General features: G+C 42.4%; 69 protein-coding genes and 1 tRNA gene. 58 read left to right on the top strand and 12 right to left on the bottom strand.

The features are described from left to right. The coding region (locus AB5542_RS05740) for an ATP-binding domain-containing protein (protein WP_368243012.1) at nt 1–498 on the top strand (498 nt) is incomplete at its 5' end. Between the two features lie 187 nt (nt 499–685). On the opposite strand, the gene AB5542_RS05735 is transcribed toward AB5542_RS05740, so the two are convergent. The 8 genes from AB5542_RS05735 to AB5542_RS05700 form a co-directional block, all read right to left on the bottom strand. Then, on the bottom strand, nt 686–2,428 hold the full coding sequence (locus tag AB5542_RS05735; RefSeq protein WP_279040086.1) for a phospho-sugar mutase: 1,743 nt from the start codon (nt 2,426–2,428) through the stop codon (nt 686–688). A 164-nt stretch (nt 2,429–2,592) separates the two neighbouring features. Then, the gene (gene rplS / locus AB5542_RS05730) at nt 2,593–2,946 is read right to left on the bottom strand and encodes a 50S ribosomal protein L19 (RefSeq protein WP_027200792.1); all 354 of its coding nucleotides are present in this window, start codon (nt 2,944–2,946) and stop codon (nt 2,593–2,595) included. Between the two features lie 148 nt (nt 2,947–3,094). Then, nucleotides 3,095–4,792 carry a dipeptidase gene (locus AB5542_RS05725; RefSeq protein WP_087420791.1) on the bottom strand — a complete coding sequence of 566 codons (1,698 nt, stop codon included), beginning with the start codon at nt 4,790–4,792 and terminating at the stop codon, nt 3,095–3,097. A 32-nt stretch (nt 4,793–4,824) separates the two neighbouring features. Continuing rightward, nucleotides 4,825–5,286 (bottom strand): DUF4293 domain-containing protein, encoded by a 462-nt coding sequence (locus AB5542_RS05720; RefSeq protein ID WP_087420792.1) that lies wholly within the window; start codon nt 5,284–5,286, stop codon nt 4,825–4,827. Between the two features lie 13 nt (nt 5,287–5,299). Further along, nucleotides 5,300–6,178 (bottom strand): nucleoside phosphorylase, encoded by an 879-nt coding sequence (locus AB5542_RS05715; RefSeq protein WP_279040088.1) that lies wholly within the window; start codon nt 6,176–6,178, stop codon nt 5,300–5,302. Nucleotides 6,179–6,373: 195 nt separating this feature from the next. Beyond that, on the bottom strand, nt 6,374–7,909 hold the full coding sequence (gene rny, locus AB5542_RS05710; protein WP_087420794.1) for a ribonuclease Y: 1,536 nt from the start codon (nt 7,907–7,909) through the stop codon (nt 6,374–6,376). Between the two features lie 272 nt (nt 7,910–8,181). Continuing rightward, entirely contained in the window at nt 8,182–8,469 is a 288-nt protein-coding gene (locus AB5542_RS05705; RefSeq protein ID WP_027200797.1) for a cell division protein ZapA, read from the bottom strand. Between the two features lie 2 nt (nt 8,470–8,471). Continuing rightward, nucleotides 8,472–8,762, bottom strand: a complete 291-nt coding sequence (locus AB5542_RS05700; RefSeq protein WP_087420795.1) for a hypothetical protein — start codon at nt 8,760–8,762, stop codon at nt 8,472–8,474. An 88-nt stretch (nt 8,763–8,850) separates the two neighbouring features. Here AB5542_RS05700 and AB5542_RS05695 point away from each other — a divergent pair, with 88 nt between their 5' ends. Then, nucleotides 8,851–10,524 carry a M23 family metallopeptidase gene (locus AB5542_RS05695; RefSeq protein WP_279040090.1) on the top strand — a complete coding sequence of 558 codons (1,674 nt, stop codon included), beginning with the start codon at nt 8,851–8,853 and terminating at the stop codon, nt 10,522–10,524. A gap of 8 nt (nt 10,525–10,532) precedes the next feature. After that, the gene (locus AB5542_RS05690) at nt 10,533–10,808 is read left to right on the top strand and encodes a tetratricopeptide repeat protein (protein WP_270544410.1); all 276 of its coding nucleotides are present in this window, start codon (nt 10,533–10,535) and stop codon (nt 10,806–10,808) included. Nucleotides 10,809–11,248: 440 nt separating this feature from the next. On the opposite strand, the gene AB5542_RS05685 is transcribed toward AB5542_RS05690, so the two are convergent. Beyond that, nucleotides 11,249–11,575 (bottom strand): DNA-directed RNA polymerase subunit alpha C-terminal domain-containing protein, encoded by a 327-nt coding sequence (locus AB5542_RS05685; protein WP_270544409.1) that lies wholly within the window; start codon nt 11,573–11,575, stop codon nt 11,249–11,251. A gap of 941 nt (nt 11,576–12,516) precedes the next feature. Between AB5542_RS05685 and rpsU the strand changes: the two genes are divergently transcribed. The 14 genes from rpsU to AB5542_RS05615 all read left to right on the top strand — a co-directional run bounded on the left by rpsU (nt 12,517) and on the right by AB5542_RS05615 (nt 27,061). Continuing rightward, nucleotides 12,517–12,708: a 30S ribosomal protein S21 gene (gene rpsU / locus AB5542_RS05680; RefSeq protein WP_027200801.1), complete on the top strand. Its 192-nt coding sequence runs from the start codon at nt 12,517–12,519 to the stop codon at nt 12,706–12,708. A 66-nt stretch (nt 12,709–12,774) separates the two neighbouring features. Beyond that, nucleotides 12,775–13,686 (top strand): tyrosine-type recombinase/integrase, encoded by a 912-nt coding sequence (locus tag AB5542_RS05675; RefSeq protein ID WP_279040093.1) that lies wholly within the window; start codon nt 12,775–12,777, stop codon nt 13,684–13,686. Between the two features lie 18 nt (nt 13,687–13,704). Then, complete coding sequence (gene hpf, locus AB5542_RS05670) at nt 13,705–14,001, top strand: ribosome hibernation-promoting factor, HPF/YfiA family (RefSeq protein WP_027200803.1); 297 nt, start codon at nt 13,705–13,707, stop codon at nt 13,999–14,001. A 172-nt stretch (nt 14,002–14,173) separates the two neighbouring features. Continuing rightward, nucleotides 14,174–15,361, top strand: coding sequence for an elongation factor Tu (tuf, locus tag AB5542_RS05665; RefSeq protein ID WP_270544407.1), 1,188 nt, complete (start codon nt 14,174–14,176; stop codon nt 15,359–15,361). Between the two features lie 97 nt (nt 15,362–15,458). Beyond that, nucleotides 15,459–15,531, top strand: a tRNA-Trp gene (locus AB5542_RS05660). Nucleotides 15,532–15,550: 19 nt separating this feature from the next. After that, nucleotides 15,551–15,742 (top strand): preprotein translocase subunit SecE, encoded by a 192-nt coding sequence (secE, locus tag AB5542_RS05655; RefSeq protein WP_027200805.1) that lies wholly within the window; start codon nt 15,551–15,553, stop codon nt 15,740–15,742. An 18-nt stretch (nt 15,743–15,760) separates the two neighbouring features. Next, entirely contained in the window at nt 15,761–16,309 is a 549-nt protein-coding gene (gene nusG, locus AB5542_RS05650; RefSeq protein ID WP_087420801.1) for a transcription termination/antitermination protein NusG, read from the top strand. Nucleotides 16,310–16,332: 23 nt separating this feature from the next. Further along, nucleotides 16,333–16,770 (top strand): 50S ribosomal protein L11, encoded by a 438-nt coding sequence (gene rplK / locus AB5542_RS05645; protein ID WP_027200807.1) that lies wholly within the window; start codon nt 16,333–16,335, stop codon nt 16,768–16,770. A 24-nt stretch (nt 16,771–16,794) separates the two neighbouring features. Beyond that, on the top strand, nt 16,795–17,490 hold the full coding sequence (gene rplA / locus AB5542_RS05640) for a 50S ribosomal protein L1 (RefSeq protein ID WP_027200808.1): 696 nt from the start codon (nt 16,795–16,797) through the stop codon (nt 17,488–17,490). Nucleotides 17,491–17,519: 29 nt separating this feature from the next. Further along, nucleotides 17,520–18,038 (top strand): 50S ribosomal protein L10, encoded by a 519-nt coding sequence (rplJ, locus tag AB5542_RS05635; RefSeq protein ID WP_087420802.1) that lies wholly within the window; start codon nt 17,520–17,522, stop codon nt 18,036–18,038. A gap of 42 nt (nt 18,039–18,080) precedes the next feature. Beyond that, nucleotides 18,081–18,458, top strand: a complete 378-nt coding sequence (gene rplL, locus AB5542_RS05630; protein WP_018339636.1) for a 50S ribosomal protein L7/L12 — start codon at nt 18,081–18,083, stop codon at nt 18,456–18,458. Nucleotides 18,459–18,551: 93 nt separating this feature from the next. Continuing rightward, nucleotides 18,552–22,364: a DNA-directed RNA polymerase subunit beta gene (gene rpoB, locus AB5542_RS05625; RefSeq protein ID WP_118305291.1), complete on the top strand. Its 3,813-nt coding sequence runs from the start codon at nt 18,552–18,554 to the stop codon at nt 22,362–22,364. A 73-nt stretch (nt 22,365–22,437) separates the two neighbouring features. Beyond that, nucleotides 22,438–26,682, top strand: coding sequence for a DNA-directed RNA polymerase subunit beta' (gene rpoC, locus AB5542_RS05620; protein WP_087420805.1), 4,245 nt, complete (start codon nt 22,438–22,440; stop codon nt 26,680–26,682). Nucleotides 26,683–26,746: 64 nt separating this feature from the next. Further along, entirely contained in the window at nt 26,747–27,061 is a 315-nt protein-coding gene (locus AB5542_RS05615; RefSeq protein WP_087420806.1) for a DUF3467 domain-containing protein, read from the top strand. 55 nt (nt 27,062–27,116) lie between these two features. On the opposite strand, the gene corA is transcribed toward AB5542_RS05615, so the two are convergent. Then, on the bottom strand, nt 27,117–28,178 hold the full coding sequence (gene corA / locus AB5542_RS05610; protein ID WP_118305292.1) for a magnesium/cobalt transporter CorA: 1,062 nt from the start codon (nt 28,176–28,178) through the stop codon (nt 27,117–27,119). 39 nt (nt 28,179–28,217) lie between these two features. After that, nucleotides 28,218–29,756 carry a mechanosensitive ion channel family protein gene (locus AB5542_RS05605; protein ID WP_279040096.1) on the bottom strand — a complete coding sequence of 513 codons (1,539 nt, stop codon included), beginning with the start codon at nt 29,754–29,756 and terminating at the stop codon, nt 28,218–28,220. Between the two features lie 393 nt (nt 29,757–30,149). Between AB5542_RS05605 and AB5542_RS05600 the strand changes: the two genes are divergently transcribed. Next, nucleotides 30,150–31,994, top strand: a complete 1,845-nt coding sequence (locus AB5542_RS05600) for a 2-oxoacid:acceptor oxidoreductase subunit alpha (protein WP_087420808.1) — start codon at nt 30,150–30,152, stop codon at nt 31,992–31,994. Nucleotides 31,995–31,996: 2 nt separating this feature from the next. Continuing rightward, nucleotides 31,997–33,013 (top strand): 2-oxoacid:ferredoxin oxidoreductase subunit beta, encoded by a 1,017-nt coding sequence (locus AB5542_RS05595; RefSeq protein WP_118305293.1) that lies wholly within the window; start codon nt 31,997–31,999, stop codon nt 33,011–33,013. 55 nt (nt 33,014–33,068) lie between these two features. On the opposite strand, the gene AB5542_RS05590 is transcribed toward AB5542_RS05595, so the two are convergent. Next, on the bottom strand, nt 33,069–35,441 hold the full coding sequence (locus AB5542_RS05590) for a GH92 family glycosyl hydrolase (RefSeq protein WP_279040099.1): 2,373 nt from the start codon (nt 35,439–35,441) through the stop codon (nt 33,069–33,071). A 118-nt stretch (nt 35,442–35,559) separates the two neighbouring features. Between AB5542_RS05590 and AB5542_RS05585 the strand changes: the two genes are divergently transcribed. The 39 genes from AB5542_RS05585 to AB5542_RS05395 all read left to right on the top strand — a co-directional run. Then, a complete protein-coding gene (locus AB5542_RS05585) occupies nt 35,560–37,713 on the top strand; it encodes a cation:proton antiporter (protein WP_087420811.1) in 2,154 nt (717 codons plus the stop codon). Between the two features lie 17 nt (nt 37,714–37,730). Further along, entirely contained in the window at nt 37,731–40,340 is a 2,610-nt protein-coding gene (locus AB5542_RS05580; RefSeq protein WP_279040101.1) for a hypothetical protein, read from the top strand. Nucleotides 40,341–40,397: 57 nt separating this feature from the next. Next, nucleotides 40,398–40,994 (top strand): RNA polymerase sigma factor, encoded by a 597-nt coding sequence (locus AB5542_RS05575; protein ID WP_279040102.1) that lies wholly within the window; start codon nt 40,398–40,400, stop codon nt 40,992–40,994. A 58-nt stretch (nt 40,995–41,052) separates the two neighbouring features. After that, nucleotides 41,053–42,255 carry a FecR family protein gene (locus AB5542_RS05570; protein ID WP_279040103.1) on the top strand — a complete coding sequence of 401 codons (1,203 nt, stop codon included), beginning with the start codon at nt 41,053–41,055 and terminating at the stop codon, nt 42,253–42,255. Nucleotides 42,256–42,406: 151 nt separating this feature from the next. Then, nucleotides 42,407–45,772, top strand: coding sequence for a TonB-dependent receptor (locus tag AB5542_RS05565; protein WP_279040105.1), 3,366 nt, complete (start codon nt 42,407–42,409; stop codon nt 45,770–45,772). Between the two features lie 7 nt (nt 45,773–45,779). Beyond that, nucleotides 45,780–47,192 carry a RagB/SusD family nutrient uptake outer membrane protein gene (locus AB5542_RS05560; protein WP_279040107.1) on the top strand — a complete coding sequence of 471 codons (1,413 nt, stop codon included), beginning with the start codon at nt 45,780–45,782 and terminating at the stop codon, nt 47,190–47,192. 154 nt (nt 47,193–47,346) lie between these two features. Then, nucleotides 47,347–47,892 carry an RNA polymerase sigma-70 factor gene (locus AB5542_RS05555; RefSeq protein WP_087421288.1) on the top strand — a complete coding sequence of 182 codons (546 nt, stop codon included), beginning with the start codon at nt 47,347–47,349 and terminating at the stop codon, nt 47,890–47,892. A gap of 87 nt (nt 47,893–47,979) precedes the next feature. Continuing rightward, nucleotides 47,980–49,143, top strand: a complete 1,164-nt coding sequence (locus AB5542_RS05550; protein WP_087420817.1) for a FecR family protein — start codon at nt 47,980–47,982, stop codon at nt 49,141–49,143. Nucleotides 49,144–49,356: 213 nt separating this feature from the next. Continuing rightward, entirely contained in the window at nt 49,357–52,854 is a 3,498-nt protein-coding gene (locus AB5542_RS05545; protein ID WP_410518827.1) for a SusC/RagA family TonB-linked outer membrane protein, read from the top strand. Between the two features lie 11 nt (nt 52,855–52,865). After that, entirely contained in the window at nt 52,866–54,377 is a 1,512-nt protein-coding gene (locus AB5542_RS05540; protein ID WP_288215125.1) for a RagB/SusD family nutrient uptake outer membrane protein, read from the top strand. Nucleotides 54,378–54,398: 21 nt separating this feature from the next. Next, a complete protein-coding gene (locus AB5542_RS05535) occupies nt 54,399–55,379 on the top strand; it encodes a hypothetical protein (protein ID WP_279040576.1) in 981 nt (326 codons plus the stop codon). A 66-nt stretch (nt 55,380–55,445) separates the two neighbouring features. Beyond that, nucleotides 55,446–56,447, top strand: coding sequence for a TlpA family protein disulfide reductase (locus AB5542_RS05530; protein WP_279040574.1), 1,002 nt, complete (start codon nt 55,446–55,448; stop codon nt 56,445–56,447). 66 nt (nt 56,448–56,513) lie between these two features. Continuing rightward, the gene (locus tag AB5542_RS05525; RefSeq protein ID WP_279040573.1) at nt 56,514–58,217 is read left to right on the top strand and encodes a S8 family serine peptidase; all 1,704 of its coding nucleotides are present in this window, start codon (nt 56,514–56,516) and stop codon (nt 58,215–58,217) included. Between the two features lie 6 nt (nt 58,218–58,223). Further along, nucleotides 58,224–59,363: a hypothetical protein gene (locus AB5542_RS05520; protein WP_087420822.1), complete on the top strand. Its 1,140-nt coding sequence runs from the start codon at nt 58,224–58,226 to the stop codon at nt 59,361–59,363. Then, nucleotides 59,350–60,522: a hypothetical protein gene (locus AB5542_RS05515; protein ID WP_407712175.1), complete on the top strand. Its 1,173-nt coding sequence runs from the start codon at nt 59,350–59,352 to the stop codon at nt 60,520–60,522. Before AB5542_RS05520 ends, AB5542_RS05515 begins: the two co-directional genes overlap by 14 nt. Before the next feature lie 21 nt (nt 60,523–60,543). Beyond that, on the top strand, nt 60,544–61,809 hold the full coding sequence (locus tag AB5542_RS05510) for a thioredoxin family protein (protein WP_279040571.1): 1,266 nt from the start codon (nt 60,544–60,546) through the stop codon (nt 61,807–61,809). Nucleotides 61,810–62,252: 443 nt separating this feature from the next. Then, complete coding sequence (locus tag AB5542_RS05505) at nt 62,253–62,822, top strand: RNA polymerase sigma factor (RefSeq protein WP_087420824.1); 570 nt, start codon at nt 62,253–62,255, stop codon at nt 62,820–62,822. An 88-nt stretch (nt 62,823–62,910) separates the two neighbouring features. Then, nucleotides 62,911–64,065 (top strand): FecR domain-containing protein, encoded by a 1,155-nt coding sequence (locus AB5542_RS05500; protein ID WP_279040569.1) that lies wholly within the window; start codon nt 62,911–62,913, stop codon nt 64,063–64,065. A 149-nt stretch (nt 64,066–64,214) separates the two neighbouring features. Continuing rightward, nucleotides 64,215–67,718 carry a SusC/RagA family TonB-linked outer membrane protein gene (locus tag AB5542_RS05495; RefSeq protein WP_279040567.1) on the top strand — a complete coding sequence of 1,168 codons (3,504 nt, stop codon included), beginning with the start codon at nt 64,215–64,217 and terminating at the stop codon, nt 67,716–67,718. Between the two features lie 12 nt (nt 67,719–67,730). Further along, entirely contained in the window at nt 67,731–69,308 is a 1,578-nt protein-coding gene (locus tag AB5542_RS05490) for a RagB/SusD family nutrient uptake outer membrane protein (RefSeq protein ID WP_288215127.1), read from the top strand. Between the two features lie 15 nt (nt 69,309–69,323). Continuing rightward, nucleotides 69,324–70,274 (top strand): hypothetical protein, encoded by a 951-nt coding sequence (locus AB5542_RS05485; RefSeq protein WP_279040563.1) that lies wholly within the window; start codon nt 69,324–69,326, stop codon nt 70,272–70,274. Between the two features lie 11 nt (nt 70,275–70,285). Next, nucleotides 70,286–71,413 (top strand): TlpA family protein disulfide reductase, encoded by a 1,128-nt coding sequence (locus AB5542_RS05480; RefSeq protein ID WP_279040562.1) that lies wholly within the window; start codon nt 70,286–70,288, stop codon nt 71,411–71,413. A gap of 30 nt (nt 71,414–71,443) precedes the next feature. After that, nucleotides 71,444–72,577 carry a peroxiredoxin family protein gene (locus AB5542_RS05475; RefSeq protein WP_279040560.1) on the top strand — a complete coding sequence of 378 codons (1,134 nt, stop codon included), beginning with the start codon at nt 71,444–71,446 and terminating at the stop codon, nt 72,575–72,577. A gap of 140 nt (nt 72,578–72,717) precedes the next feature. Further along, a complete protein-coding gene (locus AB5542_RS05470; protein ID WP_279040559.1) occupies nt 72,718–73,845 on the top strand; it encodes an AAA family ATPase in 1,128 nt (375 codons plus the stop codon). 66 nt (nt 73,846–73,911) lie between these two features. After that, a complete protein-coding gene (locus tag AB5542_RS05465) occupies nt 73,912–74,463 on the top strand; it encodes a sigma-70 family RNA polymerase sigma factor (RefSeq protein ID WP_087420832.1) in 552 nt (183 codons plus the stop codon). A gap of 98 nt (nt 74,464–74,561) precedes the next feature. After that, complete coding sequence (locus tag AB5542_RS05460; RefSeq protein WP_279040558.1) at nt 74,562–75,743, top strand: FecR family protein; 1,182 nt, start codon at nt 74,562–74,564, stop codon at nt 75,741–75,743. Nucleotides 75,744–75,886: 143 nt separating this feature from the next. Continuing rightward, nucleotides 75,887–79,417: a SusC/RagA family TonB-linked outer membrane protein gene (locus tag AB5542_RS05455; RefSeq protein WP_279040557.1), complete on the top strand. Its 3,531-nt coding sequence runs from the start codon at nt 75,887–75,889 to the stop codon at nt 79,415–79,417. A gap of 12 nt (nt 79,418–79,429) precedes the next feature. Beyond that, nucleotides 79,430–80,494, top strand: a complete 1,065-nt coding sequence (locus AB5542_RS05450) for a TlpA disulfide reductase family protein (protein ID WP_279040556.1) — start codon at nt 79,430–79,432, stop codon at nt 80,492–80,494. A gap of 10 nt (nt 80,495–80,504) precedes the next feature. Beyond that, nucleotides 80,505–82,091, top strand: coding sequence for a RagB/SusD family nutrient uptake outer membrane protein (locus AB5542_RS05445; protein ID WP_279040554.1), 1,587 nt, complete (start codon nt 80,505–80,507; stop codon nt 82,089–82,091). A gap of 11 nt (nt 82,092–82,102) precedes the next feature. Continuing rightward, nucleotides 82,103–82,984: a hypothetical protein gene (locus AB5542_RS05440; protein ID WP_279040552.1), complete on the top strand. Its 882-nt coding sequence runs from the start codon at nt 82,103–82,105 to the stop codon at nt 82,982–82,984. 2 nt (nt 82,985–82,986) lie between these two features. Continuing rightward, complete coding sequence (locus AB5542_RS05435; RefSeq protein ID WP_279040551.1) at nt 82,987–84,060, top strand: TlpA disulfide reductase family protein; 1,074 nt, start codon at nt 82,987–82,989, stop codon at nt 84,058–84,060. Nucleotides 84,061–84,068: 8 nt separating this feature from the next. Continuing rightward, nucleotides 84,069–85,118: a thioredoxin family protein gene (locus AB5542_RS05430; RefSeq protein ID WP_279040549.1), complete on the top strand. Its 1,050-nt coding sequence runs from the start codon at nt 84,069–84,071 to the stop codon at nt 85,116–85,118. A gap of 415 nt (nt 85,119–85,533) precedes the next feature. After that, nucleotides 85,534–86,070, top strand: coding sequence for an RNA polymerase sigma factor (locus AB5542_RS05425; protein WP_209279493.1), 537 nt, complete (start codon nt 85,534–85,536; stop codon nt 86,068–86,070). 170 nt (nt 86,071–86,240) lie between these two features. Then, nucleotides 86,241–87,419 carry a FecR family protein gene (locus AB5542_RS05420; protein ID WP_279040548.1) on the top strand — a complete coding sequence of 393 codons (1,179 nt, stop codon included), beginning with the start codon at nt 86,241–86,243 and terminating at the stop codon, nt 87,417–87,419. 145 nt (nt 87,420–87,564) lie between these two features. Next, the gene (locus AB5542_RS05415; protein ID WP_279040546.1) at nt 87,565–91,074 is read left to right on the top strand and encodes a SusC/RagA family TonB-linked outer membrane protein; all 3,510 of its coding nucleotides are present in this window, start codon (nt 87,565–87,567) and stop codon (nt 91,072–91,074) included. Nucleotides 91,075–91,092: 18 nt separating this feature from the next. Continuing rightward, nucleotides 91,093–92,607: a RagB/SusD family nutrient uptake outer membrane protein gene (locus AB5542_RS05410; RefSeq protein WP_279040544.1), complete on the top strand. Its 1,515-nt coding sequence runs from the start codon at nt 91,093–91,095 to the stop codon at nt 92,605–92,607. A 24-nt stretch (nt 92,608–92,631) separates the two neighbouring features. Continuing rightward, nucleotides 92,632–93,537, top strand: coding sequence for a hypothetical protein (locus AB5542_RS05405; RefSeq protein WP_279040543.1), 906 nt, complete (start codon nt 92,632–92,634; stop codon nt 93,535–93,537). Nucleotides 93,538–93,546: 9 nt separating this feature from the next. Continuing rightward, on the top strand, nt 93,547–94,548 hold the full coding sequence (locus AB5542_RS05400; RefSeq protein WP_279040542.1) for a TlpA family protein disulfide reductase: 1,002 nt from the start codon (nt 93,547–93,549) through the stop codon (nt 94,546–94,548). Nucleotides 94,549–94,584: 36 nt separating this feature from the next. Next, a partial coding sequence (locus AB5542_RS05395) for a S8 family serine peptidase (protein WP_368243011.1) occupies nt 94,585–95,794 on the top strand: 1,210 nt, incomplete at its 3' end.

Genomic DNA, 95,794 nt, shown 5'->3' with positions numbered 1-95,794 from the left:
GCGGAGTACGATAAGGTGGATTTTATCGCGAACGGGGATATTGCCACTGTGGAGAAGGTCGGGAAATATAAGGATTTATACGGATTCCATTTTGTCAACACTCGTCTAAGTATTTACGGTTACGAGGAAGAGATCACGGCATGGGTCATGTTGGATACCTTGACCACGGAACAACCTGCATTGAGTTATGAAGATTATCGGCGGTTGTATATGGCCGTGGAAGAGGATTATACAGATATTGCTTCCAAGCAAAAACGGTTTAAGAAAATTCAAGAGAACGAATATTATAATGCCCTGCAAATTAAATTTGCCTATGCAGTCACGTGTCATAAAGCCCAAGGGGGACAATGGGATGCGGTATTTGTTGATCCGGGATGGCTGGGAGAGGATTCTTATGACGATGAGTATTGGCGTTGGCTATACACTGCATTTACCCGGGCCCGCAAAAAATTATACCTGATTAATTTCAAGGATGAGATGATCGAAATGGAGGGGTAAAAGAGAGGTGTCAAAAGTCATTTATTAAACTCCTCCGTCACTTCGTGCCACCTCCTCTATAAACAGAGGAGGAGCTGGTGACTCCTCCCGAAGACAGGGAGTATTTCAGCTCTCCCTCTGTTTATAGAGGGAGTACCCCGAAGGGGGGAGGAAGTTTGAAAAATGACTTTTGACACCTTTATGCTTTTTATTGAAGTTTCAAATCCTTGATAATAGCATCAATACGGGCGTTCGCATCCTGTTGCGCCCGTTCATAGTCATTTATATCTTTCATCTGGGCCCGACCTTCAAAGTAAAATTTAATCTTAGGTTCGGTACCGGAAGGACGAACGGAAATCTTACTACCATCGGCCAAGAAGAATTGCAAAACGTCACTTTTCGTCTCGAAATTGAGGTGCGTTTTTTCTCCGGTTTGTAAATTGGTCGCTTCCAAAGAGAGGTAGTCTTTTTTCAACACAACCGGACTATGATTGATCTCCTTCGGGGTGTTGTGGCGGAACTCTTCCATCATGGCTTTGATCTCTTGCGCCCCGCTTAAACCTTTGCGCACGATATAAATCATCCTCTCTTGTGAGAATCCGTATTTGGCGTAGATTTCCTTGAGGAAAGAGTACAGTGTTTTATTTTGCATCTTTACCCAAGCGGCGATTTCGGCCATTAATGACGTGGCAGAAACCCCGTCTTTGTCCCGGGTAAATGCTCCCGGCATGTAGCCAAAGGATTCTTCCCCGCCACCGATGAATTTCTCCCCGCCTTCTTTGCGGATCACGTCGGCAATCCATTTGAATCCAGTGTACACGTCATAACAGATGATGTGATTCTTTTCTGCAATATCTTTAATCAATTCGGTAGTGACGATGGTTTTTACCGTGTATTCACCACCTTTAAGTTGGTTCAGTTCTTTTTTTCTGCGGATGATGTATTCCGTGAAAATAATATTGGTCTGGTTTCCGTTCAATAGCGTCCATTCTCCCGCGTCATTTTTTACGGCGATACCAATACGGTCCCCATCCGGGTCACAAGCCATAGCCAAATCTGCATCAATTTTGCGAGCCAAGTCTAGAGCCATTTTGAAAGCTGCCGGTTCCTCCGGGTTTGCAGATGCCACGGTCGGGAAATCCCCGTCGGGAATACTTTGCTCCGGTACGGTATGAATGTTCGTGAATCCCCAGTTACGTAAAGAGGCAGGAACAAGTTCGTAGGTAGTTCCATGTAGTGGGGTAAAGACGATTTTTAAATCGTGTTCTTTTTGTATGGCTTCCGGTGAAAGACTTAACGTTTTCACTTTATCCAGGTATTTTTTGTCAAAATCTTTTCCTAAAATGGTGATCATTTCCGGTACTCCTTCGAATTTAATATCCGAGACTTGTACTTTTTTTACTTCATCGATCACGTTCTTATCATGCGGGGGAACGAGTTGCGATCCGTCATCCCAGTATGCTTTATAACCATTATATTCTTTCGGGTTGTGAGAGGCGGTAAGAATAACACCACCTTTGCAGCCTAAGTCCCGGATAGCAAATGACATTTCGGGCGTGGGGCGCAAATCTTCGAACAGGTAAACGTGTATTCCGTTGGCCGAGAAAATATTGGCGGCTGTTTCTGAAAAGAGCCGGGAGTTATGACGGCAGTCATGACCGATACATACGGCTTTTTTTTCATTCGGGAACATCTTGTTGATGTAGTTTGAAAAACCTTGTGTGGCAGCGCCTACCGTGTAAATGTTCATGCGGTTGGTTCCCACTCCCATGATTCCCCGTAAACCACCGGTTCCGAATTCCAGATCGTTGTAAAACGATTCAATCAATTCTGTCGTGTCCGTGTTTTCCAACATGCGTTTTACTTCTTCGCGTGTTTTTTCATCGTATGCCTTGTCCAACCATTTTTCGGCTTTGGCTCGGGCTATTTTTATGATGTCATTATTTTCCATAAGTACTCATTTTATTTACCTTCTTGCAAAGTTAGGATTTTCTTAAATGAATAGTATGGATTTTGGAATTAAATTGTTACGTTTCAACGAAGAAATTTTGAGAAAATGTTTAAATAAAAAAGCCTCGTTTCAAACGAGGCTTTTTTATATGGCTAAAGCTTAAATTAAAATTTCTTCTCTTTAATTTTTGCTTTCTTTCCGGTAAGCTCACGGAAGTAGAAAATTCTGGATCTACGAACAACACCTCTCTTGTTCACCTCGATTGCATGAATGTAAGGAGAATTGAAAGGAATGATACGTTCTACGCCCACGTTACCAGACATTTTTCTAACCGTAAAAGTCTTGGTAGTTCCTGTTCCCTTAATTTGGATAACAACACCTTTGAAAATCTGAATACGTTCTTTGTTTCCTTCTTTAATTTTGTAGTGTACGCTAATGGTATCACCCGTGTTGAATGAAGGAATTTCGATAGCGTTTTCTTGAGCAAAAGCCTGTTCCGCAATTTTAATTAAGTCCATTGTCTTTATTTTAAAAAGTTTATTTATCGAACGCAGTATTACGACTTTTGTCTTTTATGTAAGAGACTACGTACGTTTCAAAATCGAATGGCAAAGGTAGAAAAATAAATATTCCGATGCAAGCATCGGAATATTTATTTTGTAGTGTTTATTCTACCACCTCAAGTTTTTTACCCGTCTGTTCGATAATCATTCGGAGATACCATTCCGGTAAAGCGGGTTGCTCCACTTTCGGGTTTTTCTCTCCCGGGATTGCGGTTTTCACGTTACCATCCATGAATTTGCAGAACAGGTAACCGTAAAAATCTCTCCACGTGTCCACCAGCTGATTTCCCGTGCGACAGGAGAAGTCCGTGATAAATTTAATCGCTGATTCTTTGTCTTGAGCTAACATCTCTTTTGCTCCGGCATCGATCATTTGGACGAAATTCACGTATTGTTGTTCCAGCGCAACTTGTTTTGCACGAATTTCCGGGTGAATCAAGTTATAGCGTGTGTACGCGAAGTTCGTTACTTGGTTGAATACCCAGAAGGCTGCTTTATTGGTGAATTCCATCATGCTGCCGTTACCAACTGCGAAAGCAAAAGGTACTTCCGTGGCTGCTGAATACATCGGGAAATACACGGAACTGGCTGCATCATCAACACCAAACCAAAGGATTCCTCCGATTTCATCGGGTAACCAACTTCTACATTGTGCTACAAATGTGAATCCGGTTTGTTGGGTTGCTGTTGCTCTTTCGTGAACATATTCTTTCCCGTCTACTTTGAAACTCATCGGACGCCATCTGTACGGACATTCGTACGGGCCGGCTCCCATATCCTTGCTCATATCCAGTTCTGTTCCTTCCAGGTGATCGCGCATGAAATCCATCACTTGCATCACGTCTACTTTCTCGCTGGGTTTAATCCATAACGGCATACGGTTGGTTGCGTAACCTTTGCTATCCCGTTGAATGTTTCTTCCCGTGGCGTAATCCCAGTATTGAGCCATGTCCGGGTTCACGGCATTGAAGAATGCCCAGACACGGATTTCACAGGCACGAGCCCCGCTGAAGTCAACCGGAGCGTAAGTATCAGAGAAACTGAAATCTTTATTTTTCCCGTCTTGAGGATAGAATCCTTTTTCTTTCGCGAAAGAGATCACGTCCTTGGAATACACGGTGGTGATATTCGGATCGTAAATCTTGTTCATTTTGTCAGAAGAGATAGAAGTTTTACCTTCTAGCGGAAAAGTCGTGATACGAGCTTGGTTCGCGTGGGCGGAAACATACCCGTCCGGTACCATACGTGCTACCCAAACAGCTCCTTTTTCTCCTTCTCCCTTACCGATGATTTCGATAATCCATACTTCGTTCGGGTCAATGATAGAGATCGACTCTCCACTACTTGCCCAACCGTATTTTTCAATCAAGTCGGTCATTACCACAATGGCCTCACGGGCATTTTTCGCACGTTGTAACGTGATATATATGGCGCTACCATAATCTATAATAGCTCCCGTTTGGGATTCCAGTTCTTTACGTCCCCCGAAAGTGGTTTCGGAAATAGCGAGCTGATGCTCGTTCATGTTTCCTACCACGTTGTACGTGTGGGCTACTTGCGGGATTTTACCCATAAATTTACCGGTGTCCCACTCGTAGACATCGAGCATACTTCCGGCAGGCCAGTCTTGTGCGGGCCAGTGATACAATTCTCCGTATAAAACGTGGGAGTCGGCAGAATAAGTGACCATTGTCGACCCGTCTTTCGTTGCTCCTTTCGTGAATAAAAAGTTCGTGCAGGCCATCGTGTACGTGGTGCAGCAAACAAACGCTAGTGTAACCAGTAAATGTGCTTTTCTCATTTTTAGTTATTGGTTTATGATTATTTTGATAATTATCGAATTCTGTCAAAAGATTTGAGCAATTTGATGTCTTTAAGTATTCCCCTTATGGCCAGGTATGTGAAAATAATACAGATCACGGGCAATATAAGGCTGAATTTATAAAGAATCTCGGCGTTCATTTTGTCCGCGAATTGATTGATGTGATACCACATCAAGATAATGGCACCGATCAATAAGATGATTTCCACGATACATAAACGCAATTGGAGGAAACGTTTTTTAAACAAGAACACGTTCACTAAGGGAACTCCGATCGTGAAAATATTCATGATTAACAAGGCCCAGTAGTGGGCTTGTAGCACGCTGTTTTCTCCAATGAGAACCACGCCATAAGTAAAAAAGTTATAGCTCGCGTCATTCGGGATAAGCAATTGGGCGATCGGCACGTACAACGGAATCGTCATGATGATAGCTACCACGAGCAAGTAAATAGTTTGAATCCTTTGAATCATAATTAATAAGTGATTAACGTATGAGAGAATTTAATGTATATTCAATAAGTTTCTTCATGTGCGGTTTGTAATCGGCCGAGGCATCCCCGTTGGCCCGGTTGGCAATGATCAAGCAAATCGTGGTGGCCCGATGGCCCATAAGAGCGGCCAGCCCGGCAATGGCGGCACTTTCCATCTCGTAATTGACAATTTTGTAATTCCCGAATTCGAAACGGGCAATTTCATCATTCACTGTCGGCATCTCGATCGGTAAGCGAAGCACTCGTCCTTGTGGCCCGTAGAATCCGTTTGCCGTCAACGTGACGCCTTTCACGGTAACGCCTTCCGTGTGTAATTTGTCCACCAGTTCGTCAGATGCTTTTACCGCATACGGGCGGGCTGCTAAGGGTGTCCAGTGACATTCCTTGATAAAGGCCTCCTCGAAAGCGGCATCACATACCATTTCGTTATCCCGGTAGAAACGCAATACCCCGTCTATGCCGAGGCTCATTTCCGAGATCACGAATGAATGTACGGGTACATCTGCCTGCACGGAACCGGAAGTCCCGATTCGTACTATATTTAATGTTTTCTTTTCCGCATTTATTTCTTTGGTGTGCAAGTTGATATTGACCAAAGCATCCAGTTCATTCATCACAATGTCAATGTTATCCGCACCGATTCCGGTAGAGATAACTGACAGGCGGTGTCCCTTGTAATATCCGGTGATGGTACAGAACTCCCGGTCGCTTTTCCTGACTTCTATTTTCTCGAAATACGAGGCAATCATTTCTACTCGGGAAGGGTCACCCACGAGGATCACTTGTTCTGCCAGATCTTCGGGATGAAGGTGGAGGTGAAAGACACTCCCGTCATCGTTCGTGATTAATTCTGATGATTTTATTGGCTCCATATACTGTTTACTTTTTGAGCAACCAAATTTAGTAAAACAAATAATACCGGACAAATGTTTGGGGTTTTTTAATCCTGTCGCCCCGGCTGGATTAAAAAGTTACAGGTTACAAGTTAAGTCTTCGACTTTAAACCTGTAACCTGCTAACTTGTAACCTGTAACTTAAAAGTCCGGCTATCTCGGCCGGACTTTTAATTATTTTGCGTAGTTTATAGCGCGTGTTTCTCGAATCACCGTGACTTTCACCTGTCCGGGGTAGGTCATTTCATCCTGAATCTTTTTAGCGATCTCGTATGAAATTTTCTCTGCCTCCGTGTCAGATACCTTTTCACTACCAACGACTACCCGTAATTCGCGGCCTGCTTGGATGGCGTAGGTCTTGACCACTCCATTATAAGAAAGTGCAAGGTCTTCCATCTCTTTCAGGCGTTTGATGTATGACTCAACTACTTCCCGTCTTGCTCCCGGACGTGCGCCTGAGATGGCATCACAAGCCTGAACGATCGGGGCGATCATCGTTGTCATTTCAATTTCTTCGTGGTGAGCACCGATAGCGTTGCAAATATCCGGTTTCTCCTTGTATTTTTCTGCTAGGCGCATACCGAGGATTGCGTGCGGTAATTCCGGTTCGTCATCGGGCACTTTACCTATGTCATGCAATAATCCGGCACGTTTTGCTTTCTTCACGTTCAAGCCCAATTCCGCGGCCATGATGGCACAGAGGTTGGCTGTTTCGCGAGCGTGTTGTAACAAGTTCTGCCCGTAAGAAGAACGGTATTTCATTTTACCGACCAACCGGATCAATTCCGGGTGCAACCCGTGAATACCCAAGTCGATGGTGGTGCGTTTTCCAGTCTCGACGATCTCTTCCTCGATTTGTTTTTTCACCTTGTTTACGACTTCCTCAATCCGTGCCGGGTGAATACGTCCGTCGGTAACTAATTGGTGGAGTGAAAGGCGAGCGATTTCTCGTCTTACCGGGTCAAATCCGGAAAGTACAATTGCCTCCGGGGTGTCGTCCACGATGATTTCAACACCGGTGGCTGCTTCCAGCGCCCGGATGTTACGTCCTTCCCGTCCGATGATACGTCCTTTGATTTCATCCGAATCAATATGGAATATAGATACGGCGTTTTCAGTGGCAGTTTCCGTGGCCACCCGTTGGATGGTTTTTACCACGATCTTTTTCGCCTCCATGTTTGCCGTCATTTTTGCCTCTTCCATAATCTCGTTCACGTATGACATCGCTTCGGTTTCGGCCTCGTCTTTCAAAGAACTGATGAGTTTTTCCTTTGCCTGATCGGCAGACATCCCGGAAATGGCTTCCAGTTGCTCGATCTGTTGTTTTTTGAATTTATCCAGTTCGGCGTGTTTCTTTTCCAGTAATTCTTTTTGGGCCTCTAGCGTCTCCTGTTGTGTCTCCGCGTCTTTGATCTTGCGTTGACATTCTTCCATTTTACGAGCCAATTCGGCATCTTTTTGTTTTAGCTTATTTTCTGCGAGAAGGATTTTGCTATTGCGGGCATTCACTTGTTTTTCGTGTTCGGCCTTTATCTGCAGGAATTTCTCCTTTGCTTGCAAAATCTTGTCTTTTTTAATTACTTCCGCCTCTGCTTCCGCTTCCTTGATGATGTTTTTGCTCCTGTATTTCAAGGTCATGTTGATTAGCAGGTATCCTAGAACGAATCCCACTATCAGAGCAATAACACCGGTAATTATTATTGTTATCATATTCGTAACTTGAATTTATAGTTATATAATATATTTTGGTGTTTTTTGTTTATACAAAAAACCCGCATCATTTCTTCTTTAAAAAACCCCTGTTAGACACGGGTAGAGCTGCCGTCAGATTCAAACTTCCACCGTCCCGAAGGAACCCCGAAGGGTTGAGGCCTGTCTTTGGCTAACTAAGCTTCACTCTAATTGGTTAAGTGTTGAGTTTTCCAGTTAAATACGAAATAATGCGGGTATATCTATTTCCTTTTCAAAGAACTCTTTCTTTTTTACTCTTTCACAACTTCGTCGAGCCTGCTACTAATCTTCTTCACCTCGTCCAATACCGGCTCCACGTCGTTTCGCCTTTCAGCCTCCAGCATCTTTACCGTGAATTGTAACGCGGTAACAGCTAGAAAATCAACGGGATCAGCAGTTGCGTACTTTTCCCTATATTTTGCAATCTTACTATTAATCAGCTGTGCAGCTTTCCTGATCTCCTCTTCTTCCTCTCTCTCTATGGTCAGAACGCAGGGCCTACCGGCTATATTTAGCGTAATAGTAAGTTTATCATTCATATTTAATTATTCAAAAGAGCAATACATTTATCAATCTCCCGCACAAGTTGGCTTATTCTATTTTTGGCCTCGGAACTTCCTTCTCCGGTCGAGATAGCAGCAGCCACCTTCAATGTCTTGATTTCTTCATGTAATTTCATGTTCTCACTTTTCATCCGCTCGATTTGAATCCTGAGTTCTTTCATCTCTGAATCCATCTCTCTGTTTTTGTCCAGTGAGGATATATATAGTTTTATCAGTCGTTCAACTTTTGTGTTTAGCTCGTTAATAACGGCATCTTGTTTTGCTGTCATAACATAATCTTTACACCACAAAGATAGAATAATTTCTTTTAAATATCAATAGTGTTATTAATTTTGCAATGGATTTAATGGTTTTTTTATGACAAACAAAATAATGTGGAGAGGGATTGGAGCTTTGTTGTTGATGTTACTTCTTTTATCATCAAATGTTTGCGCGCAAACTGACACGTTGCTTTACCCGTTGAAAAATGTTCCGCTACTGAGTGGGAATTTCGGAGAATTGAGAGCGACGCACCTGCATACCGGGTTGGATTTTAAAACCGGAGGACGGGAAGGACTACCGGTGATTTGCGTGAAAGACGGTGTCGTGGCACGTGTAAAGGTTTCTGCCACGGGGTACGGGAATGCCCTGTATCTGGAACACGAGGGGGGGATAACCACGGTGTATGGTCATTTGAGCCGTTTTGTACCCCGAATTACGAAAGTCGTGAGAAATATACAATATAATAAGGAGTCATTCGAGGTGGACGAGAATATGTCGGGCTATGAACTCCGTTTTCGTGCGGGTGACACGATTGCTTATAGCGGGAATACCGGCTCTTCGGGTGGTCCTCATTTGCATTTCGAGGTGCGAGACACGAAAAGCGAGCGTGCTTTAAATCCTTTACGTTTTCTTTCGGTGAAGGATCAAACGGGACCGAGCGTGCGAGGGGTTTACGTGTATTCGATTTCAAACGAGGGGGTGCGGAATGCTGCACGTCGGGTGGAGGTGAAAAATACGGGTAACCGGGTATTCCGGGGAGGAAAGGTCGGGGTGCCTGCCGGAATGGTCGGGATTGGGATACAATCTGATGACTACATGAAAGATTCTTGGAATAAATTGGGCGTGTATGATTTGAGCGTGAGTACCAACGGACGGGAGGTCTTTAAAATGACCATGAACGAGCTTTCTTTTGACCAGACGTTTTTGGTTAACGAGTTGAAGGATTTTCATCATTACAGGGAAAACCGTTTGGTTTACTTGACTTTCGGGAACTATCAGGAGCAATTGTTGTCCGTTAGTAATCAGAACGGGGGATTTATCCCGGTTGAGAAAGATAGCGTGGTGGATGTTACGGTTGATTTATCGGATATTAATGGGAATCGTTCTAGGATTGTGTTCCAGTTATGGGGTAAATCTCCCTTGCGGGAATTGGTATTGGCAGATGGGGAAAAATTATTGACGAATCGCCAAAACGATAGCTTGAAAAAAGGAAAATATACCCTGTGGTTGGAGGCAGATGCTTTATCCTATCCGATCGTGTGCAAGCCGGAGGTGTCTTCCCGCTTGAGAGATAGTGTCGAGACGATCGAGGTGTTTTCTACCGGGAAACAAATATACCCGTTGATGAAAAATGCCCGGTTGGTGGTTGGCGGGAAGTTCCCGGAAAAGTCCGTGATCTGTTTGCTGGAGAAAAATAATCGTTTTTCTGCCTTGAAAACCCAATGGACGGAAGAGGGGCTTGAGGCATTCCCCCGGGTGTTGGGTGAATACACGGTTCGTCAGGACACGATTGCCCCGGTTATTTTTTACACGGGGAGGGCCGGGCAGAAAATCCGGTTCCGGATGGTTGACGACTTGTCGGGTATCTCTTCTTATCGGGTGGAGGTGAATGGAAAATGGTGTTTGTTCACATATGACGCGAAAAATCGCCTGTTGGAAGGTAACATAAATGAACCCGTTTTCGTGAAAGGAAAAAACAGGCTTGTCTTGAAGGTGGAGGATGCCGTGAAAAATATTGCTACCTTTGAGACGGATATTTATAAAAAGTAGAAATAACAATGAATATAGAAAACGCAAAACAACTGGCAAAACAAGGCAATCGGGAAGGAGCGATTACCATGCTCCGGCAAATGTTAGAACAGAATGAAGGAGAACGGGAACTTGTGCTGTTGGAACTGGGAGTGGTGTATAATACCATGGGGGAGACAACGCAAGCGATAAACCATCTGAATGAGGTGATACGTATAAATCCTGAAAATACAAAGGCGAAGGCCTATCTGGATATGATTAACGGGATTCTTGATTATTATTGTAAGGACTTGTTGAATCCCTGATGTACCCCCGTAATTCTCTTGAAATACCGAAGTAATAATCTCGCATGATTCTTTCATCCAACTCTTTGCTTCATTGCTCGCTTATTGGGAATGGGCTATGAAAGGACGATGGAAGGGAGCTAAAAGGGCGTGAGGAGATTATTACTTTGGTAAAAGTCTGGTATTACACTGTCTTTAAACAATGTCAATCTATGCTTCTCTTGGTTGTTTGCTGATAATTCATTTAGACCACGGAGCATTCATCCTGCATTCTTCTTGCATTCATCTTCGATAAAATTGATTTTTGAGACGATTGTATTTGTAATTTGAGTGTGTGGTGTAGTATATTAGCTATCTGGAAAAATAGACTTGTTGGGCAGGTAAGGAAAGCGAAGTCTATGAGAAGGGGGGGGCAGCGGCGAGCGAGTTCCCTCTCCCATCTTGTGATGGTATAGATTGGATTAATCCTCTTCTTCTTGTGCCAATTTTATTCCTACTGCGTTTAGCTTCGCTTCAATCTCGTTTGCTGATACACGCCCACAGGAGCGTAAGTTTTGTATTTCGTATTTGGTGTATTTTGTTATGTCTTTCACTGTTTTTATCTCTGCCATCAATAAAACACTCATAGCCCTTGTGCTAAATCCAAACTCCCGAATGTTTGTTGCCAGTATTTGTTCTATTGTTTTGGCTTGTTTCTCCTTTTTGGTTGCGTATCCTTCCAATTCTGCAATTATTTCTTTAGCCTCGTTTAGAATCTCGATAAGCCTGTTGATTTTATCCTTTTCCATGATGTTGTGTATTTATTGGATGCAAAGATAATTTATTTGTGGTGAAAATTATCCTTGATAGCTTTATTTTTGTCTTGTAATTTGAATTAGTGAAAGTTGAGAATAGAGATTATGGTTATATAATTGATCCAGCTTTCGCTGTTATTATAAAGTAGTAAACGAAGATAACGCTATTTTGCAGAAACTTGAAAAATAATTTAGTGCTTTTTTTGTTTATGAGATAATTATTTATCATCTTTGCGCTGACAGAACGCAACACGTTCGGTTTTTATTGATAGCGTGCAATTATGCACTGTGAACGGAAACTAGCAACTTCTATATGGGCCACGGTGATTGCAACGCCTTCGAACCTGATTACGTATAGTAATATATCATAGTCGGGTCGAGGCTTGATTTTCGTGTCCATTGGTTTGCTAGACCTCCGTTACGAAGAGCAGCCCGGTCCGATTTTTAAATCTTCCGGATTGCTAAAATATAGCGCCGGATTTTTTTAATTCCGGTGCTAACAAGAAAGCAGCCGGAAACGCACAGGGGAGCCACGTTCATCTTCTCACATTAGTAGTTTGAATCCCACCCGGCTGTTTCCTTTAAAAATAGAATTGATGGGTTGGATACTTAACGGCGAGAGAATCTGTTAACTCCTTCTCGTTTTAAGTCCATCCCTGAAACCGCCTCTTTTCCTTGAGGCGGTTTCATTTCTTCCCGCTTGTACTTCAGAACGCTAAAAACGAAATTTTATTTTTATATCTCGATTAATTGATTTATCTTTGCGCCCAGTTTTCGAATTGTTAAATATGAACTTCAATCCGCTTGAAAGGGGGTGGTCAATTATTTTTGAGATAGTAAAAAATATACATATATTTAATTAGTAAGCAGCACATTATGGTGTTGCCAGATTTTTTTGTTATAAAATAAGTATTCATTTTTTAAAATTATAAATCATGATAATTGTACCATTAAAAGAAGGCGAAAATATCGAGAGAGCACTGAAAAAATTCAAAAGAAAATTCGAAAAAACCGGCGTGATTAAAGAGCTGAGAGATCGTCAGGCCTTCACCAAGCCGTCTATTAGAAATAGAATGGCCCGGATGAAGGCTGCCTATCGTCAATCTTTGCAACAAGCGGAAGAATAAATCGATCACTTTCTTTGTTTTTCCAAACAAAAGACGTAACTTGCTTACGTTATTAAAATAGTAGAAATGATGCAGATAGAATTGTTCTTGAAGTATTTGAGTAGCGTGAAACGTTATTCGGAAAATACGATCATTGCGTATAAGGCGGATTTGTATCAGTTCTACGAATTTTGTGGATTGGAAGGGAATAATGAGGATTTTTCTCGAGTGACGACCAAGCTCGTTAGAGAATGGGTCGTGGCAGAGATGAGGGGAGACTTGAGGGTGAACGGTACCAGAGGGAAGTTAAGTGCTGCTTCCGGTAAGCGTAAGTTGAGCAGTATAAAGGCGTTTTTTCGTTTCCTTGTAAAAGAGAAAGTGATAGAGGTGAATCCCGCCGAGAATATCAGCGGGCCGAAATTGCCGAAGCGATTGCCGGTTTTCGTGAGGGAAGAGGAGATGGAATGTACGCTGGATGACGCGGAGAAAAAGAAAGGTTTTTCCGGATTAAGAGATTTCTTGATCTTGTTGATGGCTTATGATACGGGAATGAGGCGTTCTGAAATTGTTGGATTGAAGGTAGGGAATGTTGATCTTTTACGGCGTTGTATTCGTGTTTTCGGGAAAGGTGGAAAATGGCGAGAAATCCCGATCATGACCGAGTTGATACAGGACATTGAATGTTATTTGGATGCCCGGAGCCGCGTGGTGGAAGGGGAGCATGATCTGTTTTTCGTGACCGATAAGGGAAAGCCGCTTTACGCTAATTTCGTTTATCGTTTGGTGACGAAAGAACTGGAATCACATACTTCTTTAGCAAAACGCAGCCCGCACGTGTTGCGACATTCTTTTGCCACGCATCTGTTGGATAACGGTGCGCCGATTCAGGGAATTAAAGAATTGTTGGGACATTCCAGTCTGGCAGCAACCCAGGTGTACACTCACAACTCTGTGGAGAAGATGTTGAAGATTTTTAAACAAGCTCACCCGCGAGCATAAATTATAGGAGGAAACGATATGGACATTAGAATTAATCCTGTAGGTTTTTCAGTAAATCCAGTGCTGGAGGAGTTCATTAATAAGAAATTCTCGAAATTGGAGAAGTATCACGACGGAATTATGAGTATAGATGTTACGTTGAAATTGGAAAAAGACGATCATCTGGAAAATAAGTTGACCGAGGTGCATGTTGATGTCAAAGGGCAAGACGTGTTCGCTAAAAAGAACGCGAAAACTTTTGAAGAAACAGTGGACGAGTTGTACGATGTATTAAAGAGACAACTTGTTAAAGCGAAAGAAAAAAGAGAAAATTAAGAAAAATGATCTCATTTATTGTGAGATATGATTTTTAATTTGTACATTTGCAAGCCAAATTAAATGGGTTTTCTCGCACTTGTCTGGGTAATTTTCAGGTAAACAGCGAGTTACTTGTATGAAATTGAGTTATTGAGATAAATTGTTTAATAATAAAAATTGTTTTAGAGTTATGGCTAAAGAACATTTTGACAGGTCCAAACCACACGTAAATATTGGTACTATCGGTCACGTTGACCACGGTAAAACTACTTTGACGGCTGCTATCACTACGGTATTGGCAAAAAAAGGTCTTTCTGAATTACGTTCATTCGATTCTATCGATAACGCTCCGGAAGAAAAAGAGAGAGGTATCACCATTAACACTTCTCACGTTGAATACCAGACTGCAAATCGTCACTATGCACACGTTGACTGTCCGGGACACGCCGACTATGTAAAGAACATGGTAACTGGTGCTGCTCAGATGGACGGTGCTATCTTAGTTTGTGCCGCTACTGATGGTCCGATGCCTCAGACTCGTGAGCACATCCTTTTGGCTCGTCAGGTAAACGTTCCGAGAATCGTTGTGTTCTTGAACAAAGTGGATATGGTGGACGACCCGGAAATGTTGGAGTTGGTTGAGATGGAAGTTCGTGAGTTGTTGTCATTCTATCAATATGATGGAGATAATACTCCGGTTATTTTAGGTTCTGCTCTTGGTGCTTTGAACGGAGAGCCGAAATGGGAAGATAAAGTAATGGAATTGATGGATGCAGTTGATAACTGGATTGAGTTACCGACTCGTGCCGTTGATAAACCGTTCTTGATGCCTGTTGAGGACGTATTCTCTATCACTGGTCGTGGAACTGTTGCTACCGGTCGTATCGAAACTGGTATCGTTCACACGAGTGATGAGTTGGAAATTATCGGTTTGGGTGCTGATGGTAAGAAAACCGTATGTACCGGAGTTGAGATGTTCCGTAAGATTCTTGACGAAGGTCAGGCTGGTGATAACGTTGGTTTGTTACTTCGTGGTATCGACAAAGACGAGATCAAACGTGGTATGGTATTGGCAAAACCGGGTTCTGTTAAACCGCACGATAAATTCAAAGCTGAGGTTTATATCTTGAAGAAAGAAGAAGGTGGTCGTCACACTCCGTTCCACAACAGATACAGACCTCAATTCTATATCCGTACCTTGGATGTTACCGGTGAAATCACTCTTCCGGAAGGACGTGAGATGGTAATGCCTGGTGATAACTTGACAATCACTGTTGAGTTGATCACTCCGGTTGCTTGTAACGTAGGTTTGCGTTTCGCTATCCGTGAAGGTGGTAGAACCGTAGGTGCTGGTCAGATCACTGAGATCTTAGACTAATACAATTTTAGATTTAATGATTTTAGATTGTAGATTCGCAATTTAAAATTTAAAATTTAAAATTTAAAATAATGAGCCGGCTTCGGTCGGCTCACACACGGGAGTGGCTCAGTTGGTAGAGCATCGGTCTCCAAAACCGAGGGTCGGGAGTTCGAACCTCTCCTCCCGTGCAAATTAAATATAGAACAAATGAAGATTAAAAGTTATATATCAGATGTTTATAACGAGCTGGTGAATAAAGTAACTTGGCCCACGTGGTCTGAGCTCCAGAGTAGTGCAACAATTGTGATGATTGCTTCCGTTATCATAGCGTTGTGCATTTTTGCAATGGATTTTTCGTTCAGACATATCGTGACCGGTATATATAATTTGTTTTACTAAAAATCTTGGAGGTCTAACATGGCTGAAATGAAAAAAAGATGGTATGTACTTCGGACCATTGGAGGAAAAGAGAAGAAGGTAAAGGAGTACATCGAGAACGAAATCGCCAGTTTAGGGCTTCAGGATTACGTTTCACAGGTTTTAGTACCTGCAGAGAAGGTGTATCAGGTGCGTAACGGGAAAAAGTATAGCAGTGAGCGAAATCTTTATCCGGGTTACGTGTTGATCGAGGCCGCGCTCGTTGGAGAAATCCCTCACATACTTCGTGACATCACGAATGTGATCGGCTTCCTGGGGGAAACCAAAGGAGGAGACCCTGTACCGATGCGACAAGCAGAGGTAAACCGGATCTTGGGTACAGTAGATGAACTTGCGGAACAACCAGAAGAAATAAGTATCCCTTATTTCGTTGGCGAGTCAGTTAAAGTGACTGACGGACCGTTTAATGGTTTTACCGGTGTGATAGAGGAGGTGAATACGGACAAGAAACGCTTGAAAGTAATTGTCAAGATTTTCGGACGGAAAACACCACTCGAATTAAGTTTCATGCAGGTAGAAAAAGAATAACAATTATTTGATTAAAAACAATCATGGCAAAACAAGTTGAAGCTATTATCAAGCTGCAAATTAAAGCCGGAGCTGCTAATCCTTCGCCTCCAGTAGGACCGGCGTTAGGTTCTAAGGGAGTCAATATCATGGACTTCTGTAAGCAATTTAACGCTAGAACTCAAGAGCAGGCAGGAAAGATCATCCCGGTAATTATACAGGTGTATGGTGATAAATCGTTTGATTTTATTACAAAACAACCTCCTGTTGCTATTCAACTTTTGGAAGTTGCTAAAATCAAATCCGGTTCCGCAGAGCCCAATCGTAAGAAAGTGGCTTCTATCACTTGGGATCAAGTGAGAGCAATCGCTACGGACAAGATGAAAGATTTGAACGCTTTTGAAATCGAGAAAGCAATGAGTATGGTAGCTGGTACCGCCAGAAGTATGGGTATAACCGTAACCGGTGACAGACCTTTTTAATGAACTTGTAACACTTCAAACGTAATGAGTAAACTGACAAAAAATAAGAAGTTAGCTTTAGCGAAGATCGAAGGTGGAAAAGTATATTCTATCGACGAGGCCGCACAGCTTGTGAAGGAAATCACTTTCACGAAGTTTGATGCGTCAGTTGACATGGACGTTCGACTGGGTGTAGACCCGCGTAAAGCCAATCAAATGGTACGCGGTGTATGTACTTTACCTCATGGAACCGGTAAACAAGTACGAGTTTTGGTTTTGTGTACGCCTGACAAGGTGGAAGAAGCTAAGGCTGCCGGAGCCGATTACGTTGGATTGGATGAATATATCGAAAAATTGAAAGGCGGCTGGACCGACATCGATATTATCATCACGATGCCTTCTGTAATGGGTAAAGTAGGTGCTCTTGGTAGAATTTTGGGTCCTCGTGGATTGATGCCAAACCCGAAGAGTGGTACTGTAACCCCGGAAATCGGGAAAGCAGTAACCGAGGTGAAGGCTGGTAAGATCGACTTTAAAGTTGACAAATTCGGTATTATTCACGCTTCTATTGGTAAAGTTACATTCGAGCCGAACAAGATTATGGAGAACGCTAGAGAATTCTTGAACGTGATCAATAAATTGAAACCGGCTGCCGCTAAAGGTACTTATATCAAGAGCGTGTATCTGTCAAGTACGATGAGTCCCGGTATTCAAGTAGACCAAAAGACTTTACTTGATTAATGTAGTAATCTAAAAAGGACTTCAGTAGTATGAAAAAAGAAGATAAAAAAGTCGTAATAGAAACCTTGACGGAGCAAGTGAATTCTTACAAGCACTTGTATGTTAGTGACATCTCCGGTCTTGACGCGGTAGACACTCAGGCTTTGCGTCGGGCTTGCTTTGATGCTAACATCAAACTGGTGCAAGTGAAGAACACGTTGTTGAAAAAGGCTTTGGAAAACGCTACCAACAACTACGAGGAAATTTTTTCCGCGTTGAAAGGCGATAGCGCGATCATGTTGAGCGACACCGGAAACGGTCCTGCAAAACTGATTAAAGAGTTCCGTAAGACTAAAGACAAACCGGTATTCAAGGCCGCATTCGTAGAAGAATGTGCTTATGTTGGCGAGGATCAGCTTGAATCGTTGATCAGTATCAAGTCTAAGGAGGAGTTGATTGCAGACATTATCGCAATGTTGCAGGCACCGATGCAGAATGTTATTTCCGCATTGCAATCCGGACAAAATACCATCGCTGGTGTTGTTAAAACACTTTCTGAAAAAGAATAATTTTTATAGTTTAGTAAACAAACAATTTTAAATAGTATAGAAATGGCAGATTTGAAAAAACTTGCAGAAGAGCTAGTAAACCTTACCGTAAAAGATGTAAAAGAATTAGCTGACATTTTAAAAGAAGAGTACGGAATCGAACCTGCAGCTGCTGCTGTAGCTGTTGCTGCTCCTGCAGCTGGTGGTGCTGCTGCCGCTGAAGCAGAGCAAACTGAATTCGATGTAATTCTTAAATCAGCTGGTGCTGCTAAATTAGCTGTTGTTAAGTTAGTGAAAGAATTGACCGGTCTTGGATTGAAAGAGGCTAAAGAAGTAGTTGACAAGGCTCCGGCTCCATTGAAAGAAAAAGTTTCTAAAGAAGAGGCTAACTCGTTGAAGACTCAATTAGAAGAAGCAGGAGCTGAAGTTGAACTTAAATAAAATAAAACCGGTTGGTTTTTCCAGGTTTAGAGTCTCATGTGGACTCTAAACCATTTTGTTGTTATGATTGTTTAGGTTCAAAAAAAATAATAGATGTCTTCATATAATTCAAACAATAGAATAAGCTTTGCATCGATAAAGAATCAGTTGGAATACCCTGATTTTCTTGAAGTGCAATTAAAGTCTTTCAAGGACTTTTTTCAATTAGGTACCACGCCTGAGAACAGAAAGAATGAAGGCCTTTACACGGTTTTCAAGGAGAATTTTCCTATTACTGATACTCGGAACAACTTTGTTTTGGAATTTTTGGACTATTTTATAGATCCGCCTCGCTACACGATCGAGGAGTGTCTGGGTCAGGGATTGACTTATGGCGCACCCTTGAAGGCGAAACTGAAGTTGTACTGTACAGATCCGGAACATGAAGATTTTGATACCGTTATCGAGGATGTATATTTAGGAAATGTTCCTTACATGACCCCGAAAGGTACTTTCGTGATCAATGGAGCAGAGCGAGTGGTCGTTTCTCAGTTACACAGGTCTCCCGGTGTTTTCTTCGGGCAGAGTATTCATGCGAATGGTACGAAGCTTTATTCCGCTAGAATTATTCCGTTCAAGGGTTCCTGGATCGAGTTTGCCACGGACATCAATAACGTGATGTACGCGTATATCGACCGGAAGAAAAAATTACCGGTAACTACTCTTTTACGGGCTATCGGTTTTGAAACGGATAAGGATATTCTTGAAATATTCGGTCTGGCTGATGAAGTGAATGTTTCCCGTACGGGGTTGAAGAAAGTCGTTGGTAGACGGTTGGCTGCTCGTGTTTTGAAATCTTGGATTGAAGATTTCGTTGATGAAGATACCGGTGAAGTTGTTTCTATCGAGCGTAACGAGATTATCGTTGACCGTGAAACAGTACTGGAGCCTGAGCATATTGATGCGATTGTCGAGTCAGGTGCGAAGACGATCCTTCTTCACAAGGAGATGCAAAATCTGGCAGATTATGCCATTATATATAACACGTTACAAAAAGACCCCTGTAACTCGGAGAAAGAGGCTGTATTACATATTTACAGGCAATTGCGTAGTTCGGAGCCGCCTGACGAGGCTACTGCCCGCGATGTGATCGACAAGTTGTTCTTCTCTGATAAACGTTACGATTTGGGTGACGTGGGACGTTACAAGTTAAACAAAAAATTGGGACTTGCAACAGATCCGGATATCCGTGTCTTGACGAAAGAGGATATTATCGAGATCATCAAATATTTGATTCGCTTGTTGAACGCTAAGACTGACGTGGACGATATTGATCACTTGAGTAATCGTCGTGTACGTACTGTCGGTGAACAATTATATAATCAATTCGGAGTGGGATTGGCCCGTATGGCCCGTACGATTCGTGAAAGAATGAACGTGCGTGACAACGAGGTTTTCACCCCGGTTGATTTGATCAACTCGAAGATTTTGTCTTCCGTGATCAACTCGTTCTTCGGAACGAATGCGTTATCTCAGTTCATGGATCAGACGAATCCATTGGCCGAGATTACTCACAAGAGACGTATGTCAGCCTTGGGACCCGGTGGTCTTTCCAGAGATCGTGCCGGATTCGAGGTGCGTGACGTACACTATACTCACTATGGTCGTTTGTGTCCGATCGAGACGCCGGAGGGACCGAATATCGGTTTGATTTCTTCTCTCTGCGTGTACGCTAAGATCAACGATCTAGGATTTATCGAAACACCTTACCGTAAGGTGAATAATGGTATCGTGGACCTTTCCGAGGAAGGGGTACGCTACTATTCGGCAGAGGAAGAGGAGGAGTTGGTGATTGCCCAGGCAAGTTCTGCTATCGATGAAGATGGCAAGTTTACGAATAAATGGGTAAAAGCCAGAAAAGATGCGGACTTCCCGTTGGCAGCCGGAGAGGATGTCGATTTGATCGATGTTGCCCCGAATCAGATTGCATCTATCGCAGCGTCTTTGATCCCGTTCTTGGAGCATGATGATGCCAACCGTGCGTTGATGGGATCGAACATGATGCGTCAGGCAGTTCCGATTATTTCTCCGCAATCCCCGATCGTGGGAACCGGTTTGGAGGCCAATTTGATCAAGGATTCCAGAACACAGGTTGTTGCAGAGGGCCCGGGAGTGATCGCTTTTGTTGACGGACGCAAAATTGTTGTTAAATATGACCGTACGGAAGAAGAGGCTTTTGTAAGCTTTGAACCCGATACGAAAGAATATTACCTGCCGAAATACCAACGTACAAACCAGAGTACGACGATCACGTTGAAACCGATCGTGAGAAAAGGTCAACGTGTGGAAGAAGGGCAGATATTGACGGAAGGATACTCTTCAGAAAAGGGAGAATTGGCACTCGGACGGAACTTGAAAGTGGCATTCATGCCGTGGAAAGGATACAACTACGAGGATGCTATCGTGATCTCCGAGAATATCGTGCGGAATGATGTCTTTACATCTGTTCACGTGGACGAGTATTCTCTGGAAGTTCGTGAAACGAAACGTGGATTGGAAGAGTTGACGGCTGATATTCCAAACGTAAGTGAGGAGGCCACGAAGGATTTGGATGAAAACGGAATCATTCGCGTGGGGGCTCGTGTTCAACCGGGAGATATCCTGATTGGTAAGATTACCCCGAAAGGAGAGTCTGATCCTAGTCCGGAGGAAAAATTGCTGAGAGCAATCTTCGGTGATAAAGCCGGTGATGTGAAAGATGCTTCATTGAAAGCTTCTCCTTCATTGAAAGGTGTTATTATTGATAAGAAGTTGTTCCAGCGTACGGTAAGTGATCGGAAAACGAAAGCTGCCGGCAAGAACCTCTTGGCCGAACTGGATGAACAATTCCAACGTAAAGTCGGAGATTTGACTACTTTATTGATCGACAAATTATTCGAGTTGGTAAATGGTAAGACTTCGCAAGGCGTGAAGAATTACTTGAACGAGGATATTGTTCCGAAGGGAGTGAAGTTCTCTTACAAGATGTTGCAGAACATGGACTTCTTGCAAATCAACCCGAACAAGTGGACGACCGATAAGCAAAGAAATGATATGATCCGTGACTTGTTGCATAATTATATCATCAAGTACAAGGAGATCGAAGGACAAATTAAACGTAAGAAGTATAACGCTACCGTCGGTGACGAGCTTCCTTCCGGAATTATCAAGATGGCTAAGGTTTACGTGGCTAAGAAACGTAAATTGCAAATCGGTGATAAGATGGCAGGACGTCACGGTAACAAGGGTATTGTATCCCGCGTGGTAAGGGTAGAGGATATGCCGTTCTTGTCTGACGGAACTCCGGTTGATATTTGTTTGAATCCGCTGGGTGTGCCTTCCCGTATGAACTTGGGACAGGTATTCGAAACCGTGTTGGGTTGGGCCGGAAAGAATTTGGGATTGAAGTTTGCAACTCCTATTTTTGATGGTGCCTCTTTGGACGATATCAACAAATACACGGACGAGGCAGGTGTGCCTAGATTCGGAACCACCTATCTGTATGATGGAGGAACGGGAGAACGTTTCGACCAGCCGGCAACCGTGGGTGTGATCTACATGCTGAAACTGGGACACATGGTTGATGACAAGATGCATGCTCGTTCTATCGGACCCTACTCGTTGATCACGCAGCAACCTCTTGGAGGTAAAGCTCAGTTCGGAGGTCAGCGTTTCGGAGAGATGGAGGTTTGGGCTCTTGAGGCTTTCGGAGCATCACACATCTTGCAGGAAATCTTGACCGTGAAGTCTGACGACGTGATGGGTAGAACCAAAACTTACGAGCATATCGTGAAAGGTGAACCTCTTCCGACACCCGGAATTCCGGAATCATTCAACGTGTTGTTGCATGAACTTCGTGGGTTGGGATTGAGCGTTAATTTAATATAATTGTTGATTTATGATTTTAGATTTACGATCCATGTAATTGTAAATCTAAAATCTAAAATCTAAAATCTAGAATATGGCCTTCAGAAAAGACAATAAAGTAAAAAATTTTACTAAAATCGCTATTGGATTGGCTTCCCCGGAAGAAATTCTGGAACGGTCCAGTGGTGCTGTATTAAAACCGGAGACGATTAACTATCGTACTTACAAACCCGAACGCGACGGTTTGTTCTGCGAACGTATCTTCGGTCCGGTGAAGGATTATGAATGTCATTGCGGTAAATATAAACGTATTCGTTATAAGGGTATCGTTTGTGACCGTTGTGGTGTTGAGGTTACGGAGAAGAAGGTTAGACGTGAGCGTATGGGACATATCCAGTTGGTGGTTCCGGTGGCTCATATCTGGTATTTCAAGTCGTTACCAAATAAAATCGGTTACTTGTTAGGGTTACCTTCCAAGAAACTGGATACCGTTATTTACTACGAGAGATACGTGGTTGTAAACCCGGGTATCATGGGGGATTCCGGTATCAAAACGATGGATTTCCTGACGGAAGAAGAGTATTTGGATATTCTGGATAAGCTTCCGACGGATAATCAATATCTGGATGATGATGATCCAAACAAGTTTATTGCCAAGATGGGAGCGGAAGCTATTTCCATGTTGTTGGAACGTTTGAATTTGGATGATCTTTCATACGATTTAAGAAATAAAGCAAACACGGAGACTTCTCAACAGAGAAAGAACGAGGCGTTGAAACGTCTCCAAGTCGTAGAGGCTTTCCGTGAAAGTAAAGAAATTAATAAGCCGGAATGGATGATCGTGAAGGTGTTGTCTGTGATACCGCCTGAATTGCGTCCGTTGGTTCCGTTGGACGGAGGTCGTTTTGCTACTTCCGATTTGAACGATTTGTATAGACGGGTGATTATCCGTAATAATCGTTTGAAGAGATTGATCGAAATCAAGGCTCCGGATGTAATCTTGCGTAATGAAAAACGTATGTTACAGGAGGCCGTAGATTCATTATTCGATAATTCTCGTAAATCCAACGCGGTTAAGATTGAAAATAACAGACCGTTAAAGTCTCTTTCCGACAGTTTGAAAGGTAAACAAGGGCGTTTCCGTCAGAACTTGTTAGGTAAGCGTGTTGACTACTCTGCACGTTCGGTAATCGTTGTAGGTCCGGACTTGAAGATGCACGAGTGTGGTCTTCCGAAAGATATGGCGGCTGAATTGTATATGCCGTTTATTATCCGTAAGCTGATCGAGCGCGGTATCGTGAAGACGGTGAAGAGTGCCAAGAAGATCGTGGATCGTCGTGATCCGATCGTTTGGGATATTCTTGAAAACGTGTTGAAAGGTCACCCGGTATTGTTAAACCGTGCCCCGACCCTGCACCGTTTGGGTATTCAGGCATTCCAACCGAAATTGATCGAGGGTAAGGCAATCCGTTTGCACCCGTTGGCTTGTACCGGATTCAACGCCGACTTCGACGGTGACCAGATGGCCGTACACTTACCATTAGGTAATGAGGCCGTGCTGGAAGCTCAGATTTTAATGTTGTGTTCTCATAACATTTTGAACCCAGCTAACGGTGCGCCTATCACTGTGCCTTCTCAGGATATGGTACTCGGTTTGTACTATATCACGAAACCGAGAAAGGGCGTGAAGGGTGAAGGATTGAAGTTCTATTCTCCAGAGGAAGTGATTATCGCTTTCAACGAGAGAGCCGTAGACTTGCATGCTGAAATCGAGGTGAAGATTGATAACGTGGACAAGGACGGTCAACCGATCAGGCATATGATCAAAACAACGGTTGGTCGTGTGATTTTGAACCAGTTCACCCCGAAAAATTATCCTTACATCAATACGTTGATTACGAAAAAAGCGTTGCGTGACATTATCGGTGACGTGTTCAAACGTTGCGGTGTGGACGTGACGGCTAAATTCTTGGATGATATTAAGGATTTGGGTTATCGTAAGGCATTTGAGGGAGGTTTGTCTTTCAACTTGGGAGACGTTATCGTTCCGGAGAACAAACAAGATTTGTTACAAGAAGGATATGACCAAGTTGAAGAGGTAATGGCGAACTATAACATGGGATTCATTACCAATAATGAAAGATATAACCAGATTATTGATATTTGGACACACGTGAATGCGAACCTGACCGCCACGTTGATGAAACAATTGGCTGCGGACGACCAAGGATTCAATTCTATCTACATGATGTTGGATTCCGGAGCCCGTGGATCTCGTGAGCAGATTCGTCAGTTGGGAGGTATGCGTGGATTGATGGCAAAACCGCAGAAATCAGGTGCTACCGGGGGACAGATTATCGAGAACCCGATCTTGGCAAACTTTAAAGAGGGACTTTCGGTGTTGGAGTACTTTATTTCAACCCACGGAGCCCGTAAAGGTTTGGCCGATACCGCATTGAAGACTGCAGATGCCGGATATTTGACTCGTCGTTTGGTTGACGTGGCTAACGATATCACGATTACCGAGGAAGATTGCGGTACGTTGAGAGGTATTACCATTTCGGCTATCAAGAATAACGAGGAGATCGTATCTTCTTTATCAGAGAGAATTTTAGGACGTGTTTCCGTGCATGATATTTATCATCCGAATACGGGTGAATTGATCGTGGCTTCAGGAGATGAGATCACGGAGGTAGTTGCCGATATTATCGAGAACTCCCCGATCGAGCGTGTTGAAGTTCGTTCTGTATTGACTTGCGAGGCGAAGAAGGGCGTTTGTGCTAAATGTTACGGGCGTAACTTGGCTACCAGCCGCATGGTTGAGAAAGGTGAGGCTGTCGGGGTTATCGCTGCACAGTCTATCGGTGAGCCGGGTACTCAGTTGACATTGAGAACCTTCCACGTGGGAGGTACTGCGGGAAATATTTCCAGCGAAAACTCTTTGAAAGCGAAGTATGATGGTTATGTTGAGTATGAAGAATTACGTTCTGTTGAGTACACGCAAGATAACGGAACGACCTGTGACGTGGTTGTAGGACGTTTGACGGAGTTGCGTATATTGGATAAGAACACGAATATTATATTGATTTCTCATGCTATCCCTTACGGTGCTAAATTGTTCGTGAAGGATGGACAGGAGATCAGCAAGGGTGAATTGCTTTGCGAATGGGACCCGTTCAATGCTTTGATCATTACCGAATTCTCCGGTACGGTTGGGTTGGAAAACTTGATCGAGGGTGAAACCTATAAGGAAGAATCCGATGAAACCACCGGATTTAGGGAGATGATCATTATCGAGTTCCGTGACAAGATGAAAGCGCCTGCTTTGTGTATCAATGATGCGGAAGGAAACACGGTGAAGAGTTACAACTTACCGGTAGGCGCCCACATTGTCGTGAAGGAAGGAGCTGAGGTTGTTGCCGGTAGTACCATTGCCAAGATTCCGAGAGCTGTTGGTAAAGCAGGCGATATCACGGGAGGTCTTCCGCGTGTTACCGAGTTGTTCGAGGCTCGTAACCCGTCGAATCCGGCCGTTGTATCGGAAATTGACGGTGAGGTAACTTACGGTAAGATCAAACGCGGTAATCGTGAAATTATCGTGACATCAAAAGCCGGAGAGGTGAAGAAATATCTGGTTTCTTTATCAAAACAGATTTTGGTGCAGGAGAACGATTATGTACGTGCTGGAACCCCGCTATCTGACGGTGCAATTACCCCGACTGATATTTTGAATATCGAGGGACCGATTAAGGTTCAGGAGTATATCGTGAACGAGGTACAGGATGTATACCGGATGCAGGGTGTGAAGATCAACGATAAGCATTTCGAGATCATTGTACACCAGATGATGCGTAAGGTATTGATCCAAGATGCCGGAGATACGAGATTCTTAGAGAATCAAGTGGTGGACAAGAGTGAGTTCATGGAAGAAAACGATGCAATTTACGGTAAGAAGGTCGTACTGGAAGCCGGGGATTCGGATCGGGTGAAACCGGGACAGATTATCTCTGTACGTATGTTGAGAGATATTAACTCACAATTGAAACGTAGAGACTTGAAAGTGGTAGAGGCTAGAGATGCTGTACCCGCAACTTCAGCTCAGGTATTACAGGGTATTACCCGTGCTGCATTGCAGACGGCAAGCTTTATTTCTGCCGCATCATTCCAGGAAACCACGAAAGTATTGAATGAAGCTGCAATTTATGGTAAAGTCGATCCATTGGAAGGCTTGAAAGAAAACGTGATTTGCGGTCACTTGATACCGGTGGGAACAGGTATGAAAGAATTTAGAAGTCTGATTGTAGGTTCTAAGGCTGACCTCGAAAGGATGGAAAAATAAAGAATAGATAGAGGCGCCGCAAGGCGCCTTTATTGTTTGTATAAGCTATTAACCAAGGACTATTATGGAAGAGAAAAAACAACAATTTGATATTGAATTAAATCGAGATGTCGCACAAGGAACTTATTCGAATCTGTCAATTATTTCTCATTCTTCCTCCGAGTTTATTATTGACTTTATCCGTATTATGCCGGGGATGCCCAAGGCTGAAGTGAAAAGCCGTATTATTTTGACCCCGGAACACGCGAAACGTTTGTTACTGGCATTACAAGATAATGTTCGGAGATTCGAGATTGATTTCGGGAAAATCAATTTACCGGAAGGCGGCCCTATGGCTCCCATGTTCCCGGTGGATTTGGAACCGCAGGGACAAGCTTGATAATTTTAGATTTTAGATTGTGTGATAAAAATCTAAAATCTAAAATTTGAAATTATTAGAGCCATTTTTTTCTTTTGAAGTAGAGGAGCATGGTGATGGTGATGACCACCATGATGCCCCAGAGGATAAAATAGGCGTAGTGGTGTTTTAGTTCTGGGATATATTCGAAGTTCATTCCGTAGATACCGGCGATGAAAGTAAGTGGGATGAAAATGGTTGAAAAGATTGTCAACACTTTCATAACATCATTTTGTCGGTTTCCAATATTAGTTTGATAGAGATTTATTTGATCGGAGACCATGGAATAGTATATCTCGATGGCTTCTTGGGCTTGTACAACCAGATCGTCCAAATCATGTAAATAAGTGTACGTGTTTTGGTTTATCAAGGGTGAATCACAATTTATGAAACGAGTTGTGACTTCTTTGAACGGGCGTACATTTTTTCGGATGTATGAAAGTTCTGTTTTATAGTGGTAAAGGTCTTCTACGACTTTAACGTCCGCCTCTAAAATTGTTTTACCGCGTTCTTCTATGGCAGCTCCTAGTATTTCCAGGTTAATGATGTAGCTATCTACCAGCGTATCCAGTAGTGCATAACAGAGATAATCCGTTCCGAAAGAGCGTATGCGGGTTTTCCCGTCGTATAGGCGTTTTTTTACATCCTTGAAATAATTGGCATCTGTCTCCTGAATGGTGATCAGGTAATGGGAACCGACAATAAAAGAGAGTTGTTCCATGTGAACAATCCCGTCGTCTTTACCGAAATAGAAGGATTTGGCAATAATATATAAATGGTCGGATTCTTCACTGAACCGGGGGCGTTGATCCGTGTTTAGAATGTCTTCCAGAAACAAGGAAGATATATCGAAAGCCTTTCCCATGTCTGCAATTAGTTTCGTGTTTTGCAGACCGGAAATGTTGATCCAGGTCATGTGGTCGTTGGATACTACATTTACAATGTTTTCCATGGTTTCGGGAAAGAACTCTTTAATTCCTTCTGAAGTGTATTGAATAACCTGAATGGAGTTTTTCGTCATTTTTTGTTTGCCGATGAAGATCAGGGAGCCGGGTGCGGCTCCTTGTGATTTCGTGCGGTCTTTGAGAAAACGGGCCATGTGCGTGCGAATTAAAAGTTAATAACTAAAAGGTAAAAGTTATTTCGAGTCCGAGTCTGCCGGTTCTATTTTCAGTTTTATAGGGTTAGAACTGTCACCCCAGGTTAGTGTACGGTACGGGAAGGGGAATTCCACGTTTTTAGCGTCGAATACTTTTTTCAGACGACGGCGATATTCCCGGCCAACGGCCCATTGTTGCATGGGTTTTGTCTTGATAACAAGGCGAATGACCACGGCACTATCGGCAAAGTCGTTTACCCCGCTGATGGCCACGGGTTCGAGCATCATTTCTTTGTAAACAGGGTCATTGAACATTTCGTCTCCGACTTGTTGCATGAGCATGACGGCATTATCCGTGTCTTCCTTGTAACCGATCCCGATTTGCAGGACAATGGCAGACCATTCTTTGGTCATATTGGAGAGCGTGTCTATTTTCCCGTTTTGGAAAATGTGTACGGTGCCTGAACTATCTCGTAGAGTAACGGTTCTTAATTCTATTTTTTCAACCAATCCTTCCGTTCCGTTAATTACCGCCCAGTCTCCGGTGCGTAGCTGATCTTCCAGTAGAATAAAGAAACCGGATATGAAATCCCTGACTAATTCCTGGGCTCCGAAACCGACGGCTAACCCGACAATTCCGGCACTGGCCAGAATAGGGGCTATGTTGATATTGAATTTCCCGAGTAGGATTAGCAAAAAGATTACCCATAGGAAGATTCTTCCGATGCCATATATGATTCCTGTGAGTGTGTTAATTCGTTTTTCTGCCTCGTTGTTGTCAATATTTTCAGCTTTGTAGGCTTTGTTGATAGCGAGCTTTTTCATTTTTCGGGTTGTGAATCGTAAGGCTCGGAGTAATGAAACGAATAAAATAATAAGAATCACGATTGATGGAAGTTGAATAACACACCAAGTAATTAGTTTTGTCAGCATTTCATTCCAGAATGTTGCCGTGAAGACGGCTGGAATCTGCTGAGATTCTTTCGTGTTCCAAAATACGACAACCCCGTCGATCTTTGCACTGTCCGGGATGTTCTTTGCTATGATTTGGTTCGTGTTGTTGTCCCACCATGAATCATCCAAAGTTGCTTTGTTGATTAAGAAACTGGTGCTGACTTTCGGAACGGAAACAACAATCTCTCCCGAGGCAGGAAGATAGTCGATGTTGTGATAAGCATCCCGTATTTGTCCCAGGTTGGAGTTTAGGCCGATTCCTTCCGGTGTTTTGAATGACGTGTCCCGGATGATGATGCGATTAATGAATGAACTGGTATCTCCGGCAACTTCCGGAGTCGCCGTGAATAATAGTTTCCCGTTTGCATCATACACATTATAGTCATCAAATTCCTGATTGAAGAACCCACCTTTGTTTTTGGTGAGTTTGATTTGTTTCGCTGGGAATATAGAGTAGAGCTGATGGATGTTCGTACCTCTTGAAATTGTTCCTACATGGGTAGAACTGATGGTGTAAGGATTTCGTGAATCATCCGGATTATCAATGAAATCGGTGATAGATGATTTCTTTCCACAACTTATCAGTACAAGTAGCAGGCAGAGTAGAATCAAATGGTTTTTCATAGTAAGTGTATTTTAAATAACTTATAGCCGTGTAGGTGTTTACTTGATAAAATTATACAAAACTTATTATCTATACAATTTAAAGACTGATTTTGTTCCATATTGAAAGAGATTTTATCGCTGGAATTTTCAATCGTAACAAGAAAGTAACCGAAAAACGACGGAAAAAGATGTGTTGTTTAGAATTGTTTTATTTTATTTGTGTCGAAAAATATGTTTTTTGACATGCTCTGACTTGATTGTCAAGGCAATATCTGAAAAGAAAAAAATACTGATACAAACTTGTTTAGATATTTCTATTGGCTACCTTTACGCATGTTTTACAACATAAAATTTGCGTGATATTATAGAATATAATTTATAATTTAATATTTAAGAACAAGTAACTAAGTCATGAGTGAAAAGACAGAAGTTATCGACAAAAAAGACATTGTGATTCGTTTCTCGGGAGATTCGGGAGATGGAATGCAATTGACCGGCCAGCAATTCTCGGATGCTGCTGCTTTATTTGGAAACGGTGTATCAACGTTTCCGGATTATCCTGCTGAAATACGCGCCCCGCAAGGTACGGTTGGTGGTGTTTCCGGGTTCCAAGTACATATTGGGAATGATCCCATTAAAACTCCGGGTGATTTTGCAGACGTGCTCGTGGCGATGAATCCTGCCGCTTTAAAGGCTAACTTGCGTTGGGCAAAAAAAGGTGCGACGATTATCGTGAACTTGGATGCATTTACAGACAAGAACATTGAAAAGGCCGGGTATAAAGAAAACCCGCTGGAAGATGTAGTCTTGCAAGATTATAACGTGGTCCCCGTGAAGATCACGACTTTAACGGAAGAGGCTTTGAAAGACAGTGGTCTGGATCAGAAGTCTATCGTTAAATGTAAGAATATGTTCGCTCTTGGTATGATTTACTGGATGTTCGACCGTACGGTGGATCACACGAGAGATTTTATTAACCAGAAGTTTGCCAAGAAACCGGAGATTGCAAGTGCTAACGTGAAAGTGTTGGAAAGTGGTTTTAACTATGCTTCTAACGTTCATGCTTTGGCTGTACACTTCAACGTGGCTCCCGCTCAGATCGAGAAAGGACGTTACCGGACGATTACCGGTAATAAGGCTACGGCATGGGGATTCCTAGCTGCTGCTGAAAAAGCGAATTTACCTTTGTTCTGCGGTTCTTATCCTATCACTCCGGCAACTGATATTTTACAAGAGTTGGCGTTGAGACGTGATTTAGGCGTGAAGACCTATCAGGCAGAGGACGAGATTGCCGGAATTTGTACTTCTATCGGTGCAAGTTACGTGGGTAATCTGGCCATCACGACAACTTCAGGTCCCGGTTTGGCCTTGAAGAGCGAGGCTGCCGGTTTAGCCGTAATGGCGGAGTTACCATTGGTAATTGTTGACGTACAACGTGGTGGTCCTTCAACCGGTCTTCCCACGAAAACGGAACAATCCGACTTGTTGCAGGCTCTTTACGGACGTAATGGTGAAAGCCCTATGCCTGTTGTCGCTGCAAGTACCCCGGGTAACTGTTTCGACTATGCTTTCTGGGCTGCTAAAATAGCTGTAGAACACATGACTCCGGTTGTCCTGTTGACAGACGGGTTCTTGGGTAATGGCGCTCAACCGTGGAAGATTCCTTCATTGAAAGATTATCCTTCTATTACCCCGAGAGTAGCTAAAGAAGGTGATGATTATAAACCGTATGCACGTGATCCGGAGACTTTGGCCAGAATGTGGGCTTTACCGGGAACGAAAGGTTTGGAACACCGTATCGGTGGTTTGGAGAAGGTAAATGTAACGGGAGAGATTAGTTACGTGCCGGAAAACCATCAAATTATGACGGATTTACGTGATGCTAAGGTGGCTAAGATCGCTGACAGTATTCCTCAACAGGAGATTTTCGGAAATCAAGATGGTGGAGATGTTCTTGTTGTTGGGTGGGGTGGTACTTACGGTCACTTGTACTCGGTCGTTCGTGAATTGAGAGAAGAAGGTAAAGACGTGAGCTTGGCTCATTTCAACTTTATCAACCCGCTTCCGAAGAACACGGATGAGGTTCTTGGTAAATTCAAGAAGATTATCGTTTGCGAGTTGAACTTGGGACAGTTTGCACAGTATTTGAGAGCTAAATTCCCGCATTACACGTATTATCAATATAACAAAGTGGCCGGATTACCTTTCACGGTAGTTGAGCTGAAAGAAAAAATAACCGAATTATTAGGAAAATAATCATGGCAGAACAATATACACCGAAAGATTTTAAGAGCAACCAGGAGATTCGTTGGTGTCCGGGTTGCGGTGACCATGGTATCATTAACTCCGTACAGAAAGCCATGGCTGAATTGGGGTACCCGAAAGAATCGTGGGCAGTTATTTCCGGAATCGGATGTTCTTCCCGTTTCCCCTATTACATGAATACTTATGGTTTCCATACGATTCATGGACGGGCTGCTGCTATCGCATCCGGAGCTAAAAGTGCTAATCCGAAATTGAATATCCTTCAAGTTTCCGGTGACGGTGACGCTTTGGCTATTGGTGGTAACCACTTTATTCATGCTATTCGTCGTAATATCGATATTACCACTTTGGTGTTTAATAACGAGATTTACGGGCTAACGAAAGGACAATATTCTCCGACCACGAAGTTGGGTACGAAAACTAAAACTTCTCCTTACGGGACAATCGAAACTCCGTTTAACCCGGGAGAGTTGGTAATCGGTGCGCAAGGAAGATTCTTCGCTCGTACGTTGGATATGAATATCAACTTGAGTGCAGAAGTTATCGAGGCCGGTGTGCGTCATAAAGGTACTGCTGTCGTGGAAATTCTTCAGAACTGCGTGATCTTTGCTGACGGGGTTCACTCCGCTATCACGGATAAAGAGATGAAGGAAGAGCGTCAATTGATCTTGAGACATGGCGAACCGATGGTTTTCGGAAAGAACAAGGATAAAGGTATCATGTTTGATATGAAGGCCGGTAAGTTGAAAGTTGTTGAGATCGGTAAGGATGGTATCACGTTGGATGATATTATGGTACATGATGCTCACAGCGAAAATCCTTCTATGCATTGGATGCTGGTACACATGAAAGCTCCGGAATATCCCGTGGCTTTAGGTGTGATCCGTGACGTGGAAGGTACGACTTATAATGATGCATTGGATGCCCAGATTGAGAACGTGAAGGCAAAATCTTCTATCCATTGTGTTGAAGATTTATTGAACAGCGGAGACGTTTGGGAAGTAAAATAATGGTTTTTAATATGTAGAAAAGTCCGAGTTTAAAGCTCGGACTTTTTTGTTTTGTTTATTTGGAATGGGGCATGGATGCAATTCCCCAACGGGTATTGGGGGTAGAATCTATTTGTAGTTTCAAGTGTCCGCCGTTTATAATTTCCCGCCGATAGAACCAGCAATCTTCTAACGGTTGCCCGTTGAGTGTTGCGGACTGCACGTAATAATGATCGGGAGCATTGTTTTCTGTTTCAATCACGAGTGTTTTACCGGAATAGTACCGGGGATCGAGTTTGATCGTGATTTTGTGGAATTTAGGACTACCGATTTGGTAAGAAGGGGTGATGTTGGTTCCTCCCTGCACGTCGAATAAGCCCATGGCAGCCATGACATACCAGGCTCCTAATTGTCCTTGATCTTCGTCCTGTCCGTAGCCGTAACCGTGTTCCGGTGTGGTTCCGTAGAACTCATCACAGATTAACCGGGTGTATAGTTGTGTCAACCACGGTTTGCCGGAATAGTTGAATAGCCAAGCATCGTGTAGGCAGGGTTGATTTCCTTGATTGTATAATTTCTCGACACCGGAAAAACTATCAATCTCTTTTCCTCCACCAAACTGTGTTTTCCGGGATTCGATAAATGTTTTTTCCAGTCTTTCGTTGAAAAGATCGATTCCCATGAGGTTTATCAAACCTTGGATGTCATGGGGAACATACCAGGTGTATTGTGCGGCATTTCCTTCTTGGAATCCTTTCCAGCCTTTCAGAGGGTCGAAGTCTTTCATGAAACTGCCATCCATTTCACGGGGACGCATATATTTTGTTTCCGGGTCGAATAGATTTTTGTAGGCGTACGAGTACTGTATAAGGGTATTGTAGGCGGCTGTTTTCCCGAGAGCTTTGGCCATTTGTGCCGCCGCGTAACAACTGAAGGCGTATTCCAGCGTGTGGGATGCCCCGAAGTTGCAGACCCAGTTATTGGGATACAGGTAATCTTTCAAAGGAACAAAGCCTTGTTTGATAAAGTATTCATTGTCGTATTTTCCGTTCCCCATATCCCGTCCTTTGTATTCTAGTTCGTTTTTACAGATGGCACTCCAGGCTGTTTCTATGTTGAAATCACGAATTCCGGCTTGATAGGCAGCACATATGATTAATCCTTGGAAATTGGTTTGTACTCCGTTCGTGTATACTCCGGCAGCCTCCCCGTCGTGTAACCAACTGGAGTTTTTGAAAAAGTCCAGATTTGATTTTATGTAGCTGGAATATATTTCAGGATAGGCTAATGTCCATATTTGGGTGAGGTTCCAGAAACCGCCCCACATCCCGTCAGTATTGTGATGGGAATAGAGGGGAATTCCGTTTTTGTCCAGAGGGATCTGGCCGATCGTTTTATCATGTCGAATGTATTGTCCGTTTATGTCATTGGCAATTCCCCTGCCGAGTAGGGCATGGTAGAGCCCGGTATAAAATTTGGTTTTATCTTCCGGGGTTCCGCCTTCTACTTGGATGCGACCGAGCATTTCATTCCAAATTTGACGGGCGGCATTTTTCACGTCATTGAAACTTTTGTCGGCAACTTCTGTATCTCGGTTGTTACGTGCGTTTTCAATGCTGGTATAGGATAGACCGACTTGCATTTGTACCTGTTCATGCGCTTTTGTCGGGAAGGTGAGATATAGCCCGCATCCGGGACCTTTTACCGTGTTGGAGTTTTCTTGTACCTTCTCGTCAATAAATGTTCCTATTGTTTGCGGTTGCTTGTCCAGTTTGGCGGCAAAGTAGATTTTTATTTTCCCGTCCGGCTGGCAGAATGTGGCATAAATCGGGTAGTTTTCCACCCATCCGGTCACTTCGTTAGTTTCCGGATGATACGTGACTTCTGCATCCGTGATGGTGGCACTTTCTCCTTGTTTATGCCCGATGTCAAATAGTATTCTTGACGTGGCGGATTGGGGAAAGGTATAGCGGTGAAAACCCGTCCGGGTGGTTGCCGTGATTTCTGTTTTGATATTGTAATCCGTGAGAGTTACGGCGTAATAACCGGGAGAGGATATTTCTGTTGCCTTGTCGATGCGTGAACGATACCCGGAATCCGGATCTTCTAATGTGCCCGGTAAGGTTTTTAGTTCCCCGGTGGTGGGAATCGTTACAACGCCCCCGATTTGGAACTCGTGAAAATGGGCGAATCCTTCAATGGAAGAATGTCGATCATCATATCCGCAGGGTAACCAGCTACCATAGCTACCGTAGGCATTCGTGGTCGGGGCCAGTTTGGCCATTCCCATAGGGAGTGCGGCCGGGGTATAGAAAAACCAACGGCCATGTACCGAGCCGATTTGCGGATCTACCCAATCTACCGGTTGTTTCTTTCCCGGGGAAGATTGGCACGAGTAAAAAACTAGAATTAATAAACATAGGCTAAAGAGACGGGTTGTAGTTTGCATCTTATTTTTAGGTTAAGGTGATTTCGCTGACAAATTTATCTTTTTTTACTTCTTTATTCATTAAAAAAGAATAAATTTGTAATGTAAAGAGTAGAAACCCGGCTAAAATATTCCTTTTATGTTGAATCTGAATATACTAAGTGTTACATTACCATTAACGAATCCCGTGTTAATCTTTTCTGTAATCCTTTTTATTATTCTGTTTGCCCCACTTGTATTACATCGTTTTAAGATTCCGGATATTGTCGGTCTGATTATTGCCGGTGCTTTGATCGGGCCTTACGGCTTGCATATCATGGATCGGGATAGTAGTATCGTGTTGTTCGGGACAGTGGGTTTATTGTATATCATGTTCGTGGCAGGGCTGGAAATTGATATGGCGGATTTTAAAAAGAATAGTAAACGGAGTTTGATATTCGGTCTTTACACGTTCTTTATCCCGATGATTTTGGGAACATTTGCCGGGGTTTATTTATTGGATTTCTCTTATCCTACTTCCATTTTATTGGCGAGTATGTTTGCCTCTCACACGTTGGTGACTTATCCGATCGTGAGTAAATATGGAATCACAAAGAATCGGGCGGTCAACGTGACGATTGGCGGGACCGTGGTGACTTGTTTGCTGGCCTTGCTCGTGTTGGCGGTTATCGTGGGAATGTCCACGGGAGAGTTGACTCAAGGGTTCTGGATACGTTTGGGTGTATCAACGCTCGTGTTTGCTTTTATCGTGCTTTGGGGATTTCCTTTTGTCGGACGCTGGTATTTTAAACGATATGATGATCGCGTGGGGCAGTTTATATTTGTTCTGGGCCTTGTTTTCTTTGCCTCTTTCTTGGCAGAGGCGGCAGGATTGGAGGCTATTATCGGGGCATTCTTGGCGGGATTGGCATTAAATCGTTTGATTCCGAATACGTCGGCATTGATGAACCGGATTGAGTTCGTGGGGAATGCTTTGTTTATTCCGTTTTTCCTGATCGGGGTCGGAATGTTGGTGAATTTTCACGTGTTTTTGTATGATTTGACCACGATATGGGTGGCTGTTATCATGTGTGTGGTGGCAACCGTATCGAAGTTTATCCCGGCTTGGCTGGCACAAAAAAACTTCCGGTTTACGGCTTCTGAAAGGACATTGATTTTTGGATTGAGTAATGCTCAGGCGGCGGCTACTTTGGCGGCAGTTCTGGTGGGGTATAACGTTATTTTGGGGACAACTCCGGAAGGAGAACCGATTCGTTTACTGAATGAAAGCGTGTTGAATGGTACGATCGTGATGATTTTGGTGACCTGTATTATTGCCTCTTTTGCCACGCAGAAAGGAGCGCAGGAGGTGGCTTTGGCCGAGTTTGCAGAAGATGAGAGCGTGGATAGTGAAGAAGTAGAAGATCGCATTTTGATTCCATTGAGTAATATCGAGAATGTGGAGGAGTTGGTTAGTTTGGCTGTAACGATTAAATCTAAAAAGGCAAAAGCCGTGATGACAGCTTTGAACGTGATTCAAGCGGACGAGGGAGACAGTATGGCGGAGAAGAAAGCGAATCTGTTACTGGAAAAGGCAACGAAAGCTGCCGCGGCAACAGATAACGAGTTGGTGACCTCTTTGCGTTATGATGAGGATATTGTAAATGGTATCAAAAATGCCACGAAAGAGCATAAGATAACTGATATTGTACTGGGACTTCGCAAAGAAGGGGTCATTTCTGATACCTTTTTGGGGAACCTGACAGATCGGGTATTATCAAAATGTGCCACGACTACATTAGTTTACCGTCCGGCACAGCCTTTATCCACGATAAAACGTTACGTTGTGGTGGTACCGTTCCGGGCAGAGAGAGAAATCGGTTTCCCTTACTGGGTAATTCGAGTGTGGAATATGGCTAAGAATTCAAATAGTAAGATCGTGTTTTATGCCGATACTGCCGTGTTGAATGTGTTACAGGATATACATGCCAAGCATCATATCGAGGTTGAGTTTAATGAATTCAATAATTGGGATGATTTTCTGATCATATCCCGTGATATAAAAGAAAATGATGCTTTGATGATCGTGATGAGTAGAAGGAATTACCCCTCTTATTTGAGAAATATGACGATGATCCCGACTTATTTGAACAAGTATTTCTGTAAAAATAGTTGTATTTTGGTTTATCCGATGCAGATAGGTATTGGCGAACAGGAGTTAGGTGCGTTAAAGAGTATACCTCATGCAGATTCTCATGACAGCCTGGATGATCTGGCGGATGTCTTGAGAGGGTTGTTCAAGAGAAATAAATGATTTAATTCGTTTGTCCTATGAAAAAAGTGATCGTTCTTTTGGGTATTATTTTGTTGGGATATGCTTTTAACGAGTTTTCTCCTTTTGAAAAGAAGTTGATCACTAATTTTACGGCACAGATCCGGGAGTTGCAACAGGAAAAAGTGTACCTGCACACGGATAAAAGCGTGTACACGGTGGGAGATAAGTTGTGGTTTCGGGCTTACCAAGTACATGCGGCAGCGGTGTTTCCCATGGTTTATAGTCACTATATTTATGTCGATTTGATCGATCGACGGGATTCCGTGATTCAGCGGGTGAAAGTTGCTGAACGGGATTCTTGTTTTTTCGGGCAGATCGAAATCCCCAAGGATTTGCAGCAAGGGGACTATTCTTTGCGGGCTTTTACGTATTATATGCAGAATGGAGGGGGGGATTATTTTTTCAAAAAGAAGATCCGGGTGATTAACCCGAAAGATTCAAGGGTATGGACAGACGTGACATACACGAAGAACCGGGAGAATAATTACACGGCAACGATTCGTTTGTCAGACGGGCAGGGAGAACCATATAGCCGGACGTCGGTAACTTATATAGCCGGGGTGAAGAAGGATCAGTATTCGGTGAAACCGGCCCGGACGGATAAAGACGGGAAGTTTGAAGTGAGGATTGATACCACGATGAAAACAATCGAAGTGGAATTTCGGGATGGACAACCTTTCCCGTTTAAACGCTATATTTATATCCCCTCACAATTAAAGGATTTTGACGTGCAGTTTTTCCCGGAAGGAGGAAATTTGTTATCGGGGAATTTTCAGCAAGTGGCGTTTAAGGCTATCGGGGCTGACGGGAGAGCCGTGGAGGCCTCGGGAGATGTGTATCAAGATTCGATAGTGATTGCTACGGTTCATACTCAGCATGACGGAATGGGAAAATTCCGTTTGCCCGTGAATCCGGGAAAGAAGTTTTATGCCGTGATGAAGACGGAGGAAGGGGTAGAAAAACGATTTGATTTGCCCGAAGTTTCGGAGACAGGATGGGGACTTTCGGTTAGCCGGAAGGATTCAATTTTGAGTTATCGGGTGATCAAAGGAGAGAATGCTATATTGCCGGAGGAATTGTACACGGTAGTGCATTGTCGGGGTATCGTTGTCGGGATGAATCGGGTAAATGGTTTGCAAAGGGGAAGTGTGAATTTGAATATTTTGCCGGAAGGGATCTCGCATATTGTGTTACTTGACTCCGCGGGAAACGTGTATAGTCAACGATTATTCTTCGTGAAACGCAACCAGCGTCCAGAGTTGAAAATTACGACAGATAAGCCGACGTATATTGCCAGAGAATTAGTGGAAATGGAGATTGATTTTGAAGAGGCATATAAAGGCGTGTTAGATGGATCGTTTTCAATATCTGTGACAGATGATCAAAAAGTGGTGCAGGATTCTTTGGAGGACAATATTTTATCCAATTTATTGTTGACTTCGGATTTGAAGGGATACATTGATAACCCGGCTTATTATTTCAATGATACGACACCGGAGATTGCGGATAATTTGGATTTGGTGATGATGACACACGGGTGGACTCGTTTTGACGTATCCAAGTTGGCTAGGGGGGAGTTTGATGATTTGAAATACCCGTTGGAGATCGGGCAGGTGATTTCCGGGAGAGTGAATAATTTCTGGGGAAAGAAGTCGAAGGGAGCTAATATCGTATTGCTTTCCAATTATGGGTTATGTCGGATGGCGGAAACGGATGAGACCGGGAATTTTTTAATTGATGGCTTGGCTTTCCATGACAGTACTTCATTCTTGGTTCAGGCATTGAGTGCAAAAGGACGTCGGGGTGTAACCGTGAATATAGATCAGGATGAATTTTTACCTCCGCATTATAAGTTGCCTAACACGTTGGAAACGAAGAAAAAAGAGGATGATTTTTATAAGAAGTTTGGGCAGGATTATTATTACGAGAATGGGGAGAAGGTGTACGTGCTAGACGAAGTACTCGTGTCCCGTCGGAAACAGAAAAAGAGTTATTCTTTTTACGATAATATCGCTAATTATCAGTTGGATTCGGCCCGTATTGCTGAAAATTCAGCCTTGGATATAACTTGGATCGTGCAACAGCTGCCCGGTGTGACTTTTGAAAAAGATGATGATGGGGAAGATTGTTTCAAGCAATTCGGACGGAAATTGTATGTTTTGGTAAATGATTTTGAAGAAACGATGGATCAGATTCGTTTGATTCCGGTAGGTGCTTTGCGGAATATATCTTTGCTGGATCAGATGCAAGGTAAAATCTTTTTTGGCGATCGGGGTGCTAACGGAGTATTAATTATCTCTGCGGAACCGGGGTGGACACCGAAGGATTTTGGACGTCCCAATGTGTTACCTTTTAAAATTATGGGGTACCAGATTCCGGACGAATTCTACGTGCCTAAATACGAGATTGATTCCGTGCGTCGGGATAATCGTTATGACGAACGCTCGACAATTTACTGGCAACCGGTTGTCAAGATCAGTAAAGATGCCCCGGCTAAATTGTCTTTCTACACGGCAGATACGTACGGAAAATATTCTGTTATCGTGGAAGGAATAACTTCAAGAGGAGTGATTTGTCGGAAACGTGTTCCCTTGATATTGAAATAATTCAATTTTTATTCGCATATTTGTCATCGTGTATGGAAGTTGAATTATACGGTGCGAATGAATCTGAATGTACAAAATAAAAGATTTCGAGAGGAACCGGAGTATCTGGTAAAGAGATTGCGGGAGAGTGACGAAAATGCTTTTGCTTTTTTGTTGGATACTTATGGGAAATCACTTTATTTTTACTGTAATTCTATATTGAAGAACGACACATTTGCTGAAGATATAGTTCAAGAGAGTTTTGTTCGTTTGTGGGAACGACGTAAAAATTTTGTTCAATTACTTCCTATTCGAGTTTTCTTGTATCAAACGGCCCGAAATAAATGTTTGGATCTATTAAAGCATGAACAGGTGGTTCATAAGTATGAGGCCGATATTGTTCGGGAACTTAGTGAAGATTTTCTGGATGAAAAGATGATAGAAGAGGAGATGTTGGGACAACTTTATCGAGCCATTGAAGAACTACCAACAGAGTGCGCCCGTGTTTTTAAATTGGGGTTGGAAGGATTGAGTAATCAGGAAATTGCAGACACGTTATCTGTATCCATTCATACTGTTAAGACGCAAAAACAAAGAGCAATGTCCGTGTTGAAACGGCGTTTCGGGATAGGGACTATTTTAGTGATGTTCGGGATGACAGATTTTTTTATCTGATTTTTTCAAAAAAAACGTATTTCTTGTCATTCTTTTTGTCCGGCCAGTCGTTTCTTGTGTGAAAGAAATTGAATGTATGCTGGATGAAAAGAATATGAAAGTAGCCTCATGGATTGTGGCTCGTTTGCAGGGCGAGATTCGGCCGGAAGAAGAAAAAGCTTTGGAGGACTGGATCGCGGAAAGCGGGGCGCATCGGGAATTCTATGAACGGATGGTTGATCGGGAGTATGTCGTAAAACGTTTGGATGAATACAAGAATTATTCTCTGGATACGATACGGGAGCGGATGTTACCTTCTATTCGGAGAGAAGGAAAACGTACGCGTGTGATTCGTTGGTCGAGAAGAATTGCGGCTATTTTGATTCTCCCCTTGGTTATTGGTAGTGTGTTGTTGTTGAGAGAGCAAAGTGGTGTTGAATTTAAGAATCCTACTACGGCTGATATTTTGCCGGGGCAGGAATGTGCCATATTGGAAATGGCTGATGGACGAAGGGTTGATTTAAGTTCTGCCAGAGGAATTGAATCTTTACAGATTGAAGGTATAATGCTGAAGAATGATTCTAATGTACTTTCTTATGAGGGGGTGCAGGGGGCGATCTCGGATTCGTTGAAATTTAATACCATTATTATTCCCCGGGGCGGGGAATATCGTTTGACCTTGGCTGACGGGACCCGAGTGTGGTTGAATTCCCAGACCCGTTTACGTTACCCGATAACGTTTTCTGGGGATAAAAGGGAAGTGTATCTAGAGGGAGAGGCTTATTTTGAGGTGGCACGTACGGGAAAAATGTTTGAGGTACATTGTAAGGGAATGGACGTGCAGGTGTTAGGAACATCGTTCAATATAATGGCTTATCGAGATGAGCCAGCCATACAGACGACATTGGTGAACGGCCGGGTGCAGGTAAACTCAGAAAGAGAGACAGGTGGGGCGATCGTAATGGAGCCTGGGTATCAAGTGCAATTGGATACGTTGACAGGGAAGATGGAGATGTATGAGGTAAACGTGGCAAATTTTGTCGGTTGGAAGGAAAAACTTTTCGTGTTTGATGATGAAAATATGGAGACGATGATGCGTAAGCTGGCACGTTGGTATGATGTGGACATTGTTATCGAATCTCCGAAATTGAGAAAATCAGTGTTTTACGGGGTAATTCGTAAATATGAGAATATTTCGAAAATATTGGATATGCTGAAAAAAACTCAAAATATAGATTATGTCATTGAAAATAAGAGAATCGTGATAAAAGAAGCCCGATAAGTTTGTCGAGGACTTATCAGGCTGCTGTAATTTTTAAACTCGCCTCGGATTGGCGTTTGATGCGAGTATTAAATAATAACTAAACAAATATATGAAAAAAGATGAATTAATTTTCCATTTATGGCGATGGAGTAGAAAAAAAATGTTAGTGATGAAATTTGTGGTACTTATGGTATTGTTGCCTGTTATTACGTTTGCAATACCTGCTTATAGTCAGAAACAAATCAAGATGGACGTTCAAGGGGTATCTCTGGAACAGGTGTTAAAAGAATTGCAAGTGCAATCCGGTTATTACATTTTGTATAACAAGCAAGATGTGCAAGGGGTAAAGAATGTTAGTCTGAAGGTTGATGGAAGTTCGGTAAAAGAGGTTTTAGAATTGTGTTTGCGGAATACTTCTCTGCAATATGCAATTGAGGATCAGACGATCTTGATTTCATTAAAAAAGGCTGGAGTAGAACCGGAAAAGAAGGAAAGCGTGATTATTAAAGGTGTCGTGAAAGATTCTAAAGGTAGTGTTTTACCCGGGGTGACAGTTATTATTAAAGGAACAAGTGTGGGTACGGCAACCGGGATAGACGGGAATTTTTCATTGAATCTTGTTAAACAGGATACAGCAACTTTGCTTTTTTCATTTGTTGGAATGAAAACTAAAGAGGTGAAATGGACGGGGCAATCCGAGTTAAATGTCATGTTGGAAGATGAGATGAGTGAGATGGACGAAGTGGTGGTGATTGGTTACGGAACCTCTACAAAGAAAGATTTAACGGGTGCCGTGGCTAGTTTTGATACCCGGGTGATTGAAGAATCAACGGCAACGAACGTGGCGACCATGATGCAAGGACAAATTTCAGGCTTAAGTATATTGGCGGGAAGTGGGGCTCCCGGTAGTCCGGCTCGTTTGGAGATTCGGGGTGTTCCCTCTTTGAGTGGGGCAACGTCTCCTTTAATCGTGGTGGATAATGTTCCCATGACTAGTGATTTTGATATTAATGAATTGAACCCAGATGATATTCAGAGTATCGATGTTTTGAAAGGTGCTTCTTCTGCCGCAATTTACGGGTCAAGGGCTGCTGCCGGGGTTATCATGATCACGACAAAAGCGGGGCGGCGTAATCAAAAGCCCGTTATTAATTACAGCTTTGATTATAGTATGACCAGTCTGGTGTCGGATATTAATACATTATCAACGGATGAATTTAAAATGTTAGTCTTGGAGGCGGCCAGCAACTCTGCCAAGGCGGCCGGATATGAGGATGTTACGCAATGGTCGACATACAAGAAGTTTGCTGATCCGAGTTTTTGGGGAGATGCGGATACTCCTTGGATGGATTATATTATGCGGGATGGTTCCCGGCAACAACATAAGGTTTCCATTCGCGGGGGTGGAGAGTTGTTCGGGTATAATGCCTCTTTGGGGTACACGAACGAGTTAGGACAGGTGAAAGGAACGGAGTTTGAGAGATACACGTATGATGTCGGTTTCGATACGGATATAAACCCGTGGATAAGTGCTACCGTGAAAGTGGCGGGGACGATTACCGATCGTCTGAGTAATAACGGTAGCTTGTCGATTGCGGCAGAGGCTAGGCCTGATCTTGAACCTTATAATGAGGACGGGTCTTATTATATCCATTCGTACACTTGGTATGGACAGACGTATTACGTGGGGAATCCGATTGTCGAGATGGAAGAAAATACAAATCGGACGGAGGGTAATAACATCCGCCTCACGGGAAATTTGGAATTTAAGATATTGCCGGAGTTGACTTTGATGACACAATATACCTACCAAACACGGAAAGGGGAAGGATACTCATATGCATCCAGTCAGACGGAAGAGGGGAGTTTTAATTGGAGCGATCAGAAAGGATTAGGAGTGAAAAGGCATAGTAAGACAACGAGTAAGGAGCTTGAGGTGCGTTTGTCTTACGTGAAGAGTTTTGGCGAAAAACATCGCTTGTCAGCCGTGTTAGCGAGCAACTATAATGAGGAGGATTCGGAATCTTATTCATTGGCCATGTCTGATTTTGCGGATGATAACGTGCAGAATGCTATTTGGCAGGGAACGAACCCGTATCAGTATGGAATGTTGAGTGGAAGTGCCAGTGGTTCGAAATTGTTGTCTTTTGTGGGAAGGGTTGAGTATAAATTTATGGATCGATATTTATTTACCGGAACCCTTCGGTCGGATGGTTCTTCAAGGTTTGCTCCTGCTTATCGGTGGGGTACATTCCCCTCTTTTGCTGCGGCATGGATTGTTTCTGAAGAAAATTTCATGAAGGGAATTGATTGGTTGTCGTTTTTGAAAATACGAGCTGGATGGGGTAAGTCTGGTAATGGATTCGTGGGTGAATATGGTTGGAGAACGTTATATTCTTCTACTGATTATCAAGGAATGCCAGCGATGGTTCCCAGCCAGATTGGTAACGATGAGTTGAAGTGGGAGGCGACAGAGCAATATGATTTGGGATTGGATTTCGGTTTTTTGAGGAATCAGAGAATACGAGGTTCGTTAGGATTTTACGTGAAGAAAACGGAAGGATTGTTGTACCCGTTTACCATGGCGTTAAGTACGGGAATGACTTCAACAACAGTGAATTTTGCCAATATCGAGAATAAAGGAGTTGAGTTCGATATTTCAGCCGCAATTATTCAGAACAAAGATTGGGACTGGTCTTTCGGTTTTAATATCGGAAAGAATAAGAACAAGATCACTGGACTTGACGCGGAGTTCGTTTCTTCACCGGGTTCTACTTCATTGGGAAATACTGTTATCCAAGAGGGTAAATCGTTGGGGTTGATTTATGGTTACGAGACAGATGGTGTTTTCCGTTCGCAGGAAGAAGTTGATTATTACGAATCGTTGAATCCGGATTATATGTATCAAGAGAAGTATTCTTACCGGAAGACGATACCGGGTGATTTGAAATTTGTGGACCAGAATGGTGATGGCCGGGTGAATAGGGATTACGGTAATATGGATGATAAGGTTGTTTTGGGATGTTCCCGTCCGGATTTTGAAGGAGGTTTTAATACTCGTTTGAGGTGGAAAGGATTGACATTAAGCGTACAGGGAACATTTAGTTACGGGGCGCAAAAGGCTTGGCTGGCGGAAGCAAATCAATTTACTTTTTCTTCAGCCGGTACGCTAAACGTGTTGGATGTTGCTCTAAAACGTTGGACTCCGGAAAATCCGACGAGCAATTATCCATGTGTGAGAATTGACTTCTTGAATACGGACTTTACAGATTTTTCTGTGCATGATGCTTCTTTCCTTAAAATTCAAAATATAAATCTGGAGTATAAATTGCCGGAATCCATTGTGAGCAAAACGAAGATTTTTGGAAATGTCAGTGTTTTTGTTTCGGCAAATAATGTGTGTACGTTTACTTCTTATCCAGGTCCTTCTCCGGAGTCATATAGTAGTAATACTATTCAGGGGGCAGCCATAGATTCGGATGCTTACCCGAGAACACGTACGTTTAATTTTGGATTAAAATTAACTGTTAAATGATTTAGTTATGAATAGATTTATATATAGTTGGATATTTCTGCTTTGTGTCTTGGCAACGGGATGTGACAGTATGTTTGAGAAGGAGTTACCCCCTCATAATTTAGTGGGGGAAAATGCAATCACGAATGAATCCTCGGCAGAGGTAGCATTAAATGGAATTTACTCTTATTTGACGTCATACGGAACGATGAGTGCTTACTATATTAGTGATAACGAGTATCGTACGGGGTTGTTGGATAGTACTTATCGTACGGCATTTGAGTTGAACCAATTGTTGGAATTCGAGATGAACGATGAGGATGGGTACGTTTCTGCTCCCTGGCAACTTGTTTATAAAATGGTGAATGCCGCAAATAATTTTATTTATAACGTGGAAAAATTATCTGAAAGTAAGTTCGGGCAGAACCGGAAAACAGAGATGTTGGCGGAAGCAAAGTTTACTCGGGCTTTTGCTCACGCTTTTTTACTTCGGAGATATGGTTATTTCTGGGATACAAATAGTGATTACGGGCCGATCATCCGGTTGGAACCTTCCGCTCTTTCAAATAATAATCAAGGGCGTAGCTCTGTGAAAGAGAGTTACGAGAAAATTTTCGAGGATTTGGATTATGCCATCAAGTATGGACCGGAATTTTATTCCAGATACCGTGGTTGTGCAACAACAGCAAAGGCTTTCAAGGCTGATTTATTGATGAATCGGGGTGCCGAGGGGGATTATGACGAGGCGATCCGGTTGGCTGATGAGGTGATTGGTAGTAGTGAATTTGGTTTGGAGGCTACGTATGGGGATATTTTCACGAACGGGTATAATTCGAAAGAATTAATGTTTACAAGGCATTTGAAGAGTGTGCCTACAATGATGGCTAATGTGGGGAGTCTGTTGAAATTATTCGGGGGTGGAACTTATAAGCCAAGTGAAACGTTTTTAGAAATCTTGACACCGGAGGATAAACGTTATGCGGTTACCTTTGATTCTGTCATGATCGGTAACGGAACGCTGGCTAAGAAAACATTGGTGTGGAAAAAACATTATATCACGAGTGGCGATTGTCCGATGTATTATATGAGGGTTGCCCAGATGTACCTGATAAAAGCGGAGGCAATGGCCCGGACAAATGCATCGATAAAGGATTGTATTGATGTGTTGAATGTTCTGCGGGAACGGTCGGGTAATACGTTATTTGATGAGACGAATTACTCTTCTCTGACAGAGGTGTTGGAAGAAGTTTTCCGGGAGAATGTTCGGGAATTGGGAATGGAGAATGGTGGAATCTTTTATTTGACGGTAAGATATAATGAGGGTGGCCACCGGAAATTGAAAGACATGAATCCGAATTTCCAAAGCGATGATCAATTGTGTTTCCCGATTCCTCGTGCTGAATTGGAACATAATTCTAAGGCGGAACAGAAACCCATGTAGCATTTTTGAAAAATGAACATTATTTTGATACCAAAGGAAAAGTTGTGGTTAATGACTCGTTCCTTTGGTATCATATTTTTGTTTCGTCAAGTGACATGAGGGATAATTCAATTTTTATTCGCATATTTGCCATTCATAGAGATGGATGATAGGTATGAACAGGAATTATTGTTTTACATTAACTAATGGTACACGGCTTGATTTCAAGCAAGTGTTCGATCAATATTTTAATTCCTTGGTTCTTTTTGCTGATCGTTATTTGGGAGAGCGAGAAGAGAGTGAATCTCTTGTACAGGATGCTTTCCTTGCTCTGTGGGAAAACAGGTTAGAGTTTCCAGACGAACTTTCCGTGAAGGCGTATTTATATTCTACCGTACGTAATAAAGCGTTGAATGTACTGAAACATCGTAAGATTGAGCAACATTATATGAATGAAATCCTTCGAGATGAAGATGCAGAGCTTTATTATATGAGGTCAGTAATAGAAGAAGAAACACGTCGATTAATTTTTACAGCTATTGATTCTTTGCCGGAACATTGCAGAAAGGTATGCCTGCTAAATCTCGAGGGGATGGATAATCAGGAAATTGCAGATGAGTTGCAGGTTTCCCTGAATACGGTAAAATTTCATAAAAAGAACGCTTACAAGCTATTACGGGATAAATTGAAAGATCAATTTTATCTTCTGTTTCTTATTTAGAAAATCATACTAAAAAAGATCGATTTTTTTTCGTTTTTCACTACCCGCTTTTTTATTTCAGTTGTTTTAGGAATATAAATAGAAGATATGACTAAAAAATATATTCGAATAGCGGAATTGATCTATAAGGATAAAATCGGGGAACTTACCGAGCAGGAGAAGAATGAATTACTTGTTTGGTTGGAAGAATCTGATTTTAATCGGCAGATATTCGATGAATTAGCAAAAGGAAGTTCATTAAGTCGGAGTTATGCTGAATATCGGAGTATTCATCGGGAACAGGTGTGGAACGTAATCGAAAAACAGATAGCCCCACAGAGACGTCGATTGTCATTGCGATGGATGGGATATGCGGCATCCGTAATTGTATTGGTGGTTGCGGGATGGTTCGTTTTTCAAATGTCGGATAACAAGGATTCTGTGCAGGGAGACAAAAAAGTGGCTCGAATTACACCGGGGACACAAAAGGCTATATTGTATTTAGATAATGGTAAACAAGTCGTCTTAGCTGACAATAACACGGTGATTGTTGAAGATAGTCTTTCCGGGAAAATAGAACAGGTGGATAAGTCGTTAGTTTATCAAACGGAATCTGCCGTGAAGGAAGAACGACTTAACGTGTTGGAAATTCCTAATGGAGGAGAATTCCAAGTGACATTAGCCGATGGTACTAAGGTGTGTCTGAATGCAGGGACTAAACTGACTTATCCGATTGCTTTCGTGGGAAAGGAACGGCGGGTGCGTTTGGAGGGTGAAGGTTATTTTGAGGTAAAGCGAGATGAGAATAAACCTTTTATCGTGGAGATAAATGGTATGGAAGTGAAAGTCTTGGGAACCTCCTTTAATTTAAGGTCTTTTGCGGCAGATAATCGTTCTACTGCGACATTAATAAGTGGCAAGATTGAGGTGAAGACTTCCTCTCAACGTGTTGAACTTTCTCCGAATCAGCAAGCGGATTTATTGGTTGGGGAAAACAAACTTGATGTGCGGGAAGTTGATGCGGTTGCTTATAGTGCTTGGACCAAAGGAAAATTCGTGTTTCGGCGGGAACGTTTAGAGACAATTCTGGATGATGTGTCTCGTTGGTATAACGTGACGGTATTTTATGAACAAAGTAGTGTAAAAGATATATTATTCTCCGGAATCGTGGAGCGATATTCAGATATATCCGAAACATTGAAGATGCTGGAAAAAACAGGAAAAGTAAGTTTTATTGTAGATGAACAGAAAATTATAGTGAGTGCTAGATAAAAAACAGGAAAGTGCTCCAACACTTCCCTGTATAAAGTTTCATGATTGTTAGATTGCTCCAACAAGCTAACAATAGAGTTTAACCTTTAAGAATTAAACAAAACTATGAAAAAAAAACGAGAATTTGACTTTCTTGATGGAAGAAAGTTGCAAATTAGTTTGTTAAAAATGAAAGTGACTGTATTATTACTTTTGGTGTGTGTCCTGCAGAGTATGGCAGGGGCGTATTCCCAGACGGCGAAATATGATATTTCGATGACAGGTGGGAAGTTGGAAAATGTATTCAAGTTGATTGAACAGAAAGGAGAATATACTTTCTTGTATTCAATTGAAGACGTGGATCAGATTTCTTCTGTAAACGTGAATGTAAAGCAAGCGGATTTGAAAGAGGTGCTGGATATTTGCTTGGCGAATACAAAATTGATGTATGAGATCAATGGTCGTTTGGTCATTATTCGGGTAAAAGATGAAAAGCCAGAAGACAAAATGGTTGTAATTAAAGGAGTGGTGAAAGATAAAAGTGGAGAACCGTTGCCGGGAGTGACCATTATTGAAAAAGGAACGACAGTTGGAGTTGCTACTGGTATTGACGGAAAATTTACTTTTAATACGACAAAACATGATAATATCGTGTTGGTATTTTCATTTGTTGGGATGAAGACAAAGGAAGTGAAATGGGTTGGCCAAAAAGAACTTGATATTATTTTAGAAGAGGATGCCCTAGAGATGGAGGAGGTTGTCGTAACAGGTTATCAATCTATCAATCGAAGGGATATGGTAGGTTCATATTCTACGGTTAAAGCATCTGATATTATGATGCCTGCTTATTCGTCAATTGACCAGATGTTGCAGGGACAAGTTGCGGGAATGATGGTGATAAACACAAGTTCTCGAATTGGAGCAAGTCCTAAGATAAAAATTAGAGGAACGTCAACGATTTTGGGAAATCAAGATCCATTGTGGGTGGTTGATGGTATTATTCAAGAAGATCCTATTCAGATAAATGCAACAACTTATATGACAGAGGATCTCTCTAATATCATTGGTAGTCAGATTTCGTGGTTGAATCCACAAGATATAGAAACAATAACGGTGTTAAAAGATGCCTCAGCAACTGCTGTCTACGGTTCAAAAGCTTCGAATGGTGTAATTGTTGTTACTACGAAAAAGGGGAAATCGGATCGTTTGACAATTAACTATACTGGGAATTTGAGTATTAATACACGTCCTAATTATGGAATGTTTAATTTGATGAATTCTAAGGAACGAATTCAGTTTTCAGAAGATGCCTTTGCAAATAAAGCGATATACTTGAATGAGCCTGTCAAGCAGTATCACACGTATGAAGGAATCATGAAAATGTATATAGCTGGAGAGCTTTCTCAAGATGAATTTTTTGATCGTAAAGAGCAATTGGAGACTGTTAATACAGATTGGTTTAAGCTGTTGACTCGTTCGGCTGTTAGTCATAACCATAATTTGAGTATATCCGGAGGAACGGAAAAAGTTACTTATAATGTTTCTGCTGGTTATAGTAGTTCTTTAGGACAGGAAATCGGAAACTCGCAAGAGCGATTGACGGGGAGAGTTGCAGTGAATGCTCAACTCCGGAAGAATATTCGAACCAATGTTACGATCAATGCTGTTACATCTAAAACGAAGGGTTTTGGACAAAATGTGAATCCGATGTCTTATGCGACAACTACTTCTAGGGCACTACCTGCTTATGATGAGAATGGAGATTTGTTGTTTTATAGAAAGAGTGCTTCATATCTGTTAAATAATAATGTGACGGATTTAGGTTATAATTTTATTAATGAACGTGATAATAGTGGTTCTTCCGTCGAGACATCTCGCTTTAATGCTACATTAGATTTTTCGTGGGATATTACAGATTGGTTGAAGTATCAATTTACGGGGGGATATACAAGAGATAATAAAAATAATGAATCTTATCGTACGGAAAAAACTTTTGGAATTGCTGAAAATTATCGAGGATACGATTATAATACGGTTGATGCAGATAGCCCTGAGTTTAAGTCTGCAATGTTACCATTTGGTGGTGAATTGTTTACGTCAGATGCTTTGCAAAGTTCGTATAATATTCAAAATAAGTTGTTGGTATCAAAATCCTTTAATCCGGATAATCGTTTGAATATTATGGTTGCTATGGAGTTGCGATCAACTCGGTTTTCTAACAATTCTAATACCGTGTGGGGGTATGCTCCGGACCGGGGAGGCGTTGCTATACAACCGACTCCTCCGGATGAACTTGTGCCAATTTCAAATACTTCGACAGGTTGGGGTATTTTGAGAAATATTTATAAAGGAAGATGGAAAAAGGAGACGAAAACAGATAATTTTTTGTCTTTTTTCGGAACTTTTGCTTATTCATTAAAGAATCGATATATTGCTAATGTTACCATTCGTAATGATGCTTCTAATCGTTTCGGACAGGATGCCAATAATCGTTTTGATCCGACCTATTCATTTGGTTTAGCTTGGCATGTAACAGAAGAAGATTTTATGAGAGAATATGTACCTTGGCTTTCTGCGTTAAATATAAATGTTACTTATGGTATTCAAGGAAATGCGTTGACAAGCTTGAGTCCGGATTTATTGTTACACCAAATGGGGGTTGCTGATTTATATAATCAATATTATACCACTATATCTTCTATTCCTAATCCACATCTTTCTTGGGAACGGACTCGTTCTTGGGATATAGGTGTTGATCTGGAACTATTTAAAATGTTTAGTGTTGCGTTTGATTATTACACGAGGCGTTCTAATGCGATCGTTTCCAATACACTACCTTTTGAATACGGAACGACGACTACAAATTTGAATGGGGGTATTGTACATAATCGTGGAGTCGAATTTACAGTTAGTTTTACTCCAGTAAAAACAGAAGATTGGGTATTTAATGTTTCACTGAATTCTTCTAAGAACTGGAATGAAACCGGAGAATCAGAGTTTAATGCAAAACTGAATAATTTCTTGGGGGGAGCGAGTGATAAAATATTGAAAAAAGGCTATCCGTTAGGTGGTTTTTGGTCATATTCATTTGCTGGACTAAGTAGTGAGGATGGACGACCTCTATTTAATTTGCTAGATATGCCAGAAGGTGGGGCTGATCCGGAGATTGATCCGACAACTTTTTTGGTGTATTCTGGAACAAGTGAACCGGATTTCACAGGAGGGATTAATTTGGGATTACGCTATAAATCGTTTAACTTATCATCTAGTTTTGCCTTGCTGATTGGTTCTAAAAAACGATTACCATCTCCTTATGCTAATTTCCCCTCTTCTGTTCGCATTCCGGAGCCGGATGTGAATTTAAGTCGGGATTTGTTGAAACGTTGGCAAAAACCTGGAGATGAAAAATATACAGATATTCCTGCTTTGGTAACTTCTGCTCGTTATAATATAGAAACACCTGATGGATCGAATCCTAATTGGATTGAGGCTTGGGCTCAATCAGATGTCCGGGTGGTAAATGCTTCTTTCTTTCGTTGTCGTCAATTAACACTGACATGGAATATGGATCCAGCAGTATGTGGACGTGTAGGATTGAAAAGTTTGTCATTAAATGCGAGTGTGAATAATCTTTTCGTGATAGCAAGTAAGCGTTTTAACGGATTTGATCCGGAATTGGGGGATAGCGTGATGCCGAAAGTATATTCGTTTGGAGTTAATGTTGGATTTTAAATAATAGCAAGATGAGGAAATATATAATAATTTATGTATTGATTGTATTGGGATGCATCTCCTGTGATAGTTTTTTAGAGCCCAGTTCGCAGACCGAATTTGTGCCGGAAAATGCGACATCATTGAATGAGATGTTGTTAGGAGAGGCTTATCCGAGATCTACGGATGGAAAAGCTGTGTTTGCTTTGTTGCCAATGTTTGACGATGATATAACTTGTACTGATTTTGTGGGAGGTACGGGGTTGAATGATGCGAGTAAGTTTACTGCTTATCAAGCGTTATATTCATGGCAACCTGATATGTTTGTTACAATGGATAATGTTGGCCTTTACACGAATAATAATACTTGGAAAGGTCTGTATATAAGAATCCGCGGGGCTAATGCCGCTTTAGATTATATTGATGATGTAGATGGCACTTACGACGAGAAAGCGATCGTTAAAGCTCAAGCTTATGCATTACGAGCTTTCTACTATTTTCATCTGGTAAATCTTTGGGGTGAACCATATAATTATAATAAGAAAGCATTAGGTGTTCCTCTTAAGACAACAAGTGCAATGGAGGTAAAGGAGTTGCCACGAAATACCGTTGAGGTGGTCTATGATTTGATTATGAGTGATTTGAATGAGTCGGAACGTCTTTATGAATCTTTGCCGGAAGAGATGCGTTACAAACGTGATTATCGGACGAGTTTACCGATGGTACAATTATTAAAGTCACGTGTACTATTATATATGGAGAATTGGAAAGAGGCAGCAGTGTATGCGAATAAGGTAATTAAAGACTGGAATTTTTCTTTATTGGATTTGAATTCTCTTAAAGCTCCTACTGCAAAAGAACCTTATTATAATTTTGTTTCAATGGATTGTCCGGAAAACATTTGGTGCTATGGAAGCACGGATGACTTTCTGACATATATGACGATTTATGTGCAAAGTCAATCTACAGATTCCGAGAAGACTCAATTTCGGAGGAAATTCAACGCTTCAAAAGAATTATTGAATGGTTATCTTGCTGGAGATTTGAGAAAAGAACGCTATATCGTGAAAGAATATGAGGATCAAAGTCGATATCTGCCTTATGGTAAAATGGGAATTAGTTCCACTCATGTGCCAATTAATGGAACTTACTTTGGATTATCATTTCGATTATCAGAAGCTTATTTGAATCTTGCAGAAGCGGCTGCAAAAGATGATGATGAAACGACAGCATTGTGGGCATTGAATGAACTAAGACGTAATCGTTTTGCTGATTATGATGATATTCAGAGTGTTACTGGGGAAGAACTAGTAACCTTGATTCGTCAAGAGCGTCGGTTGGAATTATGTTTTGAGGGACATCGTTGGTTTGATTTACGTCGTTACGGGATGCCTTCTTTTTCACGTGAGTGGTGGGATAATGGAAAATTCGTAAAACGTTATACATTGGAGGAAAATGATCCTTCCTATACATTACCTATTCCACAGGCCGTGATGGATCTGAATAAAAAATTAGTACAAAACAAGTTAGCAAATCCAAGGTAGTTTATAATAAAGATGAATATTATGGTTTTAAAAAAATTATTATATAGTGTCGTGGGGTGCATGTTATTTACTTCATGTTATGATGAGGATGCGTTGACACCTGGCGATCGGGTACTTGAATCTCGGTTTGAATTTCCTCAAGGTAGTAATAGTTGGGATGAAGAGGCTCAGGATATATTGGATGAATTTGGAATCTATTTAATTTATAAAAATTATGCAGAGGATGATTTTAATCGTTCTTGGACAGGAGGTACGGGAGGTGGAGGATTCCAATCGAATTATACGGGATCGGATTTGAATGATACACAAGCGGAAGAGGCAATTGCATTTATGCAAAAGCATATATTTACTTATTTAAACAGGGATGTGATCCAGAAAGCATTACCTCCTTATATATATTTAGCTTACGATTTATCTGCCCGTACTGAATTTATTCCTGGATATCCGGCGAAATCCAATGTGAATATTTCATTTGAGGGGCTGGATTATTGGGCTATTAGTTGGGGAGGCATACAAGAAATTTCAACAGGATTAGGAACTCCTCCGATAACATCTCCGATAGCACCTCCGACAACGGCAAAAGAATGTTGGAAAATGCGTGGGGAGTTTATGCAAGTTACTTTTCGGAAGGCAATTGAAAATGGAGGCATCGAGATGCCGACGGGATTTGGGGATAACTTTGATTATAAAACGGCAATTCAATATGCTGATGCTTATAAAGATGATCCGAATTATTATATGATGAGAGGATTTCCTGGTAAGATGGGATTTAGTGGTTTTAATTTGAGTCCTATATATAAAGTGACTGAAATGAATCCGGAAAAATGTTTTATTGCCTATGTTCAGATGTGCATGTATTATACGAGGGAAGAATTTGAAAGTCAATTTGCTTCAACATACACATTGCTAGCTGAGACGCGTCAACAAGTTGTTGATTATATGAAGGAAAAATATAATATAGATTTGGAGGCTATTGCGAAAGGTCCAGATATTGCACAATAAAATGTACAAAGAACTATCCGGCAATAAAAAACGGATAGTTCTTTGTCAATATCAAATTAGGAGATTATGTTGAAAATCAAATGGACTATTTTGTTACTTTTAGTAACAAATGTGATCGCTTTTGCCCAAGCTGGATTAAAATTGTCAGGGAAATTACGCGTGTTGGAACCAACAGAAATAAGATTGGAAACAATTTTTGGGGAGAGAATTTTAACCATGCAAGTAGAAAACAATCAAGCTTTTCAAACGGAATGTAAGGAGATTACCCCGGATGTATATGTACTCTATGTCGGGGAGACAAGACAGCCAATATATCTGACTAACGAGGAGGTGACGATAAAAGGGTTCTATGATAATAAAAATGTTGATAATAGCTCGATTAGTTTTACTGGTATAGACAAGTATTATGAACTAGCAGAATGGTTACCTAAAGAAAAAGTAGATCGAAAAAAAACAATTTCTCCTGAAGTAAAGGGAAAATTGGAGATGTCGATGTATAGTGCTTTGGCTTACTTGGCAAATATTCCAGTGTATGAACCGAATAAATTTTTGTGGGATTGTATGTCCGAGGAAGCTAAGACAACTTATTCTGGAAAATGGTTGGGACAGCGTTTAGATAGTTTAAAAAATTTGGCTATCGGAGCGAAAGCGCATGACTTTACCTATGTTGATCCGGAAGGAAAAGAGGTTCGTTTGAGTGATTTTCGGGGAAAATTCGTGCTTGTTGATTTTTGGGCGTCATGGTGTGGGCCGTGTCGACAAGAGATGAAGAGTTTGTTGCCTATTTATAACGAGTTAAAAGGTGATGATCTCGTGTTTATCAGTGTTTCTCTTGACAAGCGGGAAAAGGACTGGCGTAATATGCTTGATGTTGAAAAATTACCTTGGGTTATGCTATGGAACAAGGAGGGATTCACAATCGGTGATGCCCCGAACACGATACAGAAAGCTTATGGTTTTTACGGTATTCCTTTCATTGTGCTGATTGATAAGGAGGGACGTTTTATCGCTCGTGGATTACGGGGAGAGAGGGTGAAAGAGGAAATATTGAAAGCTCGGGGAAAATAATTTTAGAATCAGTTCTCTGAGGTGGTACATTTTGATCGTATTGTATAATAATATAAACTGTAAATGATGAAAAAATATTTTTTATTACTCGTGATGGGATTGTCTGCCTGCATGGCGAGTGCGCAATTAATTAAACAAAATAATCAAGCACAGAAAAAGCAGTCGGATTTAGATTGGTATAATTGTTCTTTTGACAAGGATGGTGTGTATGGGGCGGAAGTTAACAAAGCTTACGAGTTTTTGAAAGACAAAAAACTAAAAAAAAGGCCTATTGTTGCTCTTATCGGAACAGGTTTGGATGTAGAGCATGAAGATTTGAAACAGGCTATCTGGTTTAACCCAAAAGAAAAGACTAACGGTAAAGATGATGATAAGAATGGGTTGGTGGATGATATAAATGGTTGGAATTTTATTGGGGGAAAAGATGGTAAAGTGATGGAGAAACTGATGCGAGAGGGAGAACGGGAATTTCTTCGTTTAAAAGATAAATATGCAGACTATATTTTTGACGGGCAAAATTACTGTAAAGTGATTGAGGATAAATTAACGGTGGTTCCTGCTCCGGCAGACATGGAGGAATATAAATATTTCCGTTTTCAAGTTATGATGGAGTCACCTTTGGCTGGTAATTATGGCGGTATTGGATTGGCATATGTGTTAAGAGATTATGCTCTGAAATTTGACAAGCAAATGAAGACCAGATTTCCTGGACAGGAATTGACTTTGAAAGAATTTCAAACGTGCTATGATCCCTTGGCTCCTCGTGATTCTTTGAGTGAAGTTGCTTTTACGCTTATGGCGTATGGTTTCTCTATTATGAAAACAGATAAATGGGAAACGATCTATAACTTGTATGCTACTGGAGGACAAGTTGAACGGGCAAAGGTATCTTACGCGCAAAGTCTGAAGAGCATGGGAAGTGATGGCCGTAAAGAGATTGTTGGTGATAATTATTTAGATATAAATGATAATAAGTACGGGAATAATGTTTTACTGACTTCTGATGCGGCGACCGGAACCATGCAAGCCGGAATTGTCGGGGCCAAGAGAGGTAATGGTTTAGGAGGTGACGGAATCATGGATCAAGCCGAAATCATGGCTTTACGGGTAAGTGCGGCTAGTGGCGAACCTTATTTGAAGGATATGGCGTTGGCGATTCGCTATGCAGTTGATCACAAGGCTGCCGTGATCGTGCTACCGCAGCAAAATACGTTATATCCGGAAGGCCAGAAAAAATGGATGATTGAGGCTTTGCAGTATGCGGAAAGTAAGGGGGTGCTGGTGATTGTTCCCGTGTGGGAGTTGTCAAGGGATCTCGCAAAACAAACCTTTTTCCCCAATCGCTGGATGGCTGGAAACAAGGAATTGACGAATTTGATGGTGGTTGCTTCTTCCGATAAAAATGGTAATCCGTCTATGAATTCAAACTATGGTGCCAAGGAATTGGACTTATTCGCACCTGGGATTTCCGTGTATTCTGCGTACACGGGAGATACATATCAAGTGGCCACGGGGGTAGGACTTGCATCAGCCTCTGTTGCCGGGGTGGCAGCCTTGCTAAAGGCTTATTATCCAACCTTGACCGGTTCTCAGATTCGTGATATTTTGTTACAAACAGTAACTTCCAGAAAAGGGGTCGAAGTTGAGAAGGGAATAGAAGTGGATGGTAAACAAACTCAGGATTTATTCCTATTCGAAGATTTGTGTCTGTCTGGTGGTATTTTGAATGCTTATCAAGCCGTGATGATGGCAGATAAAATGGCAAAGTAATTGGATATGAAAATGTATTATAAAGTAATAACTATCTTGTTATTTTGTGTAATGACTTTCCAGGTGGGGGCACAGAAATACAAAACTGTGCTTCCTTACCGGATGGTCGGGGGCAAAATGATCGTGGATCTGGTTATGAATGGGACTTCTCGTTCATTCATTTTTGATACGGGAGGGCGTACAGCGTTGACAGGAGAAATTTGTGAAGAATTGGGATTAACAGTTGTTGATTCTTTGGTCGTTACGGATGTGAATAGTAAAAAAGCTGCTTATCCATTGGTGTCGATCGAGAGTTTGATGACTCCTGATCAGAAGATCAATTTCAAGCATGTGTCGGCAATGAAATTGGCAAAACCTTCCCCTTTTGAATGTTTTCACACGGATGGATTGATCGGTAGTGATTTGTTGGTTCGAACGATTGTGGAAATTGATGGGAAGAATAAAACGATCACGATAACTTCTGCGGAAAATCCTTCAACCGTCTCGTTGCGCAAAATGCTCCCTTTTACCAAATCCGGGATGCCGATAATTTTGTTACAAGCTGGTGCGGGAAATAATATAACAGCCCTTTTTGATACGGGATGCCCTAGTTTCTTTTCATTAAAAGTTTCGGATTACGAGACATTGAAAACAACCGGAGCTTTTCAAGTATTATCAGAAGGTTACGGGGAAGGCTCGATCGGGGTTGCTGGAATGGCAGAGGCGGACATTTCCCATCGTGTTTGTTTACCCGTTTTGTCGGTTGGAGGAACTAAATTCCAAAACGTGACATCGGAAACCTCAACCCCACCTTTTACCTTATTAGGTGTTAAACTTTTGGATTACGGTAAAGTGACACTGGATTATCCTCGTGCCCGTTTCTATTTTGAGGCAAATGAAGCAGTAAACGATCTTTCAAGTAAGCATTATAACGTGGCTCTTCGGGTAAAAGATGGGGAATTGATTATTTCTACGGTTTGGAGTGCTATGAAAGGTGTTGTCGAGGTCGGGGATAAAGTAACACGTATTAATGGTAAACCCGTCAGAATGTATGATTTTTGTGAGAGTATTGTTAATGGGATACCCGAGTTAAAAGGGAAGAAAAAGACAAGATTAACCGTGCAAACCAAGCAGGGAGAGAAAGTAATTGTTTATCAAAAAGAGTAACATGAAAGTAATTGTACTACTTGTTAGCATATTAACGTTGTCACAGATAAGTGTTTTCTGTCAACAGTCATCTCGCCGGGTTTGTGACACGATCCGGTACGAGTTTGTTGAAGGAAAAATTATCATTCCTGTTATTGTGAATGGCTTGAAAGTGAAGTATATTGTGGATACCGGGGGGAAAACGGGAACTATGCGAGATATTGCTGTTGATATGAAAGCATTGAGCACGGGGACTTCGACAAGTGTTTCTGATATAAACCGGGCTGGAACTAATTTCCAGACCGGGATCTTACAAAACGTGGAATTGAGTCCGAATTATAAATTATCTCGTTTGGAGACAATGATATTCCCCATGACCGGATTTTTCAAAGAACTTGGAGTAGCGGGAATCCTGGGGGGCGATGCTTTTGCTCAATCGGTTATTACCTTTGATGCGCGCGAAAAGATCATGGTGATTAATTATCCTTACCGTCCGGCTGGTTTAAAAATTACGGAGGGCGTTCAAATGTTCCCCGGAAAGGAGGATCATTCCATCGTCGATGTGGACTTTGGGGGAGTGGCAAGACGAGTGCTGTTTGATACTGGAGCATCGGATTTATTGTTACTCTCTTCCTCGGATTATGAGGTTTTGAAAGATCAGGTGAGAAACACGAAAGTTGCGGAGGCGATAGGGGTAAACATGGTAGGAATTAGTGGGGTTGGTCAACCGGTAGAGATTGATAAAGTGGTGGTGGACGAAATGAATTTCTTGGACAAGAAGTTTGTAAATGTGGGGAGTATCACGATTAATATGGGAATGAGCATTGTGGGTGTTGATATACTGCAATATGGTAAGGTGGTCATTGATTATATGCGGAATCGATTCTACTTTTTCCCGTATGATGAGGCAATCGTTGATGCCGGAGGGGCTCCCAAAACGTGGAACGTGGGAATATTACCGGTAAAAGGTCATTTCGAGGTAACGACGGTTTGGGATAGTTTAAAAGACGAGCTGGCTTTCGGCGATGAGGTCGTGAATATTAATGGTAAAAATCTGGCCGATGTTGCACAAAGTCAGTTGGAGGTAGATGCAATTCTTGATGCAATACAGGAGGATACGGCTTATATCATAGTCCTAAAAGAAGGGAAAGAAAAAAAGGTTGAGATCAAGAGATTTTAAATGGATGTAAATTTATTGCACATGAAAATATTGATGTTATTATTATTTTGTCTGTTATCATGTATGACAGAGGCACAGATAAAGAATACTGCTACGGAGGTCAAGGATTACCGGGAAGTTGATGGAAAAATAATTCTGGAGATGGCAGTAAACGGTGAAGTTGCTAGTTTTGTGCTGGATTTGGCTGGACATACGGCCGTTCTACCGGAATATCTGGAGAAATTGAAAATAGATCCCAGTATTCCGGGAGAATTCAAGTATAGTAAATTTCTATATAAAAATGTCCCGGTAACTAAAAGCGTATTAATTAGTACGATGGCATTTGGAAATAACGTGTTTGGCAATGGTGTTTCCGCTTTCGTGCTGGAAGACGAGCCTTATTTACGAAAGCTGGGAGTTGCGGGTGTTGTTGGGGGCGCCTTATTTCGTAACGTGGTATTGACAATTGATAGTAAGCGTAAAAAGATAACCACGTCCATACCTTACCGTCCCTCTTACATGAAGTTGGATCATCGTGCGGATATTAAAATCCTACCGGGTTCTGTGATTACTTGTCCGATGACAATTGAAGGTAAAACTTATTCGTTATTGTTTGACACGTGGAACGATAATATGATTTCCATGAAGGCAGAAGATTTTGCCAGACTTGATGGCGGTAATGGGGGAGATGCTACGATTATGAATGGTTATAAAACGGCAGAAACGGCAACTGTAACTAGAACTGTCAATTCTCTTTATTTCGTAAAAGAACAGTTTAACGGTGTGGTAGTGTCCGAAAACAAAGAATTACTTCATTCTGTGTTGGGGACCGGTATTCTGAAAAATGGAATTATTTCGATTGACTTTCAAAAACAGAAAGTGTATTTTCAACCTTTTGATCTGGCAGAAGTAAAAGATGACGTGGTAGAAAATGTAACGTCAACAGTTGTCCCCGGAAAATTAAATCCAATTACCCGTGAATATTTTCTGGAGCATATTTACGATTATCGTAAAGATAAAGAGTTCGTGTTCAAGGGAGATAAACCTGTTGTGATTGATTTTTGGGCAACTTGGTGTGGTCCTTGTATGCGTTTGATTCCGGAGTTGGAAAAGATGGCTGAGAAGTATAAAGATCAGGTTATATTTTTAAAGGTTAATGCCGATAAGGAGAAAGAGTTGTGCAGTATGTTTAACGTGGTGGCATTACCGACATTGTTTTTTATTCCGGTGGGAGGCAAGCCGATCATTGAAACCGGGGCTATGCCCGAAAAATACGAGCAAATCATTAAAGACAAGTTATTAAAATAGTCTCTTGTTTTTGTATATTTATAAAGGCAATCTTCCGCATGGGGGTTGCCTTTTTTAATGGACAATACCGAATGAGAATATTTCTGTTCCAGTTTATTGGGTATTCTATAAAATGTAACTAATTTATCTGGTATAATAAATGTATTTTAGAGATAATAGAAAATATATAGCTATTAAAATTTAATATCTTAATTTCAATTTTTATTAGCGTTGAATAGGAGATGAATGGGAGTTGAATAGGAGATGGTATATTAAAAGTATGAAATATATAACTAATATATTTGAATTATTGAGAGAAATACCCGATAAAGAGGGTTTGAATTTTTCTAGAGTTTGAGAATACAATTTAGCTCTGTTTTTCAGGAAAAATGATCGGCTTTTTGGAAAATGAAGAAATCTTGTCTATTTTTGAATTTAGATAAAAAAATTATAATACTCAATACGTGCGAGGGAAACAGGGGCATACGATTCATTTTTCTGGGGGAAAATCTTTCTCTGTGGATGAGTTGTACGATCGTTTTTACAACGAATTGGTTTTGTGGGCGGATACCATTTTGAATGATATGGGGGAGGCGGAGGACTTGGTGCAGGATTTTTTCGTGCGGTTGTGGGAGAAAAAATTGAACGAGAATCTGGTGGGGGAACGGGTAAGGTCATACTTGTATGTGTCCGTGCGGAATATGGCAATTCGGAAGGTGAAGGATCAGGGCCGGATCAGACGGCTTCCGGATGTGTCGGTTGTGGAAAGAGTGTGGGAGGATGAGGATATGGTGCGCGATGAAATGATAGATCAGGTATTGAAAGCGCTTGATGTATTGTCGCCCAGAAGCCGGGAAGTGTTAGAGTGCGTGCATTTGAAGAATATGAAATACGCTGAGGTGGCAGAATTGCTGGGCATATCGGTGGCCACGGTAAAAACATTATTGGTGCGTAGTCTGAAAACGTTGAGAGGCATTGTTTCTGATACAGCTTTTTTGTTGTATGTGTTGGTCTGCAAGGAGAAAAATAAATAATCACGATAATTTTTGAAAATATTTTCATTTTCCTGTCAACCGTTTTGCTTGTTGATGTCTACTATATATGAACATTGAGTAGAATGATATGAATCAAGAAGAACGGGATATACGATTACTTGAGTATTGGCAGGGAGAATTACTCTCCCCGGAGGAGGTGCGGGAAGTGGAGAATTGGTTAGGCGAGAAGGTGGAGAATCGTCGGTATTTCGAGGATTTGCAACGAGAGTTTCTGCGTCAGCGTTGGGTGATGCGGGAAAGGTTGGTTAGCCGGAAGGGGGAACGCCGTTTCCGACAGGTGGCAAGGAAAAGGGCGATGCTCCGGCGAGCCGTGGCGGTTGCTGCCTGCGTGAGTGCTTTGCTCTTGGCCGGGGGCGGATATTATTGGTGGACGGGAGAGGTGAGGGATGTGCCATTGGCAGAAAGCGGGGTGATTCATCACGGTTCTTCCAAGGCACGGTTGTTTCTTTCGACGGGGGACGTGGTGGACTTGGGAAAGGAACGGAAGTCGTTGCGGGAGCAACAGGCGGTTGCTATTGACGTGGAACAGGAAGGGACGGTGGCTTACCGGGATTCGGTGACTGCGGAAGAGACAGGGGACGTGGTGTATAACAAGCTGGTGGTGAATCGAGGGGGAGAGTACCGGATCGTGTTGGCAGACGGGTCCGAGGTGTGGGTGAATTCCGAGAGCGAGCTGGTCTATCCGGTGCGTTTCGCGGGGGAGAAGAGAGTGGTGCGGTTGAAGGGAGAGGCTTATTTCAAGGTGCAGGCAGATGCGGACCACCCGTTTGTCGTGGAGGCGAACGGGGTAGAAGTGGCGGCAGTCGGGACGGAGTTCAACGTAAATTCCCGGAAGGAGAAGGTCGTGGAGTCCGTGCTGGTGAAGGGACGAGTGGAAGTGGAGAACGGAACCCGGCAGGTGATGTTGACGCCGAATCAACTGGCCGTTTGTGACGTGGAGACGAACGGGATTGTGGTAAAAGAGGTTGATGTCAGAAAGTACATCGATTGGAAAAACGGGGATTTTGTTTTTAGTGACGACCGCTTGGAGGACGTGATGAACAAGTTGGCTTTATGGTATGATTGTGACGTGGTTTATGCTGATGCAGAATTGAAGGAAATCCGTTTGTCCGGTGATATGAAACGCTATGGTGAGGTGGAAGAGTTCCTGCATTTCCTGAAGATAAGCACGGGGGCACATTTTAGCGTGAAAAATAAAACGATTGTAGTGAGCATAAAATAAAAACGGAAAAACTGGCAGGTCTTTCCGTCTTGTAGTGAACGCCAGTTGGCTCTGGCTAATAATAATCTATTATCGACAAAGTTATGAAAAAAAGTGGAGAATGTAAAGGAAATTTACGCTCGGCTCAAAAAATCTTTAGAGTGATGAAAATGATGTGTTTTCTAATGTTCGTGTTGCTGGTACAGGTTCGGGGGGACGTGGTTGCCCAGAATCAGGTGGTCAGCGTGGACATGAAAAATTGTAACGTGGAGGAGTTTCTTCGGGAGATTAAGGAGCAAACGGGTATTCGTTTTATGTACAAGAGTGAGTACGTGGAGGCAATTCCTCGTTTTGATGTTCATGCCAAGGAACGGCAGGTGCTGGCCTTGCTGGATGAAGTTTTTGCGGGGAAGGGAATTAAGTGTCTGTATGATAATGGCGTGATCGTGTTGACAAAAGTGCAACAACAGAAAGGGCCGGAAGAGGTGGTGATCAAGGGTGTCGTGAAGGACGAGAGGGAGCAACCGTTGCCGGGAGTGACCGTTTTGATCAAGGGAACGACGATTGGGGTGGCGACGGATTCGAAAGGGGAGTTTTCACTGACAACCGTGAAACAGGATTCCCTGACACTGCTGTTTTCGTTCATCGGGATGAAGAGCCGGGAGGTGAAGTGGACAGGACAGAAGATGCTGCACGTGGTATTGCAGGATGATTCTCATGATATGGAAGAAGTGGTGGTGACGGGTTACCAGACGATTAGTCGGAGGGAATCGGCAAGTGCCATTTCAACAGTAAAGGCTAAGGATATTATGGTACAGGGAGTCGGGTCGATTGATCAAATGTTACAGGGGCGTATCCCCGGAATGATGGTGTTGAACACTTCCGGGGAACCGAGTGCGACCCCGAAGATCAGAATCCGGGGAAATGCCACGATCAATGGGAATAAGTCTCCGGTTTGGGTGGTTGACGGGGTGATTCTGGAACAGGACGTGCCGTTCACGGCCTCGGATATAAATAGCGAGGATGCCGAATATTTGATCGGTAATGCCATTGCAGGTTTGAATCCGCAGGACATCGAGACGATCACGGTGTTGAAGGATGCTTCGGCAACGGCTATCTACGGGGTGAAGGCGGCCAACGGGGTGATCGTGATCACAACTAAAAAAGGCGTGGTGGGTCGTCCGGTGATCTCGTATAACGGGAATTTGACACTGAATACTCGCCCTTCCTATAAGGATTATCACCGGATGAATTCACAGGAACGAGTGCTTTTCTCCCGTCAGTTGATAGAGTCTAATATGAATTTCGGGCGTGTACCCACGGGGGAAACGTACGAGGCGGTTTACGAGCAATTGATGAGCAAGCAAATCTCACAGGCGGAGTTCGAGCAAAAGGTGGAGACGTTGCAGAGGAGGAATACGGATTGGTTTGACCTGTTATTCCGATCGGATGTCACGCATACTCACGCGTTGAATGTCAGCGGGGGTACGGAGGCCGTGAAATACTACGTGTCTGCGGGGTATTCAAATATCGAGGGGGCAGCCCGGGGTTCTGATTCGGAGAAATTCAGTGCCTTGGCTAAAGTTGATGTGGAATATAATGAATACTTGGGTTTTACGGCCAAGATTGATTATGCCACGACTTCTAACACTGGGTATTCTTCCGTGGTGAATCCGTTTGATTACGCTTACTCGACGACCCGGACCATGCCGGCTTATAACGAGGACGGTTCGTATTACATGAGTTACCGGGCTGCCGGAAGTACGGGACGGGATTATATCGGGTATAATATTCTGAAAGAGTTGAAGAACACGGGTAAGTCTTCCAAGATGGATGATTTTAACGCTTTGCTGGCTTTGAGACTAAAGTTGTGGAAAGGGTTGAAGTACGAAGGGACATTCTCGTGGCATACCGGGAACACGAATACAAGGGATTGGGCGACTGCACAATCGTATAAGGTGACTGAAATCCGGGGATACGAGTATGGCGCTTACACGGAGTACGACCCGGAGTTTTCTGATTCAAGGTTACCTTACGGGGGAATGTTGACGCAGGGAAGTACTCGCAAAAGCGGTTACACGTTGCGTAATATGTTGTCTTATTCGCATCTGTTTGGTGTTCATGATGTGTCGGTTTCTGCCGGGACGGAGGCTCGTCGGAACGAGTATAAAGGTGTTTCCACGACGGGATACGGTTGGGTGCCGGAGTTCGGGGAGATGTTCAGTCCGGTGGAGACGTCGAGTTATATCAGCACGTACGGGGGAAATAAGCCTACGAATACAAATTCGTTCACGCAAGTCGCTTCATTCTTCGGAATTGCCAGTTATTGCTATGATAACCGGTACGTGTTCAATGCCAATATTCGTTCGGACGGTTCCAATAAATTTGGTAGTGACCCGAAGTACAGGTGGTTGCCGACTTATTCGTTTGCCGTGAAATGGATTGCCTCGAATGAATCATTTTTGGAAAATGCAAAATGGATTAATAATTTGTCATTCCGGGGTTCTTACGGTATCCAAGGGAATATTCACGAGAGCGCCACTCCTTACCTGATTGTTACGGTGGGGGATCGGGATGGCGTGACCGGGTTACCGATTTCGAAAATTTCAAAATTGCCGAATCCCGATTTGCGTTGGGAGAAGACAAAATCTTGGAATGCGGCCGTCGATTTTGCTTTGTTTGACGGACGGGTAAAGGGAGGATTTGATATTTACCGGAAGAATACTTCCGATTTGATCATGTCGAAACAAGTGGCGGCCTCCACGGGACAAAACGTGTTGTATTATAACGCGGGAAAAATGGTAAACAAGGGTTTCGAGGGATTTGTGAATTTGGGTTTGGTGAATAACCGGGATTGGGATTGGCGCTTCGGGTTTAATTTCGGGCGTAACGTGAACGAGATCACATTGGCTAATCGGGATGATTTGAGCGAGGCTACCGTGGTGGATCAGATGCTGGCCGGGACGTTGGCCGTGGAAGGACAGCCTATCGGTTCCATGTATGCTTATCGTTTTGCCGGAATAAATCAGGATAATGGTTATCCTTTGTTTTACGCGAAAAACGGGCAAAAGGTGCATCGGGCGTTACGGCAGGATTTGGAGTTAGTGCATTGTGGTTCTATATTCCCGAAACTTTCCGGGGGATTCGACACGCAGGTGACTTTCAAGAAAGTACTTTCTTTATCCTTGAATTTTGCTTATAGTACGGGTAGTGTTTCCCGTCTTCCGAAATTTTACGATTCTTACACGATCGATCCTTTGACGAATCTTTCGGACGAGTGGCTGAAGTGTTGGAAACAGGCGGGGGATAACACGATTTATCCGGCTCCTTATAACTCGACGGATATGAAGAATTACTTGGCCACGGAAACTGGCTGCGTGTATGATATTTCAGAAGGGATTTCCGGGCATTCTGATCCTTACAATTTGTATAATGACAGCGACATCCGGGTGGCGAAGGCCGATTTCCTGAAATTGAAAATGGTGGCGTTGAGTTATAGCGTGCCGCAGAACGTGTTGGATTTCCTACATATTTCCAGTATGCTGGTGCGGTTTCAGGTGACGAATTTGTTCACGATTGCCGATAAGAAATGGAAAGGTCTGGACCCGGAGACGAATGGTGCGAATATCCCGGCCCTTCCGACGTATAGTTTTGGGATAAATGTGTCTTTCTAAAAATAGGTCGTTATGAAAAAAGTAAATATATATATTCTAACCTTGTTCTTGCCGTGGTTTTTGTCGGCTTGTGATGATTATTTGAAGGAAGATTCCGATGATTTGTTAATTCCTTCACTGGTGAATGATTATGTCCCGATATTATTGGGAGAGGGTTATCCGGATAAGTTTGCGTCCCAGATCGAATGGATTCATCTGATGACGGACGACGTGGAGATGGGCCCGTTATATTATGACGAGTCGATGTATAACAATAGTAAGGTGACGTTTATTGACGATTTCGATCCCGGCATGGGTTACGGGGAGATGGTGTACACGTGGTGGGCGGATTATTCCCAGTATATCACGGATAATTTTTGGGATGCCCGTTACAAGAATATTCTGGCGTGTAATATTATCGTTGATGCCTTGCCGGACATGAAGTACGAGGCGAGTGAATACGGGACTTATTGCAAGCTGGCGGCACAGACGTATGCTTTACGGGCTTATCATTATTTTTGTCTCGTAAACACGTATGGCACACCTTGGTCGGAAGAGAACAAGAATAAGTTGGGTGTGATCAAACGTATTTCCCCGGTCGTGGATGTCAGCCCGACGGAGCGGGCCACGGTGGGAGAGATTTACGCGTTGATGAATGAGGATTTGAAGAATGCGGAGAAATATCTGGAGAGTGCGAGTACGAATTACACGAAATGGGAGATCACGCCTGCGGCTATTTATTTTCTGGCATCCCGGGTGGCCTTGTTCCAAGAGGATTGGGATGAGGTGATTCGTACTTCGGAAGAGTTTATCAATCTAGGTGGCAATGAACTCTATGATTTGAATGATGTTGATCGGGAGACTTGCGGATTACCGGGATCTTCCGGCGGAACGTTCTGGATTAACCAGATTGCGATTGACGAGACTGTGTTCCTTTTTAGTAAGAATGATAATAAGTTTAATTATCTGGCTCCTAATCTATTTTACACGAATTACACGCTGGGGTTCCATACGTCATGGACGGGAGACGATGCGTTATTGAATTTGTACGAGGATGGGGATTTGCGTAAAGAAGTTTATTTTGCCCGGTTGTTTAAACTGGGTGGAACTCGGTTGAGACCGGAGTATTTCTCGGGGCAGGCTCTTCCGATGAAATCGGATCGTTATTTATCAACGAGTGAAGGAGAGGCCCGTGAATGTTGGCGGAGTCCGGAGGTGTATCTGAATTTGGCCGAGGCGTATGCTAGGAAGGAGAACGGGGTGAGCCAGACTGCGATTAATTGGTTGAATCAGTTGCGGGTAAAGAAAATTTCTAGGGATACTTATCAGGCGAAGAACGTTGCGGATTTTGCCTCGCGAGAAGATTTGATTCAATTTATCTGGGAGGAACGCCGTCGGGAACTTTGTTTCGAGGAGGCCATGCGTTTTTGGGATATGCGTCGTCAGGGGATGCCTGAGGTGAAGCATGAATTCTATTCTTCGATGACTTCATCAAAGACATTTGTACTGAAACAGGGAAGCCCGAATTATTTATTACCGATCCCGCTTTCCGAAACGGAATACAATGACGGAATGACGAATAATTCCAGAGAAACAATTGTTGGAAATTAATAATGATAGATAGAGATGAAAACGATGAAAATAGCGATATATATCATGTTGGCTTCATTCCTGTCGGGAATGGCCTCATGTGGATCGGAAGATTCAATAAACCCGATACCGGAATTGGGGAATCCTCCTTTTGATTTACCTCGCGGGGAGGAGGGCTCGTTGGAAGAGTTGATTTATTCCGTGTACGAGAAGTACGGTTCGTTCGTGCTGTACGATTTTGATCAGACGGAGTTTTATACCACTTGGAACGGGCGGACGGTTTACTGGTACGCTCCCGTGAAGAGCGGGAATAAGGATCATGTGGCTCAAATGGTGACGTTTATGCTGGAGAAAGTGTTTGCCGGTTATCCGGAGGCATTTATTGCTAAGTTCCTGCCGAAGAAGATTTATCTGGTAGATTCTATTTGTAATACGTCTTCTTATAATAAATCGAATCTGGTGAACACGTTAGTGACAAATAATCATGGTTTGGCGGTTTCGAATGTCGGAGTGAAGATGGAAACTTTCACGAATAGCGATTGGGATGCCATGAATACGGGGATCGTGACGGCAATCATGAGTAATATTTATAACACGATGACGGTGCCGGATGAGTTCTTTGCTTTGGTGACGTATCAGTTTATTTATATGTTTGATGAAGAGGAGGATGCTGATCCGGAAGGGGAGTTTGATGCTTACCATTACGTTTTGTACACGAATGGATTCGTGGGGTCGAATGCATTCCTTGAGTATGGTTATTTCATGCCGCATAAGGATGGAGATGACTTGGGGGATTATCTTTCGTTCTTGATGTCAACTCCGAAGAGCGAGATGGATCGCATTTTTGCCCGTTTCGATATTGTGAAACAGAGAGCTTTCCTGATCGCTGATTTTATGGTTAAAGAGATGGAGATGGACCCGGTTGCCTTGCAGAATTCGTTCTGCCCGAATGATCCGCTCCCTGCCGGTTATTTTGATAAAGAATAAGATAGATGATGATGAGAGGATTTTTAAGTTTGATGATGTGCTGTCTCCTTTGGGGGACAGCCTATTCTCAAATCACGTATGATATTACGGGTGTTTGGGAAAACGGTGCAGGCAGGACGATTAGTGTGCGGACGTTGGAAGATGGTAATGTCGAGGGCGAGTTCTTGGATTCGGTGGTCGTGGCTGACGACGGAACGTTTGCTTTACGCGGGGAAGTCAACAAGAAAAAATGTGCGATGTTGATGAGTGCGAAGAATGGGTTCCGGACGATCTTTCTGGACGGAAAACCCTTGCGCCTGACGATTAAGGAGTCCGAGTATTCATACAAGAATCCGTCTGGGCCTTACGTGTTGGAGAATGAAACAAGGGATCAGGCTGCAGCGCAAGCGATGATTCAGTTTTGGGGTGATGATTATATCCGTAATTTTTCTTTGGGAGGGTTGGGAATTTCGTTGAAGAGGGCTGATACTCGGCAAAAACGGGATTCTATTGCCCAAGAAATAGAACGAGTCGCGAAAGAGCAACGGGATCAGATGGAGGCCTTTTTGAAATCGTACAGTGATAGTGATGTAGCTCCGTTTTTTATTGAAGTGAATATGTTGAGGATGATGTCTTTGGAGCAAATCGCCGCATTTTACGATCGTTTCACGGATCGGGTGAAACAGACGGAGAAGGGAAAAGAGATGGGAGAGCGTATTGCCCAGTTGAAACGGTTGGCTCCCGGTAGCCCGGCTCCCGAATTCGAATTGACTACTCCTGATGGAGGAAAGCTCGCGTTGAAGGATTTGCGGGGACATATCGTGTTGATCGATTTTTGGGCGTCATGGTGTGGGCCGTGTATGGACGAGATGCCTAACGTGAAGGCTATCTACGAAAAATACCATGACCGGGGATTGGAAATCGTGGGGGTGTCGATGGATAATAATAAGGCCAACTGGGAGAGGGCGATTGAAAGAGCCGCTTTGGTATGGCATCATGTTTCTTCTCTGAAGGGGATGAATCGTTGTTCGGTGGCTAAATTGTACCAAGTGGTGGCGATCCCGAAGTTGTATATCATTGGTAAAGACGGGAAGATTATCGCAAAAGATCTGCGGGGGGAAGAATTGCGGGAAAAAATAGACGAGTTGTTTGAAGAATAATATTGAAAAGGAATGATAAAGCAAAATAGAATGAAAATGTTGACGAGAGGGATATTTGTGTTGGCGTGTTGCACGTTAGTGTTCTCGTGTTCGAGGGGTGTTTCTTACCGGATCGCGGGGACTTGGGAAAACGGGGAAGGAAAGAAGATTTATTTGAGTGAGATTGTCGGGAATAAAGAGTTCCGGGCGGTGGATTCCGCTGTGGTGGCCCCGGATTTCACGTTCTTGTTGAAAGGGAACGTGGATCGGGTGCAGAAAATGGTATTAGTTTATAATTCAGACAAGAGGAAGGAGATTATCGTGGATGGAGAACCGATGAACGTTATGTTTGAAGAGACAACAAAGGAGTGGAAAGGAAAAACCTCGACTTCGGTGACGGTGACTTGCACGGGGAATAAGGAACAGGAGTTTTTGGAAAAAGGGAGTAGTTTGAAAACGACAATTTCTTTTATGCAGTTGGGGAAGATGATGGCGGCCAGTAAAGTTGATTATGACGATCCGGTGGCCGTGGATTCGTTGAAACGGGTGTTTACTCTTCTGGATAGTTCTTTGATTGCCGCTGTGAATAATTACATGGATACGACCCGTAATTCTTACGCATCGACTTATTTTTTCGAGAGCCATTTGATGGATAACTATACGTTCGAGGAAGTTCAAGGTTTTTACAATAATTTGACCGACCGGGTGAAACAATCTGCACCGGGTATCGAGTTGAAAAAGAAAATAGACGAGATGGGTATGGTGAGTGTTGGGGGTGTTGCTCCCAACTTTAAAGCGACAACTCCCAGTGGCCGGGAGTTGTCCTTGTATGATTTGCGAGGACGCATCGTGTTACTGGATTTCTGGGCCTCGTGGTGCGGGCCGTGTATGGCGGAAATGCCTAACGTGAAGGAGATTTACAGGAAATATCACGATAAGGGCTTGGAGATTCTCGGTGTCTCGCTGGATTCGAAGAAAGAACCGTGGGTGAATGCCATCGAGAAAAACGAGTTGAACTGGAACCACGTTTCGACGCTGAACAAGTTCGATTGCCCGATAGCCCAGCGTTTCCGGGTAACCGGAATCCCGCGGATGTATATCATCGATAAGGACGGAAAGATTATTGCACAGGATTTACGGGGAGAGGCTCTGTCCAAAAAGATGGATGAGCTTTTTGCCCGGTAGAAAGTCTCGTTTTAGATAACTGTTTTTAGATGTGACATTTTAGGTGTCGGACATGGTACTCGGTGGGGTACCATGTTTTGTTTATTATACTTGCATTATTATCTTATAATAATTATATTTGCGTAATAAAATGACGGGTTATGGTTATTAATAAGAATCCTTTTGTGACAAGTGGCTATATTTCTCCTGAATTTTTTTGTGATCGAGAGGAGGAAAGTGAACGGTTAATACAAGAAATTTCGGGAAATAATCTTGCGTTAATTTCTACGCGGAGAATGGGTAAAACCGGGTTGATTCAGCATTGTTTTCAACAGGATGAGATCGTGCATGATTACTACACGTTCTTCGTGGATATTTATGCTACCAAGTCATTACGGGATTTTGTTTTTTCTTTGAGTAAGGTGATTTTCGAGTCATTGAAGCCTAAAGGGAAAAAAGCGATTGAGAAGTTTTGGTATTACATGAAATCTTTACATGCGGGAGTCTCTTTCGATATTAGTGGTAATCCTTCTTTGACGTTCGGGTTAGGGGATATTCAAGAAGCTAATGCCACGTTGGAGGAGATTTTCGAGTATTTAGAGAAAGCGGATAAGCCTTGTATCGTGGCTTTTGATGAATTTCAACAGGTGGCGGGCTATGCAGAAAAAAACGTGGAGGCTATTTTGCGAACCTACATTCAGCATTGTAATAATGCACGATTCATTTTTGCCGGGAGTCAGCGTCACACGATGGGAAATATCTTTCAAAGTCCGGCCCGTCCTTTTTATCAAAGCGTGTCCATGATGCATTTAGATAGTATCCCGTTAGGGAAATATACGGCTTTTGCAGAGTATCATTTTGGGCGAGGGAATCGGGTGATATTACCGGAGGTGGTTACGTTTATATACAATCAGTTCGAGGGAATCACGTGGTATATGCAGAAGATGTTGCACGTGTTATATAATATGACCCCTCTGAAGGGAGTATGTTCGATGGGGATGGTGGACGAGGCTTTGAAGAGTGTTATCGAATCATATCGGTACACGTATTCCGAGATTCTATTTCGTCTTCCGGAAAAGCAAAAAGAACTTTTGATTGCTATCACGAAAGAGGGAAAGGCTACTGAAATTACTTCCGGTTCTTTTGTCAAAAAATATAAGTTGCATTCACCAAGTTCCGTACAGGCCGCATTGAAAGGGCTGTTGGAAAAGGATTTCGTTACCCGGGAACAGGATGTCTATCAGGTGTATGATCGTTTTTTGGCTATTTGGCTGAAAGAGAATTATTGATATATCAAGATATTTCCTACTTTTGGGAAAATAATTGAGTTGGTTGTTATTGGTAAAAACTCCTTCATGGATGTATTAACTGGGATAAATGGTAAGGACAGGTTGGTATTCAAGGCCTTTTTTGAAGGGAATTTCTCTTCCATCGTGATGTTTGCCGATAAGTACCTGAATGATATGGAGGCGGCGGCAGACGTTGCTCAAGAGTGTTTTATCCAGTTGTGGCGTGGGGATATGACATTCGAGACGGAGGATAAAGTGAGGGGTTTTTTGTATACTATGGCGAGGAATTTGGCTTTGAATAAGTTGAAACATGATTCCATCGTGTCCCAGTACGTGAAACGAGGAATGTTGGAGTCGGAAGAGTACTTGCGGGATAATGTGATTGAAGAAGAAGTGTATTCGATTGTTTACAAAGCGATTGACGAGCTTGCGCCGCAATCGAAGAAAGTTATATTGTTGTCACTTCAGGAACTTTCGAATGGGGAGATTGCCGAACAATTAGGGATATCGATAAATTCCGTGCGGACGCTAAAGCAAAACGCTTACAAGAAGTTGAAAGGGTTGCTCCGAGATTATTTTTATCTTCTTTTCTTGCTGGATTATACCAGCTTACATTAATGGGTGTGATTCCAAATGTTAAAATTGTATTTTTTTTGAAGGGTGATTCATCGTTTTCATTTTTTCAGTTGTTATATAGATGTAACTAAGATGAAAATATGGATGTAATTTCACGAAATAAGAGAATTTGCCAGTTGATTGCCAAGCAACTTTGGGCGGGATTGAGTGATCATGAAAAACAAGAGTTGCAGGAGTGGATTCAAGCATCCCCGGACAACAGTACGCTTTATGATGAGTTGGTGAGACGGGAACGGGTGAGGCAATATATAGAGAAGCGGGAGTCTATTGATGTTGATAGATACGTGGCGGTTTATGAACAGGAGTTGGGAATAAAGAGCAAACGTAGAGTAATTAATCGGTTATGGGGATATGCGGCAGCTATTCTCGTATTATGTGTCGTGGGGGTTTGTATTTGGATGAATAAACAAGAAAAGGTCGGAATTGGTGAAATTGCCCAAACCGTGATTGAGCCGGGGAAGGTGACGGCTTTGTTGGTTTTGGATGATGGACGGGAGATCGAGTTGGGCGATCGGAATGCGAGTCAGGGTTTGGAGGCGAGTGGAATCGTGGTCGTAAGTGATTCTTCCCGGATAAAGTATAATCAAGAAGAGGGGACAGAAGAGAAAGAGGTCATGAATAAAATCATTGTTCCCACGGGCGGGGAGTATAACTTGATATTGAGCGATGGCACGTGGGTATATTTAAATGCCGAGAGTGTGATTACATTTCCCAAGAAGTTTGTCGGGGAAAGACGGGAAATTATTTTGGAGGGAGAGGCATACTTTCACGTGACGGCTTCTAAGGAGCACCCGTTTATCGTGAAAACGAGAGATATGGATGTGCTTGTGACCGGAACTGAATTTAACGTGAAGGCCTATCCCGATGAATCGAATGTGCAGACCACGTTGCTACAAGGAAAAGTGGCCGTCTTTGCGGGAGAGGATAAGAAGGAAAAGGTGGAGATCCAACCTAATCAACAAGCGGAATGGGATCGGGGGGACGTGAAGTTGCAAGTACGGGAGGTTGACCCGGATTTGTTCGTGGCGTGGAAGAACGGGCATTTTATTTTCCGACAGGACCGGTTGGAAGATATTATGAGGACATTGGCCCGGTGGTATGATATGGAAGTAATTTATTTGGATGAGTCAATAAAGAATATGGCTTTTGCCGGTAAACTGGATCGTAGTGAAGATATTACACCGATATTAAACGTGTTGCGAGCCACGGATAAGTTAACGGTAGAGGTGAACGGAAAACGAATTATTCTGGGAGTGAAATAAAAACAGGTGATACTGCGAATATCACCCGTTAAGACTTTCACTTTGTATATAAAGTGTTTTAATTAAATCTGTACTACAAAGTTATGAAAAAAAAGTGGAAAGGGTACTTTCCCCACGGGGAAATGTATGTAAAAATTTTTAGGATGATGAAACTGTGTACGTGTCTGTTATTATGTACCGTCATGTCAATATCGGCAAATGTACGGGCGCAACATGCCAGAATGAGCCTGGATTTGAAGGGCGTGACGTTGGAAGAGGTGATCTGGGCGTTGGAAAAAAAGAGTGATATAACATTTTTTTATAACGTTACGGATGTGACGGGGATTCATAAGATGGATGCCGTGTTTAAAGATGCTCCTTTGGAGAATATTCTGAACGAGGTGCTGAAAGGTACGGGGCTGTATTACGAGATTCAAGGGAAAGTGGTCGTGATTAAGCGAAATTTATCGTCGTTTGTTTCGGATAGTTCGAAAATAGTTACGGTGAAGGGGGTGGTAAAAGATACTCGAGGGAGTGGATTGCCGGGCGTCACTGTGGTATTGAAAGGAACGACAACGGGTGTTGCCACTGCAAATAATGGTGATTTCACGATGACACTTCCTCGAAGAGATTCAATGGTACTGGTATTTTCGTTCGTGGGAATGAAGACGAAGGAGGTGATGTGGAAGGGAGAGAAGGCGTTGAGCGTGGTGATGGAAGAGGAAGTGAACGAAATGGATGAGGTTGTGATTACCGGTTATCAGGTGATTGATCGCCGGAAGTCTACGAGTGCGGTTACTTCTGTAAAGATGGATGATATTATGATTCCCGGAGTAACGACGATAGATAAGATGCTGGAAGGTCAGATTCCTGATTTGATGGTGATGACCAATTCCGGGGAATCGGGGGTTGCCCCTCGTATTCGTATTCGGGGAACTTCAACATTGATTGGTAACCGGGAACCGTTGTGGGTGGTTGACGGGGTGATTGTTCAAGATCCCGTACAGATTTCTCCCGATGAGTTGAATGATCCGGATTATATAAATCGTATCGGTAATGCTATTTCCGGGTTGAATCCGCAGGATATTGAACGTATCGACGTGTTGAAAGATGCTTCTGCTACGGCTCTTTACGGTACGAAGGCGGCTAATGGTGTAATCGTGATTACCACGAAACGGGGACATATAGGGGAACCGCAAATTTCTTATCGGGGAACCGCCACGTTGAAATTAAGACCTCGTTATTCCGATCGGAATATTGATTTAATGAGTGCCAAAGAACGATTGGGTGTTTCCAGAGAGTTAGCGGAAACGGGGTATCAATATTCCTCAGACGTGACGTGGGTCGGATATGAAAAGTTATTGCGAGATTTGTATAACCGGACGATTACTTATAAGGAGTTTGAGAATCAAGTTGCTTATCTTGGGAAGACAAACACGGATTGGTTTAAGTTATTAACACGGGATGCTTTATCTTCTTCTCACACGTTAAGCGTGACGGGAGGTACGGAGAAAATCCGTTATTATTCATCGGTTGGTGTGAATATAGAGGAAGATGTGGTGAAACCTAATCTGGATAGACGGTACACGGGTACATTAAATTTGGATATGAATTTCACGTCCTGGTTGGCGGCCTCGTTCAATATGAATGCTAATACTTCGAAACGGAAATATTATCAAAGTGAGATTGCACCGATTGATTATGCGTATAATACCAGTCGTGCGATTCCAGCTTACACAGAGGATGGAGAGTATAGTTTCTATCAGATTCCGGGAGGATCGTTCCGTTATTATGACTATAATATATTAAACGAATTGGAGAATAGTAGTAAAAAACAAGAGAGTTCTGCCGTGACGTTTCGTGCGAATCTGGATATAAAACCTTGGGAATGGTTGAAGATCGGAACAATCTTATCCTATTCTGTTACGAATACAGACATAGAGGGATATTGGGGGCCTAAAAGTTTTTATGCAGCAAAAATTCGGTATGGTAATTATGGAGATAAACTGGACGCGAGTACACTCATGCCTAAAGGAGGAGAGTTGACCGTGCAAAATGTCAGGAACAAGGCATATATGTTTCGTTTGCAGGCAGATTTAAATAGGTATTGGGGGGCAAGTCAGCAACATAATATAAATGCCTCTGCCGGAATGGAGGTGAATTCAACAAAATATGATGCCTATCAGAATGTTACCCGGGGGTATGATCCGGAACGGGGAAAACAGTTCGTCACGGTGGCTCCGGGAACTTACCCGTCGTATGATGAGTGGGTGGCTGCAAATGTACCGCAAATAACGGATAACTTGAGCAATATGTTATCGTGGTATGGCAGCGTATCATATAGTTACGGGAATTTGTTTACGGTGAACGCCAATATGCGTTATGACGGTTCGAATCAATTCGGGGAAAGAAGTAATGATAAGATTTTACCGATTTGGTCAGCCTCGTTTACTTATAATGTTGCGGAGCATTTTACGGGTGATGGGGATTGGTTCGATGATTTGCGTCTGAAGATGTCTTACGGGTATCAAGGGAATATGCTGGATAATCAGTCTCCAGTGATGGTTATTACCAAAAAACCGGAAGATGATCATTACGGGGAGTATGTTTCAACTATTAATATTTATCCGAATCCTGCATTGAAATGGGAAAAAACGGGATCGTTGAATCTGGGAGTAGAGTTTTCTATGTTTAAACGTCGTTTGATGGTGAGCGCCGCTTATTATCGGAAAAAGACCACAGATGCTTATATGGAGAAGGAAATATCTGAAGTGAATGGGATGGCCTCGTACGTGGTGAACGGGGGTGAGGTCGTGAATAGTGGGTATGATGTTTCATTCACGGTAAGCCCGATAAAAACGGATGATTTGCGTTGGTATATCTCTACTTCATTTTCTCATGCGAATAACGAGGTAAGTACTTTGCCCTCGGCTGATCAGTATGAACGTTCAAACTTTCTGAACGGAACTGCTGTTGTAAAAGGCAAGTCCGTGAGTTCATTCTATTCTTATAAGTTTGTTGGATTGGACCCGGAAAATGGTCTTCCCTTGTTTGATGATATGGAGAATGAACAAGAAAAGCTTTACGGTGCCACAAAATACGAGACGTTCACGCAAGTATTGGAGGTATCCGGACGAAGAGAACCAACCGTATTTGGTGGACTAAATACGACGGTAAATTATAAACGTTGGCGATTGAATGCAGCATTTACTTACAGTTTGGGAGCTAAAACACGATTGTTCAAGTTGTACTCGGATAATTCTGCCCGGATTCGTCCGGAGAGTAATTTAAATAAAGTTTTTTTGAAACGTTGGCAACATGCGGGTGATGAGGATTACACGAATATTCCGGCTTTTATAGCGGATGGAAGTTCGTCTGCTAGTTTATATCATTGGTCGGGTTTCACTTCCGGACAGGTGCCAGAGATTGCGAGTACCCGGTGGGAGATGTATAACTATAGTAATATTCGGGTGGTTCGTGCCGATTATTTGAAGTGTACAAATTTGGGGTTGACTTACTCGTTTGATGCGGGGCATTGGGGAATTTCTTTGTTGGAAGTTTCAGCTTCTGTCAGTAACCCGTTTATCTGGACTTCAAGCAAGCTAAAAGGACAGACTCCGGTACAGAGTGGTTTTACCGAAGTTCAATTATCTGAGCGACCGACTTTTACTTTTGGATTGAATGTGACATTTTAAACTTGATGTGTTATGATGAATAAATTTTTTATATTGATAATTGTGTCTTTGTTTTTCTCCATATCAGTATGTAGTGGGCAAGAAAAATATTCTATATCTGGAACGTGGAAAGGAGGAAACGGTAAAGTAGTTTACTTGTTAAATAGTTGGACCGATACTACTGTACGTGATTCTGCTGTGGTTGAAAATGAAAAATTTCATATGGAGAAACCTATTGATCGTGTCGAGCGTTGTGTGTTGATTGTTGGAGATGGTAAAAGGGAGATTATGTTGGATGAGGTACCTATTGAAATAACCATAGAAGGTTTTCTGGGTGGAATTTTGGAGGAATTGATTACAAGAAAATTGGTCGTAATAGGAAGTCCAGAACAGGATTTGTTGGAAAAATATTTAAATATATGTCTTTTACGTGCCCTTGCCATGGGATTTCCTCTACCGGATGAAGAATGGGAGGCTCATAATGAGGAGATTGATATGCTTGTCGATTCGAATCTGAATAGGATTGCGACAGTTTATTTTCTTGAGAATTTAATTACGATGAACAAATATCCTTCTGCAAAGATTTTGGAACATTATGATCATTTGACCCAAGATGTAAAAAATTCTTACCCGGGAATATTGTTAAAAGAAAAACTTGATATACTTAGGCAGACAAGTATAGGGGGGATTGCTCCGGATATTGATTTGTCGGATATTAATGGAAATCAGGTGACTTTATATTCTTTGCGAGGGAAGTATGTGCTGGTGGACTTTTGGGCCTCTTGGTGCGGACCTTGTCGGGAAGAGATACCGAATCTAAAGATGATTTATGAGAAATATAGAGACCAAGGATTTGAGATTTACAGTGTTTCTTTGGATGATAAACGAGAATCTTGGATTGCAGCGATTACTGAATTGGAATTGCCATGGATTCACGTGTCTTCGTTGAAAGGATGGGATTGTCCCGTGGCAAAATGTTACAATGTAACAGGAATTCCAAAGATGTTTTTATTGGATCCGGAGGGAAAGATTGTTGCCGTAGATTTACGAGGAGAAGATTTGGAGAAGAAGGTGGATTCTTTTTTTAATAATATATAATATGGTCAGTATGAAAAAAGTTATATATATAATAGTTTGTGTCTTTGCGCTATTCGGATGTTCCGGGTTTCTCGAAGAATATTCGCAGGATAAGGCTTATATCCGGAGTTATGAGGATCTGGATGAATTGTTGTTGGGGAATGCTTATTTCGTGAGGTACCGGACGAGTAATAGCTGGCAGTTTTCGGGAATATCCGGAGATCTTTACTATCCGTGGATTCACGTGTTGGCTGATGAATTGTGTCAACAAACGGGAGGTAATTCGTGGACGGCAGGTAGTGCTTGTGGTACTATTTATGGCTACCATACTTGGCAGTACCGTGTTTATGAGGACGTAGAGGGAAAACAAGTATGGGATGACGGGGCGGATTTCAGGCATCTGTATTCCCATATCAATGCTTGCAATATGATTTTGGAGGAGACGAAAGCATTTGAGGAGATGACGGAAGAGGAAGATGTGCAGAACGTGAACCGGATCAAGGGAGAATGTTATTTTTTACGAGGAAGTTATTATTTTTTATTGGCTAATTTTTACGGGAAACCTTATGTGGCGTCAACGGCAGAGAGTGATCCGGCAGTCCCTATCAAGACATCAAATTACGTAGAGGATAAATATTACAGTCGAAATTCTGTGGCGGAAGTATATAAACAGATTGTGACCGATTTACTCGATGCGGAGAAGTTTTTGAAAGATGTTCCGAAGAAATCCGTATGGAGGGCGGATATAAATGCCGTGAGGTTGATGTTAAGCCGGGTGTATTTGTATATGTGTTTATATGAAGAGGCTGAGAAGTATGCAGCATTGGTAACGGAAAACGGGCCTCGGCTAGAAGATTTAAATAGTTTTTCCGGGGAAGAGTTTCTAAATACGAATTTGTCGGAATTGATTTTCTCGACTGGGGCATCTTCATTACCCGGAAACGTGACCTTTTATTCCCGTAATAGTGGGATGGAATCGGGTTTTGTTAGCGGTAATGATATGCGAATTTCTAACGAGTTGTACGAGGCGTACAATCCTCAAAATCCGATAGATTTGCGTCTACAATATTTTGTTCCTGACTATGATGGGTCTATTCGTTATCGAAAATTGCAAGGAGAGACTTTTCAGACCACAGATTTGTCAGACGTTTTCCTGATGCGGACGGCAGAGGCGTGGTTGAATCTGGCTGAAGCGGCAGCTTGTGCAGATGATGAACCGACAGCAAAGAAAGCTTTAAATGCTTTGCGAGAGAAAAGAATTAAACGAGAGGCTTTTGATGAATCGGAAGTAAATAGTCTTACAGGGGAGAGCCTCGTGCGGTTTATTCGAGAGGAACGGAGACGTGAACTTTGTTTGGAAGGGCATCGTTGGTTTGATTTAAGGCGTTACCGGGTGGCAGAAAAGTATCCACAGGAAGTGACCGTGGAGCATATTTATGTCAACAAAGCGTATAATAGTTCTACTTATGAATATGAAACGTTATGGACCCGAAAATTTGTTTTGGCGACGGATGATCCCGCTTGGGTGATGCCTTTGCCTAAAGCGGAGATTGATAAGAATACAGGAATGCTTGATAATCCTCGGAACGAGAGAAGATATGAAGATGTAAACAATTAATGATGAATGTGATGAAAAAGTATATATTAGGATTTGTAATTGCGGTCAGTTTATGGGCTTGCAGCAAAGAAGACTGGCCAAGTAGTGACCAGTTGGAGGTAAATTTCTTTGCGGTGCCGGAGGATGCGACGGGAGAGGAGGCCGAGTTGCGTCGGGAATTTTTTGGCAAAACCGGAGTGTATTTGTTGTTTAGTGATACATTGGGATGCCGGAATATTACAACGTTATCGGGAAAAACAGTAATAGAGTGGCAGGTGATTGATTTTATGTGGAATATGAATACGAGTAGTGCTTATGCGGATTCTTTGGAGTTCTTTCCTTATCAAGTTATCGGGAAAAAAGAGGCTGCAGCAAAATTTGTACAAGATGAGTTGCTAACTGATTTGCCGGAATTGTTTTATCCCTATTCTATCTTGTTGACGGAGCGAATGGTGCTTTTTGATAATTTTTACGGAACGTATATCCCCGGAGAGGTTGCCGTTTATTCCGGAATGCAGGCAACGGCCATTGCTTTAGGGGATATTGCTACGGCATCGGACGAGAAGAAAGAGACCTTGAAGAACGAGATGATGAAAGCGATGATCGTTAATAACCTTTCTTTGATTAAGGATAGTGATCTTGCCGTTTTTTATAGTTATAGTACAGATTATTATGATATTTCTTCGTGGAATGTACCCTCTCCCGTGGAAAGTGTTGGATTTCTACCGACGTATACTTCTAGCTGGACAGTGACTTTTAATACTAAAAGTTCAGATGTTTTGGCTTACGTGGAGGAAATTTTTAACTTGTCAGAAACGGAATTCCGGGAAACGTATGCCGAGTATTCCGTTGTGATTGAGAAGATGGAAGAAATGGTGAACGTGTTGCGAAAATATGGAGTAAACGTGTACTAGTTATGAAAAGGTTTATTATAATCAGTTTGTTACTGTCTTTTGTCGGGGCTGGTGTTTCGGCTCAGGAAAAGGTGTTTGTCATCAAGGGGCAAATACCCGGGATGAAAGATGGTATTAATGTTTCGCTTTTAACGGCGGAAACAGCATCTTCGGAAGTAATTGTTGAAACAACCGTGAAAAACGGTTGTTTCGAACTTCGAGGACGGGTGGAGGGGCCGATGTTGTGTACCTTGATTACGAATAATCTGGCTCTTGTTTCAGATTTGGATGAAACCGAGAAGATTAGATGGACTTACACACCGGTGTTCGTGGATAACGTGGAAATGACCGTGGAGACAGTTCATTATGACAGTGTTCCATTTTCGGATCCGATAACTCCTTGCTTTAAGATTACAGGGGGAGAGGTGCAGGAAGATTTTAATACGTATAATCTTTCGATCATGAGAGATAAAGAGAGCAAGGAGAAACAATGGGAATTTATTCTTTCGCATCCTCATTCTGTGGTATCTGCTTATTTGGGGAATATCATGATGCGGGGCGGTTATGAATTAACGAGGGAAGAGGTCGAGAAGTTGGAAAAAGCTATTGTTTCTCTTCCTGCGGACCCCGTTCGCTTTAAGGTCTTCAGGCAGAATTGTGAGTATGCCAAACAGACCGTAAAGAATAGTGCTATCGTGAATCTGGCTTTAAATGACGTGGAAGGGAAGGCCTGTAATTTGTCGGAGGTTATTCCTCAAGGAAAATATTTGTTGGTTGATTTTTGGGCAACGTGGTGTGGGCCTTGTATGGCGGCAATTCCCAATATAAAGAAATTAGTGGAGCGGTTTCCTGATACTTTTGCGGTGATCGGAGTTTCTTGTGATACGAATTTGAAGGCTTGGAAAGCCGCGATTGAAAGAGAGATGGCTACGTGGCCCCAGTATGTACTCACGAAGGAGGGGTACAAGGATTTTTTGACGAAATATCAAACAGGCGGGGTTCCCTATTTTCTGATTCTGGATAAGGAAGGAAAGGTAATTAATAATCCGGAAGGTATAGGAGATGTTGAACGAGAAGTTGAACGTTTGTGTAAATAGTATTGGGTATGAATAGGGTTATTTTAAGTATATTGATTTGCCTGTTAACGATTAACGGGTACTCTCAACATGGAGTGAAGTTTCTGGAAGGAGACCTGCAATCTGCGTTAAATGTGGCAAAACAACAAAAGAAAATGGTTTTCGTGGATGTTTATACCTCTTGGTGTGGGCCTTGCCGTTGGATGAGTGAGGAAGTTTTGCAGACTCCGGAGGCTGCAATGTATTTTGATAAGTATTTCGTGTGCTTTAAAATAGATGCGGAGAAAGGGGAAGGAGTGGAGTTTGCTAAAAAATATGATGTTCATGCCTATCCTACTTTTTTGATGTTGTTGCCGGATGGCACGTTGCGGCATAAAATTGTGGGGGCAGATACGCTGAAGCTTTTTATACCACGAGTGGAGCGAGGTTTAAAGGAGAGAACGTCATGGAAGTATTTTATGGACGAATACATGAAAGGAACACTTGAAAAGAAAGAAATCCCGGCAGCAATTCAAGTGTTCAAGGATGCTTATATGAAAAAGGAGATAAAAAGCTTGACCGATTCTCTCTTTCAGTTATTGTCTCCTAAAGAGAAATTGGATGAACGCTATTGGGTGGTTTATGAAGAATTGAAGTATGATGATTTGTTTACTCCCCGGTTCAAATTTTTCGTGGAGAACCGTGCTGAAATTGCGGGAAAAGGACGAGAGACGAAATCTTTCGAGATCATTCGTACCATGCTGTCTGATCATTTGATTAATAACACCACGGGACGGATTACGAGCAAAGGGAATCCTTGGAATTGTGGAGAAGCAAACGAAATGCCTTGTATGCGTTCGTTAATTGCGATTTCGGATTTACCGGACAAGGCTTTTTTCTTGGTTTGGTGTGATGTTGCCTCTGCGTGTTATTTCGGTCAGGTTGATCAGGTAAAGAAATCTATAAACAAGATTGCGACTTTCCCGGAAGCGAAACAATATGGACGTACTTTTGTTTGGGCATATAAACATTATTTCCCGGATGAGGAAGATGAATTGGAAAGCTTAAGAGAAGTATGGAATTTGAAAGAAGATAAATAGGAGAATCAGTTTTTGTATTAAGAGGAGTGTTGATGATTTTTGAAAGCCCCCAAGAGTTTTATTCTGACTTTTGTGGGCTCTTCAATTTGATATGTATAGGATTTAATAAATATTTTTCGCTCATCGAAATAATTATTCGACTTCTTACCTCTAAACGTCACTTTTGAACATTTTGTTTTTACAATTTCAGCATAAAATGTTAATCGAAAAAGGCTGGCTTGATATTTGTTGTTTATATATTGTATTGATAACCAAATGTATGATAGTGAAATTTTATTCGAGTGATACGATAATGAATTCTTCTTCGAAAATCAGAAGATTTTGATTGTATGATTTATTATGTATTTTTGTATAACGGACAAGACGATCAACTTATTGGTTTGATGGAATAGAAAGGAATTAGATTAAGTGTAATATGCGAAATATCGTAACAGATATAAGGGGGGGAGATAAGGACTCTTTTAAAGAGTTCTTTGAGGATTATTACCCTATTTTGTGTGTATTCTCTTCGAAATATGTGAAGAACGAGGAGCAATGCAAGGATATTGCGCAGGAGACACTATTGAGTTATTGGGAGAAACGGGCTGATTTCGAGGATATATATAAAGTAAAGGGATTTCTTTATATGGTGGCACGTAACCGGTGCCTGAATTATTTGAAACGGGAACAAGTAAATCAAGCATACGTGGACGAGGCCAACCGGGAGTCAGAGGAATATTTTCAAGAAGAGGTTATTGAGCAAGAAACTTATATGTTGGTTAGGAAAGCCATTGAGGGTTTGCCCCCTCAGATGAGAACCATCATTAAGTATGCTATGGAAGGTCTGAAAAATCCACAGATCGCCAGTGAAATGGGGATTGCCGAAGGCACAGTTCATGCTTTGAAGAAAACAGCTTATCGTAAATTACGGGAACAGTTAAAAGAACACTTCTATCTCTTATTGTTTATATAACTTTCGAAGTTATATTAGATTTTTCTTGAAAAAACATCTAAGAGGAATGTTTTGATTATGAATTGATTAATTCCATTTTCAATTCTCCATTTTTAATTTTCAATTTTTTAGACTACCCCTGTTTTGAAAAGAGATTGTTATACTAATGTGAAAGAGATTAGAACAGAATTATGAAATTAACAAACAAACATTTCAGGATTGCCGAGATCATGGCAGCTTTCTTTACCGGTTCGCAGACAGAACAGGATGAACGGGATTTTGAGGAGTGGGCAAAAGAGAGCGATAGACATAAGGCTTTTGTCGATCGGCTATTGAATCCGGAGGAATACGAGGAGAACCGGAGGGCTCTGGATAAATTTCAGGTGGAAGAAGCGTGGAGTAAAATGGATAAAAGAATAGGAGATACAAAAGTTCGGAAACTTTCTTCGTGGAGGTCTGTTGTGAGATATGCGGCGGTTGTACTTGTTCTTTTGTCTGCCGGAGTATATTATTGGTGGAATGGGGAAGAGGTAAGAGAGGAAGTTCCGGTTTTATACCAGATCGCGGCGGGAACAACGGGTGCCCGGCTAACCTTGGGTGATGGTAGTGTGGTGGATGTATTGAAAGACCGGGCTGTCGAGTTGAAAGAAGTGGATGGAACAAGGATTGTCACGGATTCGATTGGTATTGATTATTCCACACGAGAAACGGTGGATACGGCCGAAATCATGAATGTGGTGCAAACTTTGACGGGAATGGAATATATGCTGACACTTTCGGATGGTACGAAGGTATTTCTGAATGCGGAGACGAAATTGAAGTTCCCGACTAAGTTTCAGAAGGAAGAGAGAGTCGTGGTGCTGGAAGGGGAGGCGTATTTTGAAGTGAGTAAAGATGTTGCCCATCCTTTTATCGTCAAAACGAATGGAGTGGAGGTGAAGGTACTGGGAACTTCCTTCAACTTACGTTCTTACAGTGATGAAAATAGTATTGCGACGACTTTAGTATCGGGTAAAGTGGCTATGTTTACAGGAGAAAATAGCAAGGAAATCGTTCCCGGAGAACAAGCCGTATATATGAAAGAAACGGGGAAAATGGAAGTGAAACCAGTTGACGTGACACTTTACACGGCATGGCATATCGGGAAATTTATTTTTAGGAACGAGACTCTGGAAGAGATGATGTCCTATTTGGCCCGATGGTATGGAGTGGAGTATCGTTTTATCGATGAGGGGGCGAAAAAATTGCAGATAGGAGCCCGCTTGGATCGGTACAATAATATGAACCCGATTATCGAAATGCTTAAAAAGACAGGATTAGTAAATATTACACAAGTAGACAATATGTTGTATATATCTAGCACAGAATAATAAAAAGATGCGTCAGTGCTGGCTACACGAAACGCATCTCTCTTAAAATTAAAGTTCGTTACACTTTTAATCATTCAAAATTATGAAAAAAAACCAAGAAACCATTTTCTTCAGCCGAAGAAAGTGGGAAAAAATTTTATTTGTCATGAAATTGAAACTTGTACTTATTTTGATCAGTAGTTTCCAGCTATCTGCTGCGGTGTATTCGCAGGATAACAGGTTAACACTGAAGATGGAAGATGCGTCACTGGAACAAGTGATCTGGGAAATTCAGAAACAGACGGATTTCGTGTTCATGTATGGTACACGTGATATTACTAAGGTGACAAACCTGACCGTGGACATGACAGATAAAACTGTAAATGAAATATTGGATCAGTGTTTACGTCATTCGGGACTGGTTTACACGATCTCCGGAAATGCTGTGATTATCAAACGTGCCGATGATGACAAAAAAGAAATGACGGTTATCAAGGGTGTCGTGAAGGATAAGAACGGCGATCCGCTACCCGGGGTGACGATCATAGAGAAGGGAACTTCCATCGGGGTTGCGACCGGAATTAATGGAGAATTCACTTTTAGCACGACGAAAAAGGATAGCGTTACACTTTTGTTCACTTTCGTGGGAATGAAGATGAAACAGGTGCTGTGGAACGGGCAGAAAACCTTGAACGTGGTTATGGAAGAAGATGCACAGGAGATGGAAGAAGTCGTGGTAACGGGGTATCAAGTCATCAAGAAATCAAATATGGCCGGTTCCGTGAGTACGATTGGGGCCGAGGATTTAATATTGAACGGTACCCAGTCTCTTGAACAGGCTTTACAGGGAAAGCTTCCGGGAGTGGTTGTCTTGAATCAAGATGGTTTGGTTGGAACTCGGCAAAAGGTAAGAGTTCGAGGAACTTCTACCTTGTTGGGTAGTCAAGAACCGGTGTGGGTCGTGGACGGAATTATACAGGAAGATCCACTTCCTTTTAAAGCCACGGAGTTAGTTGCTTTTGGTAGTGATCCGGATAATATTGATATGATTCGGAATTTCGTGGGAAGTTCTATTGCTTGGTTAAATCCATCCGATATACAGGATGTTACGGTGTTGAAAGACGCATCGGCCACGGCCATATACGGAATAAAGGCGGCTAATGGAGTTATCGTGATTACGACGAAGAAAGGAACGAGCGGACGAATGTCTCTTAATTATTCCGGAAATTTCACGATTGGTTCGAAAATCACGTACAATAAGATGAATTTGATGAATTCAAAACAGCGTGTGGACGTTTCCCGTGAGATTTACGATGAGGGACTTGTTTCCGGTAATATGTTAAGCCCGATCGGGTATCAAGGATTATTGCAACAATACCTTGAGGAAAAGATTTCCTATGCGCAATTTAATGCTGGCGTGAAAAAGCTGGAAGTTGTAAATACCGATTGGTTTGATTTATTATACGAGAATCCTTTTAGTCATAGCCATAATATCAGTATGTCCGGGGGAAATGAAACCTCGACTTACTACGCCTCGTTCGGTATAATGAAGAAAAACGGTACGGCTAGGGGAAATGATTCTGAAAATTATCAGGGAAGCGTGTCGGTTTCTTCAAAAATGTGGGATAAAGTGCAAATTTCCGGAAAACTTGCGGGAAGTGTTGCTAAAACGAAAGCTTTCAATAAAGTAAATCCTTACACGTATGCGTCTAAAACAAGTCGTGTGATTGCGGCTTTCGACGAAGAAGGGGATTATTATTTTTATAAAAATTATTCCGGCTACATGTATAACGTGTTGAACGAGTTGGAGAACACGGGTAACCGGAACACAACGAGCAGCATTAACGCAAATTTGAGCTTGAATTGGGAAATATTTAAAGGTTTTAAAGTTGAGTCAACACTAGGTTACGCTTATTCATCTTCTTATGGAGAAACATGGGCGACGGAATATTCCGCATATATCGCTCAGAAACGTACCTATGAATTTGGGGCTTACGGGCCGAATGATATAGAATATCAACGTTCTAAGTTACCTCATGGCGGAGAGTTAAGTATTGCCGAATACCGGAATAATTCGTACACGTGGAGAAATCAGGTTTCTTACGTGAAAAATTTTGGTATGCATTTAATCACGGCTATGTTTGGACAAGAATGTAAGAGTTCCAAATATGACGGGGTGACGGAAACCGTTTTCGGGTATCTACCCGGACGTGGTAAAACGGTATTGAACCCTCCGGGGGCGATATTAGACACGTCAGGAGAGATGGTGGCGAATTCTCTGCTTGAAGAACAGATGAAGATAAGTATAAAAGATAATACTACCAACTCGTTGTCTTTTTACGGAGCATTCACGTACACCTTTGACGAGCGCTACGTGTTGAATGCCAGTATTCGTTCGGATGCATCCAACCGTTTTGGTCAGGATAAGAGTGCCCGTTACCAGCCGGTGTGGTCTGTCGGTTTGAGATGGAATATGGGGCGAGAGCATTTTCTTGAAGGGCAGAATTTCCTTAACGAGTTCAGTGTTCGTGCGTCTTACGGGTATCAGGGAAATGCGAATGAAAGCGTGGGACCTGATTTGATCGCTTACATCCCTTCAGGATCCGATGGAATGGCCAAGGAAACGGGAGAATATCTGTTAAAAATCAAGAGTTTACCTAATCCGAAGTTGAAATGGGAAAAAACTCGAACGACGGATGTTGGGGTTGATTTCGTTTTTTTGAATAATAAAATTTCCGGTACATTCGAGTATTACCATAAGAAAACGACAGATGTCATTGTTAATCGTGAACTACCCTACGAGGATGGTGTGTTAAGTATGCCCATGAATGGTGGTTCGCTCAAGAATTCTGGTTGGGAGTTAAGCTTTAGTTTGACCCCGGTACGGACAAAAAATTTCTTGTGGTCTTTGGGTTTCAATACCTCTAAAAACTATAATAAAATCACCAGTTCTCTGGAAACAAAGAAGAGTTGGCAGGCGGCGACTTCCGGGGGATTGTATAAAGATGGTTATGCGTCATCAGGTATTTGGGCTTTTGAATACACAGGGTTATCATCCATTGACGGGAGTCCCGAATTCAACTTGGAAGGTTTGAATGATCTTCTTGCAGAAACGGATGCTACCGTGTACATGAAATACGCAGGAAAACTTGATCCAGACTTTACGGGAGGAATAAATACTTCATTAAAGTACAAACAGTTAACATTATCGGCTTCGTTCAACTTGCAAGTGGGAGGTAAGAAGTTCTTGGCCCCGATGTTTGATTCGAACATGAATAACACGACACCTTACGAGTATAATAACTTGCCGAAAGATTTGGTGAAGAGATGGCGTAAACCGGGAGACGAGGCAATAACCGATATCCCCTCGTTACCAGCAAGAGGACGGGGAGCGATTTCTTTGCCGACGACTACCGAACGGGCGCATTTGTTGTATAATTATTCCGATATTCGGGTGGTGAATGCCTCTTTCTTAAGATGTAACAATATCACCTTGTCTTACAATATTTCCGATGGGTGGATCAAGAAGTTCGCGCAAAACATGGGCTTTACTTTTAGTGTGTCTAACCCGTTCATCATCGTGAGTAAGGACTTCAAGGGGCGTGATCCTGAAGTTGCAACCGGTTCACAGCCAATTTCTCAAACCTACACGTTGAGCGTGAATTTAAGTTTTTAACGAATAAAAGTAATGAATATGAAATATAGCACCTTATTATTAGTTTTGTTCATGTTGGGATTTGCAGGATGTAGTGATTTCCTGGAAGAAGCCAGCCTGGATGAAGTACGTCCTTCGTCGATTGACGATTTGATGCAGATTATGGTAGGTGAAGTGTACCCACTAAGTAACACGGTTCGGTCGTTCCAAGATTTTTTGACGGACGATATTGAGTGTTTTGGAGCGCAAGGACAGGAGTTGTTGGAATCTCCGATAGAAAACTTGTATCTTCTTTTCTCGTGGGATGACGAGATGTTTAATGAACGGGCGGGATCACACGAGAGAGTTAATGCGTGGAAGGTGTATTACAATAAAATTATGGGAGCTAATACCGTACTTGAGTACTTGGATAAAGTAACCGGTGAACAGGAATCGAAAGATAACCTCCGGGGACAAGCTTTGACCATGCGTGGATGGTATTACTTTTTGTTGGTCAATTTGTATGGTTTGCCATACAATTACGGTAATCCTGACGAAAACCTAGGGGTACCCTTGAAATTGCAAATGGAAATAACAGGTAGTTATTACAGGAGGAATTCCGTGGCAGAGGTGTATGAACAAATCGAAAAGGATTTGTTGGATGGAATTAACCTGTTGGAAAATAACCCGATAGTTATGTCTGAATATAAAATTAACGCATTGGCTGCAAAATCCATTTTATCACGTGTTTATCTTTACATGGAGAACTGGGATGGAGTTTTGAGATATACCAATGAAGTGTTAGCCGAAAAATCCGGGTTGACCGCATTGGCGAGTGCCGATGAGGCTGCTTTTGCTTGGCAGGGATCAAATGCGTTTGGCGTGTACAACATGGCAACGAGTAACGAGGTGATTTGGCTCTATAGTAACGTGGGAGAGACTAGTACTTTTTACACCGGGGGTAGTTTTAATTACAGGGCTCCTTTTGGCGTTTCCGATGATCTGATGAATTTGTACGAGTTTGAGAACGATGCGACAAAAAAGAATTATAAAGACTTACGTCCATTTCTATATTTCTCAAGTTCCGCTTGCTTTATACAGGGAGTCGCTGTTTACTACCAGCTTTATGGTCGCAAATGCGGGAAACAAAGTTTGACGATCGGCACCAAGGGGATTCGAACTGCGGAATTATACTTGAATCGTGCCGAGGCGTATACGCATAAGTTTATGGCTTCCGGTGACGACAACGATCGCAAGTTGGCTTTGAGTGACCTGAATTATTTACGACGTCATCGTTACGATACGCGAAATGTCGCTTACGAATCTAAGGATTATCAAGATGCGAATGATTTGTTGGAATTTTGCAAGGAGGAGCGCCGTCGGGAGTTATGTTTCGAGGATCATCGCTGGTTCGATTTGCGTCGCTACGGGATGCCGACTCTCACGCATACTTATTTTGTCAGTACTGACAACGAAGAAGTGATCACGTTAACCGAAGAAGATCCGCGTTACGTGTTACCGATCCCGAAATTGGCATTGGATCGCAATCCCCTGTTAATTCAAAACAAGCGTTAATGTTAAATGTAAGAGAATAATACAATGAAACAGAGAATTTTATATATACTGATATGTCTTTCCGCATGGATCGTATCTTGTGATAACGAAGATAATTTGTCACCCACGGAGACCCCCGAAATCGGGTATGTTGTCCCGCAAGGTGATCATGATTATGATCAGAAGATCGTGGATTGGAGTGAACGGTGTAACTCTTTCATCCTTTACAAGTTCAAGATGAAAGAACTTTACTGGGCTGTAAATCAGTGGATCGAGTCGGTGGAGGACTCTAAAAGCTCCCTTTATCCTTACACGGCGGGTCTACTTGCTGCAAATGCTGACGAGAATTATGTCGGGCAACAATTGGATTTACTGGAAAAGTCGTTTCTGAATTTTTATCGTGATACCATGTTGATGCGTTGTTTGCCGATGAAATTACTTTTATGTAGCCAGTTGGATTGGAGAACGGCCGATAACAAGGTGACCACTCGTAATATGTATAATAGTTACGATTGTATGGCGTTTAACTGGGGGAATGAAACCGTGTTAACGATGACCCCGGAGCAAAAAAAGGCTTTCAAAGTAGATGTGAATCTTGCTTTTCTGAAACGTTTACTTGCTAACGGGAAACTTTCCGTTTGTGTTGATTTTTACTCGTTGGTGGCTTACACACCGACAATTACCAATCAGAATATGTATTCTCGCGGTTTTGTTGTTCGCGGGACGAAACTGGAGAATGATGCGGATAATTTTATCGAGGCTATTATTTCTACAACTTACGAAAATCTGACGGCAGAATACCCGGCAAACAATTACACGTTCAATGGAATACTGCACCCGACGAAAGACGTGAACGGTTTGGTGCGGGCAAGATATGACATTTTGGTGGACCACATGAAAACGGCTTACGGCATTGACTTGCAAGCCATCGGGGATACTGTTGTAAACTAATCACCAATCATGCTAAAGATAAAAATAGTTATATTGTTTATTTTGGTAATTTACGGAAAGGGAATGGCTCAAAACGCTTTTTCTCTTTCCGGGAAATTACGGTTATTGGCCCCTTTAGAGATTCGTGTTGAATCTCTAAAGGGTGATGTAATACTTTCCGTTCCGGTTGCTAAAGATGGAGTGTTTGCGTCTGGACAGAAAGAGATAGAACCGGATTTATACGTTTTGTGGATTGGTAGTACGAAACAGCCGGTTTATTTGGTAAACACGAGTGTGACGATTAAAGGGTTTTATGACGAAAAAAATCCGGGAAACAGTTCGTTGGTATTCACCGGAATTGACGATTTTCTGGAATTATCGGGATGGTTACCCGTGGAACAAAACTCGAAAAAGAAAACTATCAGCTCGGAAGTACGGGGAAAGTTGCGAGGAACCATGTATAGCGCACTGGCTTATCTGGCCGGGATGGATGCGTACGAGCCGAACAGAATGTTACTTGAATTGGTACCGGAGAATGAACGAGATGCTCTTTCTGCACGCTGGCTGGCACACCGGGTGGATAGTCTGGCTCGGTTCGCCGTGGGGGCGAAGGCTTACGATTTCAACTATGTCGATCCCGATGGGAGCGTGGTGCGTTTGAGTGATTTCCGGGGAAAATTTGTACTAGTTGATTTCTGGGCTTCTTGGTGCGGACCTTGTCGTCAGGAAATGAAAAACCTGTTACCGATATATGACGAGTTGAAAGGGGAGGATCTTGTGTTCATCAGTATCTCTCTTGACAAGCGGGAGAAGGACTGGCGGCGAATGCTTGAAACGGAAAATTTACCTTGGATTATGCTGTGGAACAAGGAAGGTTTCACCGTTGGCGATGCTCCGAACACGATACAAAAAGCTTATGGCTTTTACAGTATCCCTTTTATCGTGCTGATTGATCGGGAAGGGCGAATCATGGAACGGGGTTTGAGAGGGGAACAAGTGAAGGATGCTATCGTGAAAGCAAGAAAAATGTAGAGATTTCGTATTGTATAATATTGTAACAGTAAATCAATGAAAAAATATTTATTATTATTCGTCACGGGATTGTGTTTCTCCGCGGTGGAGGCACAACTTGTAAAGCAGGAGGTCCAAATACCCAAGAAACAATCAGATCTGGATTGGTATAATTGTTCTTTCGATCAAGACGGGGTGTACGGTGCGGAAGTGAACAAGGCTTACGAGTTCCTGAAAGAAAAAAAAATAAAGAAAAGACCTGTTGTAGCTTTGATCGGTACGGGCTTGGACGTGGAACACGAGGATTTGAAACAAGCCGTCTGGGTTAACCCGAAAGAGAAGGCAAACGGGAAGGATGATGATAAAAACGGGCTGGTGGATGACATCAATGGCTGGAATTTCCTAGGTGGAAAGGATGGGCGGGTCATGGAGACGATCACGCGTGAAGGAGATCGTGAATTCTTTCGTCTTAAAGACAAATACGCCGATTATATCACGAGCAACGGGGAGTTTTTTAAAATCATAGATGGCAAAAGGACTCTGGTCCCGGCCCCGGAAAATCTGTCCGAGTACGTGTACTACAAAACACGGGTACTCCCGGAGTCGGAGATTGCCAAGAAATACGGTGGCTGGCAAATTGGGTACGTTATCCGGGAGTACGGGGATAAATTCAAAAGCGAGCTGGAGACAAAATATCCGGGACAAAAAATAACAAAAGAGCAATTCCAGACCTGTTATGATCCGAATGGCCCGGTCGACACGTTGCGGGATATCGCATTCACGCTTATCGCGTTGGGTTTTCAGGTCTATAAAACAGAGGATTTAAGCGTGGTTTATGAAAATTTCGTGATGACAGCCGTGGAAAGGGCCGAGGTCGAGTACATGAATGTTTTGAAAAGATATGGTAATGATGGCCGTGAAGATGTGATCGGGGATAATTATTTAGATATAAAAGATACGAGATACGGGAATAACGTATTGTTAACATCCGATGCCGCGCTAGGGACCATGCAGGCTGGTGTGATCGGGGCTCGACGGGGAAACGCTCGAGGTGGTGATGGCATCATGGATCAGGCCCGGATCATGGCCTTGCGTGTTACGGCCGGTAAAGGTGAACCTTATTTGAAGGATATGGCGTTAGCCATTCGTTATGCTGTTGACCATCAGGCTGACGTGATTGTTCTGCCCCAGCAAAACACGCTGTACCCGGAAATGCAGAAAAAATGGATGGAAGAGGCGATACGTTATGCCGAAGATAAAGCCGTGT

It is taken from the genome of Butyricimonas sp. RTP31003st1_G1_RTP31003_210430 (genome assembly GCF_040920905.1).
GTDB classification, from domain to species: domain Bacteria; phylum Bacteroidota; class Bacteroidia; order Bacteroidales; family Marinifilaceae; genus Butyricimonas; species Butyricimonas paravirosa.
This window is presented reverse-complemented; position numbering and strand designations above follow the sequence as displayed.

Excerpts from the sequence above, each read along its gene's own strand:
- rplJ (WP_087420802.1), top strand. The coding sequence starts at position 17,520 with ATGAAAAAAGAAGATAAAAAAGTCGTAATAGAAACCTTGACGGAGCAA.
- AB5542_RS05595 (WP_118305293.1), top strand. The coding sequence starts at position 31,997 with ATGGCAGAACAATATACACCGAAAGATTTTAAGAGCAACCAGGAGATT.
- AB5542_RS05575 (WP_279040102.1), top strand. The coding sequence starts at position 40,398 with ATGAATCTGAATGTACAAAATAAAAGATTTCGAGAGGAACCGGAGTAT.
- AB5542_RS05690 (WP_270544410.1), top strand. The coding sequence starts at position 10,533 with ATGAATATAGAAAACGCAAAACAACTGGCAAAACAAGGCAATCGGGAA.
- AB5542_RS05405 (WP_279040543.1), top strand. The coding sequence starts at position 92,632 with ATGAAACAGAGAATTTTATATATACTGATATGTCTTTCCGCATGGATC.
- AB5542_RS05715 (WP_279040088.1), bottom strand. The coding sequence starts at position 6,178 with ATGGAGCCAATAAAATCATCAGAATTAATCACGAACGATGACGGGAGT.
- AB5542_RS05485 (WP_279040563.1), top strand. The coding sequence starts at position 69,324 with ATGAAAACGATGAAAATAGCGATATATATCATGTTGGCTTCATTCCTG.
- AB5542_RS05400 (WP_279040542.1), top strand. The coding sequence starts at position 93,547 with ATGCTAAAGATAAAAATAGTTATATTGTTTATTTTGGTAATTTACGGA.
- AB5542_RS05590 (WP_279040099.1), bottom strand. The coding sequence starts at position 35,441 with ATGCAAACTACAACCCGTCTCTTTAGCCTATGTTTATTAATTCTAGTT.
- AB5542_RS05565 (WP_279040105.1), top strand. The coding sequence starts at position 42,407 with ATGAAATTTGTGGTACTTATGGTATTGTTGCCTGTTATTACGTTTGCA.
- rplA (WP_027200808.1), top strand. The coding sequence starts at position 16,795 with ATGAGTAAACTGACAAAAAATAAGAAGTTAGCTTTAGCGAAGATCGAA.
- AB5542_RS05615 (WP_087420806.1), top strand. The coding sequence starts at position 26,747 with ATGGAAGAGAAAAAACAACAATTTGATATTGAATTAAATCGAGATGTC.
- AB5542_RS05445 (WP_279040554.1), top strand. The coding sequence starts at position 80,505 with ATGAAAAAAGTTATATATATAATAGTTTGTGTCTTTGCGCTATTCGGA.
- AB5542_RS05555 (WP_087421288.1), top strand. The coding sequence starts at position 47,347 with ATGAACAGGAATTATTGTTTTACATTAACTAATGGTACACGGCTTGAT.
- tuf (WP_270544407.1), top strand. The coding sequence starts at position 14,174 with ATGGCTAAAGAACATTTTGACAGGTCCAAACCACACGTAAATATTGGT.
- AB5542_RS05695 (WP_279040090.1), top strand. The coding sequence starts at position 8,851 with ATGACAAACAAAATAATGTGGAGAGGGATTGGAGCTTTGTTGTTGATG.
- AB5542_RS05525 (WP_279040573.1), top strand. The coding sequence starts at position 56,514 with ATGAAAAAATATTTTTTATTACTCGTGATGGGATTGTCTGCCTGCATG.
- AB5542_RS05585 (WP_087420811.1), top strand. The coding sequence starts at position 35,560 with ATGTTGAATCTGAATATACTAAGTGTTACATTACCATTAACGAATCCC.
- AB5542_RS05420 (WP_279040548.1), top strand. The coding sequence starts at position 86,241 with ATGAAATTAACAAACAAACATTTCAGGATTGCCGAGATCATGGCAGCT.
- rpsU (WP_027200801.1), top strand. The coding sequence starts at position 12,517 with ATGATAATTGTACCATTAAAAGAAGGCGAAAATATCGAGAGAGCACTG.
- AB5542_RS05470 (WP_279040559.1), top strand. The coding sequence starts at position 72,718 with ATGGTTATTAATAAGAATCCTTTTGTGACAAGTGGCTATATTTCTCCT.
- AB5542_RS05535 (WP_279040576.1), top strand. The coding sequence starts at position 54,399 with ATGGTTTTAAAAAAATTATTATATAGTGTCGTGGGGTGCATGTTATTT.
- AB5542_RS05440 (WP_279040552.1), top strand. The coding sequence starts at position 82,103 with ATGAAAAAGTATATATTAGGATTTGTAATTGCGGTCAGTTTATGGGCT.
- AB5542_RS05460 (WP_279040558.1), top strand. The coding sequence starts at position 74,562 with ATGGATGTAATTTCACGAAATAAGAGAATTTGCCAGTTGATTGCCAAG.
- AB5542_RS05725 (WP_087420791.1), bottom strand. The coding sequence starts at position 4,792 with ATGAGAAAAGCACATTTACTGGTTACACTAGCGTTTGTTTGCTGCACC.
- AB5542_RS05545 (WP_410518827.1), top strand. The coding sequence starts at position 49,357 with ATGGCAGGGGCGTATTCCCAGACGGCGAAATATGATATTTCGATGACA.
- AB5542_RS05455 (WP_279040557.1), top strand. The coding sequence starts at position 75,887 with ATGATGAAACTGTGTACGTGTCTGTTATTATGTACCGTCATGTCAATA.
- AB5542_RS05600 (WP_087420808.1), top strand. The coding sequence starts at position 30,150 with ATGAGTGAAAAGACAGAAGTTATCGACAAAAAAGACATTGTGATTCGT.
- AB5542_RS05530 (WP_279040574.1), top strand. The coding sequence starts at position 55,446 with ATGTTGAAAATCAAATGGACTATTTTGTTACTTTTAGTAACAAATGTG.
- AB5542_RS05450 (WP_279040556.1), top strand. The coding sequence starts at position 79,430 with ATGATGAATAAATTTTTTATATTGATAATTGTGTCTTTGTTTTTCTCC.
- AB5542_RS05495 (WP_279040567.1), top strand. The coding sequence starts at position 64,215 with ATGATGTGTTTTCTAATGTTCGTGTTGCTGGTACAGGTTCGGGGGGAC.
- AB5542_RS05560 (WP_279040107.1), top strand. The coding sequence starts at position 45,780 with ATGAATAGATTTATATATAGTTGGATATTTCTGCTTTGTGTCTTGGCA.
- AB5542_RS05475 (WP_279040560.1), top strand. The coding sequence starts at position 71,444 with ATGAAAATGTTGACGAGAGGGATATTTGTGTTGGCGTGTTGCACGTTA.
- secE (WP_027200805.1), top strand. The coding sequence starts at position 15,551 with ATGAAGATTAAAAGTTATATATCAGATGTTTATAACGAGCTGGTGAAT.
- AB5542_RS05675 (WP_279040093.1), top strand. The coding sequence starts at position 12,775 with ATGATGCAGATAGAATTGTTCTTGAAGTATTTGAGTAGCGTGAAACGT.
- AB5542_RS05550 (WP_087420817.1), top strand. The coding sequence starts at position 47,980 with ATGACTAAAAAATATATTCGAATAGCGGAATTGATCTATAAGGATAAA.
- rplS (WP_027200792.1), bottom strand. The coding sequence starts at position 2,946 with ATGGACTTAATTAAAATTGCGGAACAGGCTTTTGCTCAAGAAAACGCT.
- AB5542_RS05510 (WP_279040571.1), top strand. The coding sequence starts at position 60,544 with ATGAAAATATTGATGTTATTATTATTTTGTCTGTTATCATGTATGACA.
- nusG (WP_087420801.1), top strand. The coding sequence starts at position 15,761 with ATGGCTGAAATGAAAAAAAGATGGTATGTACTTCGGACCATTGGAGGA.
- AB5542_RS05685 (WP_270544409.1), bottom strand. The coding sequence starts at position 11,575 with ATGGAAAAGGATAAAATCAACAGGCTTATCGAGATTCTAAACGAGGCT.
- AB5542_RS05415 (WP_279040546.1), top strand. The coding sequence starts at position 87,565 with ATGAAATTGAAACTTGTACTTATTTTGATCAGTAGTTTCCAGCTATCT.
- AB5542_RS05705 (WP_027200797.1), bottom strand. The coding sequence starts at position 8,469 with ATGAATGATAAACTTACTATTACGCTAAATATAGCCGGTAGGCCCTGC.
- AB5542_RS05430 (WP_279040549.1), top strand. The coding sequence starts at position 84,069 with ATGAATAGGGTTATTTTAAGTATATTGATTTGCCTGTTAACGATTAAC.
- AB5542_RS05735 (WP_279040086.1), bottom strand. The coding sequence starts at position 2,428 with ATGGAAAATAATGACATCATAAAAATAGCCCGAGCCAAAGCCGAAAAA.
- AB5542_RS05540 (WP_288215125.1), top strand. The coding sequence starts at position 52,866 with ATGAGGAAATATATAATAATTTATGTATTGATTGTATTGGGATGCATC.
- AB5542_RS05435 (WP_279040551.1), top strand. The coding sequence starts at position 82,987 with ATGAAAAGGTTTATTATAATCAGTTTGTTACTGTCTTTTGTCGGGGCT.
- hpf (WP_027200803.1), top strand. The coding sequence starts at position 13,705 with ATGGACATTAGAATTAATCCTGTAGGTTTTTCAGTAAATCCAGTGCTG.
- AB5542_RS05720 (WP_087420792.1), bottom strand. The coding sequence starts at position 5,286 with ATGATTCAAAGGATTCAAACTATTTACTTGCTCGTGGTAGCTATCATC.
- rny (WP_087420794.1), bottom strand. The coding sequence starts at position 7,909 with ATGATAACAATAATAATTACCGGTGTTATTGCTCTGATAGTGGGATTC.
- rpoB (WP_118305291.1), top strand. The coding sequence starts at position 18,552 with ATGTCTTCATATAATTCAAACAATAGAATAAGCTTTGCATCGATAAAG.
- AB5542_RS05425 (WP_209279493.1), top strand. The coding sequence starts at position 85,534 with ATGCGAAATATCGTAACAGATATAAGGGGGGGAGATAAGGACTCTTTT.
- AB5542_RS05490 (WP_288215127.1), top strand. The coding sequence starts at position 67,731 with ATGAAAAAAGTAAATATATATATTCTAACCTTGTTCTTGCCGTGGTTT.
- rplL (WP_018339636.1), top strand. The coding sequence starts at position 18,081 with ATGGCAGATTTGAAAAAACTTGCAGAAGAGCTAGTAAACCTTACCGTA.
- AB5542_RS05465 (WP_087420832.1), top strand. The coding sequence starts at position 73,912 with ATGGATGTATTAACTGGGATAAATGGTAAGGACAGGTTGGTATTCAAG.
- AB5542_RS05700 (WP_087420795.1), bottom strand. The coding sequence starts at position 8,762 with ATGACAGCAAAACAAGATGCCGTTATTAACGAGCTAAACACAAAAGTT.
- AB5542_RS05580 (WP_279040101.1), top strand. The coding sequence starts at position 37,731 with ATGAAAAAAGTGATCGTTCTTTTGGGTATTATTTTGTTGGGATATGCT.
- AB5542_RS05605 (WP_279040096.1), bottom strand. The coding sequence starts at position 29,756 with ATGAAAAACCATTTGATTCTACTCTGCCTGCTACTTGTACTGATAAGT.
- rpoC (WP_087420805.1), top strand. The coding sequence starts at position 22,438 with ATGGCCTTCAGAAAAGACAATAAAGTAAAAAATTTTACTAAAATCGCT.
- AB5542_RS05410 (WP_279040544.1), top strand. The coding sequence starts at position 91,093 with ATGAAATATAGCACCTTATTATTAGTTTTGTTCATGTTGGGATTTGCA.
- AB5542_RS05480 (WP_279040562.1), top strand. The coding sequence starts at position 70,286 with ATGAGAGGATTTTTAAGTTTGATGATGTGCTGTCTCCTTTGGGGGACA.
- corA (WP_118305292.1), bottom strand. The coding sequence starts at position 28,178 with ATGGCCCGTTTTCTCAAAGACCGCACGAAATCACAAGGAGCCGCACCC.
- AB5542_RS05500 (WP_279040569.1), top strand. The coding sequence starts at position 62,911 with ATGAATCAAGAAGAACGGGATATACGATTACTTGAGTATTGGCAGGGA.
- rplK (WP_027200807.1), top strand. The coding sequence starts at position 16,333 with ATGGCAAAACAAGTTGAAGCTATTATCAAGCTGCAAATTAAAGCCGGA.
- AB5542_RS05520 (WP_087420822.1), top strand. The coding sequence starts at position 58,224 with ATGAAAATGTATTATAAAGTAATAACTATCTTGTTATTTTGTGTAATG.